The organism is Marinirhabdus gelatinilytica (assembly GCF_003353425.1).
Taxonomy (GTDB): Bacteria; Bacteroidota; Bacteroidia; order Flavobacteriales; family Flavobacteriaceae; genus Marinirhabdus; species Marinirhabdus gelatinilytica.
Genome location: NZ_QRAO01000004.1, coordinates 56921 through 172263 on the forward strand (window position 1 = coordinate 56921; position 115343 = coordinate 172263).

114 protein-coding genes and 1 tRNA gene (2 of these 115 running past the window's edge) are annotated in these 115343 nt (G+C 41.2%); 65 read left to right on the forward strand and 50 right to left on the reverse strand.

What is annotated here, in order from left to right; genetic code table 11:
* The 4 genes from C8D94_RS11505 to rsfS form a co-directional block, all read right to left on the reverse strand.
* Positions 1 to 559 carry the 5' portion of a phosphatidate cytidylyltransferase gene (locus tag C8D94_RS11505; RefSeq protein WP_115124111.1) on the reverse strand. The gene continues 245 nt to the left of window position 1, outside the view, so the window shows 559 of its 804 coding nt (coding positions 1-559); the start codon lies at positions 557 to 559; its stop codon lies beyond the left edge, outside the window.
* Between the two features lie 3 nt (positions 560 to 562).
* On the reverse strand, positions 563 to 1159 hold the full coding sequence (locus C8D94_RS11510; RefSeq protein WP_115124112.1) for an LUD domain-containing protein: 597 nt from the start codon (positions 1157 to 1159) through the stop codon (positions 563 to 565).
* Positions 1160 to 1258: 99 nt separating this feature from the next.
* Positions 1259 to 3268 (reverse strand): ATP-dependent zinc metalloprotease FtsH, encoded by a 2010-nt coding sequence (ftsH, locus tag C8D94_RS11515; RefSeq protein ID WP_115124113.1) that lies wholly within the window; start codon positions 3266 to 3268, stop codon positions 1259 to 1261.
* Positions 3269 to 3283: 15 nt separating this feature from the next.
* Positions 3284 to 3655, reverse strand: a complete 372-nt coding sequence (gene rsfS, locus C8D94_RS11520) for a ribosome silencing factor (protein WP_115124114.1) — start codon at positions 3653 to 3655, stop codon at positions 3284 to 3286.
* An 83-nt stretch (positions 3656 to 3738) separates the two neighbouring features.
* Between rsfS and C8D94_RS11525 the strand changes: the two genes are divergently transcribed.
* Positions 3739 to 4470 carry a biotin--[acetyl-CoA-carboxylase] ligase gene (locus tag C8D94_RS11525; protein ID WP_170134770.1) on the forward strand — a complete coding sequence of 244 codons (732 nt, stop codon included), beginning with the start codon at positions 3739 to 3741 and terminating at the stop codon, positions 4468 to 4470.
* Positions 4471 to 4472: 2 nt separating this feature from the next.
* Here C8D94_RS11525 and C8D94_RS11530 read toward each other — a convergent pair whose 3' ends face one another.
* Positions 4473 to 4865, reverse strand: coding sequence for an SRPBCC family protein (locus C8D94_RS11530; protein ID WP_115124116.1), 393 nt, complete (start codon positions 4863 to 4865; stop codon positions 4473 to 4475).
* Positions 4866 to 4887: 22 nt separating this feature from the next.
* Complete coding sequence (pyrE, locus tag C8D94_RS11535) at positions 4888 to 5541, reverse strand: orotate phosphoribosyltransferase (protein ID WP_115124117.1); 654 nt, start codon at positions 5539 to 5541, stop codon at positions 4888 to 4890.
* Between the two features lie 7 nt (positions 5542 to 5548).
* On the opposite strand from pyrE, the gene C8D94_RS11540 reads away from it, so the two are divergent.
* Positions 5549 to 6172 (forward strand): NUDIX hydrolase, encoded by a 624-nt coding sequence (locus C8D94_RS11540; protein ID WP_115124118.1) that lies wholly within the window; start codon positions 5549 to 5551, stop codon positions 6170 to 6172.
* Here C8D94_RS11540 and C8D94_RS11545 read toward each other — a convergent pair.
* Positions 6140 to 7915 carry a M14 family metallopeptidase gene (locus tag C8D94_RS11545; protein WP_394340216.1) on the reverse strand — a complete coding sequence of 592 codons (1776 nt, stop codon included), beginning with the start codon at positions 7913 to 7915 and terminating at the stop codon, positions 6140 to 6142. The two genes, C8D94_RS11540 and C8D94_RS11545, sit on opposite strands and share 33 nt — an antisense overlap.
* A gap of 119 nt (positions 7916 to 8034) precedes the next feature.
* Here C8D94_RS11545 and C8D94_RS11550 point away from each other — a divergent pair, with 119 nt between their 5' ends.
* Positions 8035 to 8892, forward strand: coding sequence for a T9SS type A sorting domain-containing protein (locus C8D94_RS11550; RefSeq protein ID WP_170134771.1), 858 nt, complete (start codon positions 8035 to 8037; stop codon positions 8890 to 8892).
* Positions 8893 to 9287: 395 nt separating this feature from the next.
* Here the strand turns inward: C8D94_RS11550 and rho are convergent, their stop codons facing one another.
* Positions 9288 to 10922: a transcription termination factor Rho gene (gene rho / locus C8D94_RS11555; protein WP_115124121.1), complete on the reverse strand. Its 1635-nt coding sequence runs from the start codon at positions 10920 to 10922 to the stop codon at positions 9288 to 9290.
* A 204-nt stretch (positions 10923 to 11126) separates the two neighbouring features.
* Here rho and C8D94_RS11560 point away from each other — a divergent pair, with 204 nt between their 5' ends.
* Positions 11127 to 11537, forward strand: coding sequence for a DUF4293 domain-containing protein (locus tag C8D94_RS11560; RefSeq protein WP_115124122.1), 411 nt, complete (start codon positions 11127 to 11129; stop codon positions 11535 to 11537).
* A 62-nt stretch (positions 11538 to 11599) separates the two neighbouring features.
* Here the strand turns inward: C8D94_RS11560 and C8D94_RS11565 are convergent, their stop codons facing one another.
* Positions 11600 to 12091, reverse strand: a complete 492-nt coding sequence (locus tag C8D94_RS11565; protein ID WP_115124123.1) for a metallophosphoesterase family protein — start codon at positions 12089 to 12091, stop codon at positions 11600 to 11602.
* A gap of 110 nt (positions 12092 to 12201) precedes the next feature.
* Here C8D94_RS11565 and truA point away from each other — a divergent pair, with 110 nt between their 5' ends.
* Together truA and C8D94_RS11575 are read left to right on the forward strand one after the other, a co-directional pair.
* Positions 12202 to 12951, forward strand: coding sequence for a tRNA pseudouridine(38-40) synthase TruA (gene truA, locus C8D94_RS11570; protein WP_115124124.1), 750 nt, complete (start codon positions 12202 to 12204; stop codon positions 12949 to 12951).
* An 18-nt stretch (positions 12952 to 12969) separates the two neighbouring features.
* Entirely contained in the window at positions 12970 to 14736 is a 1767-nt protein-coding gene (locus tag C8D94_RS11575; RefSeq protein WP_115124125.1) for an ABC transporter ATP-binding protein, read from the forward strand.
* Here the strand turns inward: C8D94_RS11575 and C8D94_RS11580 are convergent.
* From C8D94_RS11580 to folP, 3 genes are read right to left on the reverse strand one after another with little or no spacing between them, the layout of a single operon-like run.
* Positions 14700 to 15533, reverse strand: a complete 834-nt coding sequence (locus tag C8D94_RS11580) for a DUF3667 domain-containing protein (protein WP_115124126.1) — start codon at positions 15531 to 15533, stop codon at positions 14700 to 14702. The two genes, C8D94_RS11575 and C8D94_RS11580, sit on opposite strands and share 37 nt — an antisense overlap.
* A 4-nt stretch (positions 15534 to 15537) precedes the next feature.
* Positions 15538 to 16311 (reverse strand): diadenylate cyclase CdaA, encoded by a 774-nt coding sequence (gene cdaA, locus C8D94_RS11585; protein ID WP_115124316.1) that lies wholly within the window; start codon positions 16309 to 16311, stop codon positions 15538 to 15540.
* A gap of 31 nt (positions 16312 to 16342) precedes the next feature.
* On the reverse strand, positions 16343 to 17176 hold the full coding sequence (gene folP / locus C8D94_RS11590; protein WP_245946297.1) for a dihydropteroate synthase: 834 nt from the start codon (positions 17174 to 17176) through the stop codon (positions 16343 to 16345).
* Between the two features lie 52 nt (positions 17177 to 17228).
* On the opposite strand from folP, the gene C8D94_RS11595 reads away from it, so the two are divergent.
* From C8D94_RS11595 to C8D94_RS11625, 7 genes are all read left to right on the forward strand, one after another.
* Positions 17229 to 17771 carry a DUF1599 domain-containing protein gene (locus C8D94_RS11595; RefSeq protein ID WP_115124127.1) on the forward strand — a complete coding sequence of 181 codons (543 nt, stop codon included), beginning with the start codon at positions 17229 to 17231 and terminating at the stop codon, positions 17769 to 17771.
* Between the two features lie 142 nt (positions 17772 to 17913).
* Complete coding sequence (locus C8D94_RS11600) at positions 17914 to 19092, forward strand: BT_3928 family protein (protein ID WP_115124128.1); 1179 nt, start codon at positions 17914 to 17916, stop codon at positions 19090 to 19092.
* 2 nt (positions 19093 to 19094) lie between these two features.
* Positions 19095 to 20171, forward strand: coding sequence for an ABC transporter permease (locus C8D94_RS11605; RefSeq protein ID WP_115124129.1), 1077 nt, complete (start codon positions 19095 to 19097; stop codon positions 20169 to 20171).
* 82 nt (positions 20172 to 20253) lie between these two features.
* On the forward strand, positions 20254 to 21006 hold the full coding sequence (gene tpiA / locus C8D94_RS11610; protein ID WP_115124130.1) for a triose-phosphate isomerase: 753 nt from the start codon (positions 20254 to 20256) through the stop codon (positions 21004 to 21006).
* An 85-nt stretch (positions 21007 to 21091) separates the two neighbouring features.
* Positions 21092 to 21928, forward strand: coding sequence for a 50S ribosomal protein L11 methyltransferase (gene prmA / locus C8D94_RS11615; protein ID WP_115124131.1), 837 nt, complete (start codon positions 21092 to 21094; stop codon positions 21926 to 21928).
* Between the two features lie 7 nt (positions 21929 to 21935).
* Positions 21936 to 22211, forward strand: a complete 276-nt coding sequence (locus tag C8D94_RS11620) for an ATP-dependent Clp protease adaptor ClpS (RefSeq protein WP_115124132.1) — start codon at positions 21936 to 21938, stop codon at positions 22209 to 22211.
* A gap of 168 nt (positions 22212 to 22379) precedes the next feature.
* Positions 22380 to 23249: a zinc-dependent metalloprotease gene (locus C8D94_RS11625; protein WP_115124133.1), complete on the forward strand. Its 870-nt coding sequence runs from the start codon at positions 22380 to 22382 to the stop codon at positions 23247 to 23249.
* A gap of 517 nt (positions 23250 to 23766) precedes the next feature.
* Here the strand turns inward: C8D94_RS11625 and C8D94_RS11630 are convergent.
* Positions 23767 to 23840, reverse strand: a tRNA-Arg gene (locus C8D94_RS11630).
* A gap of 165 nt (positions 23841 to 24005) precedes the next feature.
* Here C8D94_RS11630 and C8D94_RS11635 point away from each other — a divergent pair.
* Positions 24006 to 24185, forward strand: coding sequence for a hypothetical protein (locus C8D94_RS11635; protein ID WP_115124134.1), 180 nt, complete (start codon positions 24006 to 24008; stop codon positions 24183 to 24185).
* A 5-nt stretch (positions 24186 to 24190) separates the two neighbouring features.
* Positions 24191 to 24703 (forward strand): adenine phosphoribosyltransferase, encoded by a 513-nt coding sequence (locus tag C8D94_RS11640; protein WP_211308920.1) that lies wholly within the window; start codon positions 24191 to 24193, stop codon positions 24701 to 24703.
* Here C8D94_RS11640 and C8D94_RS11645 read toward each other — a convergent pair.
* The 3 genes from C8D94_RS11645 to C8D94_RS11655 all read right to left on the reverse strand — a co-directional run bounded on the left by C8D94_RS11645 (position 24700) and on the right by C8D94_RS11655 (position 27200).
* Positions 24700 to 24852 (reverse strand): SsrA-binding protein, encoded by a 153-nt coding sequence (locus C8D94_RS11645; protein ID WP_115124135.1) that lies wholly within the window; start codon positions 24850 to 24852, stop codon positions 24700 to 24702. The two genes, C8D94_RS11640 and C8D94_RS11645, sit on opposite strands and share 4 nt — an antisense overlap.
* A gap of 67 nt (positions 24853 to 24919) precedes the next feature.
* Positions 24920 to 26842, reverse strand: coding sequence for a M56 family metallopeptidase (locus C8D94_RS11650; protein WP_147278546.1), 1923 nt, complete (start codon positions 26840 to 26842; stop codon positions 24920 to 24922).
* 4 nt (positions 26843 to 26846) lie between these two features.
* Positions 26847 to 27200, reverse strand: a complete 354-nt coding sequence (locus C8D94_RS11655; RefSeq protein WP_115124137.1) for a BlaI/MecI/CopY family transcriptional regulator — start codon at positions 27198 to 27200, stop codon at positions 26847 to 26849.
* A gap of 160 nt (positions 27201 to 27360) precedes the next feature.
* On the opposite strand from C8D94_RS11655, the gene C8D94_RS11660 reads away from it, so the two are divergent.
* From C8D94_RS11660 to C8D94_RS11735, 15 genes are all read left to right on the forward strand, one after another.
* Positions 27361 to 28317 carry a calcium/sodium antiporter gene (locus C8D94_RS11660; RefSeq protein WP_115124138.1) on the forward strand — a complete coding sequence of 319 codons (957 nt, stop codon included), beginning with the start codon at positions 27361 to 27363 and terminating at the stop codon, positions 28315 to 28317.
* Positions 28318 to 28570: 253 nt separating this feature from the next.
* Positions 28571 to 30757 (forward strand): glutamine synthetase III family protein, encoded by a 2187-nt coding sequence (locus tag C8D94_RS11665; RefSeq protein ID WP_115124139.1) that lies wholly within the window; start codon positions 28571 to 28573, stop codon positions 30755 to 30757.
* Positions 30758 to 31231: 474 nt separating this feature from the next.
* Positions 31232 to 32479, forward strand: coding sequence for a hypothetical protein (locus C8D94_RS11670; protein WP_115124140.1), 1248 nt, complete (start codon positions 31232 to 31234; stop codon positions 32477 to 32479).
* Positions 32480 to 33226: 747 nt separating this feature from the next.
* Complete coding sequence (locus C8D94_RS11680) at positions 33227 to 34330, forward strand: hypothetical protein (protein ID WP_115124142.1); 1104 nt, start codon at positions 33227 to 33229, stop codon at positions 34328 to 34330.
* 70 nt (positions 34331 to 34400) lie between these two features.
* A complete protein-coding gene (locus tag C8D94_RS11685) occupies positions 34401 to 35735 on the forward strand; it encodes a hypothetical protein (protein ID WP_115124143.1) in 1335 nt (444 codons plus the stop codon).
* Between the two features lie 155 nt (positions 35736 to 35890).
* On the forward strand, positions 35891 to 36385 hold the full coding sequence (locus C8D94_RS11690; RefSeq protein WP_115124144.1) for a hypothetical protein: 495 nt from the start codon (positions 35891 to 35893) through the stop codon (positions 36383 to 36385).
* Positions 36386 to 36387: 2 nt separating this feature from the next.
* Entirely contained in the window at positions 36388 to 37188 is an 801-nt protein-coding gene (locus C8D94_RS11695) for a CsgE family curli-type amyloid fiber assembly protein (RefSeq protein WP_115124145.1), read from the forward strand.
* Positions 37189 to 37192: 4 nt separating this feature from the next.
* Positions 37193 to 37591, forward strand: a complete 399-nt coding sequence (locus C8D94_RS11700; protein WP_115124146.1) for a curli production assembly/transport component CsgF — start codon at positions 37193 to 37195, stop codon at positions 37589 to 37591.
* A gap of 28 nt (positions 37592 to 37619) precedes the next feature.
* A complete protein-coding gene (locus tag C8D94_RS11705; RefSeq protein ID WP_115124147.1) occupies positions 37620 to 39059 on the forward strand; it encodes a CsgG/HfaB family protein in 1440 nt (479 codons plus the stop codon).
* Positions 39056 to 40579 carry a carboxypeptidase regulatory-like domain-containing protein gene (locus tag C8D94_RS11710; protein WP_115124148.1) on the forward strand — a complete coding sequence of 508 codons (1524 nt, stop codon included), beginning with the start codon at positions 39056 to 39058 and terminating at the stop codon, positions 40577 to 40579. Before C8D94_RS11705 ends, C8D94_RS11710 begins: the two co-directional genes overlap by 4 nt.
* 86 nt (positions 40580 to 40665) lie before the next feature.
* Positions 40666 to 41847: an AIR synthase related protein gene (locus C8D94_RS11715; RefSeq protein ID WP_115124149.1), complete on the forward strand. Its 1182-nt coding sequence runs from the start codon at positions 40666 to 40668 to the stop codon at positions 41845 to 41847.
* Positions 41848 to 41955: 108 nt separating this feature from the next.
* Complete coding sequence (locus tag C8D94_RS11720; protein WP_147278547.1) at positions 41956 to 42639, forward strand: hypothetical protein; 684 nt, start codon at positions 41956 to 41958, stop codon at positions 42637 to 42639.
* Between the two features lie 148 nt (positions 42640 to 42787).
* Positions 42788 to 43864, forward strand: a complete 1077-nt coding sequence (prfA, locus tag C8D94_RS11725) for a peptide chain release factor 1 (protein WP_115124151.1) — start codon at positions 42788 to 42790, stop codon at positions 43862 to 43864.
* 9 nt (positions 43865 to 43873) lie between these two features.
* Positions 43874 to 44692, forward strand: a complete 819-nt coding sequence (gene pyrF, locus C8D94_RS11730; RefSeq protein ID WP_115124152.1) for an orotidine-5'-phosphate decarboxylase — start codon at positions 43874 to 43876, stop codon at positions 44690 to 44692.
* Positions 44682 to 45458: an ABC transporter substrate-binding protein gene (locus C8D94_RS11735; protein ID WP_115124153.1), complete on the forward strand. Its 777-nt coding sequence runs from the start codon at positions 44682 to 44684 to the stop codon at positions 45456 to 45458. The genes pyrF and C8D94_RS11735 overlap by 11 nt, the downstream gene beginning before the upstream one ends.
* Position 45459: 1 nt before the next feature.
* Here the strand turns inward: C8D94_RS11735 and C8D94_RS11740 are convergent, their stop codons facing one another.
* The 3 genes from C8D94_RS11740 to C8D94_RS11750 all read right to left on the reverse strand — a co-directional run bounded on the left by C8D94_RS11740 (position 45460) and on the right by C8D94_RS11750 (position 47454).
* Positions 45460 to 45642 carry a Lacal_2735 family protein gene (locus C8D94_RS11740; RefSeq protein ID WP_115124154.1) on the reverse strand — a complete coding sequence of 61 codons (183 nt, stop codon included), beginning with the start codon at positions 45640 to 45642 and terminating at the stop codon, positions 45460 to 45462.
* Between the two features lie 100 nt (positions 45643 to 45742).
* On the reverse strand, positions 45743 to 46444 hold the full coding sequence (locus tag C8D94_RS11745) for a DUF4197 domain-containing protein (RefSeq protein WP_115124319.1): 702 nt from the start codon (positions 46442 to 46444) through the stop codon (positions 45743 to 45745).
* Between the two features lie 83 nt (positions 46445 to 46527).
* Complete coding sequence (locus C8D94_RS11750; protein ID WP_115124155.1) at positions 46528 to 47454, reverse strand: T9SS type A sorting domain-containing protein; 927 nt, start codon at positions 47452 to 47454, stop codon at positions 46528 to 46530.
* A 154-nt stretch (positions 47455 to 47608) separates the two neighbouring features.
* Here C8D94_RS11750 and C8D94_RS11755 point away from each other — a divergent pair, with 154 nt between their 5' ends.
* From C8D94_RS11755 to C8D94_RS11765, 3 genes are all read left to right on the forward strand, one after another.
* Complete coding sequence (locus tag C8D94_RS11755; RefSeq protein ID WP_115124156.1) at positions 47609 to 51028, forward strand: methylmalonyl-CoA mutase family protein; 3420 nt, start codon at positions 47609 to 47611, stop codon at positions 51026 to 51028.
* 212 nt (positions 51029 to 51240) lie between these two features.
* Complete coding sequence (parS, locus tag C8D94_RS11760) at positions 51241 to 51759, forward strand: type II RES/Xre toxin-antitoxin system antitoxin (RefSeq protein ID WP_245946299.1); 519 nt, start codon at positions 51241 to 51243, stop codon at positions 51757 to 51759.
* Positions 51759 to 52211, forward strand: a complete 453-nt coding sequence (locus C8D94_RS11765) for an RES family NAD+ phosphorylase (RefSeq protein WP_115124158.1) — start codon at positions 51759 to 51761, stop codon at positions 52209 to 52211. Before parS ends, C8D94_RS11765 begins: the two co-directional genes overlap by 1 nt.
* Before the next feature lie 46 nt (positions 52212 to 52257).
* Here the strand turns inward: C8D94_RS11765 and C8D94_RS11770 are convergent, their stop codons facing one another.
* Positions 52258 to 52653: a hypothetical protein gene (locus tag C8D94_RS11770; RefSeq protein WP_115124159.1), complete on the reverse strand. Its 396-nt coding sequence runs from the start codon at positions 52651 to 52653 to the stop codon at positions 52258 to 52260.
* A gap of 124 nt (positions 52654 to 52777) precedes the next feature.
* Here C8D94_RS11770 and C8D94_RS11775 point away from each other — a divergent pair, with 124 nt between their 5' ends.
* Both C8D94_RS11775 and C8D94_RS11780 read left to right on the forward strand, forming a co-directional pair.
* The gene (locus tag C8D94_RS11775; RefSeq protein ID WP_115124160.1) at positions 52778 to 53233 is read left to right on the forward strand and encodes an Lrp/AsnC family transcriptional regulator; all 456 of its coding nucleotides are present in this window, start codon (positions 52778 to 52780) and stop codon (positions 53231 to 53233) included.
* A gap of 106 nt (positions 53234 to 53339) precedes the next feature.
* Entirely contained in the window at positions 53340 to 53555 is a 216-nt protein-coding gene (locus tag C8D94_RS11780) for a hypothetical protein (RefSeq protein WP_115124161.1), read from the forward strand.
* A 123-nt stretch (positions 53556 to 53678) separates the two neighbouring features.
* Here C8D94_RS11780 and C8D94_RS11785 read toward each other — a convergent pair whose 3' ends face one another.
* The 4 genes from C8D94_RS11785 to C8D94_RS11800 all read right to left on the reverse strand — a co-directional run bounded on the left by C8D94_RS11785 (position 53679) and on the right by C8D94_RS11800 (position 57328).
* Entirely contained in the window at positions 53679 to 54911 is a 1233-nt protein-coding gene (locus tag C8D94_RS11785) for an MFS transporter (protein ID WP_115124162.1), read from the reverse strand.
* Positions 54912 to 55117: 206 nt separating this feature from the next.
* Complete coding sequence (locus C8D94_RS11790; RefSeq protein ID WP_115124163.1) at positions 55118 to 55762, reverse strand: hypothetical protein; 645 nt, start codon at positions 55760 to 55762, stop codon at positions 55118 to 55120.
* 137 nt (positions 55763 to 55899) lie between these two features.
* Positions 55900 to 56271, reverse strand: a complete 372-nt coding sequence (gene crcB / locus C8D94_RS11795; RefSeq protein ID WP_115124164.1) for a fluoride efflux transporter CrcB — start codon at positions 56269 to 56271, stop codon at positions 55900 to 55902.
* Position 56272: 1 nt separating this feature from the next.
* The gene (locus C8D94_RS11800) at positions 56273 to 57328 is read right to left on the reverse strand and encodes an SRPBCC family protein (RefSeq protein ID WP_115124165.1); all 1056 of its coding nucleotides are present in this window, start codon (positions 57326 to 57328) and stop codon (positions 56273 to 56275) included.
* A 140-nt stretch (positions 57329 to 57468) separates the two neighbouring features.
* On the opposite strand from C8D94_RS11800, the gene C8D94_RS11805 reads away from it, so the two are divergent.
* Positions 57469 to 59496 (forward strand): dipeptidyl-peptidase 3 family protein, encoded by a 2028-nt coding sequence (locus C8D94_RS11805; protein ID WP_115124166.1) that lies wholly within the window; start codon positions 57469 to 57471, stop codon positions 59494 to 59496.
* A 79-nt stretch (positions 59497 to 59575) separates the two neighbouring features.
* Here C8D94_RS11805 and C8D94_RS11810 read toward each other — a convergent pair whose 3' ends face one another.
* From C8D94_RS11810 to C8D94_RS11840, 7 genes are all read right to left on the reverse strand, one after another.
* A complete protein-coding gene (locus C8D94_RS11810) occupies positions 59576 to 60415 on the reverse strand; it encodes a hypothetical protein (protein ID WP_115124167.1) in 840 nt (279 codons plus the stop codon).
* 77 nt (positions 60416 to 60492) lie between these two features.
* Positions 60493 to 60873: a response regulator transcription factor gene (locus C8D94_RS11815; protein ID WP_115124168.1), complete on the reverse strand. Its 381-nt coding sequence runs from the start codon at positions 60871 to 60873 to the stop codon at positions 60493 to 60495.
* 59 nt (positions 60874 to 60932) lie between these two features.
* Positions 60933 to 61559, reverse strand: coding sequence for a response regulator transcription factor (locus C8D94_RS11820; protein ID WP_115124169.1), 627 nt, complete (start codon positions 61557 to 61559; stop codon positions 60933 to 60935).
* Entirely contained in the window at positions 61556 to 63361 is a 1806-nt protein-coding gene (locus tag C8D94_RS11825) for a sensor histidine kinase (protein ID WP_115124170.1), read from the reverse strand. The genes C8D94_RS11820 and C8D94_RS11825 overlap by 4 nt, the downstream gene beginning before the upstream one ends.
* A 27-nt stretch (positions 63362 to 63388) precedes the next feature.
* Entirely contained in the window at positions 63389 to 64159 is a 771-nt protein-coding gene (locus C8D94_RS11830) for a hypothetical protein (RefSeq protein WP_115124171.1), read from the reverse strand.
* Positions 64160 to 64178: 19 nt separating this feature from the next.
* Complete coding sequence (locus C8D94_RS11835) at positions 64179 to 64604, reverse strand: hypothetical protein (RefSeq protein WP_115124172.1); 426 nt, start codon at positions 64602 to 64604, stop codon at positions 64179 to 64181.
* Positions 64601 to 65179, reverse strand: a complete 579-nt coding sequence (locus tag C8D94_RS11840; RefSeq protein WP_115124173.1) for a papain-like cysteine protease family protein — start codon at positions 65177 to 65179, stop codon at positions 64601 to 64603. Before C8D94_RS11840 ends, C8D94_RS11835 begins: the two co-directional genes overlap by 4 nt.
* Before the next feature lie 512 nt (positions 65180 to 65691).
* Between C8D94_RS11840 and C8D94_RS11850 the strand changes: the two genes are divergently transcribed.
* Positions 65692 to 66078, forward strand: a complete 387-nt coding sequence (locus C8D94_RS11850; RefSeq protein ID WP_115124175.1) for a pyrophosphohydrolase domain-containing protein — start codon at positions 65692 to 65694, stop codon at positions 66076 to 66078.
* A gap of 22 nt (positions 66079 to 66100) precedes the next feature.
* On the opposite strand, the gene C8D94_RS11855 is transcribed toward C8D94_RS11850, so the two are convergent.
* Entirely contained in the window at positions 66101 to 67168 is a 1068-nt protein-coding gene (locus C8D94_RS11855) for a branched-chain amino acid aminotransferase (RefSeq protein ID WP_115124176.1), read from the reverse strand.
* A 113-nt stretch (positions 67169 to 67281) separates the two neighbouring features.
* On the opposite strand from C8D94_RS11855, the gene C8D94_RS11860 reads away from it, so the two are divergent.
* The 3 genes from C8D94_RS11860 (at position 67282) to C8D94_RS11870 (ending at position 69755) form a co-directional block, all read left to right on the forward strand.
* The gene (locus tag C8D94_RS11860; protein WP_115124177.1) at positions 67282 to 67803 is read left to right on the forward strand and encodes a DUF4920 domain-containing protein; all 522 of its coding nucleotides are present in this window, start codon (positions 67282 to 67284) and stop codon (positions 67801 to 67803) included.
* Between the two features lie 8 nt (positions 67804 to 67811).
* Positions 67812 to 68483 carry a tRNA (5-methylaminomethyl-2-thiouridine)(34)-methyltransferase MnmD gene (mnmD, locus tag C8D94_RS11865; RefSeq protein WP_115124178.1) on the forward strand — a complete coding sequence of 224 codons (672 nt, stop codon included), beginning with the start codon at positions 67812 to 67814 and terminating at the stop codon, positions 68481 to 68483.
* 369 nt (positions 68484 to 68852) lie between these two features.
* On the forward strand, positions 68853 to 69755 hold the full coding sequence (locus C8D94_RS11870; protein WP_115124179.1) for a TIGR01777 family oxidoreductase: 903 nt from the start codon (positions 68853 to 68855) through the stop codon (positions 69753 to 69755).
* Between the two features lie 51 nt (positions 69756 to 69806).
* Here the strand turns inward: C8D94_RS11870 and C8D94_RS11875 are convergent, their stop codons facing one another.
* Positions 69807 to 70472, reverse strand: a complete 666-nt coding sequence (locus C8D94_RS11875; RefSeq protein WP_115124180.1) for a YceI family protein — start codon at positions 70470 to 70472, stop codon at positions 69807 to 69809.
* Between the two features lie 156 nt (positions 70473 to 70628).
* On the opposite strand from C8D94_RS11875, the gene C8D94_RS11880 reads away from it, so the two are divergent.
* The 10 genes from C8D94_RS11880 (at position 70629) to C8D94_RS11925 (ending at position 81140) form a co-directional block, all read left to right on the forward strand.
* The gene (locus C8D94_RS11880) at positions 70629 to 71192 is read left to right on the forward strand and encodes a nucleotide exchange factor GrpE (protein WP_115124181.1); all 564 of its coding nucleotides are present in this window, start codon (positions 70629 to 70631) and stop codon (positions 71190 to 71192) included.
* A 57-nt stretch (positions 71193 to 71249) separates the two neighbouring features.
* Positions 71250 to 72371: a molecular chaperone DnaJ gene (dnaJ, locus tag C8D94_RS11885; protein ID WP_115124182.1), complete on the forward strand. Its 1122-nt coding sequence runs from the start codon at positions 71250 to 71252 to the stop codon at positions 72369 to 72371.
* 240 nt (positions 72372 to 72611) lie between these two features.
* A complete protein-coding gene (locus C8D94_RS11890) occupies positions 72612 to 73538 on the forward strand; it encodes an ABC transporter ATP-binding protein (RefSeq protein ID WP_115124183.1) in 927 nt (308 codons plus the stop codon).
* Between the two features lie 12 nt (positions 73539 to 73550).
* Positions 73551 to 74861, forward strand: coding sequence for an ABC transporter permease (locus C8D94_RS11895; protein WP_115124184.1), 1311 nt, complete (start codon positions 73551 to 73553; stop codon positions 74859 to 74861).
* A 2-nt stretch (positions 74862 to 74863) separates the two neighbouring features.
* The gene (locus C8D94_RS11900) at positions 74864 to 75778 is read left to right on the forward strand and encodes a mechanosensitive ion channel family protein (RefSeq protein WP_115124185.1); all 915 of its coding nucleotides are present in this window, start codon (positions 74864 to 74866) and stop codon (positions 75776 to 75778) included.
* A 78-nt stretch (positions 75779 to 75856) separates the two neighbouring features.
* Positions 75857 to 76765, forward strand: coding sequence for a DUF6268 family outer membrane beta-barrel protein (locus C8D94_RS11905; RefSeq protein WP_115124186.1), 909 nt, complete (start codon positions 75857 to 75859; stop codon positions 76763 to 76765).
* A gap of 3 nt (positions 76766 to 76768) precedes the next feature.
* Positions 76769 to 77932 carry a sigma-54-dependent transcriptional regulator gene (locus tag C8D94_RS11910; RefSeq protein ID WP_115124187.1) on the forward strand — a complete coding sequence of 388 codons (1164 nt, stop codon included), beginning with the start codon at positions 76769 to 76771 and terminating at the stop codon, positions 77930 to 77932.
* 109 nt (positions 77933 to 78041) lie between these two features.
* Positions 78042 to 78917 carry a PPK2 family polyphosphate kinase gene (locus tag C8D94_RS11915; protein ID WP_115124320.1) on the forward strand — a complete coding sequence of 292 codons (876 nt, stop codon included), beginning with the start codon at positions 78042 to 78044 and terminating at the stop codon, positions 78915 to 78917.
* A gap of 97 nt (positions 78918 to 79014) precedes the next feature.
* Positions 79015 to 80427 (forward strand): M20/M25/M40 family metallo-hydrolase, encoded by a 1413-nt coding sequence (locus tag C8D94_RS11920; RefSeq protein WP_115124188.1) that lies wholly within the window; start codon positions 79015 to 79017, stop codon positions 80425 to 80427.
* Positions 80428 to 80429: 2 nt separating this feature from the next.
* Positions 80430 to 81140, forward strand: a complete 711-nt coding sequence (locus C8D94_RS11925) for a YqjF family protein (protein WP_115124189.1) — start codon at positions 80430 to 80432, stop codon at positions 81138 to 81140.
* Here the strand turns inward: C8D94_RS11925 and C8D94_RS11930 are convergent, their stop codons facing one another.
* Positions 81141 to 81935 carry a DUF1853 family protein gene (locus C8D94_RS11930; RefSeq protein WP_115124190.1) on the reverse strand — a complete coding sequence of 265 codons (795 nt, stop codon included), beginning with the start codon at positions 81933 to 81935 and terminating at the stop codon, positions 81141 to 81143.
* Between the two features lie 2 nt (positions 81936 to 81937).
* Positions 81938 to 82276: a hypothetical protein gene (locus tag C8D94_RS11935; protein ID WP_115124191.1), complete on the reverse strand. Its 339-nt coding sequence runs from the start codon at positions 82274 to 82276 to the stop codon at positions 81938 to 81940.
* A 76-nt stretch (positions 82277 to 82352) separates the two neighbouring features.
* On the opposite strand from C8D94_RS11935, the gene C8D94_RS11940 reads away from it, so the two are divergent.
* The 4 genes from C8D94_RS11940 (at position 82353) to C8D94_RS11955 (ending at position 85933) form a co-directional block, all read left to right on the forward strand.
* A complete protein-coding gene (locus C8D94_RS11940; RefSeq protein WP_115124321.1) occupies positions 82353 to 83726 on the forward strand; it encodes an MATE family efflux transporter in 1374 nt (457 codons plus the stop codon).
* 119 nt (positions 83727 to 83845) lie between these two features.
* A complete protein-coding gene (locus C8D94_RS11945; protein ID WP_115124192.1) occupies positions 83846 to 85051 on the forward strand; it encodes a Periplasmic ligand-binding sensor domain-containing protein in 1206 nt (401 codons plus the stop codon).
* Between the two features lie 89 nt (positions 85052 to 85140).
* Positions 85141 to 85371 carry a hypothetical protein gene (locus C8D94_RS11950; RefSeq protein ID WP_115124193.1) on the forward strand — a complete coding sequence of 77 codons (231 nt, stop codon included), beginning with the start codon at positions 85141 to 85143 and terminating at the stop codon, positions 85369 to 85371.
* Positions 85364 to 85933 carry a phosphatase PAP2 family protein gene (locus tag C8D94_RS11955; RefSeq protein ID WP_115124194.1) on the forward strand — a complete coding sequence of 190 codons (570 nt, stop codon included), beginning with the start codon at positions 85364 to 85366 and terminating at the stop codon, positions 85931 to 85933. Before C8D94_RS11950 ends, C8D94_RS11955 begins: the two co-directional genes overlap by 8 nt.
* 85 nt (positions 85934 to 86018) lie before the next feature.
* Here the strand turns inward: C8D94_RS11955 and C8D94_RS11960 are convergent, their stop codons facing one another.
* From C8D94_RS11960 to C8D94_RS11970, 3 genes are read right to left on the reverse strand one after another with little or no spacing between them, the layout of a single operon-like run.
* A complete protein-coding gene (locus C8D94_RS11960) occupies positions 86019 to 87668 on the reverse strand; it encodes an ArnT family glycosyltransferase (RefSeq protein WP_245946301.1) in 1650 nt (549 codons plus the stop codon).
* Positions 87649 to 88293, reverse strand: a complete 645-nt coding sequence (locus C8D94_RS11965; protein ID WP_115124196.1) for a lipid-A-disaccharide synthase N-terminal domain-containing protein — start codon at positions 88291 to 88293, stop codon at positions 87649 to 87651. The genes C8D94_RS11960 and C8D94_RS11965 overlap by 20 nt, the downstream gene beginning before the upstream one ends.
* Positions 88287 to 89045, reverse strand: a complete 759-nt coding sequence (locus tag C8D94_RS11970; RefSeq protein ID WP_245946302.1) for a glycosyltransferase family 2 protein — start codon at positions 89043 to 89045, stop codon at positions 88287 to 88289. Before C8D94_RS11970 ends, C8D94_RS11965 begins: the two co-directional genes overlap by 7 nt.
* A gap of 140 nt (positions 89046 to 89185) precedes the next feature.
* On the opposite strand from C8D94_RS11970, the gene C8D94_RS11975 reads away from it, so the two are divergent.
* Complete coding sequence (locus C8D94_RS11975; RefSeq protein ID WP_115124197.1) at positions 89186 to 90127, forward strand: NAD-dependent epimerase/dehydratase family protein; 942 nt, start codon at positions 89186 to 89188, stop codon at positions 90125 to 90127.
* Here the strand turns inward: C8D94_RS11975 and meaB are convergent.
* Positions 90120 to 91199 carry a methylmalonyl Co-A mutase-associated GTPase MeaB gene (gene meaB, locus C8D94_RS11980; RefSeq protein ID WP_115124323.1) on the reverse strand — a complete coding sequence of 360 codons (1080 nt, stop codon included), beginning with the start codon at positions 91197 to 91199 and terminating at the stop codon, positions 90120 to 90122. The genes C8D94_RS11975 and meaB overlap by 8 nt on opposite strands.
* A gap of 91 nt (positions 91200 to 91290) precedes the next feature.
* On the opposite strand from meaB, the gene C8D94_RS11985 reads away from it, so the two are divergent.
* The gene (locus tag C8D94_RS11985; protein ID WP_115124198.1) at positions 91291 to 91719 is read left to right on the forward strand and encodes an organic hydroperoxide resistance protein; all 429 of its coding nucleotides are present in this window, start codon (positions 91291 to 91293) and stop codon (positions 91717 to 91719) included.
* Between the two features lie 79 nt (positions 91720 to 91798).
* Here the strand turns inward: C8D94_RS11985 and C8D94_RS11990 are convergent, their stop codons facing one another.
* Entirely contained in the window at positions 91799 to 92356 is a 558-nt protein-coding gene (locus tag C8D94_RS11990; protein ID WP_115124199.1) for a DUF2383 domain-containing protein, read from the reverse strand.
* 150 nt (positions 92357 to 92506) lie between these two features.
* Here C8D94_RS11990 and C8D94_RS11995 point away from each other — a divergent pair, with 150 nt between their 5' ends.
* From C8D94_RS11995 to C8D94_RS12005, 3 genes are read left to right on the forward strand one after another with little or no spacing between them, the layout of a single operon-like run.
* A complete protein-coding gene (locus C8D94_RS11995; protein WP_115124200.1) occupies positions 92507 to 93052 on the forward strand; it encodes an RNA polymerase sigma factor in 546 nt (181 codons plus the stop codon).
* Positions 93036 to 93668, forward strand: a complete 633-nt coding sequence (locus tag C8D94_RS12000) for a hypothetical protein (RefSeq protein WP_115124201.1) — start codon at positions 93036 to 93038, stop codon at positions 93666 to 93668. Before C8D94_RS11995 ends, C8D94_RS12000 begins: the two co-directional genes overlap by 17 nt.
* Positions 93640 to 95262, forward strand: a complete 1623-nt coding sequence (locus C8D94_RS12005; protein ID WP_115124202.1) for a hypothetical protein — start codon at positions 93640 to 93642, stop codon at positions 95260 to 95262. Before C8D94_RS12000 ends, C8D94_RS12005 begins: the two co-directional genes overlap by 29 nt.
* 113 nt (positions 95263 to 95375) lie before the next feature.
* Here C8D94_RS12005 and C8D94_RS12010 read toward each other — a convergent pair whose 3' ends face one another.
* The 10 genes from C8D94_RS12010 to C8D94_RS12055 form a co-directional block, all read right to left on the reverse strand.
* Entirely contained in the window at positions 95376 to 98384 is a 3009-nt protein-coding gene (locus tag C8D94_RS12010; protein ID WP_115124203.1) for a T9SS type A sorting domain-containing protein, read from the reverse strand.
* Between the two features lie 100 nt (positions 98385 to 98484).
* Entirely contained in the window at positions 98485 to 98961 is a 477-nt protein-coding gene (locus tag C8D94_RS12015) for a DUF4199 domain-containing protein (protein WP_115124204.1), read from the reverse strand.
* An 88-nt stretch (positions 98962 to 99049) separates the two neighbouring features.
* On the reverse strand, positions 99050 to 99604 hold the full coding sequence (locus C8D94_RS12020; RefSeq protein ID WP_115124205.1) for a hypothetical protein: 555 nt from the start codon (positions 99602 to 99604) through the stop codon (positions 99050 to 99052).
* A gap of 114 nt (positions 99605 to 99718) precedes the next feature.
* Positions 99719 to 103081, reverse strand: coding sequence for a preprotein translocase subunit SecA (gene secA / locus C8D94_RS12025; protein ID WP_115124206.1), 3363 nt, complete (start codon positions 103079 to 103081; stop codon positions 99719 to 99721).
* A 185-nt stretch (positions 103082 to 103266) separates the two neighbouring features.
* Positions 103267 to 103488 (reverse strand): DUF2795 domain-containing protein, encoded by a 222-nt coding sequence (locus C8D94_RS12030; protein ID WP_013070580.1) that lies wholly within the window; start codon positions 103486 to 103488, stop codon positions 103267 to 103269.
* Positions 103489 to 103734: 246 nt separating this feature from the next.
* Positions 103735 to 104307, reverse strand: a complete 573-nt coding sequence (locus C8D94_RS12035) for a cob(I)yrinic acid a,c-diamide adenosyltransferase (protein WP_115124207.1) — start codon at positions 104305 to 104307, stop codon at positions 103735 to 103737.
* 31 nt (positions 104308 to 104338) lie between these two features.
* Complete coding sequence (locus tag C8D94_RS12040) at positions 104339 to 104533, reverse strand: hypothetical protein (RefSeq protein WP_115124208.1); 195 nt, start codon at positions 104531 to 104533, stop codon at positions 104339 to 104341.
* A gap of 131 nt (positions 104534 to 104664) precedes the next feature.
* Positions 104665 to 105369: an ABC transporter ATP-binding protein gene (locus C8D94_RS12045; RefSeq protein ID WP_115124209.1), complete on the reverse strand. Its 705-nt coding sequence runs from the start codon at positions 105367 to 105369 to the stop codon at positions 104665 to 104667.
* Positions 105370 to 105643: 274 nt separating this feature from the next.
* On the reverse strand, positions 105644 to 106417 hold the full coding sequence (locus C8D94_RS12050; RefSeq protein ID WP_115124210.1) for an O-methyltransferase: 774 nt from the start codon (positions 106415 to 106417) through the stop codon (positions 105644 to 105646).
* 208 nt (positions 106418 to 106625) lie between these two features.
* Positions 106626 to 108491, reverse strand: coding sequence for an ABC-F family ATP-binding cassette domain-containing protein (locus tag C8D94_RS12055; protein WP_115124211.1), 1866 nt, complete (start codon positions 108489 to 108491; stop codon positions 106626 to 106628).
* 104 nt (positions 108492 to 108595) lie between these two features.
* Between C8D94_RS12055 and C8D94_RS12060 the strand changes: the two genes are divergently transcribed.
* The 6 genes from C8D94_RS12060 to C8D94_RS12090 all read left to right on the forward strand — a co-directional run.
* Complete coding sequence (locus C8D94_RS12060) at positions 108596 to 109390, forward strand: polysaccharide biosynthesis/export family protein (RefSeq protein ID WP_115124324.1); 795 nt, start codon at positions 108596 to 108598, stop codon at positions 109388 to 109390.
* Positions 109390 to 111864 carry a polysaccharide biosynthesis tyrosine autokinase gene (locus tag C8D94_RS12065; protein WP_115124212.1) on the forward strand — a complete coding sequence of 825 codons (2475 nt, stop codon included), beginning with the start codon at positions 109390 to 109392 and terminating at the stop codon, positions 111862 to 111864. The genes C8D94_RS12060 and C8D94_RS12065 overlap by 1 nt, the downstream gene beginning before the upstream one ends.
* 25 nt (positions 111865 to 111889) lie before the next feature.
* Positions 111890 to 112483 carry a sugar transferase gene (locus C8D94_RS12070; protein ID WP_115124213.1) on the forward strand — a complete coding sequence of 198 codons (594 nt, stop codon included), beginning with the start codon at positions 111890 to 111892 and terminating at the stop codon, positions 112481 to 112483.
* A 14-nt stretch (positions 112484 to 112497) separates the two neighbouring features.
* Positions 112498 to 113784 carry a nucleotide sugar dehydrogenase gene (locus C8D94_RS12075; protein ID WP_245946306.1) on the forward strand — a complete coding sequence of 429 codons (1287 nt, stop codon included), beginning with the start codon at positions 112498 to 112500 and terminating at the stop codon, positions 113782 to 113784.
* Positions 113785 to 113954: 170 nt separating this feature from the next.
* Positions 113955 to 114317: a four helix bundle protein gene (locus C8D94_RS12085; RefSeq protein WP_115124215.1), complete on the forward strand. Its 363-nt coding sequence runs from the start codon at positions 113955 to 113957 to the stop codon at positions 114315 to 114317.
* Positions 114318 to 114354: 37 nt separating this feature from the next.
* A protein-coding gene (locus C8D94_RS12090) for an SDR family oxidoreductase (RefSeq protein WP_245946316.1) crosses the window boundary here: on the forward strand, positions 114355 to 115343 show its 5' portion. The gene runs 1 nt beyond the window's last position; only the first 989 of its 990 coding nucleotides appear in the window; its start codon is at positions 114355 to 114357; its stop codon straddles the right edge of the window (only 2 of its three bases are visible, at positions 115342 to 115343).

Here is a 115343-nt window from a genome sequence, read left to right on the forward strand (position 1 = left end):
CAGCCAACATAGACCCAGCGATACCTCCCAAAAATCCTTCAACAGTTTTCTTGGGGGAAATACGTTCCAGCAGTTTGCGCTTTCCAAAATTTTTCCCCACCAAGTAGGCTGCACTGTCGTTACCCCAAATCAATAAAAATACGCCTATAATGAGCTTGGGATAAAATTCATTTTGTTGAAAAGGGATGAGGGTAAGGAATACAAAACCACTTATTACATAAAATATCACCGTGATGTATTTCTTTTTCTCGAACATTGGGATCTTAGTTGTCCAGAGAACGTCCTTCAGCAAGAATAGGTTTACAAAACAGGTTAGGATGAGGTAGAGGTAAATGGCGTTTTGGTCAAACACGTCGTAGCTAAAAAAGTACATGAACACCAACAATAAGGCATAAGAAATGTAGCTTTTAAGATGTACCAGACGTAAAAATTCGGTAAGGGTAATGCCAGCGAGTATGAGGAAGAGTGCCATTAACCATTCGTGCGTAGTGTACATCGAGAAAATAATGATGGCGGCATATAGCAATCCCGAAATGGTTCGAACAATAAGTTCTTTCATAAATTATAGGTCTTCCAGTAGCAACAAATATAGGTTTTTTGTGCTACTTCCATAACTCATAAAGTCCTTTTCTTTTTTGCTCTCAAAGTCCTGAATGGTAGTAATATTGCTGGGTATCTTTCCTTTCTGTTGCATTTTTATAATGCGCAACCCCTCGCTAATAGTGTCAACAAGTTGGCTGGTCGTGGCAAAGATCACGATGTTGTCCGGGAGTTCATTAAGTTTTTTCTCCTTCATTTGGTTGGAGGAAAGGAGGATGGATCCATTATTGGCCACTAAGCTCTCACAAGTTGATAGGAAAAAAGTTGCTTTCCCCTTTTTGCTGAAATTTAAATTGAAACCATCGAATCGAGAAGTGAGCTGCTCGTTGATGCAAAAAACATCCTTTTCATACCAATCGTTCTCCATCAGGATATTATCAAAGGCCTCGAGAATTTCCTCAAGGTTTTCGCAATACAGAAATTTCCCACCGTTCTTGTTGAAGTTGTATGTAAACTTTTCGTCTATGGGAAGTTTCTCCTCTGGGTAATATTTTCCTCTTGCTTCTTTTTCTGAAGCCTTATTCTTCTTGGGGTTTAAAAGTCTTTTAAATAGACTCATGGGGTTTTAAATTGAGGAGTATGCATAACCTAATTATGTAAAGATAAAAAATCTTGACTAAGTATAAGTTGAAGCCAGCAAAACTTTGAAATTACAATACTATTTCTCTTCGGGAATGGTATTGTTTTCAGTTTCGGTCTCTTCAGGGTTGGTTTCGTTAGGAGTACTTTTTTCGGTAAGTGGTACCTCCTTTGCCTTTTTAAATGGGCGTTCCCCAAAGATACGTTCGAGACTTTCCTTGAAAATCACTTCTTTTTCCAAAAGCTCTTCTGCCAGCAATGTAAGTTTGTCCTTGTTGTCTTCCAAGAGTTTAATGGCACGTTGGTATTGGGCTTCAATGATTTTTGAAATTTCCTTGTCTATAGACTCGGCAGTCTTTTCACTATAGGGCTTGTTGAAATTATAGTCTGTCTGCCCAGAAGAATCGTAATAAGTCAAGTTTCCAATTGTTTCATTTAGGCCATAAATAGTTACCATGGCTCTGGCTTGCTTGGTCACTTTTTCAAGATCGCTCAAGGCACCCGTAGATATTTTGTTGAAAATCACTTTTTCGGCAGCACGTCCACCCATGGTAGCGCACATTTCGTCCAGCATTTGTTCTGGGCGAACAATAAGGCGTTCTTCCGGCAAGTACCAAGCAGCTCCCAAAGACTGCCCACGTGGCACAATGGTTACTTTTACCAAAGGCGCAGCGTGTTCCAGCATCCAGCTTACTGTAGCGTGACCTGCTTCGTGGAATGCAATTGCTTTTTTCTCGTCCGGTGTAATTATCTTGTTTTTCTTTTCTAGACCGCCTACAATCCTGTCCACAGCATCCAAGAAGTCCTGTTTTGTAACAGCTTTCTTTTCTTTTCTGGCTGCAATGAGGGCTGCTTCATTACAAACATTGGCAATATCTGCTCCCGAAAACCCAGGGGTTTGCTTCGCCAAGAAATCTGTGTCCAGCGAGTCGTCTTGTTTTAGAGGCCTAAGGTGAACTTCAAAAATTTCTTTACGTTCACGAACGTCCGGCAGGTCTACATATATCTGTCTGTCAAAACGTCCAGCACGCATTAGGGCTTTGTCCAGTACATCGGCACGGTTGGTAGCAGCCACAACGATCACGTTGGTATTGGTGCCAAATCCGTCCATTTCGGTCAATAACTGGTTTAATGTATTTTCTCTTTCGTCGTTAGATCCAGAGAAATTACTTTTTCCCCTAGCACGACCAATGGCATCAATTTCATCGATAAAGATGATTGACGGCGATTTTTCCTTTGCTTGTTTGAAAAGGTCACGTACACGGGAAGCTCCCACACCCACGAACATTTCAACAAAGTCTGATCCCGAAAGTGAGAAAAACGGTACTTGTGCCTCGCCCGCAACGGCTTTTGCCAATAGGGTTTTACCGGTTCCGGGAGGTCCTACCAATAGTGCTCCTTTGGGGATTTTTCCTCCTAGGGAAGTATATTTTTCAGGGTTTTTCAGGAAATCTACAATTTCCTGAACCTCTTCTTTAGCGCCCTCTAGTCCTGCAACATCTTTAAAGGATGTTTTAACATCGGTTTTTTCGTCAAATAGTTTTGCTTTGGACTTTCCAATATTAAATATCTGCCCACCGGCACCTCCACCGGCACCAGCACTCATACGGCGCATGATAAATATCCAAATACCAATGATTACGGCAAAGAAAATTATGGAGGGTAGGAACTCGGCCAATAGGTTGGTCTCGGTATCCCAAACCACTTTCGTGTTCAGGTCGTTCTCTGCTTTTATGGTATTGATACTGTTCTCAAAATTCTGTAGATCCCCAAACTCAAATTGATAGGTAGCTTCGTTCGCACCTGGAGATAGGAAGGAATTGTCTGTTTTTTTCGAGTGGATTTCCTTCTGTTTCGCTTCTGGGGTCAAATAGATCTTTGCAACTTTCTTGTTTACAATTTCAACCTTTTCAATATCCCCGTCGCGAAGAAACTTCTGGAAATCTGCCTGTGTAGTCTTAGCTGGTTGGGATAAGCCACCTCCAAAAAACTGACTGAACAGGATTACAATTACAAAGATGATGGCATATACCCAATAGTAGTTAAACTTGGGTTTGCGCATTTCAGGTTTTTTATTCTCGTTAGCCATGCGGCGTAGGTTTTTTTAGTAAGTGGTTTCTATTTTAACAGTTTTGGCGTCTCCCCAAAGGCCTTCAATATCATAAAATTCCCTGATGTGTTTCTGGAACACGTGTACTACAATATGCACGTAATCCATCAAGACCCATTCGGCATTTTCGGTACCTTCAATGTGCCAAGCTTTTTCCTGCAAGCTCTTGCTAACTGTTTTTTGTATGGAGTTTACAATGGCATTTACTTGTGTATTCGAGGTACCATCGCAAATTATGAAGTAGTCGCAAACTGTATTTTCCAACTCCCTAAGATCCAATATTTCAATATTTTGACCTTTCACTTCTTCAATACCCTTTATAATGTGGGCTACCAGTATGTCGTTGTCGTTTTCTTTTTTTGGCATTCAAAAAATTTATTTGTGCAAAGTTATCACTTTTTTGTTTCTTTAACGCCGTTCTACGACGCAAGTAATTTTAAATATTTCCTTTGGATATAATCAAACTTAATGCCATCCCTTCCACCAATAGCTACTTGCGGGAACTTGTTGCACGAGGCCAGGTTGGAGATGAGCTTGTGGTCACGGCAACAACGCAACAGGAGGGCAGGGGACAACACGGCTCTGTATGGCAAAGCCAAGCAGGGAAAAGTCTTGCCTGTAGCCTGTTTAAGCGGTTTTCGGGACTTCGGGCCACAGAGCAGTTTTTACTGAATATGCTGGTTTCGCAAGGAGTTGTGGATGCCCTGAAAGTACTAGAGATACCCAAGGTTGCTATAAAATGGCCTAACGACATAATGTCACAAGGTAAAAAAGTGGCAGGCATTTTAATTGAAAACCAACTAAAAGGAAGTGAAATTTCCTCTGGCATTATCGGTATTGGGCTCAATGTAAATGAAACATTTTTTGAAGGACTTCCACAAGCGAGTTCGCTTAAATTGATAACCGGAAAAACCTTTACTATCGATGAAGTGGTTCATACCGTAGCGACACTTGTGTTTGAAAGATTAAAAGGAATGCCTTGTGCCACATTTGGAACAGTACAACAAGACTATCACGACCTTTTGTTCAAAAGAAATGTGGTCTCAACTTTTCAGACTGAAGCTGGGCTTAAGATTAATGGGATCATCTTAGGTGTTTCTCCACTTGGGAAACTGCGGGTTTCCCATGAAGACGACACGATCGTGGAGTATGGCTTAAAGGAAATTAAGCTATTGTTCTAAAACTATACAGTCTCTAGGTTGGTTGCCAAAGTCTCCAAGAACTTGGTAATAGGCCCTTTAATCATCATCTTCATCATAGGGTTGAAATCACCTTCGAACAATAGTTGGGCTTGCGATGTCTCCTCAGCTACTTGTGTGACATTTCCGGTTAGGGTAAAAGGCAACTTGTCGCTCATAGCGCCCAATATAACTTGGTTGGGAGGGTTCACTTCCTTTACTTCCAGTGCTATTTCTGGCATTCCTTTAAGGGCAAATACAAAGGCTTTTTCGTTGATCACCTCAAACTTGCTCGTGTTCTCTGGCATGAGCTGTTCAAAATTCTTTACGTCACTTAAGTAGTTGCACAACTCTGTTGCAGATTTTTGAACGGTCACTTTCTTGCTTTCAATTTTCATAGTATATGTTTGGGGTGTTGCGTTATAGTTTTACGGTTGGGTTCCAATTGGCTGGGTCTTTTCTCCACTGTGAGAGTATGGCAGCTTCTTCCGTATTTATATAATGTGATCTTTCTGCCTGTACCAGTAAGTGTTCGTAATCGCTCAAGGTGTGCAGGGTAATGTCCTCTTTTTTGAAATTTTCTGAAGCAACATCAAAACCATAGGTAAATATGGCTACCATACCCTTTACGTTCACGCCTGCTTCGTTAAGTGCTTTTACTGCAAGGAGGCTGCTCTTGCCGGTGCTTATAAGGTCTTCTACGACGACAACATTTGCACCCTTTTCCACAAAACCTTCAATCTTGTTCTGCCGGCCGTGCTTTTTTGCCTCGGGGCGGACATAGCAAAAGGGAACGTTCAGGTAGTCCGCAACAAGCATGCCAATGCCAATGGCACCCGTTGCCACACCTGCTATGGCGTCTGGTTTTCCGTAGAGTTCCTCAATTTGTTTTGCAAGTTGCTCTCGTAAATAGGTCCTGATGATTGGATAGGAGAGCGTAATGCGGTTGTCGCAATAAATTGGAGATTGCCAACCGGAAGCCCATGTAAAAGGTTTTTGTGGTTGCAATTTTATTGCATTAATTTGCAGCAATAATTCAGCTGTTTTATGCGCTGTTTCTTTATGTAAAATCATACTGCAAATGTATAAAGTTTTTGTCAAAGACATCCCTATAATACTTTCTACCGAAAAAAAAATAGGCAGCAATTATAAGTCCATTCCCATAAAGTTGGCGCGTTTCAAAAAAATCATCAAGAAGATTAACAATGGCGAGTTACTGTATGTGAATCTATACCACAAAAACCCGGAGAAGCTGGAAAAGTTCCTTCGTAAGAAACTTAAAGTAGTGGAAGCCGGGGGAGGCATGGTTTTTAATCCAAAAAAGGAAATTCTATTTATTCGCAGAAACGGGAAATGGGACCTCCCAAAGGGTAAGATGGAAAAGGGGGAAAGCTTTGAAGAAGCCGCAGTACGCGAAACCATGGAGGAAACAGGGGTGAAGGACCTGAAGGTGAAGCGTTTTATAACAAAAACGTACCACGTTTTTAAACGTAACGATAAATTTAAGCTGAAGATAACCTACTGGTACGAAATGTACACAGACTATGACGGGGAACTCATCCCAGAGGCCAATGAAGGCATTAAAAAAGTGCGCTGGAAAAATTTTGAAAAAGCACAGAAAGCCCTCCAAGACTCCTACGAGAATATAAAATTGCTCTTTCCCAAGGAATATTTAACCACCCACCCTAACGATAGGGTATCTTAAATGAGCTTTCTCGTAATTGGGGGTTTGCTTATGTATCCAGTCCAATTGCAAGAACCAGTTGGCCTCAAAACTGGGGTCCTGCCTTTTTTTGGCTTCAAACTGTTTTTGAATCTCTGGATTTTCGTTTAGGAATTCCATGGCCTTATCTTCCCATACATAGGGCGAAAACCCTTCTTTTTGCTGAAGGATGGCATCGAAAAAATTCCAGTTAAAGAATGAATCTGGGGCGGACGGCTCCAGCGTTTCAATTAAATACCTCACCCCGTCCTGATCTGTGCTGAACCAGTAGTCGCCTTTTTTTACCTCAACATTTTCAGTGGTGGCCTCCACTTGGGTGCTGTAGTGGGGATAGTGGCCCTCGTAAGGGTTTTGAAAGGTTTTATAATCTTTTATGTGGTAAACTTGCGCTTTAATAATGGTATCGCGTTGTATTGTTTCATAATGTATTTTGTTCTGTTTTAGTAAGTCCAGTACGTTCCAATATCCCTTTGGGACAATGTAGGCTTCAGGAATCGTAATACTTGCCAATGGTGCAAAAGTGTTGTAATAGGTAACATCTCGCGTAAAAGGTTTGTCGCGGTCAAATTTCAGTCTTTGTTGGCCCGTTACTTCGCTGGGTATTTGTGATGCTTCATATCCTTTAAACTGAAGTGTGGCTGTTTTACTGCTGTCCACTTTCCATTGGATAGGGTACTTGTCTCCCGGTTTGTAGAGGTCACGGTCTATTTTTTTTAGATTCTGTACCAATTCTGAATCTTCATCGGCTATTTTTATAAATTGTTCCATTAATTTATAAGTGCCCTCCACTCTTTGTCTGTAGGGCTTTAGCATATGGGTCTCTACCATCATGCCAACGGTGCCAAACAATGTTGTATACCCGGTTGAGTAGCGTGGGGAATCCATAAACTGTGTAAATCCTGCCTCTGGAGATTTATTGAAAACGTTTACGTAAGGAGTAATATCCCATTCGTTTTTTTGAAGACTGTCCTCCAGTTTGGGCATAAAAGAAGTGTTCAGGTATTCGCCCAACCTGCCACCTAGCTTGTTGTGCTGTGTAAAAAGGTGTGTGAGCGTATACTGGTAATCTGCTCCATTGCTTACATGGTTGTCTATAAAATAGTCTGGCTTCACGATCCTGAAGATATTGGCAAAGGCACGAGCGTTCTTCGTATCTGCTTTAATGAAATCCCTGTTAAGGTCATAATTTCGGGCATTTCCCCTAAAACCATATTCCTCTGGACCGTTTTGGTTGGTACGGGTATGGGAATTTCGGTTAAGGGCGCCGCCAATATTATAAACTGGTATTACAGCAACGATGAGATTTTCTGGAGCTGGGATTTTCCCTTCGGCCAGGTCGCGCATCAAGAGCATGGATGCGTCAATCCCATCGCTCTCCCCGGGATGTATGCCGTTGTTGATGAGCAGGACGCTCTTTTTATCGTTTTTAGAGAACTCAGACTCGAAGGACCTATTGGGGTTAAAGGTCACTAAATGCAATGGTTTGCCGCTATCGGTCCTTTGCATTTCATACATGGCAATGGAGTTGTGTGCTTCTGAAAGGTTGTTGTAAAATGTTATAACCTCTTGGTAAGTGGGTGTCTCGGTTCCAGAGGATTTTTCAAAATGGGTAGTGAAGTCAAAATTATTTTTTCTGCTTTTTTCTGAACAACCTACCATGCTAAAAATAGCAACGAAATAAAGCATACTGTATATTGATGATAATTTTTTATCTGAAATTTTCATGGATTTGTATTGATAATTGAAATGGTTTTTTATATTTGTAATTCAATATTAAACTTTTAATTCAAATTATTATGAAAAAATTTACTTTACTAGCAGCTCTTGCATTAGGTGCTGTTACGATGAATGCTCAAAACGTTCTTGTAGAGAGAGCTGCCGATGATCCAACTGGAACTGGTTTGATTAGTACCAATGGTGCTGATGATGCTGGAGTTTTCTGTGCAGATTACTTTACTGTATCTTCTGACGTTGCTCTTGGTAACATATTGATCAACGGATTTACTTCTTCTGGAGCTGCTATTGAGCCTTTCTTGGAAGGATTTGATGTTTTTGTTTACGCCAACGGTGCTGATGTGCCAGACGGTACTCCATCTGCTGGAGATGCTTTGTATGATATTTCAAACATTGACATTACAGGTTCTGGTTTCGAATTGGTACAGGATGATGGTACTACTGTTTTCCGTGTAAACTTTACCGATGCTAACGGTGGATCTCAAGTAGTTCTTCCAGCTGGTAACTACTGGATGTCTATTGCTCCTAGAGTAACTGGAGCTTCTGGTGGAGATGGTCGTTTCAACTGGGCAGGTAGTGCTTCTACTCCAGATGTACAGCCAGTATTAATTGACGAGGGTGACTTGTTCGGTGTAGGTGCTACAGATTGGACTAACATCTCAACTCTTATCGGTCAGGATTTCACTGCTTTGTCTTGGACATTGGTAGATGAGCCTCTTTTGAGCGTTGGAGATAACATTGCTGATGTTGCTTCTGTATACCCTAACCCAACCAATGATGTGTTGAATGTGAACATTCCTTCAAACATCGAGATTGAGTCTGCTACTTTGGTAGACGTTCTTGGAAGAGATACAGGTCTTACTTTGTCTAACGGAACTATCAACACTTCTAACCTTGCAAATGGTGTTTACGTATTGAACGTAGTAACTTCTGCTGGTACTCTTGTTGAGAAAATCGTTAAGCAATAAGCATAACACACTCTATAATTTAAGAGCCCGGTTTTCCGGGCTCTTTTTTTGTTTTATACTTTAGTGTGTGAAAAGCGAGTATTCTTATCTTAGAAGCTGTAAAATATACATGTGCTTGCTTGCCTTGAAACACTATTTGTTGGGTTTGTAAAGTACGGGTAGAGTAAGTTGTAAAGGCAGTTCAAACAATCTCCAAGGTGAAGTTACAAGATAGGGACATGACCATATTGTGTCTCTTAGAATATTTGGTAAACGGGGTTCAGCAACGTTAAAGATTTGCTTTAAGGATTGAGAGGAACTCCTTTATTCCATAATTTTACGACACTAAAAAGCCCAGCATTGAGCCGGGCTTTCTTTATTATAAATTATAAGAATTGCTTGTTTCTGGTTATGGGTTACCCATTCATTGAAATAAGGAACTCCTCATTGTTTTTGGTCTGTCTAAAGCGGTCGTTGATAAACTCCATAGCTTCAACAGGGTTCATATCGGCCAGGTACTTACGCATTACCCACATACGTTGGATCGTGTTTTCGTCCAGCAATATATCGTCCCTACGTGTGCTGGAAGAGGTGAGGTCTATGGCAGGGAAGATACGGCGGTTGGATATCTTTCTATCCAATTGCAGTTCCATGTTACCTGTTCCTTTAAATTCTTCAAAGATTACTTCGTCCATCTTACTTCCAGTATCGGTCAATGCCGTTGCGATAATACTTAACGAGCCTCCATTTTCAATATTACGGGCAGCTCCAAAGAAACGTTTTGGTTTGTGCAGTGCATTTGCGTCTACACCACCACTCAATATTTTTCCACTTGCAGGTTGCACGGTATTATAAGCTCTTGCCAAACGTGTAATGGAGTCCAAGAGGATCACTACATCGTGACCACACTCTACCAATCGCTTGGCTTTGTCTATCACTATATTGGCAACGCGCACGTGTTCTGTGGCCTCCTTGTCAAAGGTAGAGGCAACAACCTCGCCCTGTACATTACGTTGCATGTCCGTAACCTCCTCGGGACGTTCGTCTATCAACAATATAATTTGGTATACCTCTGGGTGATTTGCTGCAATAGCATTGGCTATATCCTTCAGCAACATGGTCTTACCCGTTTTGGGTTGCGACACTATCATCCCACGCTGTCCCTTCCCAATTGGGGCGAACAGATCTATAATACGGGTTGAAATGGTACTCTGCTTTTCAGCAATATTGAATTTTTCCTGCGGGAATAGCGGAGTTAAATGCTCAAAAGAAACACGGTCGCGTACCACGTTAGGGTTAAGACCGTTTATTTTGTTCACTTTTATGAGTGGGAAGTATTTTTCACCTTCTTTTGGTGGGCGAACCTCACCCAATACCGTATCTCCGGTTTTTAAGCCGAACAATCGTATTTGCGATTGGGATACATAGATGTCGTCTGGAGATGAAAGATAGTTGTAATCACTGGAACGTAAAAAGCCATAGCCATCTTGCATGATATCCAGTACACCTTCACTTTCTATGATGCCGTCAAACTCATAATCTGGTTCCTTATAGCGGTTTCGGGTGTCTTTGTTTCCGTTGTTTTTCTGTTTGGTGTTGGAACGATTGTTATTTCGGTTATCGTTCTTGTTGCTCTTATTGGAGTCTTTTTGGTGTTGGTGCCTATTGTCGTTGGAGCTCGATTTTTCCTTTTTGTTGGATTGGCTCTGTTGCTTTTGCTCCTTGTCCTTGGAGTCGTTACGACTGCTGCTTTTTTGTTTTTGCTGTCTTTTATTGTCAGCACCTTTATCTTTGGTGTTGCTTCGGGGAGCCTGTTTTTGGGGAGCTTTTTTAGTTGTAGTTTCCTCTTTTTTTGCAGGTGCAGCTTTACTGTCCTGCTCATCGTCTGCAACTACAGCTTTAACCACTTTTGGGTTTGCTGCTTGGTAATCCAGTATTTGATATACCAGGTCTAATTTTTTAAGGCTTCTATATTTGGGAACCTTTAGTGTTTTTGCTAGTTCTTGAAGCTCAGGTAGCTTCTTTGCCTTTAATTCTGAAATTTCTAACATGTAAGTATGTGAATAATGATTATTTGATTGTAAAAAATCGTTTCGTTAAGAAGATAATTTTATTGAAAATTATATCGAAGACTAAGTAACCTTTATTGAGATGGTTACGAATTGATGTTACAATGATACAACAATATTTTAAATTGAAGGGTTAAATCTTTCAAAAAGAAACCTTATTTTTGCTTCCGCTAAAGCAAATAAGGAATGTTACAACGCATACAAACTGTTTATATGATCATCTCTGCACTAGTTATGGGATGTTTGTATATTTGGTTTCCATCTATCGTAGATGAAGCAGGTAACACTGTAATTGCTAGGGACGAGGTTTTTGTCTTTGGACTGATTTTTGTTTCTATTGCATTAGCAGTTATTTCAATTTTGAGTTTTAAGAAACGGCAACTGCAATTTGTGCTAAACCGTTTAAACATCATATCAAACTTTGTATTACTGGGAGTTTTCGTTTACAGGTCGCTAAAGGTATCTGGAGAGATTTTGGTCTCTGAGAAAGGTATTGGGGTGCTACTTCCTATCATTTCTATCGTTTTTTTAGTGCTGGCCAATAAGGCCATCAAAAAGGATGAGGACCTCGTAAAATCTGTGGACCGTTTACGTTAAACTATAGCTTAGTATTATTAGTGCAAGAACCCTTGGAGAATGCCATCTTCAAGGGTTTTTTGCTATCTGGGAATTTCTATTACCTCAAGATTTTTGATCTCCCGTCCATCAATCTCGAACCGGAGCATCGTACGCACTTTATGGAACCCGTGTTTGCCTACTGCGCCTGGGTTCATATGTAAGAGCTTCAGTTTTTTGTCCAGCATTACCTTTAAAATGTGCGAATGTCCACAGATAAAAAGCCTAGGAGGGTTTGTTTGTAGTGCTTCTCGCACCCTTGGATTGTAACGCCCGGGATAGCCCCCAATGTGGGTGATCCAGACCGAAACCTCCTCGCACATGAACCTGTTGTCCAACGGGAACTCCGCCCGAGCTTTGGTACTGTCTATGTTGCCATATACCGCCCGAAGGGGTTTCAGATCTCGTAGGGTATCGGTAACGTGCAAGTCCCCAATATCACCAGCGTGCCACACTTCGTCGGCCTGTTTCACATATTTTAGGATCGTATCGTCTATATGGCTATGGGTATCGCTAAGGAGGAGTATTTTTTTCAAGTGGATTTTCAGTTTGATACGAAGTTACACCTCTCGTTCAACAAACTAAAATCTTAGATATACAATCTTTATTCATTTCGTATTTTTACTGAAATTTTAAATCTTCATTCTTGCGCTATTTTATTGAAATTGCCTATAACGGAACCCATTACCACGGCTGGCAGATACAGCCCAATGCTTTGAGCGTTCAGGCAGTAGTAGAACAAACGCTTTCTACTTTTTTCAGAAATGAGATAAAGGTCGTGGGAGCGGGAAGGACCGATGCCGGTGTCCATGCCAAACAACTCTTTGCCCATTTCGATCTTGATGAAACAATAGATGCCGAAAACACTATTTACAAGCTGAACTCCTTTCTACCCAAGGATATTTCGGTACAAAATATCCTTCGTGTAACCCCTGAGGCACACGCCCGTTTTAGCGCTACTTCTCGTGAATACGAATACGTAGTTTCGCTGGGTAAAGACCCTTTTGCGCAAGAGCTGGCATACCAAATCCATAGAGCGCCCAATATGGAACAAATGAACAAGGCCGCAGAAATTTTATTGCACTATAGCGATTTTCAATGCTTTTCCAGAAGCAACACAGATGTAAAAACGTACCTTTGTGATGTTAAAAAAGCAGTTTGGGAAAAGCAAGGAGATACATTGCTGTTTACCATCACTGCAGATCGTTTCCTGCGAAATATGGTGCGAGCGGTCGTGGGTACGTTGCTGGATGTAGGTTTTGATAAGGTGTCGCTGGAAGATGTTCACACTATCATAAAAAGTAAGGATAGGGGTAATGCAGGTGCCTCTGTACCCGCACACGGCCTGTACCTTACTAAAGTAAGCTACCCAGAAACTATTTTTTTAACAGCGTAAAAGAAGCCCAATAAAATTATGGCCAAGGAATCTGGAAAGGCATTCGATTTTAGACTTTTTAAAAGGCTGTTGGCATTTACCAACAAGTATCGCTTTACCTTTTATTTTGTAGCCTTTGCGGCCATTGCTATGTCCGTCCTGGGAGTATTGTCCCCGCATTTATTACAATTGGCTATAGATAGGGCCATCTTTGCCAAGGACCTTCCGTTGTTACAGTATTATTTGCTACTTATGTTAGGGGTGCTTGTTTTGGAGGTGCTCTTTCAATTTTCGTTCATATTTTATGCCAACTGGCTAGGGCAAAATGTTATCAAGGACATTCGGGTAAAACTGTTTAAGCTCATGACCAGTTTTAGGATGCGGTATTTCGATAAGAGCGCCGTGGGTAGGTTGACCACCCGTGCAGTGAACGATATCGAGACCATCTCTTCCATCTTTAGCCAAGGACTGTTCATGATCATTAGCGATTTGTTGAAGATGGCGGCCATCGCTGGTATCATGCTCTATAAAAGCTGGAGGCTTGCGCTAATAGTTTTTGCTATCCTACCACTCATTATGTATGCCACACGTGTATTTCAACGTGCTATGAAAGTAGCTTTTGAAGATGTACGAAACCAAGTTGCAAACCTTAACAGTTTTGTGCAGGAGCGCATTACGGGAATGAAAATTGTACAAATATTCACCCGCGAAAAAACCGAATACAAGCGTTTTGAGGAAATCAATGAAAAACATAAAAAAGCGTGGGTAAAAACGGTTTGGTACAACTCCATCTTTTTCCCCATTGCCGAAATGGCCTCGAGCATTGCCATTGGTCTTGTAGTTTGGTACGGTGGTCTCAATGCAGCCGAGGGCGGTGTGATTACCTTAGGTATCGTCACGGCGTTTATACAATATTCACAAATGTTGTTCCGTCCCTTGAGACAGATAGCCGATAAATTCAACACCCTGCAAATGGGTATGGTGGCCGCGAACCGTGTCTTCGGGATTTTGGACACCCAGTCGCACATTGCAAATACTGGAGCACTAGAGCTTGACAAGGCCAAAGGGGCCATAACTTTTGAAAATGTACGCTTTGGTTACAATGAAAATGAAGAAGTGATAAAAGATATTTCTTTTGAAGTGTATCCTGGACAGACCATCGCTATTGTTGGTGCAACGGGTGCAGGTAAATCTACCATCATTAATTTGCTGAACCGTTTTTATGAAATAAACAGTGGGCGAATACTGGTGGACAGAAACAATATTAAAGAGTATACCTTAGCGTCCCTACGAGGCCAGATTGCCGTAGTGTTACAGGATGTCTTCCTGTTTGCCGATACTATTTTGAACAATATTACCCTTAACAATACTGCCATTTCTGAAGAAGAAGTGATTGCTGCTGCCAAGGAGATTGGCGTGCACAATTTTATCACTTCACTACCCAATGGATATCACTATAACGTAAAAGAGCGGGGTAGTATGCTCTCCTCTGGGCAAAGACAATTAATTGCTTTTCTACGTGCCTACGTGAGCGACCCGAGTATCTTGATTTTAGATGAGGCAACTTCTTCGATAGATTCGTATTCTGAAGAGCTCATACAGCGCGCCACCGATAAAATTACCGAAGGCCGTACTTCTATTGTAATTGCCCACCGCTTGGCAACCATAAAAAAGGCAGATAGGATTTTGGTCATGGATGCCGGTAAGATTGTTGAATCTGGCACCCACGAAGAACTACTGCAACGGCAGGATGGTTACTATAAAAATCTTTACGAGGTCCAGTTTATGACAGAGGAGGCGATATAGCCTACTGCTTCCTTGGCTTGTTTGGCTCGTTCTGCTTCTATTATTTCTTCTAATCCGCCAGTCATAAACATGACTATAATCTGAAGTATTGTGAGTAGTGTTAAAAGTACAAATACTACTACTCCTAGGCTAAAAAACCTTAATAGGATCTGACCCCAGGTTAATTTGTAAAGTTTACTAAAAACAAACGCCGTGTAGAAAAATAATGGCACGAAGACATAATACCCAATTTCATAATAATTTGCCCCCGATATAACTGAAAATAATATTATAGGGAATGAGCTTATAGAATACTGTGAGAAAATATATGTCATACTAACTAAATGCTCGGTATAATTATATTTTTTGGCTCCAATGAATGTTAGTTTACTTACTAATGCATAAATGGGTAAGTTTATTAGTGTAACTAATGATATATAATCATACATCCAGTCCATATTGCCATAATTTTCGGGCAAATTTTCGGCAATTCCAAAAGGAAGTTCTAAGGCTTCAGGGAAAAATTTTCTGACAATAAATATTTGAAACCCGGTAAGAGTCAATGCTATTGCAAAATAGCTAAACACGTTTATGTATTTCTTTCGGGTTCCGTTAATGTAACCATCTATAACCGCGACTGGTTTAATAAAAAGATGGAGATACGTTTTAAAAAAAGTATTATCTACATTTAAAAACCTGTCTTGAAATTCTTCAAAAGCATTTTTTAGTGTAAGCCTATTGTTTATGACTTTAGCGCCACAAATATTACAATACTGGTCATTTTCTTCAAGGTTTTCTTTGCAATTCTTACACTCCATAGCTTTAACTCAAGTCATCAGTTAACTGTTCTTTTAAATCTTCCAGGTCTTCAAATAGAACAAAATCACCTTCTTTTAGATAAGAAATCTGCCCATTTTCTTCACTCACCACCAGGCATAGCGCATCGGTTTTTTCGGTGATACCCACCGCGGCACGGTGGCGCAATCCAAATCGTTGAGGGATCCGGCGGTCGTTGCTTACGGGCAGAATAACTCTTGTTGCGGTGATTGTGTTTTCTTCAATGATCGCAGCTCCATCGTGCAAGGGACTGTTTTTATAGAAAATACTTTCCAATATGGGTTGGTTCACTTCAATTTGCATCGTGTCCCCAGAGTCTTTTACAAAGTCCAGGCTGTTGTTTCTTTGTATCACGATAAGGGCACCGGTATTTGTCAAGCTCATTTTTTCGCAAGCTTTCACAATACTTTGTATGTTTATAGAGGTCCCACTTTCAGAAGAAAAAAGATTGAAACGCCTTAAAAACTTTCTGCGAGCCGAGAAGTTTGTAGATCCCAAGAGCAATAAAAATTTCCGTATCTCTTGCTGGAAAACAACGATGAGCGCAAACATACCCACTCCCAAAAAGCCGCCAAGTATCTTACTTAACAGTTCCATTTGTAAAATCTCGGTAAGCCTCCAGATGGCATAAATAATTACGATACCTACAAAAATATTGATGGCTACAGTGCCACGAACCAACTTGTAGAGGTAATACATCAAGAACGCTACAAGTACAATGTCTACTACGTCTATTATCCTAATATCAAGAATATCCAAGGGCGGTGTGGTTTGGGTTAAAGGTATAAAATTAGTCTGTATTGTAAACAGCATGCAGCAACCTGATGCATTCTTTAGCTTCCTTAACATCATGAACACGTAGGATGGAGGCCCCCTTTTGTAATGCGAGTGTATTTAGTACCGTAGTTCCATTGAGAGCTTCTTGGGGGGTGTTTTCCAGCGTTTTGTAAATGAACGATTTTCTCGAAACCCCAACCAGCAATGGCACCTCCATGGTTTTAAACAATTCGAGATGTTTCAGTAATTCAAAACTGTGTTCTCTTTTTTTGGCAAACCCAAAACCTGGATCTACAACAATATCGTTTATACCTGCTTTCCTGGCAAGGGCGATACGTTCAGAAAAATAATAGAGCAGCTCTTTGGTCACGTTTTTGTACTGTGCAAGGCTGTTCATGGTTTGCGGGGTCCCTTTCATATGCATCAAGATATACGGCACTTTCAATTTCCCCACGGTTGGTAACATTTCAGCATCAAGCATTCCGCCGCTTATATCGTTCACAATTGCAGCGCCAGCATTTACTGCTTGTTCTGCGACAGCGTTCCTAAAGGTGTCTACGGAAAGGTAGGTCTCTGGAAACTCCTTGGAAAGTGTTTCCACCACAGGGATTAAGCGCTCTAATTCTTCATTAACAGTAATGTCTTTTGCACCTGGCCTGGAACTGTAGCCCCCAATATCCAGAAACGTAGTGCCCGCAGCCACCATTTTTTCGGCCTGTGCCACAATATCACGCAGGACAGTGGTCTTTCCGCCATCGTAAAACGAATCTGGTGTTACATTAATAATCCCCATTACCTTGGGGATAGCTAAATCTATAAGGTTGCCCTTGCAATTAAGTGTGTACAATTTTCTATTTTGAGATATTTAAGCGAAATTTACGCAAATTCTAAAGAATACTATGGCCGAAACTTCCGAACAGTACAACAACGTGATAGAAATGTGTCGCGAACTGTTCATAAACAAGATGAAAGATTACGGTAGTGCGTGGAGAATATTGCGCTTACCTTCCTTGACCGACCAAATTTTTATCAAGGCACAACGCATTCGTGGGCTTCAGCAAAACACCGAGCAACGTGTGGACGAGGGCCAAGAAAGCGAATTTATTGGCATTATAAACTATTGTGTCATGGCATTGGTGCAATTGGAAAAAGGCGTGGTAGAACAACCGGACCTATCCCTGGAGGACGCAACCCAGTTGTACGATGAAAAAGTAGCAGAGACAAAGCAGCTCATGTTGGATAAAAATCACGATTATGGTGAAGCCTGGCGAGATATGCGCGTGAGCAGCCTAACCGACTTGATACTACAGAAACTCTTGCGCGTAAAACAAATTGAAGACAATCAAGGTAAGACATTGGTGAGCGAAGGGATTGATGCCAACTATCAGGATATGATAAATTATGCCGTATTTGCGCTGATACATTTGTCTAAAGATGATTGAATATCCCCTAGAGGGAATTATAGGGGTGTTTTAACTCGATATTAATTCAAAAAAAACAAAAACACCCCCCCCCTGCCCCTCCCGAAGCGAGTTCGGGACAGGCTCTCAAGGGGGGGGTCTAATAAACTAAATTCAAGAAGTAATGAAATACATCGTAGGTTTTCTAAGGATATTCGTAGGGATATTTTTCATTATTAGCGGCTTTATAAAGCTGAACGATCCTGTGGGCTTTTCTTTTAAGCTGAAAGATTATTTTGCTCCGGATGTGCTCAATCTCGAATCTCTTGTTCCCTACGCACTGCTCATCGCCCTTTTTGTGGTAATTTTTGAAGTGTTGCTGGGTATAATGCTCATCTTGGGCTATGCCAAAAAGTTCACGCTGTGGAGCTTGTTGTTAATGATTGTATTCTTCACGTTCCTTACGTTCTATTCGGCATATTTCAATAAGGTGACAGATTGTGGCTGCTTTGGGGATGCCTTAAAGCTAACGCCTTGGGAATCGTTCTGGAAAGATGTGGTGTTGACCGTTATGATCCTTTTGTTGTTCTTCGGAAGAAAACATATAGAGCCGTTTTTCAGTAAAAGTGTGCGAGGGATTTTGGTCTTTATATCGTTTATATGCTGTATGGGATTTGCCTACTATGTGCTGCAACACTTGCCGTGGATTGATTTTAGGGCATATAAAATAGGCGCTAACATACAGGATGGGATGGAAATTCCTGAAGGAGCGCCCAAGCCCATTTTTGAATACAATTGGACCTTTAAAGTGAATGGCGAAGAAAAGGTGATCACTACCAATGGTGACTACCCACAACAAGAAGGCGAATTTATTGGCGTGGAGACCACCGAAATACAGAAAGGGTACGAACCTCCCGTACACGATTTCTCCATAGAACGTGATGGCGAGGATTACACCACCCAATTTCTGGAGGCCAAAAATTTGATAGTTGTAATAGCCTACAACCTCCAGCTTACCGAGATGGAAGGCTACGAAAACATCAAGAAAATTACCAACGAGGCCTTGGAGAAAAACTACCAAGTAATCGGGCTGTCGGCATCCAGTCGGGAAAAAACACAACAACTGGTGGCCAACAAAAAACTGAACTTTAAGTTTTATTTCTGTGACGAAACCACCCTAAAAACCATCGTGCGGAGCAATCCGGGTATCTTGGAACTGCAACAAGGGACTATCGAGCAAAAACTGCACTGGAACGACGCTTTGGAATTACAGTTGAAAGAACAACCACCGCTCCCAAAAGTGGAGCCTATACAAGAGGTAGTACAAGATAGCACACAGGTAGCAACAGATTCAATACAGTAAATTTGGCTGGATATATCCTTAAAAAAATAGGTTATGCACTGCTCACGCTTTTTGGGGTAGTGACTGTAATTTTCCTGCTTTTTACCATTCTCCCCGGTGACCCTGCTAGGATGATGCTGGGACAGAACGAAAATGCTGAGCAATTGGCCATCGTAAAGAAAAAATATGGGTTCGATAAGCCTGTTTCGCTTCAGTACGTATATTATTTGAATGATCTCTCCCCAATTTCCTTCCACAGTACAGATACTGAAGAGTATACCTTCCTTTCAGAAGAAAAATATAGCGCAACCCCACTCTTTACAATTTCAGAAACTACCGTTGCCCTGAAATGGCCCTATTTGCGGGAATCGTTCCAAAAAAACGGAAAACAGGTGACCGCCGTAATTGCCGAAACATTGCCAAACACTTTTGTTCTGGCGGTTTCGGCCATTGTGATCGCAATGCTTTTGGGAGTGTTTTTGGGAATAATCTCAGTGCTTTTTAAAGATGGTTGGATAGATAAGCTGATCCAACTTGTGAGCACCCTGGGGATGAGTGTTCCCTCTTTTTTTAGCGCCATTATCTTTGCGTGGTTGTTTGGCTACGTATTGCACGAGTATACCAATTTGAACATGACCGGTAGCCTCTACGAAGTAGACGATTTTGGCGAGGGCAGCTACATACAATGGAAAAACTTGATCCTTCCAGCCATTGTGCTGGGTATTCGTCCGCTTGCAGTGGTTACACAGCTTATGCGTAATTCGTTGCTGGAAGTGTTGAACCAGGATTATATTAGGACAGCAAAGGCCAAAGGGCTTTCGTTTTGGACTATTATTAGGCGCCATGCCCTTAAAAACTCACTCAATCCTGTTGTCACGGCAATTTCGGGATGGTTTGCCTCTATGCTTGCGGGGGCCGTTTTTGTTGAATACATCTTTGGGTGGAACGGCCTAGGAAAAGAAATTGTAGATGCCTTAAACACACTGGACTTGCCAATAATCATGGGAGCTGTACTGGTTATTGCCACATTGTTCATAGTTATCAATATCTTTGTAGATGTAATTTACGGCTGGCTGGATCCCAAGATTAGTAAGCAGTAACAGGCTGAGCAGGCTGTTCTAGTAGCCTTGATTGAATTGCAAAACGATAAACTTTAGACAACAAACGCTTAAACCCAACAATATGCCAAAAAAAATTGTAGCTGGAAACTGGAAAATGAACAACGATCTTTCCGAAACCGAAACCTTATTGAAAAATTTGAAGAAGCAGGTAATCCCTGAGGATGTCACGGTTATGGTTGCGCCTTCGTTTACCAATCTATACGCTGCATTCGAGTCGGTACGGGAGCATCCCATCGAAGTGGTAGCGCAGAACATGCACCAATCGGTAAACGGAGCTTTTACGGGCGAAGTTTCTGCACCCATGCTCAAGAGCGTTGGAATACAAACCGTGATCTTGGGACACAGCGAGCGTCGTGCCTATTTTAACGAAACCAATGACCTACTGGCCGAAAAGGTAAATACCGCGCTGGAAAATGAGCTAAAAGTGATATTTTGTATAGGTGAGGAGCTTAACGATAGGCGAAACAGCGATCACTTTGAAGTAATCCAAAACCAGTTGGAAAACGGGCTCTTCCATATTTCTGAAGAAAGCTGGAGCCATATTATAATTGCTTACGAACCCGTTTGGGCCATTGGTACCGGAGAAACTGCAAGTCCAAAGCAAGCGCAGGAAATGCACGAGTATATAAGAAAAACTATTGCAAAACACTATTCGCACGCCATTGCAAACGAAGTCTCAATTTTATACGGAGGTAGCGTAAAACCTGCAAACGCAACAGAGATATTTGCCAAAAAAGATGTGGATGGTGGCCTTATAGGTGGCGCTTCACTCAAGGCTGAAGATTTTATGGCGATTGTGAATGCTTTTGGGTAAGTATTGGCAATTTAAATTTGAGATCTAACCCACAACCCACAACCCACAACCCACAACCGATAACCGATAACTGAAACCCAATATAATGCCCTCAACCTACATAGAGTATACCTTTAAAGTAACCCCATTACAACCAGGCACCGAAATCTTGATAGCCGAGCTGGGACAGGCGGGATTTGAGAGTTTTGTTGAAAATGAAGAAGGCGTGCAGGCGTATATCCAAAAAGAAGATTGGCACGAAGCGATTTTGGATCCTCTTTTTATTCTGAAATCGTCTGAATTTGAGGTTACATTTCAGCAACAAGAAATCGCCCAGATAAACTGGAACCAAGAATGGGAAAAGAACTTTACGCCCATAGTCGTGGGAGATGCTTGTGCGGTTCGTGCACCTTTCCACAAGCCTTTTAACGTACCCTATGAAATTGTGATAGAGCCTAAGATGAGTTTTGGTACGGGCCACCACGAAACTACGTTTATGATGCTACAGCACATCTTGGGAACAGATTGCCAAGGAAAGAAGGTGTTGGACATGGGCTGTGGTACTGCCGTACTGGCCATACTTGCCGAGATGAAAGGGGCAAGAGCACTGGATGCCATAGATATTGACGAATGGTGCGTGGAGAACAGTAACGAAAATTTACAACGGAACAAGTGCAGCAGGACTACAACCATTTTGGGTGGGGTGGAGGCCATCCCCACTTCTGAAAAATACGATATCATCATTGCGAACATTAACAGGAACATCCTACTGGACCAGATGGAAACCTACGCTTCGGTATTGGGAGTTGGTGGGCAATTGTTCCTCAGCGGCTTTTACAGGGAAGACCTTCCATTGATAACTGATTGTTGCAATAAATTGGGATTGGATTTCGTTCAGAAGAAAGAAAAAAACAACTGGATAGCCGCAAAATTTGTAAATTAGTAGCACTATGAGCACTAAAGAGAAACAGTTAGAAGACCTCCTCTTGGCAGAGGACACACAAAAACAAAACGAAATCGTGCTTTACAATGACGATGTAAACACCTTCGATCACGTAATTGAAACACTTGTCTACGCTTGTGAGCATACGCTGGAACAGGCAGAACAATGTTCCATAATAGTGCATTACAAAGGAAAATGCACTGTAAAGACCGGCCCCTACAATGAGCTTGAGCCACGGTGCAGTATGTTGTTGGATGCAGGCTTATCTGCCGAAATTGTCTGATTTTCAGATGCTACCAACTACACTTTTTAAATTATGTGTAATAATTACACGGTTTTTTTATTGATTATTCAATAAAAAGTTAAAAAATTTACATATTCAATAAATTTTTTATAAGTTTATCCTAACAAAACCTAATAACGTAATTATTCACTAATTTAATTTATTACTATGAAAATTTTAAAATACGGAGTTTTAGGCGCCCTTTGCCTAAGCCTCACCTTGGTGTCCTGCTCAAAAGATGAAGACACCACAATCCCCGAAAATGATCAAAGCGAAACAGCCAGTACAACCAGAGAAATCCCCCAGGAAGTTATTGAAGCTGCGCAGACCCTAGAATTGAACACCAATTTTATTCGATACGACGAGTTTTATTTCCCAGACGGAACTTCGGAAGAGCGTTTGTTCTTTGAAGAAGATATCACCATGACCGAAACCCAATTGTTCGAGTTGGCCGAAGCTGCAGAGATAGCAAAAGAGAACAGGCAGTACAGTACGTTTAATCTGGTGAGCCAAGGACGGAATATTTCTATCATTGGCTATACGGGAGGAAGTCAGGCCTTATCCAATAAGGAAAGAACAGCCCTGCAATGGGCCGTGAACAATTATAACCGTTTAAGTGGTGTTTCCATAAGTTTTACGCTCACGTTTGGGACCAACTACCAGAATAAGGATATGGTGGTTTACAACAATACCGTGAACAATCCTGGAGGTGCAGGCGGAAGCGCTGGTTTCCCCAGTAATGGTCTTCCCTATAAGTACGTTCAGATATACGGTTTGAGTGGGTATAGTACCAATGTTAATGAGCATGTGATCACCCATGAGATAGGCCACTCTGTAGGCTTTAGACATACCGACTGGTTCAGCCGCCAGAGTTGTGGGCAAAATGTTAACGAAGGCTCGGGTGGTGTAGGCGCTGTACACATTGCCGGAACACCTACAGGGTACGATCCTACCTCTATTATGCTGGCCTGTTTTAGTGCTAGTGCAGATGGTGAGTTTAACGGTAACGATATTACCGCGCTACGTGCAATGTATTAGCGATGAAAATGAAACCTTATAAAACTTGTTATTAGGAAAGCTGAAGTCCGCACCATAGAGTGCGGACTTTTTTTAACACAAGTCTTACCCTATCGTATCTCTGTTGTTTTTTAAAAACTTTAAAAAAGCCTGCTACGCCATGCGTATCAGGATTTTGTGTCGTGACCTCGACAGGATTTAATTTTCTTTGGGCTCAGTGTTGCAAATAAGAAACCACACACCGCAGAAAAAGCGGTACTGGTTTTGTATTCCCAGATCGCTTATAAAAGTTTACAACTTTCAACGCTCTCAGAAAAGACAAAACCACGCTCTAAAAAAAGCGTGGTTTCTTGAGTGTCGTGACCTCGACAGGATTTAATTTTCTTTGGGCTCAGTGTTGCAAATAAGAAACCACACACCGCAGAAAAAGCGGTACTGGTTTTGTATTCCCAGATCGCTTATAAAAGTTTACAACTTTCAACGCTCTCAGAAAAGACAAAACCACGCTCTAAAAAAAAGCGTGGTTTCTTGAGTGTCGTGACCTCGACAGGATTCAAACCTGTAACCTTCTGAGCCGTAATCAGATGCGCTATTCAGTTGCGCCACGAGGCCTTTCTTTGTTTGAAACTGAAAATTAAATTTCCTTGTTTCGGGGTGCAAATATATTGAATTCCTAGAAATTGAAAGCAGTTTTTATCGAATTTTATTTTCCTATCTTATGAATTCATTGGGACAATTTTCTCTTTCGGCTTATTAATTTTATAAAAAATAAAAACTATGACCGAAAAAGATTCAAGTACCCCAAAAATTGTAAAAGATTCAGACAACGAAAGAGAACGTGACTACATTTTCCAGGACAATAAGAAAACGGTCTTTGGAGCTAGTTTTATTATAGTTGTCTTAATACTTTTAATTGTTGCAGTGTTGATTACTGCTTACTTTCTGGATTGGTATTAATTATGATCGATATTGAAAAGTACATACGCGATATACCAGATTTTCCCAAAAAGGGTGTGACTTTTAAGGATATTACTCCGCTCTTGTCCCATCCCGAGGCTATGGAAACGTGTGCCCAGGAATTATTGCGCCTTACCGAATCTGAAAAAATAAATAAGGTAGTGGGTATCGAATCCAGAGGGTTCTTTTTCGCAACCCTACTGGCACAAGGTTTAGCTGCAGGTTTTGTTCCTATACGTAAACCGGGAAAATTGCCCTATGCAACCCTAAAACAGCCTTACACGCTAGAATATGGTATGGATGCCCTCGAAATTCATGAGGATGCTATACAGAAAGGGGACAGGGTACTGCTACACGATGATGTGCTGGCAACCGGTGGTACCGCCCAGGCTGCTTGCAGATTGATAGAGCAGTTGGGTGGGGAGATCGTACAATGTAATTTTTTGATCGAGCTGGAATTTTTAAAAGGAGCCCAAAAGCTAAGGAACTACGAGATACGCTCCTTGCTCACCTACTAATCCAAAGCATTTTTCGTGACCCAAAGTTTGTAGGCAAAAAGCGCCATTTGTAGCTTGGACGCTTTGGCAAGGTCTACTTCCTTTTTGGTGAGACTGGGCAACACTTTTTTGTTGAATTTTGCCAGTGCCTTAAAAATCTGTTTTTTCATACACTAAAAATACTGAAATAGAAAAGCCCTTTACAATTGTAAAGGGCTTTTTTACAAAACTTTATGATTACATCTCAACAATAATAGTTTCAATGGGTTCGTCATCGTCACTTTGTATGGCTTTTGAAATTCTACTACCTTGGCCATTGTTGAATTTTGCAATAATACCAGTAATCTCACCCCTACTATTTCTTCTTACTCTTTTATAGTTAAAATCTATGCCTTTTTCTGAAAGCTCTGCTTTCATTGCTGCCAGTTCAGCATCGGTGGTGTTTTTTGTGATTACTATTCTGTTGGCCCCATTGGATTGGTGGTTTGACCTAGAAATACTTTTTGTTACATTTTGATCCAGTTCCATTTCAGCCATTTTCTGCTCCATTTTTGCTTTGGCCATTTCCATTTCTACTTTGCGCTGCTCGGCCATTTGTTTGCGCATCTCGCTTCGCTCTTCGTTCATTTCCTTCCGTATCACAGTGAGTTTTTCTTTCCTTAGCTGCTGGGCTTCCTGTCTTGCATTCTTGGCCTTACTGCGCATTTCCTCTCTTTTCTCCATCATTACCTTGCGTCGCTCCACAAGAGACTTTTGGGAGCCAGAGCTAAAGCCAGAACTTCCCTTTTCAGTGTCTATATAGAAATAAAAGTCCTCGATGGGTTCGTCATCGCCACTGCTCACCGAATAGTTCCCGTTGTTGCCGTAGCCACTATAACGAACCTGTATGGATGTGATCTCTCCCTTGCTGTTAAAGTTTATGTTGCTGAACTCAAAATCTATATCATGTAGTTCCTTCAATTCTTTTTTGTGCTGTTCCAGCTCTTCAACAGTGGTATTTTTTGTAATCTTCACACGGATCTCCTTAACTGAAATATGTTGCTTTTTGGCAGTTACAGTATTGTCGCTTTTTACTTTTTCAGTAGTTGTGGTTTCCGAACTTACAGTGTTTCCTGTGTTTTCTTGCTGTTGGGGTAGCAACGTTTCGGTTTCAGGTTTTTCTGTTTCTTCGATTTTCGAAACATTTGCTTTTTTTTCAGTTTTAAGAATATTGGTAGCTGTTGATGTAGATTCTACTTTGCTATCGCCAACGATTGTTTTATTTGCAGAGGTCTCAGGCTGTGTATATTCCACGACCTCTTCGGTGTTGAAACTCCATAGAAACATTGCGAGGGCGGGTACTACGAGAAATAATTTCAGTTTGTTGTACTTGTTGGAATTGCTTTTGTTTAACATAATGATACGTTTTTTGATAAATGATTGATAAAAATTATTGGTAAGTGCTGGTACCGGTAAGGGTGATGAGGCCTTGAGAAGTGCCAGCTGGTAATCTTTTTTTGAGGTGACCGAACCTACGGTATGGTGATCGGCCAGATATTCCAGGTTTGCCTCGATATTCTTTTTGTAAAACCAAGAAATAGGATTTGCCCATTGTAGGGCACGAACCAAATTGGCCAATAATATGTCTACACTGTGCCATTGTGAAGCATGTACTTTTTCGTGCCTAAGTATCATTTCCAGCGCTGCCTGCTCGTGGGTGTTGGGGTTGAAAACTATATAATTGAAAAATGAAAAGGGCGCAATGTTTTCTTCAATCTCGATAAAACGGAAGCCGTTTTGCTTGGTCGATGGATTCTTTAAAAGTAAAGCAACCAGTGAGCATAGTTGTATGCCAAACCGTGTTACCATAAATGCAATGCCCAACAAATATCCCAGCCAGATACTACTCCAAATTGAGATGGACTCTTTGGGTGGCAAGAGTTGCGGGGCCTGAACGGGAACAAGTTCTTCAAAAGTTTCCACAGGGGTGGTGAGTGGAGCTTCCACAAAAGTGACCGACGTAAAGGTGAGAAAGGGGAGGAGCAATGCACAGGCCAATCCCGTAAGTAAATAGAGCCTATTGGCCGTAAAGAAAGTGTCTTTTTTAAGCACTAGTATATACACCAAATAGAAGAGCGTAAGGATTCCAGCAGACTTTGCGATGTACGTGATAAATTCCATAGTGTTATTTTTTTTCAATGATGTCTAAAATCTCACGCAGTTCTTGTGCGCTAATTTTTTCTTCTTTGGCAAAAAATGAAACCATACTTTTATAACTATTGTCAAAATAGCGTTTTGTGGCTTGGCTCATAAATTTTTTGGTGTAGGCCTCCTTGCTCACCACTGGAAAGTACTGGTGTGTTTTTCCAAAGGCTTGGTGGGAAACATAACCCTTTTCTTCCAGATTTCTAATAATGGTAGAAACCGTATTGTAGTGGTTTTTACCGGGCAGCATGGCCAGTACCTCTTTGGTAAAGGCTCTTTCCAACTGCCAGAGGACTTGCATGACCTCTTCTTCCTTGTTTGTTAATTGCTCCATGATCCAAATGTATAACTATTTTTATAGTTTTACAACTATACTTGTAGTTATATAACTGAAAGTTTAGTTGGTTATTGTACTGTTGTTGAAAAATATAACATCTGAATTCTAAATTAGTCTATCATTAAGTATCTTCGCTTCCTTAAAATATATAGGAGTAATGAGTGTACTTTTTATTTTTTTGGGATTAGTGCTATTGGTAGTGGGAGGAGAGTTTTTGGTGCGTGCTTCGGTGGGGCTTTCTTTTAAGCTGAAACTTTCAAAAATGGTCATTGGGCTTACGGTAGTGTCTTTTGCCACCTCTGCGCCAGAACTATTGGTGAGTATACAGGCAGCTCTCAACGGTTTCAGCGATATATCCTTAGGAAATGTAATTGGCTCCAACATTGCGAATATAGGATTGGTACTAGGCGTAACGGCCATAATCGCTCCCTTGGCAATAGATAGGGATTTCTACAAATTCAACTGGCCGGTGATGATGGTGCTATCGATAGTGCTGTATTTTATTCTGAAAAGTGGCGATGAAATCTCACGTGGAGAGGGAATAGGTTTGGTCGCTCTGTTGATGGTGTACCTGTTTCTTTTGATAAACCGTGCCCGTAAAAGAGCAAAGAGTGCCCCTGTGGATGATGGCGTGGACGATGGCCTCTCAAAAGCATCTAATTTCAAGATCATTATTTGGCTTATCATTGGTGGGGTAGCACTTTATGGAGGGAGTGAGTTCTTGGTAACTGGTGCCGTGGACCTTGCCCAGGCATTAGGCGTGAGCGAACGTGTTATTGCTGTAACCATGATTGCGGTGGGTACCAGTGTACCGGAGTTGGCTGCTTCAGTAATTGCTGCACTCAAAAAGGAAAAAGCTATCTCATTGGGTAATTTGATAGGCTCTAATATTTTTAACATTGCTTCTGTCCTGGGGATTACAGCTATTATACAACCTATTGCTGTGAAAAGCCAAGAAGTACTTTCCAACGATATCTGGTGGATGCTGGGCTTTGCAGCGATATTGATTCCGCTGGCATTCTTTCCAAAAAAATATGAGATTGGAAGAATAAAAGGACTCGTAATAGTAGTTGCGTATTGTGCCTTTATAGGTTTGGCGTTTATAGGTAATTAGGTTATACCTTCAAAGTTTCATATTTAAACTTCGAAGTCTCTTTAGGTAACAGGGGCTATATCTCATTTGAACAAGGCGGGTTCAGTTTTCTGTTTGGGGGTTGTTTTAGCTTTTTGATATGAAAATAGGGGGGTGTGTTCATAAAAACATACAATTATTAATAACTTAACATAAAAAAATAGGGGGTGGTTGCATAAAAAAGTTATTTTTGCACCATTAGCAACTTAAATTATACCTTAAAAAGACTAAAACTATGTCCACCTTAAGATTCCATGCCATTAAAGAGACGTTCAACCGTCCTACTATAGATGTTAAAGAAGCAGAACGTCGCTCCGCTATATTTGGAAGCAATGTTTTTAACGAAGCAGCTATGCGACAATATTTAACCAAAGACTCTTATAAGAGTGTGCAGGATGCTGTTATTAATGGTTCGAAGATAGACCGAAATGTAGCCGATCATATTTCAACAGGAATGAAAGAATGGGCCATTAGTAAAGGAGCAACCCATTATACGCACTGGTTCCAACCTCTTACGGGTACTACCGCCGAAAAGCACGACGCCTTTTTTGAAACTACCGGAGACGGTACGGCCATAGAAAAATTTGGTGGTGGGCAGTTGGTACAACAAGAGCCAGATGCTTCCAGTTTCCCAAACGGGGGGATTCGAAATACATTCGAGGCTCGTGGGTATACAGCGTGGGATCCAACGTCTCCAGCATTCATCTTTGGGACAACACTATGTATCCCAACAGTGTTTGTAGCCTATACGGGAGAGGCCTTGGATAATAAGACACCTCTTTTAAGAGCGTTACAATCTGTAGACCAAGCGGCAACAGCGGTTGCAAAATATTTCGATAAGAGCGTTACTAAGGTAAACCCAACCCTTGGATGGGAGCAAGAGTATTTCCTAATAGATAAGGCCCTGGCAAAATCGCGCCCGGATATAAACCTTGCGGGCAGGACCCTTTTGGGACATGCTTCGGCAAAAGGACAGCAGTTGGACGACCATTACTTTGGTTCCATTCCTACACGCGTGCTCGATTACATGAGGGATCTAGAGAACGAGTGTATGCTTTTGGGTATTCCGGTAAAGACGCGCCACAACGAAGTAGCGCCCAACCAATTTGAGCTGGCACCTATTTTTGAAGAAACCAACCTGGCTGTAGACCACAACTCCTTATTAATGGATGTGATGAGTAAGGTGGCAGACCGACATAACTTTAAGGTACTGTTCCACGAAAAGCCGTTCGCGGGTGTAAACGGTAGTGGAAAGCATAACAACTGGTCACTGGCAACTAACACGGGTGTAAATTTATTGGGGCCTGGTAGTACGCCAATGAAGAACCTTCAGTTCCTTACCTTCTTTATAAACACCATAAAAGCGGTGAACGATTATGAAGAGCTATTGCGATCTTCCATTGCAAGTGCCAGTAACGATCATAGATTGGGAGCTAACGAGGCACCACCAGCAATCATTTCGGTATTTATTGGTTCCCAATTGACTTCAGTTTTGGATCAACTTGAAAAATTGAAGAATGGAAAACTTTCCCCAGAAGAAAAAACCGACCTTAAACTGAACGTAGTAGGCAAAATCCCCGAGATCTTGCTGGACAATACGGACCGTAACCGTACCTCACCATTTGCTTTTACAGGAAATAAGTTTGAATTTAGAGCCGTAGGTTCCACCGCTAACTGTGCGAAGCCCATGACGGTGCTGAATGCAATAGTTGCAAAGCAGTTGATGGAATTTAAGACCGAAGTGGATTCCCTGATAAAGGGGAAGAAGATGAAGAAGGACGATGCTATCTTCAACGTACTGAAAGGATACATTAAAGACTCCAAAAGAATTCGATTTGAAGGCGATGGGTATGGAGAAGCTTGGGAAAAAGAAGCGAAAAAACGTAAACTTAGCAATAACAAAACCACTCCAGAAGCTTTAAAGGCACAGGTTTCGAAAAACGCCATCTCATTGTACGAAGACCTTGGTATTATGAGCAAGGTAGAGATCGAGGCACGACACGAGATTGAAGTTGAGGAATACGCAATGCGAATCCAGATTGAGGCTCGCGTACTGGGCGATATTGCTAGGAACCACGTGATCCCAACGGGAATACGGTACCAAAACCTTTTAATTGAAAATGTACAGGGCCTAAAGGATATCTACGGAAACACCTTTAAGAAGCACGCAACCGAGCAAATGGAACTTATTGAAGCCATTAGTGGCCATATAGCCAAGATAAACAAGGGTATTACCGATATGATCAACGAGCGGAAAAAGGCCAATAAAATTGAAAATGCCGAAAAGAGAGCCTTTGCGTATTGTGATAAAATAAAACCTTATTTCGAAGAAATTCGCTACCACTGTGATAAATTAGAACTTTTGGTAGACGATGAGATCTGGCCATTGACGAAATATAGAGAGTTGCTGTTTACCCGATAATTTTTAAACTATCGATTTTTAAAAGAGCATCCTTATGATAAATAGGGATGCTTTTTTATGAAAAATCCTTCATACTGGCGTTTTGGTATAAAATTATTAAGAACAAGATTGAAAAAAACGCGTTATTTGACTGAATAAAACCACACTTAACCGAAACATAATTTTAAATATCACTATTTAACATAAGTTTAACATTTGGTATTATCTTTACTTTTTGAAAGTTTAGTCGGTAAATAACTACTCTAAATCGATATTTTCACGAACATCACTGCTATAAAATTCTTACGTTCCGTTCAGCTAAGCGCTTCCTACGTAGTACTACGTAAGTGTACTTCAAATATTTTCTTCAAATTTGACATAAGTTTTTAAAAAACAGAAAATTACAAGCTTCCCCTAAGGAGATCTCCTTCTTGTAGTTGAGTTTCAAAACGAATAGTATCAATTATTTCTAACCTTTATTTAAACTTTATTATTATGAAAAAAGTAATGTTAAGCGCAGCTGCGCTAATGTGTGTCTCGATGGTGATGGCGCAAATGAACACAAGCGACGTAGATCAAATAGGTAGTGGTAACACTTCTACAGTATCGCAAACTGGTTTGTCCAATGACTCTGATGTTGACTCTGTTGGAGACAGCAACACTTCTTCGGTAGATCAGAATGGGACCACAAACACATCGCAGGTATTGCAGGACGATGGAACATTTGGTGAAACGGCAGACGATAACATGTCTACGGTTACCCAGGACGGTACCTCAAACAACCAGTTTACATGGCAAGATGGTGATGACCATACCAGTACAGTGGATCAGGACGGTACGTCAAACGATTCCTATGTAGATCAGTGGGGAGAAGGAAGTACAAGTGATGTGATCCAGAACGGTACTTCTAATGAATCTGATGTGTTCCAAGGGTATGACGGTTCTGGTGGAAACCACACCAGTAGCGTTGAACAACAGGGAGATGATAACAGTTCCTTTGTTATGCAAAATGGTGAACTGAACGATTCATCGGTATTACAAACTGGTAATATGAACACAAGTAATGTGAACCAACAAGGAGATTCAAACATTGCGAATGTTGAAGCTTTTGGTGACATGAACGACTCTGATGTTGACCAGATAGGAAACAACAACGAGGTGGATGTGGACCAAGGGCGTCAAAACATTCCTCTAGCAGGTACCAACAACGATTCAGATATCACTCAAACTGGAGACAATAACTTTGGCCTTACATGGCAGTTTGGCGATAGCAACATAAGCGATACAGACCAAACAGGAAATGGTAACAGTGCTATCTTAGGACAAAATGGAAACAACAACACGTCTGATGTAGACCAGGTAGGCGATGGTAATAATTCTTACACTATACAGGGATACACCGCAGATAACAACTCTAGTACCGTAGCACAAACAGGTGACAACAACAGTTCTACAGTAAACCAAGTGTTTAACTCAAATGACAATATCTCTACTGTGGACCAAATAGGAGACGGTAATTCAAGTTTAGTGAACCAAGATGGTGGTTTTAACGATAGTGACGTTGACCAAACAGGAGATGACAATACCTCTACAGTAGGTCAACTTGGTTTGGACCACCAGAGTATCGTTAACCAATCAGGAGATATGAATATGTCTGACACGATGCAATCAGGTAACAACCATTTTAGCAATGTGAACCAAGTTGGTAACATGAACTCTTCTACGGTAACACAGAACAATTAATAAACTGGTTTTTTGGGAATCCTACTACTAGTAGATTCTTAAAAAATGATACAAAATGGGCATCTTCACCTCTTGGTGGGAGATGCCTTTTTTTATTGAGATTTATTTAGGGACTTTACATTGGTTTTATCCTAGATAGATTATAGGGTTCTCCTTTAGCTGAATGTATTTTAGAAACAGACCTTATATTGAAAAACCAGTAGTGGAATATTACGCTATTTATGAATGTTATTTTCAGGAAAAAAATAGTCAGAATAATATTACATCTCAAAATTTTATTAAGTTTTATGGTATATACGTAGATACACGTATGCCTTTCACCGACAATAAGTTACGTTTAAAAGAGTTTTTATAATGAGCCGAAAATTTAACATATTTTTAACATTAGATGTTATTTATCGAAAATATGTAGTTCATCGATGTTAAATTGAAGAGTGCCGATTTTTTAAACACTAAATTTTCAGTATTTTCTTACAAATTGTGCCAACTCTATTTGGTGTGTTTTTGCATATAGTGCATTATTTGAAAAAGTTTCCAATCTTTGAATAACGAAAATCACAAGATATTCCTCCTCTATCAAAAGAGATGATTTTCAGCTTATAACGTTCAGCGACAAGCCAAAAATTTTCCCCACAATACAATAAGGTTGTCTACTATTAAGTAGGTAACTCATTTAAAGATGCGTAATAGTATCTTTTTTGAAGACGTATAATTTTAACCAATATATTAATCTTTAATTTAAATCTTATGAAAAAAGTAATGTTAAGCGCAGCAGCGCTAATGTGTGTCTCGATGATGATGGCACAGTTCAACACCAGTGACGTAGATCAAATAGGTAGTGGGAACACTTCTTCGGTTTCGCAAGCTGGTTTGTCAAATGATTCTGATGTTGACTCCGTTGGAGACGACAATGACTCTTCTGTAGATCAAGATGGAACAACTAATACCTCTCAGGTACTGCAAGCAGGTGGTGGCCCAGGTGGTGATGGTCTTTCTGATGACAACAGCTCTACAGTAACGCAGGATGGTACTTCAAACAACCAATTTACTTGGCAAGATGGAGATGGTAACTCATCTTCAGTAGACCAAGATGGTACTACCAACGATTCTTACGTAGACCAGTGGGGTGACGATAGCTCAAGTGCAGTTACCCAAAATGGTACGTCTAACGACTCAGACGTGTTCCAAGGATACGGTACAGCCGGAGATGGTGGTCACACGAGTATTGTGGACCAACAAGGTGATGACAACAGCTCGTTCGTGGCACAAAGTGGTGGTACAGGTAACGATTCTGAAGTTATCCAACTTGGTGATACAAACATCTCTACGGTTGACCAAATTGGAAGTGACAACGACTCATTCGTTATCCAAGGTCCACAGGAAGATAACATTTCAGATGTTGACCAAACAGGAGACAACAACAGCTCTTTTGTAGACCAGTGGGGAGACAGAAATAACAGTGCCGTTGTTCAAAATGGTAATGATAACAGCTCTACTGTATTCCAAGGGCAAATTGATGATGATAACGTTTCTACAGTTGATCAAGATGGAGATAATAACACATCTTTCGTTGCACAGAATGGAGATAACAACCTATCAGATGTAGACCAGACTGGGGACGACAATGATTCTTCTGTTTCTCAGAACGGATCTTTACACGATTCTGATGTAGACCAAGACGGTATGGGTAACGACTCTGATGTTACTCAAAATGGTCTTGAGCAAGAGAGTATTGTGAATCAGTTGGGAGACATGAACACCAGTGATGTAATGCAAAGCGGTAACAACCACTTTAGTAATGTGAACCAAGTTGGTAACATGAACAGTTCTACTGTAACACAGAATAACTAATTAAATCTTAAGCCCTGCTACAAAATGTGGCAGGGTTATTTTTCTAACCCTCATATATAATTTAAATCTTATGAAAAAAGTAATGTTAAGCGCAGCAGCGCTAATGTGTGTCTCGATGATGATGGCACAATTTAACACAAGTGACGTCAATCAGGTAGGTAGTGGGAACACTTCTACAGTATCACAAGCTGGTTTGACCAATGATTCTGATGTAGACTCTGTTGGAGACGATAACGACTCCTCAGTAGCCCAGAACGGAACTTCTAACACCTCTGAGGTACGCCAAACAGGCGGTGGCCCAGGTGGAGATGGTCTTTCTGACAATAACAGTTCTACAGTAACCCAGGATGGTACAACCAACAACCAGTTCGTATGGCAAGATGGTGACGATAACACCGCTAGCCTAGACCAAGATGGAACCTCTAACGACTCATATGTAGACCAATGGGGAGACGATAGTTCAAGTACTACCACCCAAAATGGTTCAAATAACGATTCTGACGTATTCCAAGGATACGGTGTAGCCGGAGATGGAAGTCACACTAGTATTGTGAATCAACAAGGAGATGATAACGTTTCTACTGTAGATCAAAATGGAGGTACAGGAAACGACTCTGAAGTTATCCAACTTGGGGAAAACAACCTCTCTGACGTAGACCAAACAGGAAATGACAATGATTCTTTTGTTATTCAAGGTCCACAAATGGATAACATTTCCGATGTGGAGCAAAATGGAGATGACAATGACTCTTTTGTAGACCAATGGGGTGACTCTAACAACAGTAATGTTGATCAGGATGGTAATGACAACAGCTCTGTAGTTCTTCAAGGCCAAATAGGTGACAGTAACATATCTAATGTTATACAGAACGGAAATAGCAATATTTCTAACGTTGCTCAAATTGGAAATTTTAACGGTAGTGGTGTAAGCCAGACTGGTGATGACAATGATAGTGATGTGGACCAGACTGGAAATGCTAACAGTTCTTTGGTTAACCAGAACGGAAACGATAACGACAGTGTTGTAGACCAGGATGGTAACAACAACAGCTCTGGTGTAGCCCAGATTGGTGATATGAACGATAGTTCGGTTACGCAAGACGGAACGTTAAACGATAGTAGTGTGTTGCAAGATGGTAACAATAACATCAGCGATGTAGACCAAACAGGTTTTGGAAACTTCAGCGATGTAAAGCAATTTGGTGACGAGAACGATAGTGACGTAGACCAAAACGGAGACTTTAACGTAAGTGGAGTTATCCAAACTGGATTACAGCACGTGAGTATTGTGAACCAAGATGGTAACAGCAATGTTAGTACTGTAAACCAAAATGGAAACAACCATTTTAGCAATGTTAACCAAGTAGGTAACGGTAACTCTTCTTCAGTAAGCCAGAGCAACTAATTAGCTACTTTTGCTAAAGCAGGACATCTCTCCCCCGAGAGATAAAACAATACCTTAAAAAAGTATTGTTGGGGTAAGGGTAAGATGTATGTCTTATCCTTACTCTTTTTTAAAAAAAATATGTACATTTAAAAAGAATTAATAAAATTGGTACCATGAAAAAACTAATGATCCTTACGCTAGTAGTGTGTTTGTTCGCCTTATCAGGTTTTGCACAAACCTATATAAATGAAAATGATCCAAAGGGAGGTTTTAACCAAACTGGTGCCGAACGTGATTTCCTCACAAATCAAGAAATTACACCAAGCCAGGACAATGCTGTATTTGTAAACCAAGTAGGTAACAACAACCAAGCATTTGTGAGTTCAGCTTCTCAGGACAGTGAGTTTAACTTATTGCAACGAGGAGACGGTAACTCACTTTTTGTGAGCACTAACGCACAAGTGGTACGCGAAACGGTTGTGCAACTGGGAGATGACAACAGGTTTGTAGATTTCTCCAATGCTACCGATATCCAGAACTTAGAAGTGATCCAATCTGGAAACAGCCAAAATTTAATTTACCACAACAACAACTCCATTTCAGAACGTATAAAAATTCGAATGCAGGGCGAAGTAGGCCAATCGGTCATCGTTCGCAATTTTAATTAACAATGAAAGCCCCAATAGCACTTATATCTTCAATATTATTACTTTGCTTTTTTTCTGGTAAGGCACAGGACGATGCTTCTATAGAAAGCGTTCAGGCCAAGATTGACCTATCTTCAAATGGCGAATTCTTCGAAATTAAGGGGATGGCCCTCAATACTACACAAATAAACCAGTCTTTATCCTATACTTTACTGGTAAACAAAACAGACCCGGAGACCAATAACTCTAACAAAAATGAACAAAAAGGAAATTTTGTGCTACCAGCTGGCGAACGCAAGATTTTATCCACAACAAAAATAAATGCCTCGGATAAAGCCAAGGTGATACTACTTTTACTACTATACGATCAGGACAATGCCATTGTCGCAAAAGACCGTATAGTCCTAAATGGCTCTGAAGAAGACAAGCTTAAAGCCAAACAAGCACTCTTGGAAAAAGCAAAACTAGACCAAAAGGAAATTTCAGAAGATTACGGAAATACCGAAAAAGACGGAGTGACCCTCCTTAGGGGATTAGTGGTTGAAGACACAAAGACAAAGCCCGGTAGAGATTTCTTTACATCCTTTTCTCTAAAATATAGAGATGAAAAGATAAATGGGGAAAAAATAGTAGTAATCGAAGAGGTGCTGGCCTTGGGGAGTAATACTAAAATATTAGTGAAAGTTGAAAATGAAATAGTATTTCAGTTTTTTGTGAATCCCAGAGCAAATTATATAGAACAGATGGTGGATTATGCTGTTAACAGGACGGATCGGTACTTCCAGCAAATAAAGAAAAACAGAAACCAAATTCGAAGATATTGAACCCATGAGAACAATTTTAACCTTAGTTATTGTATGTATTGGTTTTGCTTGCTATGGCCAACAGTTGGTTTACAAGCCCACAAACCCTATGTTTGGAGGCGACACTTTTAATTACCAACAATTGCTGGCCTCTGCCAATGCCCAAAATTCATTTACAGATCCTAATGCAGTAGATAGAGACGGATCTGAACTTGAACAGTTCTCTGAAAGTCTAAACCGACAGTTGCTGGGTCAGTTTAGTAGGATTTTGTTTGGGAATCAATTTGGAGATGGCGGCCTGCAGCCAGGTACTTTTACTCTAGGAGACCTTTCCCTTGAAATTTTTGAGAGTGCCGAAGGTCTCGTGATAGAAATATTAGATATCACCACAGGCGAACAAACCCAGATTATAGTCCCTAATTGATTTACTACTAACTATTTGAAATTCTGTTATGCATAAGTATGTCTACTTGTTCCTGTTCTCTATCCTGTTATCTGGATGTGGCACTTATTTTAACCAGCCCATACGGCAACAGCCCGCAAGGATAGGAGAGTTAACAACCAAAACCAATACACTAAAAGAATTCCCGCTTCCACAAACACCAGTAGTTGTAGGTGTTTACAATTTTAAGGACCAGACGGGTCAATACAAAAGTGTTGAGAACGGTAGCACCTTTAGTACGGCTGTAAGCCAAGGAGCCACAACGATGCTCATTAAGGCCCTAGAAGATTCAAAATGGTTTACGCCCATTGAGCGTGAGAATATTTCACATTTGCTGAATGAGCGTGGTATTATTAGGAGTACACGTGAAGAATTTGAGAGATTAGAGAAAAAAAGACAGCCCCAGCTCCCACCTTTATTATTTGCAGGTATCTTACTAGAGGGAGGAATAGTTTCTTACGATAGTAATATTGTAACCGGAGGTCTTGGAGCCAGATACTTTGGAGTTGGAGGCTCTACGCAATATAGGCAGGATCGCTTAACAATATACCTACGAGCCGTATCTACTTCTAACGGTAAAGTTTTAAAAACTGTTTATGTATCAAAAACAATACTCTCCCAGGCCATAGATGCAAGTCTTTTCAAATTTGTCAATTTCCAGAGACTACTGGAAGTAGAGACAGGAATCACCAAAAACGAACCCGTACAGCTGGCCATGAAAGATGCTATAGAAAGAGCTGTAGAGGCACTCATCATTGAAGGTATACAGGACAATCTATGGAAAACAGCTGAAGGTAAGGAAAAAGACAATCAGTTGGTAGAGGCGTACCTCAAGGAAAAGGAGCTAGAGGAGTCTACCTTATTGTACAACAGAAAGCAATCGCCTGTAACCAAGAAAAACGCAATACATTTTTCGGCATTTACCAATAGGTTCAATAGCGACTTTGCAAGAAAACCATTGGGCTACGGAGGTTCATTGGGATATTCACGGCAATTAACCGATAGGTTTGGCGTAACGCTAAGAGGAAGTTTCTTCCAGCTTGAAACAGGTAATAATTTTAAAGAATACTTTGTATCCGGGGAAGCCCTTGCAGAGTTGTCCATATTACCTTACGATAACCTGAACCCATACCTATATGGCGGTGCAAGCTTTATACGCCATGCAGACGAGGAAAACAACATGGTCCCACTAATAGAAAACCAGATAGCCGTTATAGGAGGGGTAGGCCTTAAAGTGACAATTTCGCCACCAATAGACTTGTTGCTGTTTGCAGAAAGCAATTACACCTTTAACGACAACATGGATAGAGTTGAAGTAGGAACCGTTAACGATTACTTTTACAACTTTGGTGCTGGGATTAGATATAAATTTGGAAAGAAAAAAAGTAAAACAACCGAAGGAGACCCAGAAAATGTTGATGATGTTGAACCTGTAAATGAAAAACCATGAAAAAATTCTTACTATATAGTATACAAGTAGCCCTGCTATCCGCATTTCTAGTATTTCAGTCTTGCGAAGAAGAAGGAATTACAGATAACGGAATAGGAAAACTAACGGGAACAGTAGTTGTAGATGGTGAAAATAGTCCTCTCGCAAATGTTAAGATATCAACCACACCAACCTCAAACACGGTATTTACCAATGATGAAGGTTTTTTTGTGATAGATGTCATCAACGTGGGTGATTACTCAGTAAAAGCAGAATTGGAAGAATATGTTACAGCTTTCGAACCTGCAACAATTATAGATGGAGAAACCACAAATGTAGTGTTCGAATTAGAATTGACAGCCGAAAGTAATGTTCCACCCAGTGCTCCTATCTTAGTATCGCCAGAAGATAATGCTACCAATGTAACCCCACCAGTGGATTTTGTCTGGACATCTTCTGATACCGACACAGATGATATTGAATACATTTTCGAACTTCGGAATGGAAGCACGAACGAAATTTTAATGTCCCAAAGCCTTGTAGATACAACCTTTACGGTAGAAAACCTGGCAGTAGGGGTCAACTATTTTTGGCAAGTAACTGCAACGGATAATGTAAATCCTTCGGTAGCAAGTGATATAAGCAGTTTTTCAACGGCGGGCAGTGTTGACAACCGTTTTTTCTATTCAAGAATAATAGATGGTTCCAACGTGATATTTTCTGGAAATGATACAGGTGGGGACGAAACCCCCAACGAAGATGAGGTACAACTTACCCAGCCAAGCACAAACAGCTTTAGGCCAAAACTAAACCGTACCGCAAACAAAATTGCTTTTTTACGAACCGTGGGTCCAGAAACCCATCTCTTTACAATGGACATAGACGGTACTAACGTACAACAAATTACTTCTTCTATACCAGTGGCAGGTTTCAGGCTGGACGAAATAGAATTTGCTTGGCATGCCGATGGAAGCAGGATTTATTACCCAAGCTTCAATATATTGTATTCCATAAATGTATTTGGAACAGATATTCAGGAGGTGTATGTTAACCCTGAAGAGAGATTTATAACTGAAGTAGATGGTAATGAAATTAACGATCTAATTGCCATTAAAACAAACAATTCAGCTGGTTATGAAGCAAGAATCGTTATAGTAGATCCAGACACAGAAGCAGAAGTACAGGTAGTGTTTGAAGGCAGGGAAGGCGCTCTTGGAGGTATAGACTACTCTATAGATGGCTCTACAGTATTGTTTACTAGAGATGTTTCAGAATTCCAGATTGCATCTTATAGGCAATTAGATACAAGAATCTTCGAATTTGATACTGCAACAAGTGTTATAACAGAAGTTTCAGAAGATAAACCACCAGGAACCAACGATCTGGATGCAAGGTATTCCCCAACCGAAGGTGAGATTATTTACGTGAATGCCCCTAACGATGGTGTTTCCATTGGTGATATCTATTTTAACGTAAGAGATGAAAACATGACGGACAGAGAATTGCTGTTCACACAAGCTTACATGCCCAATTGGCAATAGCCAAATAGGTTAAATTGATAAAAAAAGCGTCCCGAACTTTCGGGACGCTTTTTCATTCTTTACTTTTGTGGTTCTAAGATAATTATATGAGCCAAGAAGTTTCAAAAAGATATGCCCAACGTGGAGTCTCAGCAGGTAAGGAAGATGTTCACAATGCCATCAAGAACGTAGATAAAGGCCTTTTTCCCAAAGCCTTCTGTAAAATAGTGCCAGATTACCTCACGGGTAGTGAAGAGCACTGCCTTATTATGCACGCAGATGGGGCTGGTACCAAATCCTCATTGGCCTATATGTACTGGAAAGAAACCGGAGACCTATCGGTTTGGAAAGGAATTGCACAAGATGCACTTATTATGAATGTTGATGACTTACTGTGTGTTGGTGCAGTAGATAATATTACACTATCCTCAACCATTGGGCGTAATAAAAATTTGATTCCTGGCGAAGTGATCTCGGCCATTATAAACGGAACTGAAGAGTTATTGAAAGATTTAGCAAGCTTTGGGGTACATATCCATTCTACGGGTGGGGAAACAGCAGATGTTGGGGATCTTGTGCGAACTATTATTGTAGATAGTACTGTTACGGCCAGAATGAAACGTAGTAATGTAGTTGACAATGCAAACATTTGTCCGGGCAATGTTATAGTTGGGTTGGCATCCTATGGCCAGGCAACTTACGAAACTCAATATAATGGCGGGATGGGCAGCAACGGTCTGACGAGTGCCCGTCATGATGTATTCCATAAATATCTGGCAAAAAAATACCCGGAGAGTTTTGATGCTTCAGTCCCTGAAGATCTTGTGTACAGCGGAAGTAAGCAATTAACCGATAGTGTAGAAAATTCACCAATAGATGCTGGAAAACTAGTGCTTTCTCCTACAAGGACCTACGCTCCAATTATCAAGGATATCCTAAATAGATATTCGCCAGAACAAATACACGGTATGGTACACTGTAGTGGCGGAGCACAAACCAAGATCCTTCATTTTATAGATACGTTACATATTATAAAGGACAGCCTGTTTGAAACACCGCCCTTGTTTAAACTTATTCAAGAGGAAAGCGGTACAGACTGGAAAGAAATGTACCAAGTGTTCAATATGGGGCATAGAATGGAATTGTATGTCCCCGAAAAAATAGCCCAGGAAATTATCTCAATTTCAAAATCCTATCGTGTAGATGCCCAAATAATTGGTCGTGTAGAGGCTTCAACAGAAAAAAAGCTGACAATAAAATCTGAACATGGAGAATTTACGTATTTTTAAAAAAGTAAGAAAATAGCTACAAGCAATGCAGCTATCATAAAATAGGGGGAATATTTTATGGATATGGGTACCAAACAACCACTTCAATATAAAAAAACGCTTCTGGCTGTGTCAGTACTATTATTATTGGCCAGTGTTACAGTGCATTATTTGGGCAACTATCCAGTTTATAGATTACTAAGAGGGGTCATTAGTTTTACATTTTTGGCTATCCTATTTTCTTATCATAAAAAAAATACCAACCCCTTGCTGGCCACGTTTCTGATTCTCTACGGTACATCTAGCGTTATTACAATTTGGTATGAAAATGCCACTCTTGGTTTTATTTCTCTAATATTGAATTTTATAGCCTACCTTTTCTTGATACGTGCCGTTTGGCTCAAGGCTACATTTAAAAATTTAGGAATAGCTCTTACCTTGGTCTTTATAGTGTTAATTATAATAAATGCATACCTATTATATGAATTTATAACAATGATGCGTGATTTTGCCAATGGAGGCCTTAATTATGCCTCTATGCTCTTAGGCGCCATGGCGTTAGTGGTTGTTAGTTTCTTGGCGCTTTTGTACAACCACACCTACAATAGCAAGCCTTCCTTGGTCTTTACAATAGCTGTTTTTATGTTTGTTTTTGCCGAAATTTTCCGTGCTATAGGGTACTATGGTTTTGGTTTTGATAACATTCCTGTGTATATCGCTCGAATATTGCTCATACTTGGTTCTGGTATGATTGTCCACTTTGCGTTGATGCCAAAGAAAAACAATGAAAGCCTATCATGTAAACTCCTGTAACCATTCTACAATTGTGGGTGCTAGTCCTTCACTGGCTATGAGTTGTTCCTTTAATGAATATCTTTAACCGTAGCCCCGTTGAAACCTTCCTTAATTTATTGTAAATTTGGCAACGTGTTGAAGGTAATTTCGGCATAAAAAATATACTATGTTAGAAAAACTCCAAATAGTTAAAAATAGGTTTGATGAAGTAAGTGACCTTATCATCCAGCCAGAAATAATTAGCGATCAAAAACAATATATCCAGCTCAATAAGGAATATAAAGATTTGCGAGCTCTTATGGATAAGCGTGAAGCATATATTACCGCTACCGAGCGTGTTGAAGAAGCCGAAGAGATTATTGCAGATGGAAGCGATGCCGAAATGGTTGAAATGGCCAAGATGCAACTGGACGAGGCTAAATCTAAACTGGAAAAGCTTGAAGAGGAGATTAAATTTATGCTCATTCCTAAAGACCCTGAGGATACCAAAAACGCAGTAGTAGAGGTAAGGGCCGGTACCGGTGGCGACGAGGCCAGTATCTTTGCGGGAGACTTACACCGTATGTATACCAAATATTGCGAGAGCAAAGGTTGGAAAGTAAGTGTGGTAGACTTTAGCGAGGGCACCAGTGGCGGTTATAAAGAAATCCAGTTCGAGGTAGAAGGAGAAGATGTGTACGGAACCCTAAAATTTGAAGCAGGTGTTCACCGTGTACAACGTGTGCCACAAACCGAAACACAGGGAAGGGTGCATACCAGTGCAGCAACGGTGATGGTTTTTCCGGAGGCCGAAGAGTTTGATGTTGAAATAGACCCCAAGGAAGTACGTGTAGATTACTTCTGTTCCTCAGGGCCGGGCGGTCAATCTGTAAACACTACCTATTCTGCTGTACGGCTAACACATGAGCCCACAGGTTTGGTAGCACAATGCCAAGATCAAAAATCCCAACACAAGAATAAAGAAAAAGCATTTAAGGTGTTGCGCTCTAGGTTGTACGATCTTGAATTGGCGAAGAAGCAAGCCGAGGATGCTGAAAAACGTGGCTCTATGGTAACCAGTGGCGATAGGAGCGCAAAAATTAGAACGTACAATTATCCACAAGGACGGGTAACAGACCATAGGATTAACCTCACATTGTATGATTTGAGCAATATTATTGATGGCGACATACAGAAAATTATTGACGAGCTTCAATTGGTGAGCAATACCGAAAAACTGAAGGAAGCAGGAGAAACATTTTAACGCATACCTATGACTACTGAAGAACTTGTTGCCCAAATACATAAAAAAAAATCGTTTCTCTGTATTGGTCTAGATGTAGATTTAAATAAAGTTCCGAAGCATTTATTAACCGAAGAAGACCCAATCTTCGCCTTCAATAAAGTTATTATAGATGCAACCCACCACCTCGCAGTGGCATACAAACCCAACACAGCTTTTTATGAGGCCTACGGAATTAAGGGCTGGAAAGCATTGGAAAAAACCATACAGTACCTAAATAAAAATCATCCTGAAATTTTTACCATCGCAGATGCAAAACGGGGCGATATTGGTAACACCTCTTCTATGTACGCAAAAGCTTTTTTTGAAGATCTTGGGTTCGATTCGGTTACTACCGCACCTTATATGGGAAAAGATAGTATTGAACCCTTTCTTAATTTTAAAGATAAGCATACCATTCTCCTGGCGCTAACGTCTAATAAAGGGGCTTTCGATTTTCAAACAAGAAAGATAGATGGTAAAGAAGTGTATAAAACTGTGATTGAGATATCAAAAACCTGGGAAAACTCACAAAACCTTATGTATGTCGTAGGCGCCACAAAAGCAAGTTATTTAAAAGATATCAGAAAACTGGTGCCCAATAACTTCTTATTGGTCCCTGGCGTAGGAGCCCAAGGAGGAAGCTTAAGAGAAGTTTGCAAATACGGACTTTCTTCAAATATTGGCCTGCTCATAAATTCCTCAAGGGGTATCATTTATGCTGGTAACAATAAAGATTTTGCTCAAGCAGCTCGATCTGCTGCAAAAGAACTCCAAACCCAAATGCAGGAAATTTTGGATGCACTATAAAGATCAATTGCATAGAGAACTGTTTGTTGAGTCTCCGCCAAAGCGTATAGTGTCTTTGGTCCCTTCGCAAACCGAACTTTTGGTAGATCTAGGCCTTGCCAGCAGTATTGTTGGGCTTACAAAGTTTTGCGTACACCCAATTGGCTTCAAGGAATCCAAGACAATAGTTGGGGGTACCAAACAAGTGCATTATGATACAATAGAATCGTTGAATCCGGACATCATAATTTGTAACAAGGAAGAGAATACAAAAGAAATGGTATTGGAGCTAGAGAAAATAGCTCCGGTCTGGGTGAGTGATGTCTATACTGTTGAAGACAATTTGCAACTTATTGAAATGTTAGGTGAATTATTTGCTGTTACTAAAAGTGCAGAGCAACTTTCTCAAAAAATTGAAATGGCCTGCGGAGAGTTCAAAGTTTTCATGGAGGATAAAGCAAGAAAGAACGTAGCTTATGTGATATGGAAAAACCCATATATGGTAGCAGGACAAAACACTTTTATCGATAGTATACTACAGCTTCATCGTTTCGACAATATTTTCAAGAACCACGATTCTAGGTATCCCGAGGTTTCAGAAGATGAATTAAAAAATGCTGATGCGGTGTTTTTGTCAACCGAGCCTTTTCCGTTTAAAGAGGAAGATGTTTTGGCATTAAAAAACGCCCTTGGGGTACAAGTGCGTTTGGTAGATGGTGAATATTTTAGTTGGTATGGTTCTAGGGTTTTGAAAGCGTTCCCGTATTTTAAGACGCTACATCCTTAAATTATTTATCTGCTTTTTGTAGGGTAAGATATTTAATTTCGTCAAAAACTCTGTAGGCCTCTTTTTGTACTTTTTCACTTTCTTCCTTATCTCTCAAAGCAATTTTAAAAGATTTCTTCATAAGCTCGGAGTATTTTCTCTCAAGCTTTTCTATTCTTGTTTTTCTCTTTAACCAATTGGACATAATTTCCTCTTCTCTTCTTATTGAGGCAAAGGTAATAAGCGAAAAATTTAAACTATATTAATGTAACGTTAATCAAATACTAATTTGTTTGAAAAATTTTTTAATCCTGTAGTGCAAAGACTTGGCGTAATAATGTGGTAGTCCTAGATGCTATGTTGTTCCTAATCTTCTTTTCTTCTACCCCAATCATGGTGTAAACACCATCCAAGGCTTCGTTTGTCACATAATCGGTTAGATCCGGATTTACAGGATTCACAAAGGGTATAGTATTGTATTTTGTTATAATATTTGCCCATACCTTATCAGCCCCAACCTTTTGAAAGGAATTCTGTATCACAGGATTAAACTTAGCATACAGTGCGCTATTGGTCCTCCCCTCCAAGTAGTTTGTAGCGGCATTGTCCGACCCCAATAAAATATTCTTTGCATCATTAAATGTTATGCCTTTAACGGCATCTACAAAGATTGGTGTTGCTTCTTTAACAGCATCTTCGGCGGCTCTGTTCAATAGTTTCAAGCCTTCGTCTGCAAGACTGCTAAGACCAATATCACGAAGGGTCTTGTCTACTTTTTGCAATTCTTGCGGCAATAATATCTTTACAAGATTGTTTTTGTAAAAACCATCTTTTTGGGTAAGCCTGGTAACTTGTTTGTCAATTCCAAAATCCAATGCTTGCCGTAAGCCATTGGCGATCATGGTTGGATCCATAGCTCCGCCTTGTGGTAGGGTGTTCACTACTTGTTGTAATTCGGCACAGGAAATTAGAACGAAACAGGAAAAAAATAGGATGAGCTTTTTCATAATGTGGTTTTTACCTTGGGTATAAATATAAAAAAAGCCCTTCAAAAAAGAAGGGCTTAAAATTGTTATGTCAAGTTTATTTATTACTTAACAACTTTTACTGTTTTAGAAGCTCCATCAATAGTGATGTTTACTAAGTAAGCACCTGAAGTAAGTGAGCTCATATCTACACTTGGAGATACAGCACCTGGGTTAGTAGAAAGTACTACTTTACCAAGAACATCATATACTACAACAGCATCTACAGCATTTGCAGATTTTATGTTAAGTACATTTTGTACTGGGTTAGGATATACGCTGAAATTGCTTGCAGAGAAATCATCAGTACTCAAAAGTTCACCATCAACAAATGTTACATCGTCAATCCAATATTCGTTGTTACCATCAATTGCAAAGAAGTCTATACCTCCAAGAGTTGTATCTTCTTGGAAAGCAGTAGCAGGACCTTGGTCTCCAGCAACAGTCATTGTATATTCAAGGTTGTCTATATCAAAATAAAGTTGAACAGGGAACCACTCACCTTCTGGGTAGCTCAATTCTTCTCCATTAGCAGCGTCAACAACAATTCCTGGGTTTCCACCACCGTCGTTAAAAGTAATGTTTCCAGAGTTGTATACTCCAGCACCACCGTTACCGGCACCTTGGAATCCAGTTCCAGGATCTTCAGTTTCTCCTTGAATGTTAAAATATCCAGTCATACCTGGGTTGATGTACATGTAGAATTGTAAAGTATAATCTCCACTGGTTCTATTACCTAAAAGAAGCAAAATATCTTGAGGTCCAGCTCCTGGGCCTACAAATCCAGATTGCGATCCTGTTCTTACAATATCATCCACAATATCTAAACTTTCTGGGCCATTCGTAGGATCTCCAGACCATACAGACCAAAGATTTGGATTTTGATCTACCATATCACCTAGGTTGTAATCTTCTAATCCGTCTTCAAAGATTTGTGCGTTGGCACTAAATGTAAAAGCTACCAATGCAGCTAAAATGTAAATTTTTTTCATAATTCTATTTGTTTAATCATAATTTGACTTCAAATATAAGAAAAAAAACACTGCTTACCCTGTTATAAGGAAAGGTTTTGCTGCAGCTTTAATTAAAATTAACATTTATATAGTGTTTTCGTACCTTTGCCTCTCAAAATTATAATATATTTCCATGCAACAACAAACTCCATATACTCCACAAAACAAAGTACGTATAGTCACCGCAGCCTCTCTCTTTGATGGCCATGATGCCGCCATTAATATCATGCGCCGTATCATACAATCTACAGGTGTTGAGGTGATACATTTAGGGCATGACAGAAGTGTTGAAGAAGTAGTAAATACGGCTATTCAGGAAGATGCCAATGCTATAGCGATGACTTCTTACCAAGGTGGGCATAACGAGTATTTTAAATACATGTACGATTTGCTCCAAGAAAAAGGAGCGGGGCATATCAAGATCTTTGGTGGGGGCGGTGGAGTGATCCTCCCCTCAGAAATAAAAGAATTAATGGAGTACGGTATCACCCGGATTTATTCCCCGGACGATGGACGCGAAATGGGCCTGCAAGGAATGATCAACGATTTGGTGAAAACTTCAGATTTTCCCATTGGTAATACTTTAAACGGAGAAGTAAAAAAACTTTCAACAAAAGAGCCGGGAGCAATAGCACGGGTTATTTCTTCAGCTGAAAATTTCCCGGAAGTGGCAAAGGAGGCCATGGAAACAATCCATAAAAAGAACAAAACCCTTAAAACTCCGGTCTTAGGAATAACTGGAACCGGTGGTGCCGGTAAATCCTCCTTGGTTGATGAGCTGGTCCGTAGATTTTTATTGGATTTCCCCGAAAAGACCATCGGGCTCATTTCCGTAGATCCTTCAAAAAGAAAAACAGGTGGAGCATTGCTGGGCGACCGTATTAGGATGAATGCTATTAATTCCCCGCGTGTGTACATGCGCAGCCTGGCAACACGGCAGAGTAACCTGGCGCTCTCGAAATACGTTTCTGAGGCCATTGAAGTGATAAAGGCCGCAGAATATGATCTTATCATTCTTGAAACCTCAGGAATAGGACAAAGCGATACCGAAATCCTAGAACATAGTGATGTTTCCTTATATGTAATGACACCAGAGTTTGGAGCCGCCACACAGCTGGAAAAGATAGACATGTTGGACTTTGCCGATTTGGTTGCCATCAATAAATTTGATAAACGTGGCGCTAAGGACGCACTTCGAGACGTGAAAAAACAATATATGCGCAACCACCAGTTGTGGGACACGCCACAAGACGAGTTACCTATTTTTGGAACCATCGCATCACAGTTTAACGATCCTGGGATGAACACACTGTATAAGGCTATCATGGATCAATTGGCCTCAAAAACCGATACGGATCTAAAGAGTACTTTTGAAATCAGCAACGAGATGAGCGAAAAGATTTTCGTTATCCCACCGGCCCGTACACGCTATCTTTCTGAAATTTCTGAAAATAACAGGGCGTACGATAAAACCGCTGCAGAACAAGCCGAAGTTGCCCAAAAACTCTACGGAATCTTTAAAACAATCGAAACGGTCTCAGGTGCTACTCCCCAAATTGATAAGGGGGGAATTGTTTCAGAAAGCATTGAGACTTCAGAAAATAACAAAGAACTCCTGAAATTGTTGTTGGCCGAATTCGACAGCACTAAAATGGACCTTGACCCCTACAATTGGGAGGTCGTTACTTCGTGGGATGAAAAGGTGAACAAGTACAAAAATCCAATATATACCTTTAAGGTTCGCGATAAGGAGATAAAGATTGAAACGCACACCGAAAGTCTATCGCATACCCAGATACCCAAAGTTGCCTTGCCCAAATATCAGGCTTGGGGTGACATCCTTCGCTGGTGCTTGCAGGAAAATGTACCTGGAGAATTTCCCTACGCTTCAGGATTGTATCCCTTTAAAAGAACGGGCGAGGACCCTACGCGTATGTTCGCTGGTGAAGGTGGGCCAGAGCGTACCAACCGCCGTTTCCATTACGTAAGCTTGGGAATGCCCGCAAAGCGGCTTTCCACAGCTTTTGATAGTGTGACACTATATGGAAACGATCCCGGACACCGTCCAGATATCTACGGAAAGATAGGTAATGCAGGGGTTTCCATTTGCTGTCTGGACGATGCGAAAAAATTATATAGTGGGTTCGATCTAAGCCACCCAATGACCTCGGTGAGTATGACCATAAACGGGCCCGCACCCATGTTGCTAGGCTTTTTTATGAATGCGGCGATTGATCAGAATTGTGAGAAATACATTCGTGAAAACGAAATGGAAGACGAAATCGAAAATCGAATTGCTGATATTTACGAAGGGAAGAAGCGTCCCAATTACCAAGGTGAGCTGCCAGAGGGCAACAACGGTCTAGGTTTAATGCTACTGGGGGTTACGGGCGATCAGGTATTGCCAAGAGATGTCTACGAAAAAATAAAGGCCGAAACCCTAAAGCAAGTTCGCGGAACGGTACAGGCCGATATCTTAAAAGAAGACCAAGCACAGAACACTTGTATTTTTTCTACGGAATTTGCCCTGAGATTAATGGGGGATGTACAAGAATATTTTATAGAGCAGCAGGTACGTAATTTCTATTCGGTTTCCATTTCTGGATACCATATTGCCGAGGCTGGTGCCAACCCCATTACCCAACTAGCATTTACCCTCGCCAACGGATTTACATATGTGGAATACTATTTGAGCCGTGGAATGGACATTGACAAATTTGGTCCCAACCTCTCTTTCTTTTTCAGCAATGGAATAGACCCTGAGTACTCTGTGATTGGGCGGGTAGCAAGAAAAATATGGGCCAAGGCGTTAAAACATAAATACAGTGCTAACCCGCGAGCACAGATGCTGAAATACCACATCCAGACTTCAGGAAGGTCATTGCACGCACAGGAAATAGATTTTAATGATATACGTACCACACTCCAGGCTTTGTATGCTATTTACGATAACTGTAACAGTTTGCACACCAATGCTTACGATGAAGCCATTACTACACCTACCGAGGAAAGTGTGCGTCGTGCAATGGCCATACAGCTTATCATTAACAAGGAACTGGGTCTTGCCAAGAACGAAAACCCCATACAGGGAAGTTTTATCATTGAGGAATTGACCGACCTTGTAGAAGAGGCCGTTCTACAAGAATTTGACCGCCTGACCGAAAGGGGAGGTGTTTTGGGTGCCATGGAAACAATGTACCAGCGCAGTAAGATCCAGGAAGAAAGTTTGTACTACGAGACATTGAAACATACGGGTGAGTTCCCTATCATTGGGGTGAATACCTTCTTGAGCAGTAAGGGTTCGCCCACTGTGCAACCTGCTGAAGTAATCAGGGCCACCGAAGAAGAGAAAAAATACCAAATAGAGGTTGTTGAAAACCTAAACGAACGCAACGAGGAAAAAGTTTCAGAATTGCTAAAGGAGCTTCAACAGAAATCTATTGACAACGATAATATTTTCGAGGCCCTGATGGAAGTTTGCAAATATGCTTCTTTGGGCCAAATAACCTATTCGCTTTTTGAAGTGGGTGGACAGTATAGAAGGAATATGTAAACAGTGAACCACCTATTACAGGGATTACATAGTGAGAGGGTCTCTCTTTATTTTTGCCGAATTTTTTTATAGTTTTCAAGAAATTTAGCGCAGGGTATATTTTACGATATTTTTATCGTGAACGTAACTGAAATCCTCTAAACATATGGAGATGTTGAATGGCTGTTTTAAAGAAGGAAAATTTTTGACACACGACAAAAATGTGTATATTTGTGACAAATGTCATGAACATGGCCGGTAATGAAAAATATACATCCATAGATTTAGCCAAAGAACCCGAGGCTTTTTATAATATTTCAAACAAATATGTTCGTATGCTTGGAGTTTTGGGGGGCAGTTCCCGTGTGGGTCAAGTAGTAAACAGCGATATAGATCTCATTGAGGTTACCCGCAGGGGTTTGCCAAAATCTGTTTTATTTTCGTTGTGCGAGGTGTTGGGCATTTCTATGGAACACATGAGCAACCTTTTACATGTTTCCCACCGTACACTTCAGCGTAAGGAGGATAAGGAGCTGTTAAGTGTGTATAGCACAGAACAACTTTTTGAAATTGCGGCTTTGGTATCTCATGGTATTTCGGTATTTGGGACGCTTCAAAAATTCAAAGATTGGCTACATTCTACCCCTTTACTTTTTGAAGGACAGAAACCCTTGGATTTTCTGGACACTACCTTCGGTATTCAATATGTTGATTCAGTAATTGGCCGTATCGAGCACGGTGTGTATTCGTAATGCAGGTATTTAGGGTTGCTACCACTAATTATATTAACGACTTGAGCGGGGAAGGTGCGCGACTTTACGGGGGGAGGTGGAATGAAAGAGGCAGCCCAATGCTATATTGTTCGCAGCATTTGTCATTATGTTTGCTAGAGGTATTGGTACATAATGATATGGCCAACTTGCCAAAGGAGCTTTCGTATATTGAGCTTGAAATTGAAGAAAAAAGCACCAAATTGCTAAGTACCCCAAAGTTTATCCATGCTGCCTGGGACCAGATAAAGCCCCCTGTTGAAATTGCAATGTTTGGTTCCAGATGGCTTCAAGAACAAGAGGAACTGGCGCTTATTGTGCCTTCGGCAGTACTTCCTCAGGAAAATAATATTCTTATCAATCCGCTACATCCTTTAATGAAGGAAACCAAAATAGTAAGAACTGAAGTACTTAAACTAGACGCCAGGTTCTGATTTGTATGGTTATTTAAATTTGATGAGGAAAAAAGTAGATTTTTAATTACAGTGTCAACATCCAGTTGCGTTGCAATTTCTTGAATTTTTTTAGCTCATTTCGTAACAAAGGCAAGAAGTCTTTGCCTTTACTGTTACTCCGTTCCAAGCGTTCACAGTTTCGGTAGAGGGAGTTTGTTAGCTTGGTTACAGAAGCTATGTGCTTCTGTTTTTCTTCTTGAAATGCTTTTTGCTCAGCTTTTAAAATTTCAGGTGCTAGATTTACAGATTGTTGTACGATATCCCCCGTAAAATAAATGTTTTCATGCTCGGTTCCGTCCTCGTTAAGGGAACAAAAATCGTGGACAAGATATTGTGAGATGTTATTGGATAGGGCAAATATTTCCTTGGCCTTCTTATAGATGGCAGATTGGGGAAAAGCAGTGTGTGCGGTAGGTAACACTAGTGGTTTAGCGATTAATTATTTTTCTCAAATGTAGTGAGATAGTTTGAGTATTGCATATAATATTTAAAGCAAAAAGGTATATTTGGTTTAATTTTTAAGTAAAATTATAAATATTCTTTAAATGAAGTTAGACTCACTAAATTGGAAAATCCTGTATCATCTTCAGCTAGATGCTAGGATGAGTAATTCTGAAATTGGTAGGAGGGTAGGTGTGAGCTCACCAGCTGTTTCGGAAAGAATAAAGAAGATGGAAGATGCAGGAATAATACTTGGATACCGTACTGCTATCTCGCCATTTGAGACTGGTTACCAGTTAAAAGCAATAATCACCCTTAGGGCTTTTATGGGAAAACTGAAACCTTTTTTGGAAAAGGTAAAGACCTATGACGAGGTACTGAATTGTTACCGTATAACGGGCAATGAGAATATTGTGATGGAAGTGGTCTTGCGCAACCAAAAACATTTGGAGGCATTTATAGACCAGCTTATTTCTTATGGGGAGACCAAGACACAAATTGTACTTTCGCACGTAGTTGCAAATAATGCTATTAAACAGTCCAATGCTTCTAAAAGTTAAAGATTTTAGTAATCCTTGTAGTTTCAGTTAAAGTATCTACAATTATGGTTTTGTTAATAATTTGGTGTGCTTTTAAGGATTAATTTAGTATAAAATTAAAAACGTCATGAAAAAATATACTATACACTTCCTAATTATAACTCTAATTACTTTTGCGCTTGGCTTTTCAGGAATTGAATTTATTGGAGCAGCTGTTGTAAGGTTTATTTGTTTGATTTCGGGTATTGGCCTCTTCCTCTCTTGTTTGGATGCGGTTATTTTAACTAAGCGGAAAAGAAAGCTGAAAAAAAATCTTAAAGCTGAAAAAGTTAAAAATCAATAGTAAATTTAAGTTAGATTTTAATTAAAGATGAAAATACAGCCCAACCATTAATTATTAATGGTTGGGCTACTTTTTGAAACAGTTTTTTGAAGAAACGAACAGCGACCGTAACAGTACTGGGCATTATACCGCTCTTTCCTCAAACCGTAATTTAGTTTTGTGATATTTCTTGTGTAGCCAAAGCGTTATGACCGAAACAATGGCCAAAATGCTAAATATTACATACCAAGTAATATCATAACCAAGCTTGTCAGCGAGATTCATTCCACCGTTATGCCCAAAAATATGCGAAAGAGAAAAACTCATGCTGTATAGCCCCATGTAGCTGCCTTTTCTGCCTTTTGGGGCCATCTCTAGCGCAAGGGCATTAGAAAATGGGGATTCAACCATTTCCCCCAGTGTCATTAAAATCATCCCCAATACCAACACCATGAAACTGTCATTTAAATTAAGAACCAAAAAGCTGGAAGCGAGAAATAGTATTCCCCAAAAAGTTGCCATGGTCTTGGATATATTAATGCGCTCCAGCCATCCTACCAGTGGCATTTCAAAAAGCACGATTATTATCCCATTAAGGAAAAGGAGCCCGCCAATTACATCTTCAGATAAAAAGTGAGCTTGTTCGTAATACAAGGGTATTAAAGAAAAGTATTGTACAAACATCATGCCGCTCAATACCATAATAAGTATGAGCAAAAGATACAGTGGGTTTTTATAGGGAGAAACGCCTTCTTTAATTTTTGCAGTTTCCTTTTCTTCTCTAGATATCTTTTTGGGCTTCAACAGTAAGAAAAGCAATACGGCCGCAAGAATACAAGTAACCCCGTCTATCCAAAATAACGAATTGTAACTTATGCGAGCAATGATAATCCCCCCAATCACAGGCCCAATAGAAAATCCCAGGTTAATCGCCAGTCTAATGAGCGCAATGCTGCGTGTAACATTTTTGGGTTTACTATACGCATCGCAAGCAACAAAAATGGCAGGACGATAAGAGTCTGCTATAAATATAAGTGTGAATATCCCTATACAGAAACCATAAAAGGTGTCAATAAACTGCAGTGCCAGAAATCCCAATCCCCCCAAGAAAAGACTGGTTGTGATTACCTTATAAGCTCCAATGGTGTCGGTTAGTTTTCCGCCTACCCAAGTGCCAGCAAGGGAGCCTAACCCAAAACAGGTCATTATCCAACCTATTTGTGGCAGGGTAAATCCTTTTTCGTTGACTAAATACAGGGACAAAAAAGGAATAACCATTGCCCCGGCACGATTTATAAAAGTAACCAGGGATAACATCCATATTTCTTTGGAGAGGCCCGAGAAATTGCTGATGTAATTTTTGTAGAGTTTTCGCATATTGGTTAGTTGTTATAAAAATAAAACGTCCCGCGATATTGCGGGACGTTTTGTTATTGAATTATGTTATAGTTCTATTTCAATACATACCTTCCCCGGGTTTTCGGTTTCTCACAACAGAAAAATTTTGGGTATAGGTGTTACTTTTCATTTTTTGTATATTGAGGTATAAAAGTAGTGTTTTTTTTGAAAACTATAACAATAGGTCAATCTACCACTCTTCTAATAGCCTTTGCAAATTTAAATCCTGCTTTATCAAAAGCCTTTGCCATTTTGCTTAGGTTTGGTTTAGGCCATTTCTCACCATCTCCGTCTTTATTGTTGTAAGTGCCCATAGCCCTGCGAATTGTGGTCGTTTCAATAATTGTGTCTGGCACTTCGGTTTTATAAAAATAAATATCCATTGTCGCTTTTGCAGGTTGGTCTACAATACCGGCATCATATCCAAAGTATAACCATCGTGTGTGGACTTTCATGGTGTACTTGGCTGTTGTGTCCTCCACTACAAATGTTGGGGCGTTTTTATAGTCTGCGCTCCATTGGTTAACAGCAGTTACAAATGTGTTGGGCCATTCCTCAAATTTTGCTTTTGGATAATCCAACATAAACTGCTGTGCCATTTCAGCATCGCCGTGTTTTACTATTTTCTCTTGCATTTTTATTAAGAATTGGGCTTCAGGTACTTCCGGATCGTATACCAGACTGTCGTAGACGAATACAACATTCACTTTTTCAGTAGTATTCAGGAATTCCATTTTGTCCTTGTCGAACCGTATGCGCTGGGCAATAGTGTTTTGGAATGAACAGACAATGAGTAGTAAACACAGAATTGTAGTGAGTTTTTGGGACATATTTTTTCAATTTTAGCGACAAAAATATCCTAATGAAATATTTTTGGCATACAATTGTGATTTTTTTTTAGTTGAAGCAAAGTGCTCTCATTCAAGTTTTCTTATTCGACTGAGTTGGAATGGTACAAAGGGATTTGCTAAAATGCTTTAACCAGCCACATTCCTAAGAATACTGCGGCAAAACCAACTATAAAACTTCCTATCGTGTAAAAGGCAAAAGAGAAAAAATCGCCAGATTTTAGGAATACATGATTTTCATAAGCAAATGTTGAAAACGTAGTAAAACCACCACAAAAACCGGTTGCTAAAAATAGTACAGTATTTTGTGATAAAGCTTCACTCCTTGCGGCCCACCCAAGTATTATTCCAATTAAAAAACTACCAAGAATATTGGCCAAAAAGGTACCATAGGGTATGCCGTTGCTCGTACTGTTAAGATAGTTGCCTACTATATAGCGTAAGCTACTTCCCAAGCCTCCGCCTAAAAAAACCAAAAGGAGTTGTTTCATGCTATTGAGCTTCTTCGGGCACTAAAACAGGCATATAAATTTCGGTTACATAGTTTGCTGGGTTGGGAACTTCATTTGGATCGGTAACGTACACTTCAAACATCTTGGCGGTAGGATGGGGAGTGAGCCCGTTTTGCTGCATATATTCTTGCGCTTTCGCATAGGCTGCGGGAATATTATCATAGCCACCCTTTAGCGTTGTTTTTAATGCTGAAACTGGTTCCATATAACCAGATACCACCGTACTCCCTTCTGGGGTTATCACACGATCCCTAACGGGAATACCAGCTGAAAAGATCACGGTACCATTGGCTTCATCAATTTGGTTGTATAGAGCAAAAGGTTTCCCTGTCATAGCTATATTGTTGGATTGCATATATCCCATAACCTGCCCCATCATGGCTCCCATCTTTGCTCCAATATCGCCCATCTTGGCCGATATGGTATTGTACATATAATACCCGCCACCGTGTTGTGCAATTCCGTCTACGCTTATCTCAAATTTTTTCATTTCCTCCATAACCACTTGGTCAAGGTTCTCAAGGCCTTGGTCGTACATAGAGCTCAATGAGGTTTCAAAATCCCCTTCCTGAAAACTCATAAACACCTTATCCATAAAGGATAGTTCGCCCTTCATTCCCCAAGTTACCTTGGTAGTACTAGGTTCTTCACCTTCTTCAAATTTCCAGTATACATCACTTTCACTATCGCCCAGTGGTGTGTTAAAGACAATTTTTTGTTCCATTTCCTTATTAGGGATAACCCTAGTGGTTTTCATAGAGCCATCTCCCATTACGTCGCTTTTCCAGGAATAGGAGGCACCTTCGCCTTGGGTCTTTTCGGCATAGTTTATCTCTATGTTCTCGTCTTCGGCCATCCACGGGCCCCAGTTTTGCCAGGTCTTGAAATCCTTAACATTATTGTACACCACTTCGGCAGGGGCGTTAATGGTTTTTGTCCGGGCAACATCGTAAGAGCCATCCTTGGTGGCAAAGTAAATAGCGCCACCTATCAAGAATATTAGGATAAGAAAAAAGAGGTATTTTAAAATTTTCATTTGTCGGGATAATTTTTGGTTGTAGATGCTAAGATAATCAATTTTGCGACCTTAGTGGCATTCCCTTCTTAAGCTAACTTCGGTTTATAAGATTTCAGCAGTAAATTTTGCTACATTTGTAAAAACCAAAATTACATATCATGAAGAACTATTTGTTGATGGCCCTTGCCATTTTCGGTTTCCTGTTCGTTTCCTGTGACGATACCAAGAAAGAGAAACCAAAAGAAGAAACCACAACTGCAAAAACCGATGATTTTAACTATCAGGTAGAACAGTTTGCGGACCTAAAAATACTGCGGTACCAAATCCCAAGCTGGGAAGACCTTACCCTAAAAGAGCAAAAGCTGGTATACTATCTAACGCAGGCAGGTCTTGCAGGGCGTGACATCATGTGGGCGCAGAACTACCGCCACAACTTGGCTATTAGGAATGCCCTTGAAAACGTATACAAAAAGTATGAAGGTGACAAGGAATCTGATGACTGGAAAAGTTTTGAAGTTTATTTAAAGCGCGTTTGGTTCAGTAACGGAATTCACCACCATTATAGCAACGCCAAGATAAAGCCAGATTTCAACAAAGAATATTTAAGGCAATTGTTAGATGAAACCAATAGCACGCTGGATGGTGAAGCTTTTGAAGTAATCTTTAACGACAAGGACAGTAAGAAAGTAAACCTGAGCAAAGATGCCGATATTGTGCTGGAAAGCGCCATAAACTTTTATGGTCCCGACGTAACAACGGCCGATGTTGAGAACTTTTACGGAGCTATGGAAGTAGATGCCGAAGAACCTATTGAAATAGGACTTAATACACGTTTGGTGAAAGAAAATGGGCAGTTAAAAGAAGAAGTGTATAAAATTGGTGGACTGTATAGCCCAGCGATAGAGAATATCGTAAAGTGGCTGGAAAAAGCCAAAGGAGTGGCCGAAAACCCCAAACAAGCCGAAACCTTAGGTTTGTTGATTGAATATTACAAAACCGGAAGCCTGGACACTTGGGACGATTATGCAGTATCCTGGGTAAATACTACCGATGGTAACATAGACTGGATAAACGGTTTTATTGAAGTGTACAACGACCCAAAGGGCTACAAAGGATCTTATGAGACAATAGTAGAGATAAAAGACTTCGATATGTCCAAAAAAATGGCCGTGCTATCTGAAGAAGCGCAATGGTTCGAGGACAACTCACCTTTAATGGAGGAGCACAAAAAGCCCAACGTAACAGGGGTTTCCTATAAAACGGTGATTGTTGCAGGAGAAGCTGGGGATGCGTCGCCAAGTACTCCCATAGGTGTAAACTTGCCCAATAACAACTGGATACGCCAAAAGCACGGTAGTAAATCAGTTTCGCTGGGTAACATTATCAATGCCTACAACAATGCTGGAGGCTCTGGACGTTTACAGGAATTTGCTCATGATGAGGAAGAGATTCGCCTTGAGAAGAAATATGGGCAGCTGGCAGACAAACTACATACTGCCTTGCATGAGGTAGTGGGGCACGCTTCTGGACAAATTAACAAGGGAGTGGGAACACCTAAGGAAACGTTGAAGAGTTACAAATCTACCATAGAGGAAGGTCGTGCAGATTTATTCGGTCTTTATTACCTAATGGATCCGAAGCTTGAGGAATTGGGCTTGGTTGAAAACTGGAGAGAAACCGGAATGGCAGCTTATGATGGGTATATCCGTAATGGTCTAGTGGGTCAATTGGTACGCTTGGAGCTGGGAGACGATGTAGAAGAAGCACATATGCGTAACCGCCAATGGGTGAGTGCTTGGGTATATGAGAAAGGTAAGGAAGATAATGTGATCGCTAAAGTTGAAAAGGACGGAAAAACATACTACGACATTCAGGATTACGATAAGCTTCGTGAACTGTTCGGGCAATTGTTAAAAGAGACGCAGCGCATTACTTCCGAAGGGGATTATGAAGCTGGAAAAGCCTTGGTTGAAAACTATGGTGTGAAGGTAGATCAAGACCTGCACAAGCAAGTATTGGACAGAAACGCACAGTTTAAGTCTGCTCCTTATAGTGGTTTTGTTAACCCTGTAATTGTGCCAACCATGAACGATGCAGGGGAAATAGAAAGCTTCAGTATAGAACAACCTGAGACTTTTGAAGGGCAAATGCTAGAGTACAGTGAGAAGTATTCGTACCTAAAGTAGTTTTTATAAAATCAGCATAAAACAGAAAACCTCCTTGTGGCTATTGCAAGGAGGTTTTTTTGGTTAGAAAGATGTTTGTTTATTGTAGTTGAAACCTTAAACAACCTCCTGCCGTAATGGTAAAATTACCGTCCCAGGTCCTGTTGGAACAACTTGCGTTAAAAGCATAGGTCCCAGGGTCGAGGTCATTAAAGTTACCCCCTGCACTTGGGTTGCTGCAATCTGGAGCTCCAGAATCAAAATATCCGGAGATCGTTGTGCTACCAACACCAGGTACGTTCACAGAAATGTTACCACATCCAAAATCTTGTGATGTCCAGAATTTTACGTCTCCTTCTGGATCGCCACTTCCGCCAGAACCACCAGATCCGCCAGATCCGCCGTTTCCACTTCCACCAGTACCACCGCCAGAACTACCGCCACCAGCATCGCTACAGTCAACGCCGAAACCATCGACAATTACATCAATTGCGCCATTGGTACTAAGGTTTGCTTCAAGAACAAACTCAACCCCGTTAATAGCTACCGTACAGGTATTGGGTGGGATACTTCCTTCGTTATGGGCAAATAGGGTAACATAGTTAAATCCGTTAAATCCAAAATCGTAGTCACGGATTATGGGATTGTCTGGACCGTCCAAGGTTGCTTCGTCAATAATTGTGTTTCCGTTTGCAATAATGGAAACAATATCTCCATCTACGGTTCCGTGGTCCCAAACTTCGATGGAGGTGATACGGCTACCAATTTCTACACAGCCTAGATAGTTGTTGGGTCTCCCCATTGTAGAAGATGGAATTATTGAAGTTTCGTTAACTACAACTTCCTCTTCTTCAGGCTCAGAGTCATCTTCTTTTTCACAGGATGAAAATGTAAAAGCCGCCAAGAAGAAAACGGGTAATAAGTACTTTAATTTAAACATATTTGAGGGTTTTTTGGTTATGGGTCAAAAGTATGGTCTTGTATTAGTTCTTGAAATACCCATTAGAGGGTATTTTTTTAGGATAACTTGTTTTGGGTGTATTGTATGGCGGTTTTCTGTAGTTTGCCACTGCCCTGTAGCTTCAGTTTTTTAATAATGTTCTTTCGGTGAGTGCTCACAGTTTCCTTGCTAATGCCAAGTAAGGAAGAGATTTCCTTGCTACTGAAACCAAGCCCGATCAAACTGAAGATCTGCGACTCTCTATGGCTCAGTAGTTCGATTTTTTCGGTTTTTTTCTCTACCAGAAACAAAAGCAGAATTGTTTTCTCGATTAATTTTTTGCTTTCGGTTACATTTTTAAGGGCTTTAATGATGGTTATTGTCTCATCGATATCCAGCCTAGTATCTTGTGTTTCGGCCTCTTTTAAAATTGAAATAATCTTGTGGGTATAACTCATTTCCCAAAAGTAGGAGAGGTGCTAAAAACTTGAAATACCCATTAATGGGGATTTTGCTATTAGAAGTCGTATTTTTTTTCAAGTGCATAGCGCAATAGCTCGCCTTTACCGGAGAGGCCTAGCTTTCGTATCATGTTTTTTCGGTGTTTTTCTACTGTAGAGACGGCGGTGAATCGTATCGCGGCGATTTCACTGGTTGTTCTTCCTTGCCCAATGAGGGTGAGTATTTCTCTTTCGCTCTTGGAGAGGATACTTTTTTTTGTAGAAACTCCACTACTTGAGGTGACATATTCGGGCTTAATGGATTTATCAAAAAAGGTATTACCGCTATGGACTTCCCGTATTGCGGTAAGAACTTCTTCTAGGGGAGAGTTTTTGAGCAGATAACCCTTAGCACCAGCTGTTACCATTTGTTGTACGGCTTCTTCTTGGTCAAACATGCTAAAGGCAATTACTTTGGTGTTAGGATACTGTGAAAGTATATTTTTGGTCGCTGTTATGCCGTCTATCTTGGGCATTTTAATATCCATTAAAATGATGTGAGGCCTTTTCTTGCTAACCAATTGTAGCAATTCCTCACCATCGTTCGCTGTTCCTATCAAAGAGATGTCGTCTTCGTACTTAAGCAGTAAATTTATCCCGTCCACGAGCGATTGGTGATCTTCGGCTATTGCAACTTTTATCATAATGGTATATCTATAATTACGGTGGTGCCTCTGCCCAAAGAGGAGTCTACTTCAAAACTTCCTTCCATGTGCTCAACACGTTTTTCAAGACTATATAGCCCCATTCCATCTTTGGAATGGATGCTGTTTATCTTAAAGCCTTTTCCATTATCTTCAACAATAATGTTCAAGCTATCTTTATATTGGTTTATAGCAATTGAGGCCAAGGTGGCCCCAGAGTGTTTAATAATATTGGTCACCAGTTCTTGTATAATCCTGAAGACTGAAATCTCCAATGTGTTTTCCAACCGTTCTTCAAGTCCAAAATCCTCAACCTCTATGAGAAGACCATTGATTCCCGAAGCATTTTTGGCCAGTTTTTGCACTGCGGGCAAAAGGCTGTTTTTTGCAATTACACCACTATTCTTCACATGGGCCATGGAGCGGATCTCTGCATAGGCATCGTCCAGTAGTTTGCTGGTTTTTTCAAAAAGCTCATCAGTTTGCGGACCTTTATCCCTGTTTTTGGAGAGATGGTGGAACTGCAACTTAGCCGCTGCCAGGGTCGCCCCTACACTGTCGTGAAGGTCACTGGCAAGGAGTTGTCGCTCTTTTTCCTGTCCAGAGATCATAGCATCTATGGTGGCCAATTCCTGGTCCTTTAGGATACGCTCTTTCTTTTGTATTTCCAGCGCGCGTTCTTGTTCGGCGATTTTTCGTTTTTTTGAAATATTCTTATAAATGAGAATAAAAAATAGTAATGATAAAATACTTACTGTTAGAAATATAATAAGGTTGTTTCGGTTGTCTTTCCTTAGTTCATTGGTTTTGTATATTTCATCAAAATTTGCAATATTCTTTGTGTTTTCCTCAATTTTTAGCTTGTAGTCATGTTCATAAAACAGCAACTTGTATTTCAATACACTGTCTACTTGTTTTTTTTCTTCAAAAGCTAACCATTTAAAATAATATTTAAACCCTAAGAGGTTTTCTAACAAGTAACCATTTACCAAATGCAGGGGAGCCTTTTCGATAGTTATGATGGCAGAATCTGGTTTTTTAAGATCTATAAGAGCTCTTGCTGCGGTTAAACTTGCGGCCGCTAAGCGTTCTTTGTTGTGTATCCCCGGTTTTTCTCTTAGGTATGAAATTGCCTTGGTTGAATAATATAGGGAACTATCTGGGATGTTTATGTTGTTTGTGTAATTGTAGGCCTTGTAGCTTAAGTATCTGCCATATAGCTTATCAAGTTTATGGGTTTCAAGAAGCGTTTGGGCCTTGCTGGATATATTGAGTACCTCATTGGATATTTTTGGCGAATACCTTTGTTGAAGTCTTAACTTGAAAACTAAATAAAACCCTTTTTCCAGGGTGCTTTCAGCTAAGTTCCCGTACTTTTTTAAAAATGGCTCATAGCTATTTGAGCCTGCAAAACTATAATTGTTCGCAAAAAAGAGCAGTATTTCTTTTAGTACCAATTTTTCAAGAAATTGGGACTTTAGTTCTTTTTTTTCAAATTCAAGAGTTTCTTTCAGCTTGAGATATGCCTTAAAGCCATTTCCTTCCCCATAGAATAAATGTAGTGCAGTGTTAAGCTCTGACAATAAATAGAAAACATCGTCTCTTTTGGCAATTGTGCTACATTTTTTCAGAGGGGTGCCAGTAGTTGTAAAATGTAAATAATTCTCCAAGATGCATAATTCTGCTGTGTTGGCAGATTGCATCTTCTCAATTTTAATTTCAGCAGTTTTAAAATCCTCTATGTATATAGCATGTAAAACCTCATCTACTTGGGAACTGCAAATAGATGAGATGAAAAGCATCGATATGAAAACTATTTCCTTCAAAAACTATACAACCCTAACTCTTTTGGGGTAACACTGTGTTGTAAACGGTCTCCCGTATCCATCACCGTCGTCTTTTTGTGATGACTTATTTTTAATGTGATTCGAAAATTTGTCAAGTATGTTTAGGTCTGGATATTTGGAATCTATTTCTTCAAGAACCTTTTTTTGTTCCTTCCCTAGTAATTTTAATGAATCTTTTTTATTGTTTGAGGCTACGTTTTTCTCATCAGGATTGGGAACCAGTGTATACTCTAGTAAGTGAACGTCTTCACCGTCCCTAACATATTTGTAGGGGTCTAAATAGGGGGTGTTATGGGGGTTGTTGCTGTCATATATCATATTTGGGGGGAATTTATGCTGTATGTCCACATCTATTATTTTTCCCTTTAGGGATTCGTCCAATAGTTTTTTGGATATGTTTAGGGTTGTGTTGGTGTTAAAGGGTTGTACCTCTATGGTCAAGACATAATCGGGTTGGTGTTTAGGGGATTCGTTAGAGTATTTGGTCTTGTCAGCTTTTTTCAATGTTACTTTTTGTTGCGATGGGAACCCCATTGTTATAGCGCCCTCAAAATTCTGAAGGTAAATCTCAAAGGAGTACTCATGCTCCTTAGGATCTTTGGGGGGTTTTGCAGTATAGCCGTTCAATTTTAGGTACAGCATGTAGAAAGTTCCGTAGGCACTTCTTCCTGCCAAGGTTTGATATTCATTGTTTAAGGGAGCTCCGCTAGCATTACAGTCTAGGACTATTTGGGATTTTAATTTTTCGTGCATAATTTAAATTTTAAGTGGGTTATAAGTAAATTCGTGTTAACTCTTTATCCATGGTGTTTTTATGGATAGAGACAAAGTCCATTTCTTCAATATGTGTAAAGCAATATGAGAGGGTTGTTTCATCATCTATAGTTTGCGGATAGTTTTTATCTATGGTTTCAATAATATAATCTGCATGGTTAAATACAAACAATATTTCACAATCATCTTGTTGGTACGGGAGTACTCTAGCTCCTATTCCCTTTGTGTTGTTGAAGTTATCCTGAATAAAAATTAGATAGCAGTTGCTATAGTTTATGGGTTCTCCATTATTAGGATCAACATACCTCAAACGAAGCCAGGGATATAGTAAATTAATGGTGTCAATCCTGGGAAATAGACTAAAGCCTTGTTCCAAGAGAGAATCCCTTAAAAGTTCCAATAATCTATTTGGTTCTATATTCATTTTATTGAAAATGCGTGACTCCAAAATGCACCATCCACATGTGTGCTGAAATTTGAGTCTTCAAAGAACCATTCCTTTGTTTTTTGGACTCCTTCTGGATACTTTGGGTTATGGACATAATAAATTCCATTAAGGACCTGTGACACGATTATAAAATGCCCGTCGGTTTCCTCTTCGTTATAGGAAATGCCCATTAGCAATGGTGTTTTTGAAGCTATTTCCTTTACCAGTCCAGTCCATAGTTCATCTTTTTGGCTGTTTGAGATTCCATTTACCAAAATTCCATTCAATTGTTTAAGGCATTCATTCGGCATTTGGGGTTTGTTGAAATGTTTTGGCAACGCATTACACTCATAATCATAAATTTCTTCGTTATCAAACCTCTTTACTGCAAAGTCGTACTGTGAGTAAGATGATCTTTTGTGGAACGAGACCATCATCCCCCCACAGGCTGCCCAGCACCATAATGTTGCACATTGTTGACTATGGTTAAAGCTTCTCGCTTTGGTAAAAGAAGTATTCTGGCGATTGTTCTTGTTGCCAGTAGGGATAGTTGCGACCTTATGAAATACCATACAACAAAAATTGAAATTTATTTAAAACCATGACATACCCATTATTGGGTATTTTATTTTCATGGTAGCAAGCTTGTTCCAAATAAAAGATTGGGGAGGGTTTTGGGCTTAGCTTCCCACAAGATATACGGAAGAATCAAAAATTACAAATTGTATTGCAATCTATTTTTTTGTATGGTATAATAAATTTCTACCCCTTTAGTAGAAACTTCGCCGCCAGCAACAGCAAGAAAAAGAAAACAAAAATAACAAGCACCCAAACGTTTCCTTTATAGTATTTCTTGTGCAGTTTTTTATCCCTGCGGTAGCTTATGGCTACAATAATCACAAAAGCAACAAAAAAACAAATGGAAAATACAAGTTGTCCGGTAGATATCATAAAGCTGAAATTGATAGCACCGCAAAAATAAGGCTTATTAAGATGAACTGGTTGAAAAGTTTACCAGAAATACCACGAGTATAAATATGGCTTTCAATAATTTTACCACGAATTACGAATCACAAACCACAAAATGAAAAACAAGATAGACGCCGTACACCAGTTCCATACAGCTTTTGGGCTTGGGATCAAGGAAACTCCTACTGCAGATTTGGGAATGAAAAAAAACCTATTGCGCTACGAGCTCATGCGAGAGGAAAATGAAGAATACCTAGAGGCTGCCAACAACAACGATCTTGTTGAAGTTGCCGATGCTCTGGGCGATATGCTGTATATACTCTGCGGAACCATTATTGAGCATGGCATGCAACATAAGATTGAAGAAGTCTTCAACGAGATACAGCGGAGCAATATGAGTAAACTTGGTGAAAACGGAAAACCCATTTACCGCGAAGATGGCAAAGTGCTAAAGGGGCCCAATTATTTTAAGCCAAATATTCAAGAAATTCTGGAAAAGTAGCGTAAGGAAAACCCTAATTTAATTAGGCAATGGGATAACGCCAGCCAAAGGGGTCCTGGGCACGGTTGTACTGTATATCCATCAACTCCTTTTTGAACCTCTCCGAATATGAATCCTGTGGTTTTTCAAGTTCAAAAATCTCGTCATTATAACCAAAGGCGCTTACAGGGCTTATAACGGCAGCAGTGCCACTACCAAAAATCTCTTTGAGCGAACCATCTTTTGCTGCAGCAACAAGTTCACCTACCGTTAGACGCCTTACATCGGTCTCAATGCCGTCACGTTCGGCGATTGCAAGAACACTTTTACGGGTTACCCCGTCCAAGATCCTGTCACTGGTTGGAGCGGTGATAAGGGTATCGTTAATTCTAAAAAAAACATTCATCGTTCCCGCTTCTTCAAGATATTTGTGCTCGTCTGCGTCGGTCCAGATAACTTGCTGGAAACCTTTCTCCCGTGCCAAATTCGTAGGATAAAATTGTGCTCCGTAATTTCCGGCAGCTTTTGCAGCACCCACACCACCATTGGCGGAGCGACTGTACTTTTGTGCAATGGTCACTTTTACATCTCCTGTGTAATAAGCTTTCACAGGCGACATCAAGATCATAAACTTATATTCGTTGGCTGGGGCTGCAGCGACCCCAACTTGCGTGGCCATAGCAAAAGGGCGAATGTAAAGTGAGTTGCCAAGACCTCCCTTAACCCAGTCTTTATCCAACGCCAGCAGTTTGTGTAGGGCTTCAAAGAAAAGCGCTTTGGGGAATTCAGGAATGGCCATTCTTTTGGACGATTTGTTTATACGCTCAAAATTTTCTTCGGGCCTAAACAGAAATACGTTACCGTCTTCATCTTTGAACGCCTTCATTCCTTCAAAAACGGCTTGCCCATAGTGAAATACTTTTGCGGCTGGAGAAATACTCAAATTCCCGTAAGGAAGTATGGTGGCGTCTTGCCAAGCCCCATCCTTAAAATCGCACATAAACATATGGTCCGAGAATGTACTTCCAAAAACAAGATTATCAAAATCCACTTCTGGTAATCTTGAGGTGGTCACTTTTTTTACGGTAATTTGTTCAGTGCTTGTATTCATAGAGGGTAAGGTCGTTTGGGTACAAAATTAACGAAAATTTAGTCGTAAAAAAATCCAAAAAATTCATAAAATTGCAGTATCTTATAAGATAAAATCAAAACGAAATATTCCAGATGAAAAATATAATTTTTGCAGTACTCTCCTTAGCAGTATTAACCGCGTGCAATAACAAGGTTGAAAAAGAAACTGAAGTTGAGAAGGAAGTTGAAACAATAACTACCGAAACCCTGGCCTACCAAGAATTTGGCGAGAAAATAACCGATGCAGATGTTCTTACGAAAGAAGAAATGTACGAAAAGTATAAAAACCTGAAACCTGGCGATACGGCGCAAGTGAAGTTTAAGGCCAAAGTAAACAGTGTTTGCCAAAACAAGGGTTGCTGGATGCGATTGGATGTGGGCGATGAAGAAGCTTTGATAAAGTTTAAGAACTATGGTTTCTTTATGCCAAAGGATATTGCGGGAGATGAGGTGATCGTGAGAGGAAAAGCCTATGTGGACGAAATGAGCGTAGAGGACCAACGCCATTTTGCCGAGGATGCAGGAAAGAGCAATGAAGAAATAGCAGCCATTACTACGCCGAAGAAAACCCTTTCCTTTACGGCAGATGGTGTCTTGCTTCCAGAAAACCAATAAACCAACCCTTGAAACGTGAATTCCTAACCACGGGGGACGGCTCGGTAACCATTCACCTACCAGACTGGAACGAACAATATCATTCCAAGCACGGTGCCATTGCCGAGGCTATGCACGTGTTCATAAAAGAGGGTTTGCACCATTATCTTGTCACGAACAAACCTGCAGCTCTCTCCATACTTGAAATAGGTTTTGGCACTGGTCTCAATGCCCTGCTCACAGTTTCGGAGGTTAGCGAGCAATCTATTCGTTGTAATTATGTTGGGGTAGAGGCATATCCAGTATCGTCTGCCGAGATTGCAAAACTCAACTATGCCGAAAAGACAACTATTCCTGAAGAAATATTTCGAAAGCTACATAATGCTCCTTGGGAAGACCCCACAGAAATTATTGAAAATTTTTCATTGCTAAAGCGCAAACAGTTCTTTTCAGAAATTTCAGATAAGGATACATTCAACCTTATCTATTTCGATGCCTTTGGAGCAAGGGTGCAGCCCGAGCTTTGGACGGAGGAGATTTTCAGTAAAATGTTCACTGCGCTAAAAAATGACGGTGTTTTGGTAACCTATTCAGCAAAAGGTAGTGTGAGGCGAGCACTACAATCCGTAGGTTTCACTGTGGAAAGACTCCCTGGGCCACCCGGAAAACGTGAAATGCTAAGGGCTCTAAAAAGGTCTTAGCATTCGTGTTTTTTTACAAATGCTAAGGGCTCTAAAAAGGTCTTAGCATTCGTGTTTTTTTACAAATGCTAAGAGCTCTAAAAAGGTCTTAGCATTCGTGTTTTGTTTTACAAATGCTAAGGGCTCTAAAAAGGTCTTAGCATTCGTGTTTTTTTACAAATGCTGGCGTCAACCTAGTATTTGTGATTTTTAAAAAATACTAGGGGCAATGAAGCATTGAAGTTTCATATTTCTATCTCCAACACTCAGGATCATGCCCAAGATTACCACAAGGTCTCCTTCATATTAAAGTTCCGTTAATCCCCATCGTATTGTACTGGCAACATTGTATATTTAGGTGATTGCAAGTATGAAGAGAAAAATGACGAGATGAAAATATTAATAACCGGAGCCACTGGACTTATTGGCACGCAGCTTACCGAATATTGCCATGAAGAAGGGATAGAGGTTAATTACCTTACCACCAGCAGAGAAAAAATAGAAAACCGCCCCAATTACAAAGGCTTTTATTGGAATCCAGTAGAAAACGAAATAGACACCAATGCATTTACAGATGTAATTGCCATTATCAATTTGGTGGGTGCTACCATTTCTAAACGATGGACGAAAAGCTATAAGAAAACGATCCTTGAGAGTAGAACGCAGACTGCCAATTTACTATTTGAAACATTAAAAAGCATAAACCATAGCGTATCACATTTTATCTCCGCGAGCGGTGTGAGTATTTATCCAAACCATCCTACAAAATTGTACACTGAAAATAGCAGTGAGGTTTCCAGGGATTTCCTGGGAGAAGTGGTGATAGCCTGGGAGGCTGCTGCAGATCAATTTGAGACATTGGGGATACGGGTGGCAAAAATACGCACAGGAGTAGTTTTTGCTGAAGAAGAAGGTGCTTTCCCTAAAATAATGGAACCCATTGAAAAAGGATTTGGAGCTCCCTTGGGTAGCGGCGAGCAATGGATTTCGTGGATTCACTTAAACGATATCACATCTATTTACTTGCACATTTTAAAAAATGGTTTGGACGGAGTGTACAATGCAGTAGCACCCAATCCAGTGACCAATAAAAACCTTACCTTTAAGATAGCTGCCGCTCTCAACAAGAATATTTGGTTGCCCAATGTGCCGGGCTGGGTGCTTAAATTGGTGCTAGGACAAATGGCCAACTTAGTGCTTAAAGGGCAACTGGTAAGCTGTAAAAAAATTGAAGCTACCGGCTATAACTTTATGTTCGTGAATATTAACTACGCCATTAAAAAATTGGTATAAAAAAAAGCTGCGAAGTTTCCTTTACAGCTTTTCCTTATTAAAATTTGTTAGTTATTCTTTAGATGCGTGGAGCTCTACTTGCAACTCCATATCGTCACTAATGAATTTATCTCCAAGATTATCAAAGATAGATTTTGACCCATAGTTTACATCCCATAGTGTACGGTCTATTGTAAATTTCTCACTTTTTAGGAATAATGTTTCCCCAGGGTAAGAAACCGTAGCGTTAAAAGAAACTGGGTTTGTTTTGTCCTTTATGGTTAAGTTACCTTTCACGGTTGGCTTGTATTGGTTGCCTTCAATGCTGGTAATCTCGAAAGTTGCCGTTGGAAACTTGTTGGCGTTAAAAAAGTCTCCCTCTTTCCCCTCAACCGTTCCCATAAGGTGGGCTTCAAGATTTTCCTTGCCGTCACCTGCGTCAAGATCGGTTACGGTGATACTTTTCATGTCTATTGAAAATGAACCAGCCTCTATGGTTCTATCATTCACCAACACTTCTCCGCTATTAAGAGAAATTGTACCGGTGTGCGTCCCAGTGGGCTTGCTCCCGGACCAATTAATGACAGATTTTTCTGCGTTTACCATATAGGCCTCGGCTGTTTCCTCTGCTTCGGCAACTGCTTCAGTTTCGGTCTTTTTCTCTTTGGTTTCGTTACAGGATGTAAATGTGAAAGCTGTACAAAATGTAACAGCTAGTAAGATGGTTGATTTTTTCATGATTTTTCAATTATAATTGATTCGACTTCAAAATTACCTTTTCTCGCAAAATTCAATCTTAAAGTTATATTAAATAAATGTGGTGACATTTTGACATTTCTACTGAAATGGCAGTACTTTTGCAACTTTCAGGAAAATTAAAAAAGACACGCTTTTATGAGCAAGAAAGATAAAATAAACGAGGAGCAACAGCCCCAGGGTGAAACTGCCACACAAGAAGTTGAAAAAGATCCTGTTGCCAAAGAAACGAAAACTGCCGAAGCGAAGGTAGATGAGGTTTCAAAATTAAAAGAGGAAGTAGCTGCAGAAAAAGATAGGTATTTACGCCTATTTGCAGAATTTGAAAACTATAAAAAGCGAACCAGTCGTGAACGTTTGGAGCTTTTTAAAACAGCAGGACAGGAAGTAATGGTTGCAATACTTCCCATCTTGGACGATTTTGACCGTGCCTTGGCCGAAATCAAAAAAAGTGAGGACGACGAACATTTTAAAGGTGTAAACCTCATTAATCTAAAACTGAGGGAAACCTTGAAGCTTAAAGGCCTTGAACCACTTGAAACCAAACAGGGCGATACCTTTGATGCAGAGATCCACGAAGCCATCACGCAAATCCCAGCACCCGAAAATAACATGAAGGGAAAAATTATAGACGTGGTAGAGAAAGGCTATAAGCTAGGCGATAAAATTATTCGCTACCCAAAAGTGGTAATAGGACAATAATATATAGCTTAAAGTATAAGAAATAAGTAAACCGTACCCACTGCGTGGGAATAGATAATGAAAGAAGACTTTTACGATATACTAGGAATCAATAAGAATGCCTCTGCGGCCGAAATCAAGAAAGCCTATCGGAAAAAAGCGATAGAGTACCATCCGGACAAAAACCCGGGAGATAAAACAGCAGAAGAAAAATTTAAGAAAGCAGCCGAAGCCTATGAAGTATTGAGCGACCCTAATAAAAAAGCTCGTTACGACCAGTATGGTCACCAAGCCTTTGAAGGAGGTGGTTTTGGAGGTGGCGGTATGAATATGGAAGACATATTTAGCCAGTTTGGAGACATCTTTGGCGGTGCCTTTGGCGGTGGCGGCGGTTTTAGTGGCTTTAGCGGTTTTGGTGGCGGTGGTCGTCGTACCGTAAAAGGTAGCAATTTGCGCATTCGTGTGAAATTGACACTGGAGGAAATTGCCAACGGAGTAGAGAAAAAAATTAAGGTAAAGCGCAAGAAACAAGCACAGGGAACCACTTACAAAACCTGTACAACTTGTAACGGTGCTGGGCAGGTAACCCGTGTGCAAAATACTATTCTGGGTCGTATGCAAACTTCTGCGCCCTGTAGTACCTGTGGGGGTGCTGGGCAGATTATCGATAAAAAACCAGCCAATGCAGACGCGCAGGGTATGTTGGCCACGGAGGAAACCGTGAGTATAAAAATACCTGCTGGTGTGGTAGATGGTATGCAGCTCAAGGTTTCTGGAAAAGGAAACGATGCCCCAGGAAATGGTATAGCTGGAGATCTTTTGGTTGCTATTGAAGAAAAACCACACCCAAGCCTACAGCGTGAAGGGGACAACTTACATTACGATCTTTACATAAGTTTTTCTGAAGCTGCTTTGGGAGCATCAAAAGAAATTGATACCGTTACCGGAAAAGTGCGCATAAAAATTGAACCAGGCGTGCAAAGTGGAAAAATCCTCAGACTTCGCAACAAGGGTATTCCTAGTATTAACGGCTACGGAACTGGAGATTTGTTGGTACACGTAAATGTGTGGACACCAAAATCCCTATCTAAGGAACAAAAAGAATTTTTCGAGAAAATGAGTGCAGACGATCATTTTAAACCCAATCCGGAAAAAGAGGACAAGTCGTTTTTCGAGAAAGTAAAAGATATGTTTTCTTAAATAAACGTTAATTAATTAATTTTACCTATATTTGGATATCGCTTAATTCTTTAAGTGATATTTTTCTTTTTCATAGCAATTTTTTTTCCCATCCTTGATATGTTTCGAGGGTGGGTTTTTGTTTTGGGAATAACCGTAACAAAACGCTAGGAATTGCTACTAACTGCTATAAATATTTCAATGTTTCAAGAATAGCTTCAGAACCTACAAACCTTTATATTTACACCACGTAAAAAATCTATGGAAAAATTACTTGTAGCACAAAACGTTTCTAAATCTTTTGGAGAATTTAAAGCACTTAACGATGTATCCATCGAGGTGCCTAAAGGAAGTATCTTTGGATTGCTGGGACCCAACGGTGCTGGTAAGACTACGTTTATACGCATTATCAACCAAATTACAATGCCAGATACTGGAAAGGTATTCTTGGATGGAGAAGCCTTACAGCCACACCATATACAGCACATAGGATACTTGCCAGAAGAACGCGGCCTCTATAAATCTATGAAAGTTGGCGAGCAGGCACTCTACCTCGCGCAGCTTAAAGGACTTTCTAAAGATGAAGCCAAAACCAAACTAAAATATTGGTTCGACCGTTTGGAGATAGGTGATTGGTGGAACAAGAAGATACAAGAGCTTTCCAAGGGTATGGCTCAAAAAATACAGTTCGTGGTAACGGTCCTGCACGAACCCAAACTGCTTATTTTTGATGAACCCTTTAGTGGTTTCGATCCAATTAATGCCAATCTTATAAAAGATGAAATTTTAAAACTTCGGGAAGATGGAGCCACGGTTATCTTTTCAACCCACCGTATGGAATCTGTCGAGGAAATGTGCGACCATATTGCGCTCATCAACAAATCCAACAAAATATTGGACGGTAAATTGATCGATATCAAGCGCGCCTACAAAAACAATACCTACGAAGTGGGTCTAGTGGCCCAAAATGCTGAAATGGTAAGTACCAGGCTCAAAGAAAAATTTGAAGTATCGCCCGCAACCTTCAAGACCATTAACGATGAGCTTCAGTACAAGATCCAGATTCCTGAAACTGCTTCGGCAAACGACCTAGTGGGCTACTTGGCTACCCAAGGACAGCTTACTCACTTTGTGGAAGTGATCCCGAGCGCCAACGATATTTTTATCGAAACTGTAAACAACAACTAACATTTCAGCAATATGAACCATTTACAACTCATTATAAAAAGAGAATACCTTACTAAGGTTCGTAACAAATCGTTCATAATAATGACTTTTTTGAGTCCTGTTATTATGATAGGGCTTTTCTCTCTGGTGGGGTATCTCTCCCAAGTTAATAATGACAAGGTGCGTATCATAAACGTACTGGACGAGAGTAGTTTATTCGCCTCACAGTTTGAAGATACCGATAACTTAAAATACAACCGCTTGGAAAGTCTTTCATTGGATCAAGCCAAGGCAAAGACCGAAAAAAGTGGTGACTACGGTTTGCTGTACATCCCGAAAAACGAAAACATTGACGAACTGGCAAAGAGCATCACCTTCTATTCTGAAGACTCTCCATCCCTAGGGACCATTGGCGACATTGAGAGCGCCATTCGTGATAAGGCCAACACCATAAAACTGAACGCCTCAAATTATGATGCCGAAAAAATCAAGGAATTACGTGTAAAAGTTGATACCAAACTGGAAACCTTCAAAGGGGAAGAAACCTCAAAATTGGGCTCGGGGATTAAGCTTGTTTTTGGAGGTGCAGCAGGGTATTTGCTCTTTATGTTTATCATTATTTATGGGAATATGATAATGCGTAGCGTCATTGAAGAGAAAACCAGCCGAATTATTGAAGTGATCATATCTTCAGTAAAACCTATAAAATTATTGTTGGGCAAAATTATTGGAACTTCTCTTGCGGGTGTCACACAGTTCGCTGCTTGGGTGATATTGCTTGGAGTACTCTCGGCCATTGTTCCCGTAGTGTTTGGCATAGATTTAACCGCGATTCAAGAGCAGCAAATGGAGGCTATGGCACAGACCCAGGATTCTGGGTTACAATCTATCGTTACCGATGCTATTCTTGAAATACAAAAACTCCCCATTGCCAATTTGGTAATTATGTTCCTATTGTTTTTCGTTGGGGGGTATTTGTTATATGCGTCCCTGTATGCCGCCATAGGTGCTGCGGTAGATAGTGAGACGGACACCCAGCAGTTTATGTTGCCATTGCTTATGCCTTTGATCTTGGCAGTTTATGTTGGTTTTTTCACGGTGATAGACAATCCACACGGCACGGTTAGCCAAGTATTTTCGTACATCCCATTTACCTCTCCAGTTGTTATGTTAATGCGTATCCCGTTTGGGGTGCCGTTGTGGCAACAAATACTTTCGGTAGTTATTTTATTTGCTACCTTTATTGGCACCGTTTGGTTCGCTGCAAAGATTTATCGTGTAGGGATTTTAATGTACGGAAAAAAAGCAAGCTACAAAGAATTGGCAAAATGGCTTAAATATTAGCAATGGTTCAAGAGGCAGAAAAAGTTACCGAAAAAATTGAAGAAGTTGTAAAAGAGGATATCTGGGGAGCCATCAAGGAATTCCTCAATCTCGGTATTCATTTTGGCGAAGGTGACAAGGAGATTCACATTACCGTAGGGCTTATACTGGTTGTGACCATTTCCTTTTTGGTGGCCAGCTTTTTGCTTAAATGGATAAGAAAATTATTTACCCGAAGAATGGCCGAACCCGATAAGCTAAAGTTTATCAGCGTCTTCAAGTTTATTAAATACATTGTTTATGTAATTGTAGTTTTTGCAACCCTAAGCCTTGCAGGCTTTAATGTAACACCTTTTCTCGCCGCCTCGGCAGCCCTGCTGGTAGGATTAGGGTTGGCCTTGCAGGAACTGTTCCAAGACGTAATTGGAGGCATCTTTATAATTGTGGATAAATCACTGCTGGTAGGAGATATCATTGAAGTAGAGGGAAAAGTAGGGCGGGTTATCGATATAAAGCTAAGGACTACAAGAGCCATAACCCGGGACGACAAAATCATTATCATTCCCAACCATAAGTTTATTAGTGACCTTGTTTTCAACTACACCCAAAACCATAGGTCCACTAGGGAATTTGTAAGGGTTGGCGTTGCCTATGGCAGCGAAACTGCAAAGGTAAAGGAACTGTTGTTGCGCAGTGTTGAAAAGCAGAGCGGCGTATTAAAGAGTCCAAAACCCTTTGTCTTGTTTGAGGATTTTGGGGATTCGGCACTAGTGTTCAGTGTTCATTTCTTTATAAACGATAGTTTCGTAGACCCCAAGATAAAGAGTGAGATACGGTTTACGATAGACAGGCTCTTCCGTGAAAACAATGTTACCATTCCTTTCCCTCAGCGCGATGTGCATTTGTTCACCCAAAACGTACCAAACCCCAAAGAGTAGGCTTACGTTATTTTATGACAACGCTAACAGTAGGATTAAATTAGGTTATGTAATTTTAACATTCAGAAAATACCCTTTATGAATTTAAGATTTAAACCTATCCCGTTATTGTTCCTGTTGGCTATGGTAACAATAACAATCCCCACATTTGCTCAACTTACAGATCTTGCCAGGGTTGAATACACCTATTTTCCACAAAAAGATTCGGACAACTCTTTTAGGAGGGCAAGGGCATTTATAAACATACCGATCCAGTTGGACGACGATGCCTATCTGGTTACGGGTCTCGAATACAGAAACGTACATTTAAAATTACAGGACTCGTTACCATTCAGTATATCTGATAACGAACGTTTTCAGAATATGGTGCTTACCATAGGGTTTACAGACAAGTTGGAAAGCGGTTGGCGATATGCACTACAAGGCGAGGCTAGGCTAGCATCAAATTTTTCAACAGGAGATATAATACGGGACGACCTGATATTTGGAGGAAGTTTTTACTTTATAAAAGACCGTACTGGCGAAAACCTAGAAAACCCACCCGACAAACCGTGGCGCCTGATTTTGGGTTTGAATTATTCAACCACTGCGGGAAGGCCTTTCCCACTACCTTTTGTGAATTATTATAGAGAATTTGCGCCTAAATGGACCTATACAGCTGGAGTGCCTAAATCCAATATCAAGTACGAGTTTGTTAAAAACATGAAATTACAGGGATTTATCACCTTGGATGGGTTTTTCTCGAATATACAAGAGAACGAACCTGTAGATAATACACAAACCATAGCCGAGAATGTCTCTATGACAACCTTGCTCTCCGGGTTGGGATACGAGTGGGAGTTTATAGATCATTTTGTGTTTTACGTGTATGCAGGCCATACACTTATCAATGACATACGCTTGCGCGACAGCAATGGTGACGATGTATTTACCATAAACGATACCAACACCTTTTACAGCAGGGGTGGCTTAAAAGTTAAAATTTAAAAAATGTCCAAGATACTTATTATTGAAGATGAAGCAGCCATACGCAGGGTGCTCGTAAAAATACTTTCTGAAGAAAGTAAAACCTACCAAGTCACCGAGGCCGAAGACGGACTGGCTGGAACCGAATTGATCAAGAAAGAAGATTTCGACCTCGTGCTTTGCGATATAAAAATGCCCAAGATGGACGGGGTGGAAGTCTTGGAAGCCATAAAAAAAATAAAGCCAGAAACCCCCGTGGTCATGATCTCTGGCCATGGCGATCTTGATACCGCTGTAAACACCATGCGCCTGGGGGCATTCGATTATATTTCAAAACCACCAGACCTTAACCGTTTGCTAAACACCGTACGTATAGCTTTAGACCGTAAGGAACTTGTGGTAGAAAATACCCGCCTCAAGAAAAAAGTGAGCAAGAATTACGAAATGGTAGGAGAGAGCGATGCGATTGTACATATAAAGGAAATGATAGAGAAGGTAGCTCCTACAGAGGCTCGTGTTCTCATTACAGGTCCCAATGGTACCGGGAAAGAACTTGTGGCCCACTGGTTGCACCAGAAAAGCGAAAGAAACAAAGGACCCATGATTGAGGTAAACTGTGCAGCAATTCCCAGTGAATTGATAGAGAGCGAACTCTTTGGGCACGTCAAGGGGGCCTTTACCTCGGCAAACAAGGACCGTGCAGGAAAATTCGAAGCTGCGAATGGAGGTACTATCTTCCTAGATGAAGTAGGGGATATGAGTCTTCCAGCCCAAGCAAAAGTATTACGTGCCCTTCAGGAAAATAAGGTACAGCGCGTAGGGAGCGATAAGGATATAAAAGTAGATGTGCGCGTACTAGCGGCAACTAACAAAAATTTAAAAAAGGAAATAGAAGAGGGTAGCTTTCGTGAGGATCTATACCACCGTCTGGCCGTGATACTTATTAAAGTCCCGCCACTCAACGAGCGCCGTGACGATATCCCGGTATTGGTAGATTATTTTACGCAAAAAATAGCCTCGGAACACGGTACGGGACAAAAGAAATTTTCAGACAAGGCCTTAAAAAAATTAAAGGAGTACGACTGGACCGGTAACATTAGGGAACTCAGGAACGTAGTAGAACGATTGATTATCTTGGGTGGTACCGAAGTAAGCGAAGAAGACGTAAAACTATTTGCTAGTAAATAAACTTTATTAAAATTACCTGTTGCCTCCCTTTCGGGGAGATCAGAATTGCTTTTCGCAATTCTGGGTGGGGAATACTAAATTTTTGAACCAGCAAGAAAATAAAAAATATATGGAAGTATCTATTTCAAACTACAAAGTAGTTGGGAGTACTAAGATTTCAGACTTAAAGAGCCACGAGGATTTTGGTGCTTCAAAAAAAAAGCTTGAAAAAGAACTGGAAAAAACTCGAGAAAAACTTGGTGAACTACAGGATACCCTCTATGCCCACGGAAAATACGCCGTACTGGTATGTCTACAGGGAATGGATACCGCAGGAAAGGATAGTTTGATTCGTGAGGTTTTCAAAGATTTTAATGCACGTGGTGTGGTTGTGCATAGTTTTAAAGTACCCACCGAGCTGGAGAAAAACCATGATTATCTATGGCGCCATTACATTGCATTACCCGCACGTGGCAAGTTTGGTGTTTTCAATAGGACACATTACGAAAATGTACTGGTTACGCGCGTCCATCCCGAATACATCTTGGGCGAAAACCTTCCCGATGTAAACAGTGTTGCAGATATAGACAAAGAATTTTGGGACAAGCGTTTCGAACAGATCAATAATTTTGAAAGAACCATTGCCGAAAATGGAACACTCATCTTTAAATTCTTCCTCAACCTCTCTAAAGAAGAACAAAAAAACCGGTTACTGCGCAGGTTGAACAAACCCAACAAACACTGGAAATTCTCTCCGGGAGATCTCAAGGAGCGAAAACTTTGGGATTCTTACATGGATTGCTACGAAGATATTTTGAACCGAACGTCACACCCCCACGCCCCTTGGTACGCGATCCCGGCCGATGATAAACCTGCCGCACGATATATTGTGGCATCCATATTGCTGGAAGAACTTGAAAAATACAAAGACATCAAAGAACCCGAACTGGACGCCGATGTAAAGGCTCGTATCGAAGAGTTTAAAGACCAACTCCAAAACGAGTAATTTTAGCTTTCTGTAATTATTGATACATTTACACGTCATTGTTTACAGGACGTAGCATTACCAATTCGGTTTAATTTCTTGAACTATATTTATTACTATGAAAAAGATATTTCTTTTACTTGCCATCACCGCAATAACAGCCTCAGCAACCGCCCAAAAAGTAAACAAAGCAGATTCTACCCAACTTCGAAATATATTCGATGTAGCCCTATTGAACGGCAAAAGTTACGATTGGCTGGATTACTTAAGTAACGAAATTGGAGGCCGTCTTTCTGGCTCCGTTCAGGCAGACCGTGCTGTGCGCTATACCGAAAAGGAACTGAACGAACTTGGCTTGGATAAAGTATGGTTACAACCCGTTATGGTACCTAAATGGACACGTGGCTTTAAGGAATATGCCTATATAGAAACTGCACCGGGAAGGACTTCGGTAGTGAATATTTGTGCCTTGGGAGGCTCAGTGCCAACCCCGCCCACAGGCCTAAAAACCGAAGTGATAGAAGTACAGAACTTTGAAGATCTGGAACGCTTCGGTCGTGAACAGATTGAAGGGAAGATTGTATTTTACAATCGCCCCATGCAAGCAGATCTTATCCAAACTTTTGAAGCCTATGGAGGTTGCGTAGATCAGCGGTACGCCGGGGCTATGGAGGCCGCAAAATACGGTGCCGTGGGGATTGTAGTGCGTTCTATGAATTTGCGTCAAGACGACTTTCCACATACAGGTTCAATGAGCTATGGAGACACCCCACCAGGGCAGCGTATCCCGGCCTGTGCCATTAGTACTAACGATGCCGATTACCTGAGCAATGCCCTCTCGCTAAAACCAGACCTGAAATTTTATTTTAAACAAAGCTGCCAGACACACGAAGATGTAGAATCCTATAACGTGATTGGCGAGATTACAGGTAGTGTATACCCCAATAAATATATTGTGGTTGGAGGACACCTGGACTCTTGGGATCTGGGGGATGGAGCCCATGACGATGGTGCGGGTTGTGTACAATCTATGGAAGTGTTACGATTGCTAAAGCAAACCAACTATAAGCCTAAGCACAGTATACGGGTAGTATTGTTTATGAACGAGGAAAACGGATTGCGCGGTGGACGCAAATATGCCGAAGAAGCTAGGTTGAAAAACGAAAAACACATCTTCGCCCTAGAGAGTGATGCTGGTGGCTTTACCCCACGCGGGTTCTCTTTTGATACAGATGACGCCAACTTTAAACAGATTGAAAGCTGGAAACCTTTGTTCAAACCGTATTTGATCCACTTTTTTGAAAAAGGAGGCAGTGGGGCAGACATCGGTCCGCTAAAGGATGGTACGGTGGTCTTGGCAGGACTGCGTCCAGACTCCCAGCGGTATTTCGATTACCATCACGCCGCCAACGATACCTTCGATGCCGTGAACAAGCGTGAACTGGAATTGGGAGGAGCCACTATGGCAAGCTTGGTGTACCTTATCGATAAATACGGCATTAAAAATGAAACTACCGAGGTAAAAAACTAGATATGAGTTTTTTAACCGCAGAGTGGCGAAGACTTGCATTTGCAAATTATAGTATTGATCCTGAAATATTAAAGCCGTTCGTGCCTTTTAAAACAGAACTGGATCTATACAAGGGAACTTGCTTTGTGAGTCTTGTTGGCTTTATGTTCAGAAACGTGAAGTTGCTGGGGATGAAAATCCCCGGTCACATAAACTTTGAGGAAGTAAACCTCCGTTTTTATGTTCGGTTTAAAGAAAACGGTTTGTGGAAGCGAGGTGTGGTCTTTATTAAAGAAATTGTGCCAAAACATGCTATTAGTTTTGTTGCTAACACGGTGTATAACGAAGTATACGAAACGCGGAAAATGAACCATATTTGGGAAGAAAATAATGGAGAACTTCGTACAGCGTATCGTTGGAAAAACAAACAGCAATGGTTCTCGTTCGAGATAATTTCAGAAAAAGGAGCTAGACCCATCACCCAAAATTCTCAAGACGAGTTTATCACCGAACACTATTGGGGGTATAACAAAACCTCTAAAAACAAAACTACCGAATACGAAGTGACACATCCAAAATGGGATGTTTACGACGTGAAAAACTATACGATTGAAACAGATTTCGCCAAAGAATACGGAGAGGAATTCCGTTTTCTGAATGCTGCGACACCTGCCTCGGTGATGCTCGCCGAAGGGTCCCCAATAACAATTGAAAGTAAGAAAACAATAAGATAGCTACCACCATACCACAAAAAACCGCTCTAAGGTCCCCCCAATTTTTTTATAGACCAAGGGCGAGCGTTTTTCAGAGATCGATTGGCTTATAACTGTTTTAGCTTCCTGAAATGACATCCAGTTATCCAAACTTTCGGGCGGTAGCAACCACTCTCTCTTCTGTGGAAGGGTATACCGTGCGCTTGTGTCTTTTTCAGTTTTAAATTCACTTTCAGAAATATAATGTCCCACCACACAATCCTGGAAATGCCTTGGGAGGTTTTGTACTGCATATCCTTTTGGCACAAACACAAAAGCCTTGATGCAGTACTGTTGCTGTATATTCGATATATTAATTGAGAAGTGTTCTAAAGTCTGTACGGTTTCCCTACGATGTAACAAAGGGAACTGCTTGGTTTCCATTTTTGTGAGTTTGTCCACCAGTGTGTCTTTTCGGTTGGGGCCAATCCATTGCTGGGTGGTATGCTTGCCAAGGGTTTCGTCCAATAGGTAAAATTTGCAAGCCAGTTCTATATGGAGTGTTTGTTTGGTTTCGGTATCCCGAACGATGTAATCCAGTTCTCCCAAAGTTTCGGTAGCTCCCTGTATTTGTATGTTCTTAGCTATTTCTTGATACCGTTGTGAATGGTTCAGCCAGCTTTCAAATAAAAATTCAGCCTGTTTTCCCAGCATCTTTTCAGATGGGAATGCTATGCTATGTCCTTTTATTTCTGAAATCTCGAAAAAGGGAAAGGGGAACTCTGCTCTGGGAAGTTTCAGTAGGGGAGCTTTCAAAAAATAGTGGGCTGTATTCATCTTTAGCACGTAAATTTTCCGTCGCAGAACAATTCAATACACACCCAGATGCTAATGTTAAGCCCTATCCAGACTACGGGCAGTAAACTAAAGACCAGTGCGGTTTTCAATTTGTTTTTCGCAAAAAAGACCCAAGAAAAGATAATTCCCAGCACTGCCACAAGCGGATAACTAAGCATAACACTGGCTGCCGCGATGGTCCAAGAGCTGGTTTCAGAACCCGGGGCATCGAACATCATGGGAGAGAACATTGCCATGAACAGAGCGGGGAACAGGGAAATAAACCAAACTATGCTTATGATGATAAGATAAATGCGAATGCCGTCTCTATGTTTTTCCATAGTAGTTCAAAAAATTTATATGCGCTAAGTGCTTTTTTTAGGACAGCGGTTTTCTAACTTTGCCAAAAATCACCGCATTTTGCTCCAGCAATATACCAAAGAATTTAAATACAACATCCGTCTGGCTACTCCTGTTATTTTGGGAATGTTGGGGCATACGGTGGTGCAGCTGGTAGATAACATTATGGTGGGACAGTTGGGAACAGCAGAACTGGCTGCGGTATCTCTGGGCAATAGCTTTATGTTTGTGGCCATGAGTTTGGGAATTGGCTTTTCCACCGCCATCACTCCTTTGGTTGCCGAGGCCGATGGGGAAAACAATTTTGATGCGGGAAAATCTGCTTTCAAGCATGGGTTGTTTTTGTGTTCGGTGTTGGGGGTGCTACTTTTTTTAACCGTTTTTATTGCTAAGCCATTGATGTACGCTATGGACCAGCCGCCAGAGGTTGTGGATTTGGCTATGCCCTATTTAAACCTCGTTGCCATTTCGTTGGTACCGCTCATTGTTTTTCAGGCTTTTAAGCAATTTAGCGATGGGTTGTCGTTAACGCGATATCCTATGTACGCTACCATTGCCGCCAATGTGGTAAATATAGTTTTAAACTATATTTTTATTTTTGGGAAGTTCGGGATGCCAGCACTGGGTGTAGTGGGAGCGGCAATAGGGACTTTGGCCTCCCGGGTCATTATGGTAGGATATTTATGGTTTGTCCTCTCAAGGCACTATAAGGCAAAGGACTATGTGTTGCATATAAAACTGTTTTCTCTTTCTAAAAAAATGCTGAAGAAACTCCTCAGTTTGGGTTTTCCGTCGGCATTGCAAATGTTTTTTGAGGTTGCCATCTTTACCAGTGCTATTTGGCTCTCAGGGATATTGGGGAAGAACCCACAGGCGGCCAACCAGATTGCGCTAAACCTATCTTCTATGACTTTTATGGTGGCCATGGGCTTTAGTGTAGTAGCAATGATACGGGTGGGCAACCAGAAAGGACTGAAACGCTTTATAGAATTACGCCGCATTGCACTTTCCATATTTTTAATCTCTACGATCTTAGCAGTTGTTTTTGCACTGCTTTTTGTGCTTTTCCATGAGGCACTGCCTAAATTGTATCTAGACTACGATAACGAACTGGAAGCGGTAGATAACTTTCAGGTGGCTTCCATTGCTGCAAAATTGTTGCTCATATCAGCAGTGTTTCAAATAAGCGATACTTTACAAGTAGTAGCTCTGGGTGCCCTGCGCGGGATGCAGGACGTAAAAATACCTACCGTAATCACGTTTATCGCTTACTGGTGCATTGGGTTTCCTATTTCTTATTATTTGAGTATGCACACAGCTTACGCAAGTTCTGGCATATGGATTGGCCTTCTAGCGGGTCTTACGGCTTCTGGGCTGATGTTGTTTGTTAGGTTTCATTACCTTTCCAAAAAGCTAACCATAGAGTCATAAAAGCGTGCATCTTCATTTATAAATAACGACTCCTTATTCATAAAACAGGTGATAAACCCTTTGTTAAAGTGCTGGTTATCCAATAGTTTCGAGGTATTAGTAACCAAAAAACTAAAATCATGAAAAAATTAGTACTCGTATTGATAGGTATGTATTCACTTGTTGTAAATGCACAGTCATTTACAAATTATTCTTTAAACGATATTGGGATTGAAGCCTTGTTGGCAGACCTTATAGTAGATGATAACAATAATTATTGGGTCACCTCTTGGGCTGTAGATGGTACACCAGGAATTGCATCCTTTGATGGAACTACATGGCAAACCTATGGGCCTACGGATGGCTCAGTGGGATTTCAGCATAGAGGGGTTTTTCAAAGTACTTCTGGAGACCTGTATTTTGGGTTGTTTTTAGATGTAGATGCCGAAGGTTTTGAAATCTTCGATGGAACATCTTGGACAAATTATACTACAGTAGATGGACTTGCAGGGCCTGATGTGTTCAATTTTGCCGAAGCAACCAATGGAGATATCTGGATAGCCACCAATAATGGATTATCAAGATTTGATGGCACAAACTTTGTCAATTATGGACCAAACGAAGGACTCACAGGAGCTCCTAGAGAAGTTCTAACAGATGCCAGTGGGCTTACTTGGTTAGCTACCACCGATGGTGCCTTTACTTTTGATGGAACTAACTTCACAAGATTTACAGTGACCGATGGTCTTGTTACTAATGATTTGTTTGCAGTACATCAAGACCAAGATGGAAATTATTGGTTTGGAGGATTTGAGTTTGATAACCCGGGTGTCACTCGTTTTGATGGCACAACTTTTACCACATTCACTGAAGTAACAGATGCAATAAGAAAAATTGAGAGCGATAGTAACGGAAATATTTATTTTGGAGGCGAGAGTGCGGGATTGTTCATCTTTGATGGAACTGATTTTTTACAGTTAACCGAAGCAGACGGCTTGTCCAGTAACAGGATACGAGGCATTGCCGAAAATGCAGAAGGAAATATGGTATTTTCTACTTGGCAAGGAGTTAGTGTGTATAACCCAACGCTGGGTATCATCACTTTGGAAAATCCAGACTTTAAAATCTTTCCCAACCCCGCTGTTGATATAGTTAAGATTCAAACCGACAACTTTCAGGTTAGTGAGTTTGCAATATATGATGCTCTAGGAGCATCCATTAAGGCCCAAAAAGTTGATAAGACCCTAACAGAAATTTCTCTCACAGGACTAACGTCGGGGATCTACTTGTTGAAATTTACGAATTCAAATGGAAAACATATTATTAGGAAAATTGTAAAGGAATAATAGGCTCTTTCAAATTTTGAACTACATCCCGGGCGCATAGCTCGGGATTTTTTGTGTAATTTTACACTGAAATTTTAGCAACCCAATCTATGGAGCTTCCAAAATATATCCTAGGCGACAATACCGATTTTCCCAACGCCATCTACGTAGTACATACTGAATTCCCCCGTTTTGTCATCAATCTTGAAAATGATGAAGTGGAATGGCTTGAGGAATTTGACAATCACGACCAGAAAGAACTGGAAACCGAAGCAGAAAACTACATAAAAGAGGCAACCGAATTTTACGACCGCGAAGTAGCACGCTACGAAGATGATTGAACAACTCTTGGAATACGATACCGAACTATTTCTATTCCTGAACAACTTGGGAAGCGATCGCTGGGACGGATTTTGGCGTTTCGTGACCGAAAAATGGTCGTCCATCCCTCTATACCTTGTATTGCTGTTCATGATTTACAAACACTTCAAATTAAAAGGGACCTTGGTAATTTTAGTATGTGCAGCATTGCTCATCACTGCAACAGACCAATTGGCCAACCTTTTTAAATACGTACTTTTTCAACGCCCGCGACCGTGTAGGGTAGAGACTTTGCAGGAAGTTATGCGCTTTGTAGCAGATGGTTGTGGACGTTACGGCTATTTCTCTGCACACGCTGCCAGTAGTATGGGAGCCGCTGTTTTCCTGGGTCTCATCCTGCAAAAATGGTACAGATACCTGCCATTCCTTTTACTTTTTTGGGCGGTACTAACTGCCTATAGCCGTATATATCTTGGGGTTCATTATCCATTGGATATTATTACGGGAATGTTCTTTGGTGGACTGCTGGGCTGGCTGTTTTACAACATACAGTTATGGGGAAGAAGAAAGTTTGCAACGTAAAAAAATTACGCATTAACCCTGTTTAACCAACTAAAGATTCTAAGGTTACTGAGTGATTTTAAATTTTTAAGCACCGCTCAAAAATTTAAAATTGTATCGAAGTGACCGAAGTAACTACATACAAATCCCTCCACAGTCTGGTCCTATGGGAGCTTTCACCTGGGGCTTTTGCATTCATATCGTAGCGTTCCACTTTTTGGAAGTTTCGGTCCGCGAACATTTTTTTGAACTTCTCAGTATCCTCTTGGGCAACCAGTACGGCAAAACTTTCTTCTTTCGGAAGGTTTTCTATACCAAAGTTCATGATTACTGGGATGGGTTTTCCGTAATCCCAGATAAGCTCGGGGGTGAAATAGGTAAATTCATATACGGGAATATTGTTGTTCTGTGCTTGCCAATCATTCAGTTCGGAAAGTGGGTTGTATTCGGGATTGATCGTGAGTGCTTTTGCCATGGGCATTCCAAAACACATGATCACAGCAATGAATACAATGGTTCCATAAAAAACGGCACGAATCTTTTTCCGCAGTAAGTTTAATAAGAGATAAATCCCCACACTTAATAACGCAGCCGAAAGCAAGATGAACCAAACCCAATACCCGGCCAGCGCATCTTTCAGAAATAGATAACCACCAATGGGAAACACAATTCCAATGGTAGCAATGAGCCCAAAATTAAAATACACGGGAATGGTCTCTCGCCTGTCTTTCAGTTGGGCAAATTTCAGAAATAGATATTCTATATAGTAGGCCGTGTTCAATGCCAATGGAATAAGTACCGGCAAAAGATAGCGCGATTTTTTTTCAGGAATTATAGAGAGCAGTATCACTGAGGCCATTGTCCATAAAAAAGTGAATCTATACCCTTTTTTATCGCTCACCCTGTTTTTGAGATACGGATACAAGAGACCGATAAACGCTGGAATGGTCCACACCCCACTTTGGGTAAAGAAACTCCAATAATAATAGAACGGCCGTACGTTGTAACTGGTCCAATTTCCTGTCTCGCGGCGAGTAATCTCAGCTACGGCTTCAGTATCAAAAGTGTAGGTGTACCAGTACCACCAGCCTGAGAGCAGTAAGGAAACAACAACAAAAACTACTAAGGGGAGTATCTCGTTTTTCAGGTTTTGGAACTTAAAAACCACCCCAAAAGCAATCAAGAACGGTAGCAGCAGCGCATAGAGCGAAACGGGTCCCTTGCTCATAAACGAGGCACCAAAAAACAATGCAGCAATAAGGATGCGTTGGTATTTCATCCTTTCGGAAGTAAAGAATAGATAGAGCTGATAGATACACACCATCATAAACCCATGGGTGAAAATGTCCCACTGGCCATTTCGTCCCGAAAATATGATGTAAAAGGATGTGGCAAGTATGAGCGAACCTATAAATGCTATTGTTCTGTTGTTGCTGAAACGTTCGGCAAACTTGTACGTGGTGACTACCAAAAACAAGGTTATCAATGCTGCTGGGAGCCGCATGGCGGTGAGGCTCTTCAACCCAAAGATAGCCCCCGAAATGGCCGTGAGCCACGTAGGCAGTGGTGGTTTTTGGTAGCGGGGTTCACCATTTAAGGTGGTGAGCAACCAATTGCCATCGTGCAACATTTCTCGCGCCGTGGTGAAATTGCGGGCCTCCATGATATTTACGTACAAGGCATCTAGATTCACGAAGAAAATAGCGATGCACGCTACACATAATAGCAGTATATGGTTATTTTGTAGTTTCTTCACGAACCTGTTTTTTCCAGATAAAAATATTACGAATATACACCAACATCCCAATACTGTGTGCTAGAAACAATACAATGTCCTCCCTAAAGATAGAGTAGGTCAAGATAAGGAGTGAGCCAGCCAGGCTAATACGCCAAAATCCAAGTGGGAGGTGGGAGGTTTTTGTTTTTTCGGAAGTGATCCATTGATAGATAAAGCGGCAAATAAATACCAATTGTGCCACAATACCCAGGGCCAACAGCCAAGTGGGAATGTTTTCCTTGCCCAGTAGTTTGTTTAGGTCGTAAATACCATTGTTATAGGCATATACCACAATAAAGACAGGGAATACAAATAAAAAGATCTGAAATATTTTATGTAGCTTTTTCCACTCGCCCTGCAATTGTAAATTTCGTATGTAAATGAAATAGGTAAACGTTTGCCCCAACATAATAGAGAAATCTTCCCGTAGGTACCCATACACAAAAAAGATGACCGAGGCCAATAAACTCAACTTCCAAAAAACCGAAGGGGTGATAACTTTTTTCTGCTTTTCTGAAAGGAACAATTGTACCGCAAAGCGCGAAAAGAACAATCCTTGACCCACAAAACCAATCAGTGTGATATAGTTTAGGGCCTCTAGCATCCTTTAGATTTTATTTCGTAGTTGATGTATTTTTTCTTCATCCAGAGATAGGCAAAGCAATCCATTAACGGCCCCAACAATCTGTTCCAAACACCAAACTTGGCCTTTCCGGCAATACGCGGGAAATGTTGTACGGGTACTTGCAGTACTTTTCCATTTTGCAACAGGATCATCGCTGGCAAAAAGCGGTGCAGTCCTTTGAACATGGGGATGCGCTTGGCATAGGCTGTCTTTATCACTTTTAGTGGGCAACCCGTGTCGTCCATCCCGTCGTTGGTAAACGCACGGCGTATCCCGTTGGCGATTTTGGAGGACATGTTCTTTACAAATTTGTCCTTTCGGTTGGCGCGTACGCCAGTGACAAGGTCATATTCTCCAATTTTTTCCAATAAGAGGTTGAAATCCTCAGGGGCCGTTTGTAGGTCACTATCAATATACCCCAGCAAGGGTGTCTCCACATGGTCAAAACCTGCTTTAATGGCAGCGCTCAATCCTCGGTTTTCCTTAAAACTGATATAGTTGAACCCTTCGTTTCGGGTACAGGTTTCTTCTATGAGCGCTTGGCTATTGTCCTTTGAGCCATCGTTCACGAAAAGGATCCCCGTTTTTTTTGAAGCGATCTTGGTATACGCCAGCAATTCTTTTTCAACCCTTGGAAGGTTTTCCTCTTCGTTATACACGGGCACGATAATGGTAAATTGGTAGTCTTGCAAGGCGTTGGCTTTGGGTGCAAAAGTACTATTTTCTTTCAACTAGGACTTGATTATAATTTTGAAGTTATAGCTAGAATTTCAATCTCAAGTAAAAAGATACTGTAGAAGAAAACATTTGCGAATCCTAAAATTAATGTTTCAAAGTCTTATTTTTGAAATCTAAACTTTCAATTTTTTTAATGAAGATACTCGTAACAGGCGCTGCAGGATTTATAGGTTCCCACACGGCAGAACGTTTACACGCAATGGGCCACGAAATAGTGGCCATCGATAATTTTTCAGAATATTATGATGTCTCCCTGAAAAAGATGAATGCCAAAACGCTTGCTGACAAAGGCATCGAGGTTCAAAAAATTGATCTTAGGACCGATGATCTTTCAGGCATCATTACCGAAGAAATTTCGTTTGTCTTCCACTTTGCTGCCCAGCCGGGAATTAGTGCCACGAGTACTTTTGAGGCTTATTTCAGTAATAACTTTCAGGCAACCCAGCGCATGTTGGACGTCTTGGAAACACTTGAGAACAAGCCATTTTTTGTGAATATTGCTACATCCTCTATTTATGGTTTGCACGCCACACTTACCGAAGATGAAGCACCTTTGCCCGCTAGTTGGTACGGAGTCACAAAACTGGCCGCAGAGCAATTGGTCTTGGCTTACACACGGCGAGGATTGTTGGAGGGGACCTCGTTGCGTTTATACTCGGTGTACGGACCCCGCGAACGCCCCGATAAGCTATATACACGTTTGATAGGCTGCGGACTTAACAATAAACCGTTCCCGCTGTACGAAGGGAGTGAAAAGCATCTTCGCAGTTTTACTTATGTGCAGGACATCGTAGATGGTATTGTGAGTGTGATGGACCACACCGATGTGTGCAACACCGAGATTTTCAATTTGGGAACCGAAGAAGAGAATACCACCGCCACGGGTATAGCCACGGTTGAAGATATATTGGGACACCGCATTACGGTAGCCAACAAACCCCCACGCCCTGGAGACCAATCCCGTACCAAGGCCAATATCGATAAGGCCAGAAGATTGTTGAACTACAACCCACAGACAGGTTTAAAGGAAGGTCTGGAAGCACAGGTGGCGTGGTTTCGGGAGAATTTTATGTAAGTCCCAACAACCTTTCAGCCGCTTGGAAAGGCGTTGCTTTTCCTGCGTTCAGCAATCCAATTTGTTCTTCCAGAGCTTCTTTTATAGTTGGGTTTTCGTAGAAATCTGTTTTTAACCTGCTTTCAATGGTCTGTAGCAACCAGAATTTATTTTGTTGGTTTCTGTGGTGCTGGAAATAGTGGGTTTCCTTGGCTTCGGAAATATAATTTTCAATCAAGTCCCAAATCTCTTTGATCCCTTCATTTTCTAGTGCCGAACATGTAAGTGTCTTGGGTATCCAGCCGTTATCCTTGGGCGGGTAGAGGTGGAGGGCACGGTTAAATTCGGTTTTGGCGAGTTTAGCTGCTTTCAGGTTTTCCCCATCTGCTTTGTTAATGGCAATGGCATCGGCCATTTCCATGATGCCGCGTTTAATGCCCTGCAGCTCATCCCCGGCCCCGGCTAATTTCAGTAATAAAAAGAAATCGGTCATCGAGTGTACGGCAGTTTCACTTTGTCCCACACCCACGGTTTCGATAATTATGATTTCGTAACCTGCTGCTTCACATAAGATAATAGCTTCCCGGGTCTTTCTTGCAACACCTCCCAGCGAGGTGCCACTTGCCGAGGGGCGTATAAAGGCATTTGGATTTTTAACCAGTTCTTCCATACGGGTTTTATCGCCCAGAATACTGCCTTTACTTACCGAGCTGCTTGGGTCTACGGCAAGCACGGCAACTTTCTTTCCTTTCTCTGTGAGTAGCGATCCAAAACGTTCAATAAAGGAACTTTTGCCAACGCCAGGAACTCCTGTAATGCCTATTCTCACACTTTTATTTGCGTGGGGTAAGCAGTTTTTTATAATAGCTTCAGCAGTCGTGCTATGTTTTTTTGCGGTGCTCTCTATTATCGTGATGGCTTGGCTCAGGGCGGTGTTGTTTCCTTGAAGAATTCGTTGTGTCAGTTCTTCAGCAGAAGGGGATATACTACGTTTTTTCCGTAGGGCTTTGGCAGCCTTTTCTGAAAAACTCTGGGGTGCTTCCACACCATCTTTTTCTTGTAATGCCTTAGATTTTTTATCCTGCGCTGCCATAGCCATAATTTATGACAAATTTATGAATACACATTTTTAAAAGCACATTTTCGGTAGTATATTGAGTTGTATTAATTTAAAAAACCAAATAATGAAAACTTTATATGAAGCAACCTCAACAGCAGTAGGCGGTAGAGCGGGACACGTAACTACCGAGGATGGCCCAATAGACCTCAATCTTTCGGTGCCCAAAAGTATGGGTGGTGACGGAGGCGATGGAGCCAATCCAGAGCAGTTGTTTGGCAGTGCATATGCAGCGTGTTTTGGAGGGGCTATACAAGCAATTGCCAAAAATAAGGATATTGATATTGACGGTGAAAATTTGAGCGTTACCGCTACGATCGGGTTTTGTGAGGATGATGATGGCTTTTTCTTAGAAGCTACCTTAGATTGCTTTATCCCTGGTGTGGATAAGGAAACAGGTGAGAAGTTGGTAAAATCTGCACACCAAATATGCCCGTTCTCCAAAGCTACTCGAGATAATATAACGGTTACATTAAACCTAATGTTGGATGAATAATCCAGTATTGGTTAAACATGAGAAAAGCCTTTCAGAAATTTCTGAAAGGCTTTTGTAAATGTATACAGGCAAGAAAAAGTTACATTGCCTTTAAATTTATGATTCTTCCTTGCTCATCCCTTTTTTTTTCCTGCTCTTTTGGGGGTGGAGTTCCATGGAGTGCCTCGTCCCTATTGTTGGGACTTTTTAGCGTTGGATTTGTTTTATGTGCTTCGGCTTGTTTTATGTACCACTCCAACTGTTGTTTCTGCTTGTAGAGAATTCCCAAGGTGATTTCGGGCAATTGGTGGTTGTTTATAAGCTCATCATATCGTTTAATATTGTTCAGGTCGCGTGCGATACATTGTTTAATGATGATTTCAGAATTGAAATGTTCCAATGCTTCTTTTATCTCTTCCCAAGTACGATCCTGGTGCCCTTTTTCTGAATCCAGCTTTAAAGGCTCGATATCTCTCGAACTCAATTCACTGCTTATGGTATTTGCCATGCGGTTTCGCTCTACGGCCATGAAATTCAAGAAACGCTTCAGTTCGGTTGTCTGTGCGTCTTCGGCTGCGTTATAGTACAGCTTCTCTGCTTCGAAACAAGCAACCAGTAAGCGGTTTAGCTTGTTAAAATCTGGGTATTTCTGTTTCATGTATCTTTAGATTTAACCAAATGTACGATAAAACCATAATCGAAAGTTTCAGCATTACGTTAATTAACACTAAAATTTCGTTAACGTTTGAAACACTGCCATAAAATTCTCGTCCTTTACCCGAACAGCAACCAAAAAACCATCCAGAGTTTGTCCAACCAACTACTCGTAGAACAATGTAAACAGAACAGCCGCAAGGCGCAATTGGCTTTATACAAGCAGTATTGCGACGGGATGTATATTGTTGCCCTACGGTATATGAAGGATAAGGCAACCGCAGAAGATGCGGTACAGGAAGGTTTTATCAAAGCCTTCAAAAAAATCGAGCAGTTTAAAGGGGACGTCACCTTTGGTGCTTGGTTAAAAAGAATCGTGATAAACACCTGCCTGGATGCCATAAAGGCAAAAAAATTGGAGACAGAACCCTTGTATGACGAAACGTTACGTATTGCAGAAGATGAAACAGACTGGCATGTGCCGGATGAGACCACCGTGGATGAAGTGATGCAGGCCATTGAAAATCTGGGCGATAATTATCGCGATGTTACAAAATTATTCCTTCTGGAAGGCTATGACCATCAAGAAATAGCCGAGGTGCTCAACATTTCTGAAAGCGCCTCCAGAACAAAGCTGCACCGCGGAAAATTGAAATTGAAAGAAAATTTAAAACACTTACACTATGGCACAGGATATTAGAGATTTACTGAAACAACGTCCTGAAAAGACCGAGGCAATGTCCACAGGGCACGAGGATAGGTTTTTGGCGAAGCTGGAAGCCCAGTTTCCTGAAACACTTGAAAAGAAAACAGATAACACGAACGCACCTTTCTTTTGGATGAAGATTGCAGCCGTTGCCGTTGTGATGCTCACAGCGGGCTTTTTTGGGTACCAATACACCTCAAACTTTAACGGTGGACCCAATATGGACAATAGTACAACCGAAGCTGGAACCGATGAGATAAAGGCTACTGAGATCCTTAAACAACCCAAACTCACATTGGGCGACCTTTCACCAGACCTAAAAAAGGTAGAGGATTTTTACCTCACGGGAATTAACGTGCAACTGGCATCCCTCAATGAAAATGACGATAACAAGGAACTTATTGAAGCCTATAAAAAGCGTATCGCAGCGTTGGATGTAGAGTACAACCGCTTAAATACAGAATTAACCGAGACAGGCCCTACAGAGGCCACCATCAACGCATTGATTGATAATTTGAAACTTCGTTTGGATTTGCTGTTCAAGCTTAAAAACAAATTAAAAGAACTTAAAAATTTAGACAATGAAAAATTCAACAATTTACAAGCGTAGCCTTGTCTATGCAGTTTTAGTTTTTTGTGGTGGTTTTGTCCTTGCACAAAATTCCTATAAAGAAACCTTTACCGTGGCTGAAGATGCCGTAGTGAACGTGAACACCTCCCACACCAATGTGGTTTTTGAAACGTGGAACAAGGATAAGGTTGAGGTAGAAGCATTTGTGGAGGGTGAAAACCTTTCAGAAAAGGAAAAACAGGAAATTTTCGATAACTGGAAATTTGATGTGATGGGGAACAGCAAGAAAGTGAACATAACCTCCAACAGTGGAAGCCTTTGGGGCGATTTTGAAACCCTGGGTAGCCTAAACTCGTTGGACAATCTGGGTAGCCTCGTAAATATGTCCAGCCTTGAAGCATTAAAAGGCCTTGAAGGGCTTGGCGAGCTTGGAGAGATCTTCACTGCAGATTGGAACATTAACGTTCCGGAAATCCCAGAAATGGAAGCCATGCCGATGTGGCCCTTTGGAGAGCAGAACGCTATTATAAAAAAGGGCGACTCTTATAAGCGCTTCAATTATAAGGACAAAGCATCCTTCACTTTTGATAGGGATACTTATGAAAAAGACAAAAAAGCATATGTAAACAAGCTGAACAAGAAGTACGGTGCCAATGCCACGGTTAAAGAGACCGACAAGTGGTTAAAGGATTTGGATACTTGGAGCGAAGACCTTGAAAAGCGAATGGAAGATTGGGGCAATCAATTTGGGAAATCCTTTGAGGAAAACTTTGGTCCCGACTTTGAGAAACGTATGGAAGCTTGGGGTGAAAACTTTGGGAAACAATTCGAAAAACAAATGGAAGCCTGGGGAGAGAACTTTGGTAAGGATATGGAAAAATGGGGCGCCCAGTTTGAAAAGGAAGCCGAAGAGTGGGCAAAACAGTTTGATGGCAACTACAAAAAAGAAGAAATTATAGATGAGAATGGTAACAAGACCACCATCATCAGATCTTCAAACACTAAGAGCGGTCTTTTGGACAAACCCAACAAAAAGGTAAAAAAGACCATAATTATACGTATGCCCAAGAATACCAAGACCGATATCAATGTTCGGCACGGTGAAATAAAAATGGCCGATGTGACCAATGTTAGAGCAACCTTGAATTACGCCGCTTTAACAGCAAACAGTATTGATGGGGGGAAAACCCTCATCAATGCTGCTTATGCCCCCGTACATGTGAACTATTGGGGTGATGGGGCACTGGCAATACAATATGTGGAAAACTGTAAACTGAATTCGGTAAATAATATCAATTTGCAAACCAGTTCTAGCAACGTGGTAATAAATGAACTTAAAAAGACAGCGTATGTTAAGGGCTTCATTGGTAGTCTTTTTGTGAACAATGTCTCATCAAACTTTACTACGATCGATCTTGTGCTGGATGACACCAATGCAACCATAGACCTGCCCAGTACCTCATATACTTTTTTCTTCAACGGAAGAAAATCAACCTTGCAATACCCTAAGTCGCTGGAAGCTACAAACTCTAAAGAATACGGAAGAATCCTGGTTCGGGGTTTCAACAGTAAAAAAGACGCCCCACGCTCTCTCACGATCAACGCCAATTATAGCAATGTACGATTGCAATAATATGAATAATGCCCCATTGTTACTTTCCTTTTTGCGTACATCTTTAACTTTTATGCTAAACGAAAAACCCCGAAATTTCTTCCGGGGCCTTTGCTACTTTTAATTAGGAATAATTACTTCTTCAGTAGCTTAAAGGATTTTGAATTATCTCCGGCTACAACATTCACAATATACATCCCTGCACGTAGTGCTGAAATAGTAACTGCCTTCTCTTGTGCAGCAATTTCAGTAAATAAAACTTGCTGCCCAGTAATGGAATATATGGTAACCGAATCTATGGTTGTATCGCCCTTTACATTCAATACATTTTCAGCTGGATTGGGATAGATGGCAAACTGTGTGTTTGCTGTAATATCTTCAGTATCTAAGATCGTGGGCTCAAGTTTTAAGACAAACCCTACAGAATCTCCATTGCTATCCTTTCCGGTACCCACTATAGTAGTGCCGTCCGCCGATATATCGAGAGGAAGGGATAAATTAACCCCTTGCAGGTCTATACCAAGTGTGGTGGCATAATCGTTCAGGTTTAATATGCCTAAAGCTTCGGTCCAGATAAAACCTTCTCCAAATACGGCAGGGACCCCATTGGGTCTATAATTTCCTACGGCAATGGTTCCGTCTTCGTTCAATCCTGTGGTAAATCCTCTGTACCCAGGAGTCAAGGCTGGGCCTATATTTACTAAACCAGAATCCTCACTCCAGAGATACGCTTGAAAGTTGTTGGCAAAACTACCTTCGCCGCCTACCCAAGCACCATCGTTGGAAACGGTTTCTACACCTCCTACGGGATCACCATTGGCAGTATCTATAGTTTGCTGTACCCCATTTGTCCAAACGGCTCCCTGACGGAATCCAGAAGCGGTATCTTGCCAGCCTCCTATTATGGTACCGTCCAGATTTGTGGCATTTGCCCTAGAAAACGCACCAGCTACAGTAGAACCTAAATCTATAACCCCTTCGGTCTCTGTCCACCGAACGGCGTGTGGTGTGTTTGTGCCGGCAGTATATCCAAGGCCAACTATAGTACTTGCGTCTCCGGAGATTGCGTGGCTAGAGCTTGCCTCAATACCATCATCGCCTCCCAGACCACCAAGGGGTGTCCAGGTTTGGGTGGCTACATCATACATACTCAACTCAATAAGGTTATTAGTGGTGTTAAGCGAGCTGGCACCAATGGTAAGACCATCGTCCGATATTCCTGTCTTCCCTCCAATTCCAGGGGCAGGAACTACTCCGCCAATAGTTTCAAAACCTGTTGTTTCGTTCCATAAAAAGTGTGTTTGGGTGTCGTATCCTGCAGCAGCTGAGCCGTTGTAGTTTACGCTGGAAACAAACCCGGTGGTGGGAAGGATAATAAGTTCTCCGTCGCTAGGTGGAATGTTCAAGGTTACCGAAACATCAAAAACCAAAAAGCCTCCTGCATCAGTTCCGTTTGTGCCTGTTGTGTGGATAGCCACAAAATATTCTCCCGTTGTGGGCGGTGTAAATGTTTCAGAAGCTGTGTATGCCATACTTCTCAGGTCATTTCCATTGTTCATTCCCGGAAACTCTCCTTGTTGCATGATGTTTTGGAAGGTGGCAAGCGTTTCAACTATCGCACCGCTGTTTTGTCCATCTGTAATGACCAACTCAAAGTTCTCACTAGCTGTAAGGTTACCTAGATTGAGGGCGTTATAGTCTATTTCAATTTTGTATTCGTTGGCACTGTTCAATGCCAACCCCTTCGTAAATGCCCAATCGTCTTTTTCTAGTTGGCTCACGTTGTTCGGGATAACGTTCACAAACATATCGTTTGTTCCGTCTCCGTCTATATCAACCGTGTCATTAAATGCCCACACAGGTGTCTGTGCATCAGCATCCTCATATTCCCAGCAGTCAGGTGTTCCATCACTAAAATCTTCAGTATAAGGGATGGTAGCTGGTTCGTTGCACAATGGGACGGAAGGCTGGGTATCCACACCAACATCGAACAACAATAAAGCACCTCCACTTGCCGAAGCATCTATTGCGTGTACCCCAACGTAGTATGTGCCTGTAGTTGTAGGCGTAAATCCTTCTTCAGCTAAATAGGCTTGGGCCTTCAAATCGTTACCATTGTTCATCCCTGGAAACTCTCCTTGCTGGGTTATATCGTTATATGTATTCAATAACTGTTGAAAAGGGGCTGTGGAAGATTGTTCGTCCAGCACGAAAAATTCAAAATTTTCTATAGAGGTTGCTTGCCCAAGGTCTACTGCATTGTAGTGGGCAGATAGATAATAAGTGGTTCCAGCTTCTAGTGCTACGCCTCGTGAGAATACCCAATCGTCCTTATCTGGAAATTGGACACCCGGTGAAATGTTACTGTAAATAGGATCGTTGGTGCCGTCCCCGTCAATATCTACACTATCGTTATAGCTCCATACGGGCAGTATACCATCGGTATCCTCAACAGCAAAACAAGGTGGGTTCCCTGTGCTGAAGTCTTCATAGTACGGTACTGTCGCAGCGTTACAATTAATGGTAATATCTTCTACTGATGCATTAAAAACAAAAAATCCCCCACCTTCGGCACCGTTTGTTCCAAGGGCGTGGATCGCTACATAATACTCTCCCGATGTTGCAGGAATAAAAAGTTCGGAAGCGGTATATGCCTGATTTTTAATGTCGTTTCCGTCGTTCTGGCCGGGGAAGGTTCCTTGTTGTAAAAAGTCGTTATAGGTTCCCAAAACAGTGGAAAAAGTTGCTGTAGAGCTGGGAGCATCTGTAATTACCAACTCAAAATTTTCAGAAGCCGTTGCGTTTCCAAGATTAAAGGCGTTATAATCTATTTCAATCACATATTCGTTGCCAGCTGTTAAATCCAGTTTTCTGGTAAATGCCCAATCGTCTTTTTGGGTGGTTCCTACATTTGGTGGGATCATAACCATTACGGGGTCGTTGGTTCCGTTTCCTGTAATGTCCACACCATTGTTGTAGGTCCAAACAGGGTTTGCATTGTCAGTATCTTCATAGGTCCAGCAATCTGGAGTCCCTGCACTAAAATCCTCAAAATAGGGAATGGTGGCTGCCATAGTGCAATCCTGGGCTTGACTTGCCAAGATGGTGGTGAAGAGAAATAAGAGCGTAACTAATTGTTTCATCGCATAATATGTTTTGATTATGCAACAAACCTATATAGAATAAAGAGGTGTCTGAGTTAATGCTCGGTTAACGGTCGGTTAATGAACGGTTAATGGCCTATTAGCTTCTTCTCATAAAAATGGCAACGATCGCCGAAGTAACCAACCCCATGCCCAAAGCACCAATGGCCGATTGCCATATATAATTGTTGATATTGAAATAATCATTGGCCTTGGTACGCGTCATCACATCGTTGGTGACCGAATATTCTATCACATTGTTGAAATATTCAGGGGTGATATAATTGTGGGTTATATATTGGGCCAAAGGCGAGAGCAGGGTGACAAAAACAGTCATCTTTACACCGGTTAAAAACCCTTGGAGCCACGTCATTTTTTTATCATAGTGCCTTCTCCTTTTTTCGCGCATGACCAGAACGTACATTAAAATTGCAAATGGCATAAAAAGTAAAGTAAGCCAATAATGGTCTGCAATTTTCTCGTCGTGCCATCCCAGGGTTTTTTCAAACAGCATCCAAGCCAGCATGGTAATGGTAAATATAAACGCCCATTTCAGTTCTATTTTTATAGCTTTCATTTGGTAAGTATTAGTACGGCAAGATACAAAAAAAGCATCCTGAAAATTTACGTTCCCGAATGCTGTTTAATTTATGATTCTTATAATTTCAATAAAGCGCTTGCAATATATAAGTTCCTTCCACACCGTGGGTAAAACTGCCTGTAATGGGTTCCTGGTTTTGGATAGCAGCCCGTATGTTTGAACAAAGGGTATTACAATCAAATTCAATCTGTCCGCTTAAAAAGAACGTGTTTGTTGAAACGTCCTGAACAAACGAAACATACCCAACACCATTTACAAAACGGGCAATAGGAACTTCAAAACTGGTTTGAGGGGAAACTGGCTCTTTCTGGTTTACTGAAATTACTTTGTAAGAAACCGTAGTAGCATCGGTACCCGCGTTTTTTGTTGTGATCTTTTCTGCTGAAACAGTATAGGTGAAACCAGGCTCGAAGTCGAAATTAGAAATAAATGCTGTGCCCTGAAATGTATCACTGCCAATAGCACCGTTTTCCTGAATCAAGAATTGGGTTCCGTTTAAAACCGATGTAGTTTTATAATGGTTCACAAATAAGGTCACCTCTTCATTTGTAACCGAAGCATCGTCAGCACTACAAGCCAACAGTAAGAATGAAGTGAGTAGTATAACTATTTTTTTCATTGTATTTTTTACTGGAATAATCACAAAAAAGATACCAAAAAAAACCCGAATGTTGTATCAACATTCGGGATTCTAAGAAAATTAAATTGCTCAAAGCTAATTGCTAAAGGCTCATCACTTTGTCTCGGTAAGTACCCATTCGCCTTTGTTTATAAGGGGGAGCGCTTGTTTGTATTTTACCTCTTTGCTCTCGCCGCTCATCACATTCTTTATCACCACCTTATCGTTACGGCCTATCTTGGGCTGTTCGCGCACTATGGTTTCGGTAACTTGTGGTTGCTGGCGTTGGGTCTGTCCTGCGGCTCTTGCCTGGGCAGCACGCTCGTCCAGATTTTGGATCTCCTCTTTCTGCTCGCTCAGTTTTTCTTTTGGACGGGTCTGGCGTGCCTCGCGGATTTGTTGCTGGTTTTCCTGTGGCAATTCTCCTTTGAAAAGGAAGGAGATTACATCCTTATTTACCTTTTCTATCATTTGTTTGAAAAGCTCAAAGGCTTCAAACTTATAGATCAATAACGGGTCCTTCTGCTCGTGTACGGCCAACTGTACCGATTGTTTCAGCTCGTCCATTTTACGTAAATGGGTTTTCCATGCATCGTCGATAATGGCGAGGGTAATGTTCTTTTCAAAGTCGTTTACCAGTTGTGTGCCTTCGGTTTCGTAGGCTTTTTCAAGATTTGTAGCCACGTTGATGGTCTTCACCCCATCGGTAAACGGAACGAGAATACGCTGGTACTGGTCCTTGTGATTCTCGTATACATTCTTTATCACGGGGAAGGCCATTTCGGCATTGCGGGCCATCTTGTCCTTGTAGTGCTGAAAAGCGGCCTTGTACACTTTCCCTGCAATTTGTTGGGCGCCCATGGCCTCGAATTCTTCTGCGGTAACGGGAGAGCTCATGGAGAAATAACGAATCAATTCAAACTCGAAATTCTTATAATCCTGCGCCAGTTTGTTACTTTCGGTAATTACCTCGGCAGTGTCGTAGATCATGTTTGCTACGTCCACACGCAATCGTTCCCCAAACAGGGCGTTGTAACGACGCTTGTACACCACTTCACGTTGGGCGTTCATTACATCATCATATTCAAGGAGCCTTTTTCTAATTCCGAAGTTGTTTTCCTCTACCTTCTTCTGTGCACGCTCAATAGATTTACTGATCATGGAATGCTGAATCACCTCTCCTTCCTTCAAGCCCATACGGTCCATCATCTTGGCAATACGTTCACTCCCAAAGAGACGCATTAAGTTATCTTCCAGCGAAACGTAGAACTGCGAACTTCCCGGATCTCCCTGACGTCCTGAACGACCACGCAACTGCCTGTCCACACGGCGGCTGTCGTGACGCTCTGTACCTATAATGGCAAGACCTCCGGCATCTTTCACCTCTTTACTCAATTTAATATCGGTACCACGGCCTGCCATGTTGGTGGCAATGGTTACCATCCCGCTGTTACCTGCTTCCGAAACAATATCTGCCTCTTTTTTGTGCAGTTTTGCGTTCAATACGTTATGCGGAATGTTACGTATGCTCAACATACGGCTCAATAATTCTGAAATTTCTACCGATGTGGTACCAATCAACACTGGTCTCCCTTGTTTTGAAAGTTCGGTCACCTCTTCAATTACCGCATTGTATTTCTCACGCTTGGTCTTATAAATCTTGTCTTCACGATCATCACGTGCAATGGGTCGGTTGGTGGGTATCTCCACCACGTCCAGCTTGTAGATTTCCCATAGCTCACCAGCTTCGGTCACGGCGGTACCCGTCATCCCCGAAAGCTTGTTGTACATCCTAAAGTAATTTTGAAGCGTAATGGTGGCAAAGGTTTGCGTCATGGCCTCGATTTTTACATCTTCCTTTGCCTCGATGGCTTGGTGCAGTCCATCGCTGTAGCGGCGACCTTCCATGATACGTCCGGTTTGCTCGTCCACGATCATTACTTTGTTTTCCATCACTACATACTGGTCGTCTTTCTCGAACAGCGCGTAGGCCTTCAACAATTGGTTCATGGTATGGATACGCTCACTCTTCACTCCAAAATCACGGAATAGTTCTTCTTTTTCTACCGCTTCTTCTTCTGGGGTAAGACCTTTGTTTTCAATCTTGGCGATTTCGGTGCCCATTTCTGGCATCACGAAGAAATCTGGATCGTCCTTCCCGGAAAGATAATCTACACCTTTATCGGTCAATTCAATCTGGTTGTTCTTTTCGTCTATCACGAAATACAACTCGGCATCTACCTTTGGCATCTCGCGATTGTTATCCTGCATGTAGAAGTTTTCGGTTTTCTGAAGGATTTGTTTTACACCTTCTTCAGATAAAAACTTGATGAGCGCCTTGTTTTTTGGAAGCCCACGAAACACACGTAGTAATTTGAAACCACCTTCTTTTACGTCACCTTCAGCAATCGATTTTTTTGCTTCGGCGAGTACGCCCGTCAACAGCTTTTTCTGTACGTTCACGATGTCGGCGATTTTCGGCTTCAGTTCGTTAAACTCGTGGCGGTCGCCTTCAGGTACGGGACCAGAGATGATGAGTGGGGTACGGGCATCGTCAATCAAGACACTATCCACCTCATCCACGATAGCGTAGTGGTGAGGCCGCTGTACAAGGTCTCCCGGGGCGTGCGCCATGTTATCACGCAGGTAATCGAAACCAAACTCGTTGTTGGTTCCATAGGTAATATCGGCATTATAGGCTTTACGGCGCGCATCACTATTGGGGCGGTGGTAGTCTATACAATCTACGGTCATCCCGTGGAATTCGAAAATGGGGGCCATCCACGCGCTATCACGTTTTGCGAGATAGTCGTTCACGGTTACCAAGTGCACACCGTTCCCGGCCAATGCGTTAAGATAGACGGGAAGTGTTGCCACAAGGGTCTTACCTTCTCCTGTTTGCATCTCGGCCACTTTTCCTTGGTGCAGTGCTACACCACCAATGAGCTGTACATCGTAGTGGACCATATCCCAGGTAACTTCTTTACCTGCGGCATCCCAAGAATTTTTCCAGATGGCTTTTTCGCCTTCAAGCGTTACATAATCTTTTTCGCCCGATAGCTCACGATCGAAGGGTGATGCGGTAACTTCCAGCGTTTGGTTTTCTTTAAAGCGTTTTGCGGTTTCCTTGATTACGGCAAAGGCTTCGGGTAGGATTTCGTCGAGGGTTTTCTTCTCTACTTCGTAGCGGTCTTTTTTAAGGGCATCCATCTGGTTGTAGATGTCTTCCTTCTTATCTATATCTTCTTCTTTATCGGCTTCGGCCTGAAGGTCGTCTATCTGCTTTTGGATATCGGCTTGGTCTTCCTTTATCTTGCTGCGGAAGAAATCGCTCTTGGCGCGCAATTCGTCCAGCGAGAGTGCTGCAATGCTTGCTTCCTGTTCTTTTATTCTATCTACATACGGTTGTATGTCTCCAATGTCTTTTTTGGATTTGTCTCCAACAAAAACTTTTAATACGCTATCTAAAAATCCCATAATAATATTTCGGTTTAAGGGGCAATTTCAAAAGGTAATTTCCCTTTAAAAACAGTATACAAAAAAACGGTTAAAAAACCACATTAACAAGTGGTTTACTAGTTTTGTGTGTTCGGTTTTGCCCACAAAAAAAGCCTCAATGATTTGAGACTTTTTTGGTATGTTGTTTACTGCTAGGCAGTGTGTTAATATTCATCTTCGTTCCACAGGTAATCATCGTCTGTGGGGTAATCTGGCCAAATTTCTTCGATAGAGTCGTAGCTGTCGCCTTCGTCTTCAATAGCCTGAAGGTTTTCCACAACTTCTAATGGGGCTCCGGTTCTAATAGCGTAGTCTATCAGTTCGTCTTTTGTTGCCGGCCAGGGCGCATCGCTTAAATAAGATGCTAATTCTAAAGTCCAGTACATAGTACGTTGTAATTTTTAATTTTGTGCAAAAATAATTTTTTAGACCAAAAAGCCAAGGAAAAAAAGAATTATTTCTGTTTTATTTCTAAGAACGTTTGTAAGTAGTTGAAGATTAGTGAATTGTATTATTGGTAAATTGGTAAGTTAGTTAGTGCTAAAGTTATTTGTCAAATTTTCAATTTAACTAATTTTCTAACCTCTAACCTCTAACCTCTAACCTCTAACCTCTAACCTCTAACCTCTAAGTTACAGTTTTTCCGGTATCCACTTTACTTCTTCTGCTTGCAAGTCTTTGGACAACTTCCGTGCCAGTACGAATAGGTAGTCAGAAAGGCGGTTGAGGTATTGTAAAACACGTTCGTCCGTAGGTTCTATTTCGTGTAATTGTGTGGCCAGACGTTCGGCGCGACGGCATACACAGCGGGCTATGTGACAATATGACACGGTAGTGTGCCCCCCTGGAAGTACAAAGTGCGTCATTTGTGGGAGGGAGTCGTTCATAGTATCCATTTCAGTTTCGAGCAACGTGATATTTTCTTCTGAAATCTTAGGAATGTTCAATCGCTCTTTCCCACTTTTAAGCATCGCCTTTTCCGGGTCTGTTGCCAAGATGGCGCCCACGGTAAATAATCTGTCCTGTATATGAACTAGGATTTCCTTACTTCGCGGATCTATCTCTTGGTCACGTATAAGGCCGATGTAGCTGTTAAGCTCGTCCACCGTTCCGTAACTTTCAATACGTATATGGTGCTTGGGGACGCGGGTACCGCCAAAAAGGGCCGTGGTACCTTTATCGCCTGTTTTTGTGTAGATTTTCATGGTTGTTTTCCGCAAAGACGGAACGATTTTTTTAGTGATTGGTATTCTTTTTTTCTGTATCCTCACGCTCCTTCTTCCGTTCTAAATAGCCGCTCTTAAAATTTCGTTGTCTACGGTTGCGGTTGGTGTTGGTGTTCTTTTTGTTCCAGAAAAAGACGAGTACTGCCAATATAAGCAGTCCAACAATAACGAGATACGGATTGGAAAGGTCTAGTGTCAATAGCATTATGTAAAAGTAAGAAAAATGCCGAGGAGTTAGAAGATTTTATAGGTTGATAGTTGAGTTGTTTAAAAGTTTAGTGTTGAGAAGTCTAGATGTTTAGAAGTAGGTTTTTAGTTTTCACTACTCACTACTCACTACTCACTACTCACTATCTTTTCATTCCTTACATCACTCTCCACCACACCATCGCGAAGCCTGATCACACGGTGTGCGTGCGTGGCAATATCTTCTTCGTGTGTTACAAGGATCACAGTATTTCCAGCCGCATGGATATCATCGAAAAGTTTCATGATTTCCACTGAAGTTTTACTGTCCAGATTTCCCGTAGGTTCATCGGCCAGAATAATGGAGGGTTTGTTTACAAGAGCCCGCCCCACAGCCACACGTTGGCGTTGCCCACCGGATAACTGATTGGGACGGTGGTCCATACGGTCGCCCAGCCCTACGTCCTTTAGTACCTCTTCGGCACGGGCGTGGCGTTCGGCTTTGGAGGCCCCGGCATACACCATAGGCAGGGCTACGTTTTCTAATGCCGTAGTTCTTGGTAACAGGTTAAAGGTTTGGAAGACAAAACCTATTTCTTTGTTGCGTATTTCGGCCAGCTCGTCGTCGCTTAGGTTGCTTACATCCACGCCGTTCAGTTCGTAACTACCGGCAGTGGGGGTGTCCAGACAGCCCAGGAGGTTCATCAAGGTAGATTTTCCCGAACCCGAAGGTCCCATGAGTGCAACATAATCCCCTTTTTCTATATCAAGGTCTATCCCTTTTAATACGTGGACAATTTCTTGTCCCAATGGGAAGTCGCGGATGATATTTCGTATTTTAATGACTAAGCTCATACACCGCTATGGTCCCCTCGAGGGGACATTTTTTAATGGTTAACTGTAAATTTGGTTATTGGACGCAAAGGTAACGATGTTGTTACAGATTTTAATAGAGGAATTGAGTGATTGTTAGTTTAGAGTTGAACAGTTTTTAACGTTTTTGAAAAAAGATTGGCAATAAAAATCCACAAACCACAAAATCACCAAAGGTAGTGTTTAAGGGTTTAGGAGTTGAGAGGTTTAGTGTACGTGTTGGTTTTGTTCAAAGCTCACGCCTCACTGCCCACCACTACACCCTAATCCTGAAATGCTGTTTGGGCTGTTCGCTCCGGAAGAAGACCAATCCCCATTGAAAGGTGTCAATACTCACCGTTACTTTGGGGTGGTTGTAAATTTGCTGCCATGCCTCTGTCATTTCGGGGCTCCAGTAAATATCGTCAAAAATAATGATGGAGTCTTTATGGATGTGCTTCAGCAATCTTTCAAAATACCGAAGGGTCGCTTCCTTGTCGTGGTTTCCATCCACATACACAAAATCGAAAACTTCAGGATTGTGTTGCTGAAAAAACTGCTCAAATGTTAAGGTTTCGGTTGTGCTATTTTCAATCCCGAAGCTATTGAAATACTGTTGTGCCTTTGCTGAAGTTGCGGGACAGCCCTCTACCGTTGTAACGGTGCCGTTGGGATTGCCGGTTGCCATCGCTACGGTGCCCATTCCTAATGAAGTGCCCAGTTCTAACAGGTTGTTTGGTTGGAAATAACGTGCCAATCGAAATAGCAATTGCTGCCGCTTAATAGGTATTCCTGCATTTTTTGCAATGGCTTTTACCGTACGCTCGTTGCTTTTGAAGACCCGGGAGCCTGCGCCAAAATCGGTAATTGAAATGGTCGAGGTGTCTCGAAGTAGCTTCTTTCGGTGTTGTTCCAGCATATCGTAGCCTTGATGCTTTTGGGTGTCATAAAAACATTTGGTAACCAAATCGTACACAAAAGGGGAGTGCACCCCGTGCTGGTTGGTGGAGCAGAGGAGGAAGTTTAGGTATGATTTGAGTTGGTAAAACACATCTTACGTTTTCAGTGGTAGTGACAGTTTGCAGTATCTATATATTTTTTTTGCCCTTCGATATTTTTTTACTTTCCTGATTAATCTGTGACAGGCTATGCCTCGTAAATTCTCTTAGGATACTTTCATATTGGAGTTTGTTATTTGCTTTTTTTGATATTTTGCTGCTGCAGCTCACTGCAAGTGTCCGCGTCCTACCCGCAGCCAACTACCCTTCCAATTTCTCACTCAACTCAAACCAACGCATTTCCTTTTCTGAGATGCTATCTATAATTTCTTGCAAAACTTTGGACTGTTTGTCTATTTCCTCGCCGTCCCAGCCTTCGGTGGCAAATTTGTTCTGGAGGGCTTCCCTTTCTTTTTCCAGGGTTGCTATTTCTTTTTCTAGGCGGCTGTGTTCTTTCTGTTCGTTATAGCTGAGTTTTGCTTTGGTCTGGTCTTTTTTCCAATCGTTTTTGGGCTTTGTATTTTCTTCCGAAGCGCTCTTTGAAGGCTTGCTGTCCTCGTATACCCTATAGTCGCTATAGTTGCCAGGAAAATCCTGTATCTCGCCTTCTCCTTTAAACACAAAGAGATGGTCCACGATCTTGTCCATAAAATAACGGTCGTGAGAAACCACGATGAGACAACCCGGAAAGTCCAGTAAAAAACTCTCCAGCACGTTTAAGGTTACAATGTCCAGATCGTTAGTGGGTTCATCTAGAATCAGAAAATTGGGGTTTTTGATGAGGACGGTGCATAAGTATAGGCGTTTCCGTTCACCACCACTCAACTTTTCAACAAAATCGTATTGCTTTTTACGGTCGAAGAGAAAACGTTCCAACAGTTGTGCTGCTGAAATTTGCCGCCCCTTTTTCAGTGGGATATAATCGCCAAATTCCCGCACCACCTCAATTACTTTTTGTCCGGGTTTAATGGTAATTCCCTTTTGGGTGTAGTAGCCAAACTGCACTGTTTCACCTATTACAACCTTCCCCGTATCTGGCACGAGCTGTCCCGTGAGCATGTTGAGAAATGTAGATTTCCCGGTTCCGTTCTTGCCTATGATACCAACTCGTTCGCCTTTCAGAAAATTGTAATCGAAGTTGTTAAAGAGTTCCTTGTCGCCATAGCTTTTGGAAACATTGTGCAGCTCTACCACTTTAGTGCCCAAACGTTCCATGTTCAGTTCCAGTTGTACCTCGTGGTCGTTGCGGCGCTGGTGGGCACGCTGTTTTATTTCAGAAAAATCGTCAATACGGCTTTTGCTCTTGGTGGTACGGGCCTTGGGTTGGCGGCGCATCCAGTCCAGTTCTTTTTTGTAGAGCTGTTTTGCCTTCGCGGTCTCGGTGGCTTGGTTCTCTATGCGTGCGTCCCTTTTTTCCAGATAGTAACTGTAGTTTCCTTTATAGCTGTATAGGTTGCCCTCGTCCAGTTCAATAATCTGGTTGCATACACGCTCCAAGAAATAACGGTCGTGGGTTACCATGAAGATGGTAAAATTTTCAGTTGCGAACAGCTGTTCCAGCCACTCGATCATTTCCAGATCCAGATGGTTGGTGGGCTCGTCCATGATAAGGAGATCTGGATTTTGCAATAGGGCCGAGGCCAATGCAAGTCTTTTCTTTTGTCCCCCAGAGAGATTTTTCACCTTTAAGTTAAGGTCGTCCAATTTCAGTTTGTAGAGAATTTGGGTGTAGCGGGTCTCAAAATCCCAGGCATTGTGGGCATCCATGGCATCGAAAGCTGCTTGGTAGGTTTCGGTATCTTGGGGATTTTTGAGTGCCTTTTCGTATTGTGCGATGATGTTGAGGATGGGATTGTCCGAGGCTAAAATAGTTTCCTCGATGGTAAGCCCTGGGTCCAAATTGGGTTCTTGGGATAAAAAAGCCGTTTTCAAGTTTTTTCTGAAAACGATCTCGCCAGTATCTGGGCTGTCTTCCCCAGAGAGCATGTTGAGTAGGGAGGTTTTTCCGGTTCCGTTCTTGGCAACAAAACCTATTTTTTGTCCCTCATTGATGCCGAAGGAAATTTCAGAAAAGAGAACACGTTCTCCGTACGATTTTGCTATATTTTCTACCGAAAGGTAATTCACTGTACAATTTTTTGCAAAATAAGCAGTTTTTCAGCAGAACCCACAAAATACCTTTCATTATTACATTGGTTGGTTTATATTTGTCGCATTACAACCCTGCCCTTATGAACTGTAAGTACCTGTTCTTGTTATTGGTTACCGTCCTTGGGTTTACTTCCTGCATCTCTACCAAGCAGTTGGAATACCTTCAGGAGGACACTGCTGCCAAGGACACCCTCTATTCCCTGAACAAAAAGCAAGAGCCCTATAGAGTACAGGTAAACGACCTCTTGAGCATTAGAGGAAAAGCACTGGATCCTGAGTTTGTAAGTACATTCAATCCTACGGGTGAGACCAATCCCAATGCTACAGGGGAAGAGCGTTTGTACTACGATGGTTTTGTGGTAGATCCCCACGGAAATATACGAATCCCTAAATTAGGTGAGGTAGCCGTGCTTGGGCTCACCGTAGATGAAATACGGGAGAAGATTGAAAAACAGCTCACCGATGAGTATTTTAAACCAGAAGCCGAACTATTTATTACCGTAAAACTTGCAGGGATACGATATACCATTAACGGGGAGATAGGTGCCCCAGGCTCCCAGATTATCTATAGGGACGCCATTACCATTATGGAAGCCATAGCCAATAGTGGCGATATTACGCTCACGGGCGACAGAAGCGATGTGGTGATTATTCGTCAATATCCAGCAGGACAGAAGGTTCACCATATAGACCTTACCTCCATAAATGCTATGAACTCACCCTATTATTGGATACAGCCCAACGATTTGATCCTGATAAACCCATTGCCGCAAAAGGCGTTGGGGACTGGTACTACGGGACTGCAATCGTTTACAACCATACTTACCGTTTTTACTGCTTTGGTAACAACGGTTCTATTATTTACTAGGTTATAATGAGCGAAGATTTTAACATAAACGACGTACAGATAAACTTCGACTTTAAGGGGTTTTTGTTCAAGCTATTGAGCTATTGGCCGCTGTTTCTTGTTTCCTTGGCCATTGCTTTTGGAATTGCGTATTACATAAATGTTAGGAAGTTGGCAGTGTACCGAATGAACACCTTGGTAACTATAAAGGACGACCAAAACCCGTTCTTTACGGCCAATACAAGTCTCACCTTCAACTGGGGAGGAACTACCGACAAGGTAAACACCGCTGTTGTAACGTTGAATTCCCGTACCCATAATGAGAAAGTGGTGGATAGGCTTCAGTATTACTTGAATTACAAGAGGGACGGGGAGTACCAAAAGGTAGACGCTTACAAACAAACCCCGTTTTTTGTGAAGGTAGATACTACGAGAGCCCAGCTACTAGGGCAGGAGTTTACCGTGGTGTTCAAGGACTCGGTCAATTTTACGCTTACTGCTGAAATCTTAGAGGAGGGCAACAAAAGTTTCCAAACATACAATGCTGAAAAAGAAAAGGAGAGGCGCTTTGTGCCCAGTGGTACTTTTAAAGAGTCCTTTAAAATAGGTGAGCTTGTTAAAACCCCGTATTTTAACGGAATATTTGTGCCCAACCAAGAGCTTTCGGTAAAGGCCAATAAGCCCTATTACCTTAGTTTTTCAAACTTTGATAGTGCTGTGAAGGGGTATTTGGATATCACGGTAACCCCGGCTTCTTCAGGATCTTCAGTATTGAATTTAGGTCTTACGGGTAAGAACAAGGCACGAATTGTAGATTACCTGAACAGCTCTGTGCAGGTGTTGAGTGATGACATGCTGGAGCGAAAGAATCTTTTTGCTACCAAAACCATAAAGTTTATAGATAGTAGTCTTGGGGTGAAATCGAAAGAATTAAAGGATGTTGAGCAAGAACTCAACGAATTTAAGGATAAGAATGCAGTATTCAACCTTGAAGCTGAAGGAGCTGAAATAAAATCTAAACTTAGTGCGCTCGATATAAGGAAAGAAAACGTAGATAGAGAATTGAACTACTACAACGCGCTTGAAGATTACTTGCGCACGCGCAACGATTATAGGGATGTACCGGCACCCTCTGTGGCGGGTATTACAGAGTCCAGTATTGTCACTGGGGTATCGCAGATTGTAAGCCTTGCACAACGGCGAAACACCTTGGAATATAGCTATAAGGAGGGGGCCACCCCACTTTTGGATATAGACAGGCAGATTGATGCCGTAAAAAAAGTGTTGCTTGAAAACATAACCTCTACCAAGGGATTGAAGAACCAAGAGCTCCAAAACATTAATAGGGAGATAAGTTCGCTAGAATTTCAAATACGGAAACTACCAAAAGAGCAACAAGATCTTTTGAAAATTGAAAGACAGTATACTTTAAATGAAGCAGTATATAATATTTTCCTTTCCAAAAAAAGTGAAGCAGATCTCGTAAAGGCAGCAAACGTAAGTGATGTACAGGTAATCGATGAGGCAAAGGATACAGGGGGTGGAAAGATAGGCCCCAATACACAACTCAATTATGTAATGGCATTCCTTTTTGGCTTGCTCATTCCTTTTGTGTTTGTGTTCCTAAGGGTGTTCTTTGACACCAAGGTCCACCATTTAAATGACGTGGAGCGCAACTCCAAGATTCCTATCCTTGGTGTGATAGGGAAGAGCCGTATGGATGGAAACCTTGCCGTACTTAACAAGCCTAAATCCTCTATTGCGGAAGCTTTTAGAGCACTGCGTTCTGGGCTTCAGTTTTTGTATAGGAAGCAGGGTATCGAGGGTTGCAAGACCGTACTGGTAACCTCTTCGGTGAGTGGGGAGGGGAAAACATTTACGGCCATTAACATAGCTTCGGTATTTGCGCTTAGTGAGAAGAAAACGGTACTGGTAGGACTAGATCTTAGGAAGCCAAAGATTTTTGACGATTTCGAGATTACCAATTCTATCGGTGTGGTCAATTATTTGGTAAATGATGCAACTGTCACAGATATTGTACAGCCTACAAGAGTTTCAAATCTGGATATCATTACCTCAGGACCCATACCGCCCAATCCTTCAGAATTATTGATGAGCGAGCGTATGGAGTTGCTGGTCGAACAGTTGAAGCAGGAATACGATTACATCATCCTGGATACCCCGCCTATGGGCTTGGTTGCAGATTCCTTGGAACTGTTGAAATATGCCGATGCAACCATTTATATGATCCGTCAAAATTATACCCGCAAACGTATGTTGGGTATGATAAACGAAAAGTACAAACGTGGAGAGGTAAAGAACATCAGCTTTGTATTGAACTATTACGAAGAAAAGGCCAAATACGGCTATGGTTATGGCTATGGTTACGGCTATGGCTATGGTTACGGAGGCTATGGAAAATATGGCAACGGGTATCACGAAGAAGAAAAACCCAAAGGCTATTGGCAACGGTTCCTAGGATTTTTCCGCAGAAAAAAATAACAACTGGTGCGGCACCCACTTATTTATGCTTACCAAAAAGCAACAACTCACCAAGCGTATCTTTGACCTAAGTCTTACACTTTTAATAATCCCTTTTGTGATAATTCCCGTACTTTTATTCCTCCTTATAGCAACGGTTGTGACGGGAAAAAACGGACTGTTTTCACAAATAAGGATAGGACAGTTCGGAAAGTATTTTAGGCTCTATAAAATAAGGTCCCTAAAAAAAGAGAACCACGAGGATATCTTTGCTATACGAAAGAACGAAACTGTTTTTGGAAGTTGGTTGCGACGTAGCAAACTGGACGAACTGCCGCAATTATGGAACGTTCTTGTAGGAGACATGAGCTGGGTAGGCCCTAGACCCGATGTGCCGGGCTATGCAGATATGCTGAAGGGAAACGATAGAGAACTCTTATTGTTGAAACCAGGGATTACCGGCCCTGCAACCTTGAAATATAAAAATGAAGACAAATTGCTATTAAAGCAACCAAACCCAACCGAATATAACGACACGGTAATTTGGCCGGACAAGGTCAGGCTCAATATTGCGTATGCCGAAGACTGGAGTATTATAAAAGACGTTGTGTATATAGTAAAGTCTGTTTTTGGGAATTAACATAAATGATAACTATGAAAGAAAAACCAACCATCGCCATTATAGGATTGGGCTATGTGGGGCTCCCCCTTGCTGTTGCCTTTGCAGAGAAGTACCACGTAATTGGTTTCGATATCAATGAAGCCCGGGTGAACGAATTGAACAGCGGGACAGACCACACCCTAGAGGTAAGTGACAACGCGCTACAAAAGGTTTTAAAAGGTACTGCTGAAGGTTCACTACGAGTAACCACCCAAGCCGATACGATGAAGGAGGCCACAGTATACATCGTAACAGTGCCTACCCCAACCAATAAATACAACCAACCAGTATTAACGCCGCTTACTAAAGCCAGTGAGACCATTGGGAAACAGCTTGAAAAGGGCGATGTGGTTATCTATGAATCTACCGTATACCCTGGAGTCACCGAAGAGATTTGTGTGCCTATTTTGGAACAGGAATCTGGCCTGGCTTTCAATAAGGATTTTTATGCAGGGTATTCTCCAGAGCGTATCAATCCAGGGGATAAAAAACATACCGTTACCAAAATATTGAAAGTTACCTCTGGATCCACTCCAGAGATTGCCCAAAAGATAGATGCGCTCTATGCATCGGTGATTACGGCGGGAACACACTTGGCTCCCAGTATTAAAGTGGCCGAGGCTGCCAAAGTGATAGAGAACTCGCAGCGCGACATCAATATTGCGTTTGTGAACGAGCTGTCCAAGATTTTCCGTTTGCTGGATATCGATACCCACGCCGTATTGGAAGCTGCCGCAACCAAATGGAACTTTATAAAATTCACCCCGGGACTTGTGGGCGGTCACTGTATTGGGGTAGACCCTTATTATCTGGCACAAAAAGCACAGGAAGAAGGCTACAACCCAGAGATCATCCTGGCCGGTAGGCGTATGAACGATGGGATGGGGAATTATGTAGCCCAAGAAGTGGTAAAGCTCATGATACAAAAGGAGTGCAAGGTAAAGAACGGGCACGTACTGCTTATGGGAATTACCTTTAAGGAGAACTGCCCGGACATTCGCAACAGTAAAGTAATTGATGTAATTGAAGAACTCCGGAAATACAATCTGAACATAGACGTGTACGACCCGTGGGCCGATGCTTCTGAGGTGTATAACGAATTCGGTCTGCACCTGCTCACCTCGCCAGAACAGTTAAAAGAGAATTATGAAGCTGTGATTTTGGCCGTGGGACATAGCAAATTTTCAGAGTTCGATTTTGAGAATCACTTGGCATCCCCTTCAGTGGTGTTCGATGTAAAGGGATTCTTTCCGAAGGAGAAAGTTGATGGGTGTTTGTAGGTAGTGGTTATCGGTTATCGGTTATCGGTTGTGGGTTGTGGGTTGACGGTTGTGGGTTGTCGGTTGTGGGTTGTCGGTTGTGGGTTGACGGTTGTGGGTTGTGGGTTGTCGGTTGTCGGTTGTCGGTTGTGGGTTGTGGGTTGTGGAAAATGGTTTAAAATGATTACTATATGAAAAGCTATAAAGATCTCGACATTTATAGATTGGCTTTTGAGTATGCAGTTGAGGTACATAAAATCTCATTATCGTTACCTTCGCACGAACTTTATGAACAAGGAGGCCAAATACGTAGATCGTCAAAATCTATTAAAGATAATATCGTTGAAGGATATGGTAGGAGAAAGTATAAAAAGGATTTTATCAAATTTTTAATCTATGCCCACGCCTCCTTATTAGAATGTATTTCACAATTGGAGATGATCCAGGAAATTTATAAAGAAATTGATGTTTCAGACCTATTAAAAAAATACGATACCCTAGGTGCTAAGATTTTTTCTTTTTTGAAATATGTTGAAAAAGAATGGAAACCTTAACACACAACAAACAACAACCCTAAACCTTTTAAAACACGTGTACAAAACTAAATACCATTCCGGAGACCTTTCAGATTATTCATTCTTAGTAACAGGAGGCGCAGGCTTTATCGGTTCCAATCTGGTGGCGTATTTGCTGAAATACAATGCTAAGAGAGTACGGGTGCTGGATAATTTTGCTACGGGGTTTCGGGAAAATCTTTCAGCGTTTCAAAGCAACCCGGCTTTTGAATTAGTGGAAGGCGATATAAGGGATCTGGAAACCTGTAAGCGTGCCATGGAGGGAATAGACTACGTCTCCCACCAAGCTGCCTTGGGAAGCGTCCCCCGGAGTATCAACGACCCCATCACTTCTAACGATGTGAACGTGTCGGGATTTTTGAATATGCTGGTCGCCCAGAAAGAAAGCGATACCGTAAAGCGCCTGGTGTATGCTGCTAGCAGCAGTACCTATGGCGATAGTAAAAATTTGCCCAAGGTAGAAGATACTATTGGCAAACCATTATCGCCTTATGCAGTAACCAAACTGGTGAATGAATTATACGCAGATGTTTTTTACAAAACCTATCAAACCCAAACCATTGGCCTACGCTACTTTAATGTGTTTGGCCCAAACCAAAGCCCAACGGGAGCGTATGCAGCGGTAATCCCATTGTTTATGCAAGCCCTAAAAGACGGTAAATCACCAACCATACATGGTGACGGTGAACAAACCCGTGACTTTACTTTTGTAGAGAACGCCGTGCAGGCCAATATAAAAGCATTGTTTGCAGGAGATAAAGCTGTAAACGAAGTCTTTAATGTTGCCTTTGGGGAGCGCATTAGCTTAAATACACTGTGGGAAAATTTACAGCAAATTTCAGATAAAAAATTAAAAGCTACTTACGGCCCGCCCCGTAAAGGTGATGTGCGAGACTCCCTGGCCAATATCGATAAAGCTAGAGGCTTGATAGGGTATGACCCGTTGTTTTCGGTGAAGGATGGACTGTTGTTAACTTGGGAGCAATTCAGCAAAAACGTTTATTA

Coding starts and splice junctions, on each gene's coding strand:
- C8D94_RS11540 (WP_115124118.1), top strand. CDS start 5,549: ATGTATAAAGTTTTTGTCAAAGACATCCCTATAATACTTTCTACCGAA.
- C8D94_RS11910 (WP_115124187.1), top strand. CDS start 76,769: ATGTCCAAGATACTTATTATTGAAGATGAAGCAGCCATACGCAGGGTG.
- C8D94_RS12005 (WP_115124202.1), top strand. CDS start 93,640: ATGAAAAATTCAACAATTTACAAGCGTAGCCTTGTCTATGCAGTTTTA.
- C8D94_RS11915 (WP_115124320.1), top strand. CDS start 78,042: ATGGAAGTATCTATTTCAAACTACAAAGTAGTTGGGAGTACTAAGATT.
- C8D94_RS11850 (WP_115124175.1), top strand. CDS start 65,692: ATGAAAAACAAGATAGACGCCGTACACCAGTTCCATACAGCTTTTGGG.
- C8D94_RS11965 (WP_115124196.1), bottom strand. CDS start 88,293: ATGCTAGAGGCCCTAAACTATATCACACTGATTGGTTTTGTGGGTCAA.
- C8D94_RS11820 (WP_115124169.1), bottom strand. CDS start 61,559: ATGATAAAAGTTGCAATAGCCGAAGATCACCAATCGCTCGTGGACGGG.
- C8D94_RS12070 (WP_115124213.1), top strand. CDS start 111,890: ATGCTTACCAAAAAGCAACAACTCACCAAGCGTATCTTTGACCTAAGT.
- pyrF (WP_115124152.1), top strand. CDS start 43,874: ATGACTACTGAAGAACTTGTTGCCCAAATACATAAAAAAAAATCGTTT.
- C8D94_RS11950 (WP_115124193.1), top strand. CDS start 85,141: ATGGAGCTTCCAAAATATATCCTAGGCGACAATACCGATTTTCCCAAC.
- dnaJ (WP_115124182.1), top strand. CDS start 71,250: ATGAAAGAAGACTTTTACGATATACTAGGAATCAATAAGAATGCCTCT.
- C8D94_RS11900 (WP_115124185.1), top strand. CDS start 74,864: ATGGTTCAAGAGGCAGAAAAAGTTACCGAAAAAATTGAAGAAGTTGTA.
- C8D94_RS11560 (WP_115124122.1), top strand. CDS start 11,127: ATGTTACAACGCATACAAACTGTTTATATGATCATCTCTGCACTAGTT.
- C8D94_RS11930 (WP_115124190.1), bottom strand. CDS start 81,935: ATGAATACAGCCCACTATTTTTTGAAAGCTCCCCTACTGAAACTTCCC.
- C8D94_RS11985 (WP_115124198.1), top strand. CDS start 91,291: ATGAAAACTTTATATGAAGCAACCTCAACAGCAGTAGGCGGTAGAGCG.
- C8D94_RS11660 (WP_115124138.1), top strand. CDS start 27,361: ATGAGTGTACTTTTTATTTTTTTGGGATTAGTGCTATTGGTAGTGGGA.
- C8D94_RS12040 (WP_115124208.1), bottom strand. CDS start 104,533: ATGCTATTGACACTAGACCTTTCCAATCCGTATCTCGTTATTGTTGGA.
- C8D94_RS11935 (WP_115124191.1), bottom strand. CDS start 82,276: ATGGAAAAACATAGAGACGGCATTCGCATTTATCTTATCATCATAAGC.
- C8D94_RS11775 (WP_115124160.1), top strand. CDS start 52,778: ATGAAGTTAGACTCACTAAATTGGAAAATCCTGTATCATCTTCAGCTA.
- C8D94_RS11810 (WP_115124167.1), bottom strand. CDS start 60,415: ATGTTTAAATTAAAGTACTTATTACCCGTTTTCTTCTTGGCGGCTTTT.
- C8D94_RS11680 (WP_115124142.1), top strand. CDS start 33,227: ATGAAAAAAGTAATGTTAAGCGCAGCAGCGCTAATGTGTGTCTCGATG.
- C8D94_RS11945 (WP_115124192.1), top strand. CDS start 83,846: ATGAAAAAATTAGTACTCGTATTGATAGGTATGTATTCACTTGTTGTA.
- crcB (WP_115124164.1), bottom strand. CDS start 56,271: ATGAAACAACTCCTTTTGGTTTTTTTAGGCGGAGGCTTGGGAAGTAGC.
- C8D94_RS11785 (WP_115124162.1), bottom strand. CDS start 54,911: ATGCGAAAACTCTACAAAAATTACATCAGCAATTTCTCGGGCCTCTCC.
- C8D94_RS11740 (WP_115124154.1), bottom strand. CDS start 45,642: ATGTCCAATTGGTTAAAGAGAAAAACAAGAATAGAAAAGCTTGAGAGA.
- C8D94_RS11895 (WP_115124184.1), top strand. CDS start 73,551: ATGAACCATTTACAACTCATTATAAAAAGAGAATACCTTACTAAGGTT.
- C8D94_RS12000 (WP_115124201.1), top strand. CDS start 93,036: ATGGCACAGGATATTAGAGATTTACTGAAACAACGTCCTGAAAAGACC.
- C8D94_RS11860 (WP_115124177.1), top strand. CDS start 67,282: ATGAAAAATATAATTTTTGCAGTACTCTCCTTAGCAGTATTAACCGCG.
- C8D94_RS11880 (WP_115124181.1), top strand. CDS start 70,629: ATGAGCAAGAAAGATAAAATAAACGAGGAGCAACAGCCCCAGGGTGAA.
- C8D94_RS11750 (WP_115124155.1), bottom strand. CDS start 47,454: ATGAAAAAAATTTACATTTTAGCTGCATTGGTAGCTTTTACATTTAGT.
- C8D94_RS11780 (WP_115124161.1), top strand. CDS start 53,340: ATGAAAAAATATACTATACACTTCCTAATTATAACTCTAATTACTTTT.
- C8D94_RS11665 (WP_115124139.1), top strand. CDS start 28,571: ATGTCCACCTTAAGATTCCATGCCATTAAAGAGACGTTCAACCGTCCT.
- C8D94_RS12060 (WP_115124324.1), top strand. CDS start 108,596: ATGAACTGTAAGTACCTGTTCTTGTTATTGGTTACCGTCCTTGGGTTT.
- C8D94_RS11835 (WP_115124172.1), bottom strand. CDS start 64,604: ATGAATATAGAACCAAATAGATTATTGGAACTTTTAAGGGATTCTCTC.
- C8D94_RS12085 (WP_115124215.1), top strand. CDS start 113,955: ATGAAAAGCTATAAAGATCTCGACATTTATAGATTGGCTTTTGAGTAT.
- C8D94_RS12035 (WP_115124207.1), bottom strand. CDS start 104,307: ATGAAAATCTACACAAAAACAGGCGATAAAGGTACCACGGCCCTTTTT.
- C8D94_RS11755 (WP_115124156.1), top strand. CDS start 47,609: ATGCAACAACAAACTCCATATACTCCACAAAACAAAGTACGTATAGTC.
- C8D94_RS11635 (WP_115124134.1), top strand. CDS start 24,006: ATGACCGAAAAAGATTCAAGTACCCCAAAAATTGTAAAAGATTCAGAC.
- rho (WP_115124121.1), bottom strand. CDS start 10,922: ATGTTAGAAATTTCAGAATTAAAGGCAAAGAAGCTACCTGAGCTTCAA.
- prfA (WP_115124151.1), top strand. CDS start 42,788: ATGTTAGAAAAACTCCAAATAGTTAAAAATAGGTTTGATGAAGTAAGT.
- tpiA (WP_115124130.1), top strand. CDS start 20,254: ATGCCAAAAAAAATTGTAGCTGGAAACTGGAAAATGAACAACGATCTT.
- ftsH (WP_115124113.1), bottom strand. CDS start 3,268: ATGGCTAACGAGAATAAAAAACCTGAAATGCGCAAACCCAAGTTTAAC.
- C8D94_RS11870 (WP_115124179.1), top strand. CDS start 68,853: ATGAAAATATTAATAACCGGAGCCACTGGACTTATTGGCACGCAGCTT.
- C8D94_RS11890 (WP_115124183.1), top strand. CDS start 72,612: ATGGAAAAATTACTTGTAGCACAAAACGTTTCTAAATCTTTTGGAGAA.
- C8D94_RS11595 (WP_115124127.1), top strand. CDS start 17,229: ATGGCCGAAACTTCCGAACAGTACAACAACGTGATAGAAATGTGTCGC.
- C8D94_RS12015 (WP_115124204.1), bottom strand. CDS start 98,961: ATGAAAGCTATAAAAATAGAACTGAAATGGGCGTTTATATTTACCATT.
- C8D94_RS12020 (WP_115124205.1), bottom strand. CDS start 99,604: ATGAAAAAAATAGTTATACTACTCACTTCATTCTTACTGTTGGCTTGT.
- C8D94_RS11685 (WP_115124143.1), top strand. CDS start 34,401: ATGAAAAAAGTAATGTTAAGCGCAGCAGCGCTAATGTGTGTCTCGATG.
- C8D94_RS11805 (WP_115124166.1), top strand. CDS start 57,469: ATGAAGAACTATTTGTTGATGGCCCTTGCCATTTTCGGTTTCCTGTTC.
- C8D94_RS12045 (WP_115124209.1), bottom strand. CDS start 105,369: ATGAGCTTAGTCATTAAAATACGAAATATCATCCGCGACTTCCCATTG.
- C8D94_RS11715 (WP_115124149.1), top strand. CDS start 40,666: ATGAGCCAAGAAGTTTCAAAAAGATATGCCCAACGTGGAGTCTCAGCA.
- C8D94_RS11600 (WP_115124128.1), top strand. CDS start 17,914: ATGAAATACATCGTAGGTTTTCTAAGGATATTCGTAGGGATATTTTTC.
- C8D94_RS11855 (WP_115124176.1), bottom strand. CDS start 67,168: ATGAATACAAGCACTGAACAAATTACCGTAAAAAAAGTGACCACCTCA.
- prmA (WP_115124131.1), top strand. CDS start 21,092: ATGCCCTCAACCTACATAGAGTATACCTTTAAAGTAACCCCATTACAA.
- C8D94_RS11550 (WP_170134771.1), top strand. CDS start 8,035: ATGAATGCTCAAAACGTTCTTGTAGAGAGAGCTGCCGATGATCCAACT.
- C8D94_RS11840 (WP_115124173.1), bottom strand. CDS start 65,179: ATGGTATTTCATAAGGTCGCAACTATCCCTACTGGCAACAAGAACAAT.
- C8D94_RS11875 (WP_115124180.1), bottom strand. CDS start 70,472: ATGAAAAAATCAACCATCTTACTAGCTGTTACATTTTGTACAGCTTTC.
- C8D94_RS11800 (WP_115124165.1), bottom strand. CDS start 57,328: ATGAAAATTTTAAAATACCTCTTTTTTCTTATCCTAATATTCTTGATA.
- C8D94_RS12030 (WP_013070580.1), bottom strand. CDS start 103,488: ATGTACTGGACTTTAGAATTAGCATCTTATTTAAGCGATGCGCCCTGG.
- C8D94_RS11990 (WP_115124199.1), bottom strand. CDS start 92,356: ATGAAACAGAAATACCCAGATTTTAACAAGCTAAACCGCTTACTGGTT.
- C8D94_RS11545 (WP_394340216.1), bottom strand. CDS start 7,915: ATGAAAATTTCAGATAAAAAATTATCATCAATATACAGTATGCTTTAT.
- C8D94_RS11625 (WP_115124133.1), top strand. CDS start 22,380: ATGAAAATTTTAAAATACGGAGTTTTAGGCGCCCTTTGCCTAAGCCTC.
- C8D94_RS11920 (WP_115124188.1), top strand. CDS start 79,015: ATGAAAAAGATATTTCTTTTACTTGCCATCACCGCAATAACAGCCTCA.
- meaB (WP_115124323.1), bottom strand. CDS start 91,199: ATGGCAGCGCAGGATAAAAAATCTAAGGCATTACAAGAAAAAGATGGT.
- C8D94_RS11510 (WP_115124112.1), bottom strand. CDS start 1,159: ATGAGTCTATTTAAAAGACTTTTAAACCCCAAGAAGAATAAGGCTTCA.
- C8D94_RS11695 (WP_115124145.1), top strand. CDS start 36,388: ATGAAAGCCCCAATAGCACTTATATCTTCAATATTATTACTTTGCTTT.
- C8D94_RS11825 (WP_115124170.1), bottom strand. CDS start 63,361: ATGCTTTTCATCTCATCTATTTGCAGTTCCCAAGTAGATGAGGTTTTA.
- C8D94_RS11765 (WP_115124158.1), top strand. CDS start 51,759: ATGCAGGTATTTAGGGTTGCTACCACTAATTATATTAACGACTTGAGC.
- C8D94_RS11705 (WP_115124147.1), top strand. CDS start 37,620: ATGCATAAGTATGTCTACTTGTTCCTGTTCTCTATCCTGTTATCTGGA.
- C8D94_RS11575 (WP_115124125.1), top strand. CDS start 12,970: ATGGCCAAGGAATCTGGAAAGGCATTCGATTTTAGACTTTTTAAAAGG.
- C8D94_RS11955 (WP_115124194.1), top strand. CDS start 85,364: ATGATTGAACAACTCTTGGAATACGATACCGAACTATTTCTATTCCTG.
- C8D94_RS12065 (WP_115124212.1), top strand. CDS start 109,390: ATGAGCGAAGATTTTAACATAAACGACGTACAGATAAACTTCGACTTT.
- C8D94_RS11790 (WP_115124163.1), bottom strand. CDS start 55,762: ATGTCCCAAAAACTCACTACAATTCTGTGTTTACTACTCATTGTCTGT.
- C8D94_RS11710 (WP_115124148.1), top strand. CDS start 39,056: ATGAAAAAATTCTTACTATATAGTATACAAGTAGCCCTGCTATCCGCA.
- C8D94_RS12010 (WP_115124203.1), bottom strand. CDS start 98,384: ATGAAACAATTAGTTACGCTCTTATTTCTCTTCACCACCATCTTGGCA.
- C8D94_RS11620 (WP_115124132.1), top strand. CDS start 21,936: ATGAGCACTAAAGAGAAACAGTTAGAAGACCTCCTCTTGGCAGAGGAC.
- C8D94_RS11815 (WP_115124168.1), bottom strand. CDS start 60,873: ATGAGTTATACCCACAAGATTATTTCAATTTTAAAAGAGGCCGAAACA.
- rsfS (WP_115124114.1), bottom strand. CDS start 3,655: ATGCCAAAAAAAGAAAACGACAACGACATACTGGTAGCCCACATTATA.
- C8D94_RS11925 (WP_115124189.1), top strand. CDS start 80,430: ATGAGTTTTTTAACCGCAGAGTGGCGAAGACTTGCATTTGCAAATTAT.
- C8D94_RS11690 (WP_115124144.1), top strand. CDS start 35,891: ATGAAAAAACTAATGATCCTTACGCTAGTAGTGTGTTTGTTCGCCTTA.
- C8D94_RS11975 (WP_115124197.1), top strand. CDS start 89,186: ATGAAGATACTCGTAACAGGCGCTGCAGGATTTATAGGTTCCCACACG.
- C8D94_RS11905 (WP_115124186.1), top strand. CDS start 75,857: ATGAATTTAAGATTTAAACCTATCCCGTTATTGTTCCTGTTGGCTATG.
- pyrE (WP_115124117.1), bottom strand. CDS start 5,541: ATGATTTTACATAAAGAAACAGCGCATAAAACAGCTGAATTATTGCTG.
- C8D94_RS11745 (WP_115124319.1), bottom strand. CDS start 46,444: ATGAAAAAGCTCATCCTATTTTTTTCCTGTTTCGTTCTAATTTCCTGT.
- secA (WP_115124206.1), bottom strand. CDS start 103,081: ATGGGATTTTTAGATAGCGTATTAAAAGTTTTTGTTGGAGACAAATCC.
- C8D94_RS11650 (WP_147278546.1), bottom strand. CDS start 26,842: ATGGAATTTATCACGTACATCGCAAAGTCTGCTGGAATCCTTACGCTC.
- C8D94_RS11830 (WP_115124171.1), bottom strand. CDS start 64,159: ATGCACGAAAAATTAAAATCCCAAATAGTCCTAGACTGTAATGCTAGC.
- C8D94_RS11670 (WP_115124140.1), top strand. CDS start 31,232: ATGAAAAAAGTAATGTTAAGCGCAGCTGCGCTAATGTGTGTCTCGATG.
- C8D94_RS12075 (WP_245946306.1), top strand. CDS start 112,498: ATGAAAGAAAAACCAACCATCGCCATTATAGGATTGGGCTATGTGGGG.
- C8D94_RS11580 (WP_115124126.1), bottom strand. CDS start 15,533: ATGGAGTGTAAGAATTGCAAAGAAAACCTTGAAGAAAATGACCAGTAT.
- C8D94_RS11655 (WP_115124137.1), bottom strand. CDS start 27,200: ATGGAGCAATTAACAAACAAGGAAGAAGAGGTCATGCAAGTCCTCTGG.
- C8D94_RS11700 (WP_115124146.1), top strand. CDS start 37,193: ATGAGAACAATTTTAACCTTAGTTATTGTATGTATTGGTTTTGCTTGC.
- C8D94_RS11645 (WP_115124135.1), bottom strand. CDS start 24,852: ATGAAAAAACAGATTTTTAAGGCACTGGCAAAATTCAACAAAAAAGTG.
- C8D94_RS11735 (WP_115124153.1), top strand. CDS start 44,682: ATGCACTATAAAGATCAATTGCATAGAGAACTGTTTGTTGAGTCTCCG.
- C8D94_RS11530 (WP_115124116.1), bottom strand. CDS start 4,865: ATGAAAATTGAAAGCAAGAAAGTGACCGTTCAAAAATCTGCAACAGAG.